Origin of the sequence: Tessaracoccus lapidicaptus, from assembly GCF_001693815.1 — a bacterium.
Taxonomy (GTDB): Bacteria; Actinomycetota; Actinomycetes; order Propionibacteriales; family Propionibacteriaceae; genus Arachnia; species Arachnia lapidicapta.
Genome location: NZ_MBQD01000001.1, coordinates 1 through 110,527 on the forward strand (window position 1 = coordinate 1; position 110,527 = coordinate 110,527).

116 protein-coding genes, 1 other RNA gene, 3 pseudogenes and 1 riboswitch (1 of these 121 cut by a window edge) are annotated in these 110,527 nt (G+C 71.0%); of the genes and pseudogenes, 48 read left to right on the forward strand and 72 right to left on the reverse strand.

Features of this window, described 5'->3' with window-relative positions:
- The first annotated feature begins 134 nt into the window (after positions 1-134).
- Positions 135-1,541: a GuaB1 family IMP dehydrogenase-related protein gene (locus BCR15_RS00005; protein ID WP_068749388.1), complete on the forward strand. Its 1,407-nt coding sequence runs from the start codon at positions 135-137 to the stop codon at positions 1,539-1,541.
- A gap of 143 nt (positions 1,542-1,684) precedes the next feature.
- Complete coding sequence (locus tag BCR15_RS14500; protein ID WP_078920213.1) at positions 1,685-2,209, forward strand: hypothetical protein; 525 nt, start codon at positions 1,685-1,687, stop codon at positions 2,207-2,209.
- Between the two features lie 67 nt (positions 2,210-2,276).
- On the opposite strand, the gene BCR15_RS00010 is transcribed toward BCR15_RS14500, so the two are convergent.
- The 7 genes from BCR15_RS00010 to BCR15_RS00040 all read right to left on the reverse strand — a co-directional run bounded on the left by BCR15_RS00010 (position 2,277) and on the right by BCR15_RS00040 (position 7,913).
- Positions 2,277-2,675 carry a cytochrome c oxidase subunit 4 gene (locus BCR15_RS00010; protein WP_068749389.1) on the reverse strand — a complete coding sequence of 133 codons (399 nt, stop codon included), beginning with the start codon at positions 2,673-2,675 and terminating at the stop codon, positions 2,277-2,279.
- A complete protein-coding gene (ctaD, locus tag BCR15_RS00015; RefSeq protein ID WP_141679960.1) occupies positions 2,672-4,327 on the reverse strand; it encodes an aa3-type cytochrome oxidase subunit I in 1,656 nt (551 codons plus the stop codon). The genes BCR15_RS00010 and ctaD overlap by 4 nt, the downstream gene beginning before the upstream one ends.
- 74 nt (positions 4,328-4,401) lie before the next feature.
- Positions 4,402-5,226, reverse strand: a complete 825-nt coding sequence (ctaC, locus tag BCR15_RS00020) for an aa3-type cytochrome oxidase subunit II (protein WP_228383385.1) — start codon at positions 5,224-5,226, stop codon at positions 4,402-4,404.
- 183 nt (positions 5,227-5,409) lie between these two features.
- Entirely contained in the window at positions 5,410-5,757 is a 348-nt protein-coding gene (locus BCR15_RS00025; RefSeq protein WP_078920212.1) for a HesB/IscA family protein, read from the reverse strand.
- 112 nt (positions 5,758-5,869) lie between these two features.
- Entirely contained in the window at positions 5,870-6,763 is an 894-nt protein-coding gene (locus tag BCR15_RS00030) for a glycerate kinase (RefSeq protein ID WP_078920211.1), read from the reverse strand.
- On the reverse strand, positions 6,760-7,092 hold the full coding sequence (gene pspAA, locus BCR15_RS00035) for a PspA-associated protein PspAA (protein ID WP_068749393.1): 333 nt from the start codon (positions 7,090-7,092) through the stop codon (positions 6,760-6,762). The genes BCR15_RS00030 and pspAA overlap by 4 nt, the downstream gene beginning before the upstream one ends.
- Positions 7,089-7,913 carry a PspA/IM30 family protein gene (locus BCR15_RS00040; protein WP_068749394.1) on the reverse strand — a complete coding sequence of 275 codons (825 nt, stop codon included), beginning with the start codon at positions 7,911-7,913 and terminating at the stop codon, positions 7,089-7,091. Before BCR15_RS00040 ends, pspAA begins: the two co-directional genes overlap by 4 nt.
- 149 nt (positions 7,914-8,062) lie before the next feature.
- Between BCR15_RS00040 and BCR15_RS00045 the strand changes: the two genes are divergently transcribed.
- Together BCR15_RS00045 and BCR15_RS00050 are read left to right on the forward strand one after the other, a co-directional pair.
- Positions 8,063-8,719 carry a DUF3043 domain-containing protein gene (locus tag BCR15_RS00045; protein WP_078920210.1) on the forward strand — a complete coding sequence of 219 codons (657 nt, stop codon included), beginning with the start codon at positions 8,063-8,065 and terminating at the stop codon, positions 8,717-8,719.
- Complete coding sequence (locus tag BCR15_RS00050) at positions 8,719-8,925, forward strand: hypothetical protein (protein WP_068749396.1); 207 nt, start codon at positions 8,719-8,721, stop codon at positions 8,923-8,925. Before BCR15_RS00045 ends, BCR15_RS00050 begins: the two co-directional genes overlap by 1 nt.
- Here BCR15_RS00050 and BCR15_RS00055 read toward each other — a convergent pair.
- A complete protein-coding gene (locus BCR15_RS00055; protein ID WP_141679956.1) occupies positions 8,894-9,199 on the reverse strand; it encodes a hypothetical protein in 306 nt (101 codons plus the stop codon). The two genes, BCR15_RS00050 and BCR15_RS00055, sit on opposite strands and share 32 nt — an antisense overlap.
- A 60-nt stretch (positions 9,200-9,259) precedes the next feature.
- Here BCR15_RS00055 and BCR15_RS00060 point away from each other — a divergent pair, with 60 nt between their 5' ends.
- Complete coding sequence (locus BCR15_RS00060; protein ID WP_078920209.1) at positions 9,260-10,765, forward strand: leucyl aminopeptidase; 1,506 nt, start codon at positions 9,260-9,262, stop codon at positions 10,763-10,765.
- Between the two features lie 4 nt (positions 10,766-10,769).
- Here BCR15_RS00060 and BCR15_RS00065 read toward each other — a convergent pair whose 3' ends face one another.
- On the reverse strand, positions 10,770-11,096 hold the full coding sequence (locus BCR15_RS00065) for a hypothetical protein (protein ID WP_068749399.1): 327 nt from the start codon (positions 11,094-11,096) through the stop codon (positions 10,770-10,772).
- 52 nt (positions 11,097-11,148) lie between these two features.
- Here BCR15_RS00065 and BCR15_RS00070 point away from each other — a divergent pair, with 52 nt between their 5' ends.
- Both BCR15_RS00070 and sucB read left to right on the forward strand, forming a co-directional pair.
- Positions 11,149-12,549: a dihydrolipoyl dehydrogenase gene (locus tag BCR15_RS00070; protein WP_068749400.1), complete on the forward strand. Its 1,401-nt coding sequence runs from the start codon at positions 11,149-11,151 to the stop codon at positions 12,547-12,549.
- Positions 12,550-12,601: 52 nt separating this feature from the next.
- Complete coding sequence (sucB, locus tag BCR15_RS00075; RefSeq protein WP_068749401.1) at positions 12,602-14,410, forward strand: 2-oxoglutarate dehydrogenase, E2 component, dihydrolipoamide succinyltransferase; 1,809 nt, start codon at positions 12,602-12,604, stop codon at positions 14,408-14,410.
- A 64-nt stretch (positions 14,411-14,474) separates the two neighbouring features.
- Here sucB and BCR15_RS00080 read toward each other — a convergent pair whose 3' ends face one another.
- Complete coding sequence (locus tag BCR15_RS00080) at positions 14,475-15,350, reverse strand: MerR family transcriptional regulator (protein WP_068749402.1); 876 nt, start codon at positions 15,348-15,350, stop codon at positions 14,475-14,477.
- A 123-nt stretch (positions 15,351-15,473) separates the two neighbouring features.
- On the opposite strand from BCR15_RS00080, the pseudogene idi reads away from it, so the two are divergent.
- The 4 genes and pseudogenes from idi to BCR15_RS00095 form a co-directional block, all read left to right on the forward strand.
- Positions 15,474-16,016: pseudogene (gene idi / locus BCR15_RS15520) on the forward strand (isopentenyl-diphosphate Delta-isomerase); the annotation flags it as partial.
- A gap of 210 nt (positions 16,017-16,226) precedes the next feature.
- Positions 16,227-17,135: pseudogene (locus BCR15_RS15525) on the forward strand (polyprenyl synthetase family protein); the annotation flags it as partial.
- Positions 17,135-18,637: a phytoene desaturase family protein gene (gene crtI / locus BCR15_RS00090; RefSeq protein ID WP_068749404.1), complete on the forward strand. Its 1,503-nt coding sequence runs from the start codon at positions 17,135-17,137 to the stop codon at positions 18,635-18,637. The pseudogene BCR15_RS15525 and the gene crtI, both read left to right, overlap by 1 nt.
- A complete protein-coding gene (locus tag BCR15_RS00095) occupies positions 18,634-19,518 on the forward strand; it encodes a phytoene/squalene synthase family protein (protein ID WP_068749405.1) in 885 nt (294 codons plus the stop codon). The genes crtI and BCR15_RS00095 overlap by 4 nt, the downstream gene beginning before the upstream one ends.
- Before the next feature lie 6 nt (positions 19,519-19,524).
- On the opposite strand, the gene BCR15_RS00100 is transcribed toward BCR15_RS00095, so the two are convergent.
- The 4 genes from BCR15_RS00100 to BCR15_RS00115 are packed head-to-tail and all read right to left on the reverse strand — an operon-like array spanning position 19,525 to position 23,513.
- Complete coding sequence (locus tag BCR15_RS00100) at positions 19,525-21,027, reverse strand: FAD-dependent oxidoreductase (RefSeq protein ID WP_068749406.1); 1,503 nt, start codon at positions 21,025-21,027, stop codon at positions 19,525-19,527.
- Complete coding sequence (locus tag BCR15_RS00105; RefSeq protein ID WP_068749407.1) at positions 21,024-21,749, reverse strand: class I SAM-dependent methyltransferase; 726 nt, start codon at positions 21,747-21,749, stop codon at positions 21,024-21,026. The genes BCR15_RS00100 and BCR15_RS00105 overlap by 4 nt, the downstream gene beginning before the upstream one ends.
- Positions 21,746-22,789, reverse strand: coding sequence for an NAD(P)H-binding protein (locus BCR15_RS00110; RefSeq protein WP_068749408.1), 1,044 nt, complete (start codon positions 22,787-22,789; stop codon positions 21,746-21,748). The genes BCR15_RS00105 and BCR15_RS00110 overlap by 4 nt, the downstream gene beginning before the upstream one ends.
- Position 22,790: 1 nt before the next feature.
- Entirely contained in the window at positions 22,791-23,513 is a 723-nt protein-coding gene (locus BCR15_RS00115) for a CPBP family intramembrane glutamic endopeptidase (RefSeq protein ID WP_068749409.1), read from the reverse strand.
- A 111-nt stretch (positions 23,514-23,624) separates the two neighbouring features.
- Between BCR15_RS00115 and BCR15_RS00120 the strand changes: the two genes are divergently transcribed.
- Positions 23,625-24,359, forward strand: a complete 735-nt coding sequence (locus BCR15_RS00120; RefSeq protein WP_197971757.1) for a DUF554 family protein — start codon at positions 23,625-23,627, stop codon at positions 24,357-24,359.
- A gap of 22 nt (positions 24,360-24,381) precedes the next feature.
- A complete protein-coding gene (gene lipB, locus BCR15_RS00125; protein WP_068749411.1) occupies positions 24,382-25,023 on the forward strand; it encodes a lipoyl(octanoyl) transferase LipB in 642 nt (213 codons plus the stop codon).
- Here lipB and BCR15_RS00130 read toward each other — a convergent pair.
- The gene (locus BCR15_RS00130; protein ID WP_068749412.1) at positions 24,992-25,687 is read right to left on the reverse strand and encodes an EamA family transporter; all 696 of its coding nucleotides are present in this window, start codon (positions 25,685-25,687) and stop codon (positions 24,992-24,994) included. The two genes, lipB and BCR15_RS00130, sit on opposite strands and share 32 nt — an antisense overlap.
- Positions 25,688-25,745: 58 nt before the next feature.
- Between BCR15_RS00130 and BCR15_RS00135 the strand changes: the two genes are divergently transcribed.
- The 4 genes from BCR15_RS00135 to BCR15_RS00150 all read left to right on the forward strand — a co-directional run bounded on the left by BCR15_RS00135 (position 25,746) and on the right by BCR15_RS00150 (position 30,078).
- A complete protein-coding gene (locus BCR15_RS00135) occupies positions 25,746-26,690 on the forward strand; it encodes a lipoyl synthase (protein ID WP_068749413.1) in 945 nt (314 codons plus the stop codon).
- A gap of 4 nt (positions 26,691-26,694) precedes the next feature.
- The gene (locus BCR15_RS00140) at positions 26,695-27,450 is read left to right on the forward strand and encodes a DUF4191 domain-containing protein (RefSeq protein WP_068749414.1); all 756 of its coding nucleotides are present in this window, start codon (positions 26,695-26,697) and stop codon (positions 27,448-27,450) included.
- Between the two features lie 3 nt (positions 27,451-27,453).
- Positions 27,454-29,217, forward strand: a complete 1,764-nt coding sequence (locus tag BCR15_RS00145; protein ID WP_068749415.1) for an ABC-F family ATP-binding cassette domain-containing protein — start codon at positions 27,454-27,456, stop codon at positions 29,215-29,217.
- A 549-nt stretch (positions 29,218-29,766) separates the two neighbouring features.
- Positions 29,767-30,078, forward strand: a complete 312-nt coding sequence (locus BCR15_RS00150; RefSeq protein ID WP_218058930.1) for a GIY-YIG nuclease family protein — start codon at positions 29,767-29,769, stop codon at positions 30,076-30,078.
- A gap of 562 nt (positions 30,079-30,640) precedes the next feature.
- Here the strand turns inward: BCR15_RS00150 and BCR15_RS00155 are convergent.
- A complete protein-coding gene (locus BCR15_RS00155; RefSeq protein WP_068749417.1) occupies positions 30,641-31,063 on the reverse strand; it encodes an RDD family protein in 423 nt (140 codons plus the stop codon).
- Positions 31,064-31,260: 197 nt separating this feature from the next.
- Here BCR15_RS00155 and BCR15_RS00160 point away from each other — a divergent pair, with 197 nt between their 5' ends.
- The 6 genes from BCR15_RS00160 (at position 31,261) to BCR15_RS00185 (ending at position 39,095) form a co-directional block, all read left to right on the forward strand.
- Positions 31,261-32,610, forward strand: a complete 1,350-nt coding sequence (locus BCR15_RS00160) for a dicarboxylate/amino acid:cation symporter (protein ID WP_068749418.1) — start codon at positions 31,261-31,263, stop codon at positions 32,608-32,610.
- Between the two features lie 108 nt (positions 32,611-32,718).
- A complete protein-coding gene (locus BCR15_RS00165) occupies positions 32,719-33,438 on the forward strand; it encodes an ABC transporter ATP-binding protein (RefSeq protein WP_068749419.1) in 720 nt (239 codons plus the stop codon).
- Positions 33,435-34,235: an ABC transporter permease gene (locus BCR15_RS00170; RefSeq protein WP_083196529.1), complete on the forward strand. Its 801-nt coding sequence runs from the start codon at positions 33,435-33,437 to the stop codon at positions 34,233-34,235. The genes BCR15_RS00165 and BCR15_RS00170 overlap by 4 nt, the downstream gene beginning before the upstream one ends.
- 113 nt (positions 34,236-34,348) lie before the next feature.
- A complete protein-coding gene (gene glnA, locus BCR15_RS00175) occupies positions 34,349-35,770 on the forward strand; it encodes a type I glutamate--ammonia ligase (protein ID WP_068749420.1) in 1,422 nt (473 codons plus the stop codon).
- A 176-nt stretch (positions 35,771-35,946) separates the two neighbouring features.
- Positions 35,947-38,088: an MMPL family transporter gene (locus tag BCR15_RS00180; protein WP_068749421.1), complete on the forward strand. Its 2,142-nt coding sequence runs from the start codon at positions 35,947-35,949 to the stop codon at positions 38,086-38,088.
- Between the two features lie 41 nt (positions 38,089-38,129).
- Positions 38,130-39,095, forward strand: a complete 966-nt coding sequence (locus BCR15_RS00185; protein ID WP_068749422.1) for an MDR family oxidoreductase — start codon at positions 38,130-38,132, stop codon at positions 39,093-39,095.
- A 184-nt stretch (positions 39,096-39,279) separates the two neighbouring features.
- On the opposite strand, the gene BCR15_RS00190 is transcribed toward BCR15_RS00185, so the two are convergent.
- The 3 genes from BCR15_RS00190 to BCR15_RS00200 all read right to left on the reverse strand — a co-directional run bounded on the left by BCR15_RS00190 (position 39,280) and on the right by BCR15_RS00200 (position 44,297).
- Entirely contained in the window at positions 39,280-40,287 is a 1,008-nt protein-coding gene (locus BCR15_RS00190; RefSeq protein ID WP_068749423.1) for an ABC transporter substrate-binding protein, read from the reverse strand.
- Positions 40,284-41,123 carry an ABC transporter permease gene (locus BCR15_RS00195; RefSeq protein WP_078920198.1) on the reverse strand — a complete coding sequence of 280 codons (840 nt, stop codon included), beginning with the start codon at positions 41,121-41,123 and terminating at the stop codon, positions 40,284-40,286. The genes BCR15_RS00190 and BCR15_RS00195 overlap by 4 nt, the downstream gene beginning before the upstream one ends.
- A gap of 84 nt (positions 41,124-41,207) precedes the next feature.
- A riboswitch (FMN riboswitch) is annotated at positions 41,208-41,343 on the reverse strand.
- A gap of 35 nt (positions 41,344-41,378) precedes the next feature.
- Positions 41,379-44,297: a bifunctional [glutamine synthetase] adenylyltransferase/[glutamine synthetase]-adenylyl-L-tyrosine phosphorylase gene (locus tag BCR15_RS00200; protein WP_068749424.1), complete on the reverse strand. Its 2,919-nt coding sequence runs from the start codon at positions 44,295-44,297 to the stop codon at positions 41,379-41,381.
- A gap of 55 nt (positions 44,298-44,352) precedes the next feature.
- Here BCR15_RS00200 and BCR15_RS14805 point away from each other — a divergent pair, with 55 nt between their 5' ends.
- A complete protein-coding gene (locus tag BCR15_RS14805; RefSeq protein ID WP_068749425.1) occupies positions 44,353-44,775 on the forward strand; it encodes a sterol carrier family protein in 423 nt (140 codons plus the stop codon).
- A 36-nt stretch (positions 44,776-44,811) separates the two neighbouring features.
- Here BCR15_RS14805 and BCR15_RS00210 read toward each other — a convergent pair whose 3' ends face one another.
- Positions 44,812-46,104 carry a glutamine synthetase family protein gene (locus BCR15_RS00210; RefSeq protein ID WP_068749426.1) on the reverse strand — a complete coding sequence of 431 codons (1,293 nt, stop codon included), beginning with the start codon at positions 46,102-46,104 and terminating at the stop codon, positions 44,812-44,814.
- A gap of 148 nt (positions 46,105-46,252) precedes the next feature.
- On the opposite strand from BCR15_RS00210, the gene BCR15_RS00215 reads away from it, so the two are divergent.
- Genes BCR15_RS00215 through BCR15_RS00225 form a run of 3 tightly spaced genes read left to right on the forward strand, consistent with a single transcriptional unit; the run spans position 46,253 to position 48,781 of the window.
- The gene (locus BCR15_RS00215) at positions 46,253-47,095 is read left to right on the forward strand and encodes a DUF2510 domain-containing protein (RefSeq protein ID WP_068749427.1); all 843 of its coding nucleotides are present in this window, start codon (positions 46,253-46,255) and stop codon (positions 47,093-47,095) included.
- A gap of 25 nt (positions 47,096-47,120) precedes the next feature.
- Complete coding sequence (gene map, locus BCR15_RS00220; protein WP_078920193.1) at positions 47,121-47,981, forward strand: type I methionyl aminopeptidase; 861 nt, start codon at positions 47,121-47,123, stop codon at positions 47,979-47,981.
- A complete protein-coding gene (locus BCR15_RS00225; protein WP_068749428.1) occupies positions 47,978-48,781 on the forward strand; it encodes a transglutaminase-like domain-containing protein in 804 nt (267 codons plus the stop codon). The genes map (BCR15_RS00220) and BCR15_RS00225 overlap by 4 nt, the downstream gene beginning before the upstream one ends.
- On the opposite strand, the gene BCR15_RS00230 is transcribed toward BCR15_RS00225, so the two are convergent.
- Together BCR15_RS00230 and BCR15_RS14505 are read right to left on the reverse strand one after the other, a co-directional pair.
- A complete protein-coding gene (locus tag BCR15_RS00230; RefSeq protein ID WP_068749429.1) occupies positions 48,745-49,704 on the reverse strand; it encodes a transglutaminase family protein in 960 nt (319 codons plus the stop codon). The two genes, BCR15_RS00225 and BCR15_RS00230, sit on opposite strands and share 37 nt — an antisense overlap.
- Positions 49,704-52,133 carry a circularly permuted type 2 ATP-grasp protein gene (locus BCR15_RS14505; protein WP_068749430.1) on the reverse strand — a complete coding sequence of 810 codons (2,430 nt, stop codon included), beginning with the start codon at positions 52,131-52,133 and terminating at the stop codon, positions 49,704-49,706. Before BCR15_RS14505 ends, BCR15_RS00230 begins: the two co-directional genes overlap by 1 nt.
- A 68-nt stretch (positions 52,134-52,201) precedes the next feature.
- On the opposite strand from BCR15_RS14505, the gene rnpB reads away from it, so the two are divergent.
- Both rnpB and BCR15_RS00245 read left to right on the forward strand, forming a co-directional pair.
- Positions 52,202-52,568: RNase P RNA component class A (rnpB, locus tag BCR15_RS00240), an RNA gene on the forward strand.
- Between the two features lie 147 nt (positions 52,569-52,715).
- On the forward strand, positions 52,716-53,672 hold the full coding sequence (locus BCR15_RS00245; RefSeq protein WP_068749431.1) for a type IV toxin-antitoxin system AbiEi family antitoxin domain-containing protein: 957 nt from the start codon (positions 52,716-52,718) through the stop codon (positions 53,670-53,672).
- A gap of 11 nt (positions 53,673-53,683) precedes the next feature.
- On the opposite strand, the gene BCR15_RS00250 is transcribed toward BCR15_RS00245, so the two are convergent.
- The 6 genes from BCR15_RS00250 to BCR15_RS00275 form a co-directional block, all read right to left on the reverse strand.
- The gene (locus BCR15_RS00250; protein ID WP_068749432.1) at positions 53,684-55,114 is read right to left on the reverse strand and encodes an RNB domain-containing ribonuclease; all 1,431 of its coding nucleotides are present in this window, start codon (positions 55,112-55,114) and stop codon (positions 53,684-53,686) included.
- The gene (locus BCR15_RS00255; RefSeq protein WP_068749433.1) at positions 55,114-55,854 is read right to left on the reverse strand and encodes a zinc ribbon domain-containing protein; all 741 of its coding nucleotides are present in this window, start codon (positions 55,852-55,854) and stop codon (positions 55,114-55,116) included. Before BCR15_RS00255 ends, BCR15_RS00250 begins: the two co-directional genes overlap by 1 nt.
- A 59-nt stretch (positions 55,855-55,913) precedes the next feature.
- Positions 55,914-57,266: a phosphoglucosamine mutase gene (gene glmM / locus BCR15_RS00260; RefSeq protein ID WP_068749434.1), complete on the reverse strand. Its 1,353-nt coding sequence runs from the start codon at positions 57,264-57,266 to the stop codon at positions 55,914-55,916.
- A 113-nt stretch (positions 57,267-57,379) separates the two neighbouring features.
- A complete protein-coding gene (gene rpsI / locus BCR15_RS00265; protein ID WP_068749435.1) occupies positions 57,380-57,904 on the reverse strand; it encodes a 30S ribosomal protein S9 in 525 nt (174 codons plus the stop codon).
- Between the two features lie 20 nt (positions 57,905-57,924).
- Positions 57,925-58,368 (reverse strand): 50S ribosomal protein L13, encoded by a 444-nt coding sequence (gene rplM, locus BCR15_RS00270; RefSeq protein ID WP_068749436.1) that lies wholly within the window; start codon positions 58,366-58,368, stop codon positions 57,925-57,927.
- A 181-nt stretch (positions 58,369-58,549) separates the two neighbouring features.
- Positions 58,550-60,277, reverse strand: a complete 1,728-nt coding sequence (locus tag BCR15_RS00275) for a cellulase family glycosylhydrolase (protein ID WP_068749437.1) — start codon at positions 60,275-60,277, stop codon at positions 58,550-58,552.
- Positions 60,278-60,411: 134 nt separating this feature from the next.
- On the opposite strand from BCR15_RS00275, the gene BCR15_RS00280 reads away from it, so the two are divergent.
- Positions 60,412-62,493 carry an elongation factor G-like protein EF-G2 gene (locus BCR15_RS00280; protein ID WP_068749438.1) on the forward strand — a complete coding sequence of 694 codons (2,082 nt, stop codon included), beginning with the start codon at positions 60,412-60,414 and terminating at the stop codon, positions 62,491-62,493.
- Between the two features lie 45 nt (positions 62,494-62,538).
- Here BCR15_RS00280 and coaBC read toward each other — a convergent pair whose 3' ends face one another.
- The gene (coaBC, locus tag BCR15_RS00285; RefSeq protein WP_068749439.1) at positions 62,539-63,759 is read right to left on the reverse strand and encodes a bifunctional phosphopantothenoylcysteine decarboxylase/phosphopantothenate--cysteine ligase CoaBC; all 1,221 of its coding nucleotides are present in this window, start codon (positions 63,757-63,759) and stop codon (positions 62,539-62,541) included.
- Positions 63,760-63,806: 47 nt separating this feature from the next.
- Here coaBC and BCR15_RS00290 point away from each other — a divergent pair, with 47 nt between their 5' ends.
- Positions 63,807-64,523 (forward strand): NRDE family protein, encoded by a 717-nt coding sequence (locus BCR15_RS00290; RefSeq protein ID WP_068749440.1) that lies wholly within the window; start codon positions 63,807-63,809, stop codon positions 64,521-64,523.
- A 13-nt stretch (positions 64,524-64,536) separates the two neighbouring features.
- Here the strand turns inward: BCR15_RS00290 and BCR15_RS00295 are convergent, their stop codons facing one another.
- Positions 64,537-64,920 (reverse strand): YccF domain-containing protein, encoded by a 384-nt coding sequence (locus BCR15_RS00295; protein WP_068749441.1) that lies wholly within the window; start codon positions 64,918-64,920, stop codon positions 64,537-64,539.
- 73 nt (positions 64,921-64,993) lie between these two features.
- Here BCR15_RS00295 and trmB point away from each other — a divergent pair, with 73 nt between their 5' ends.
- The 5 genes from trmB to BCR15_RS00320 all read left to right on the forward strand — a co-directional run bounded on the left by trmB (position 64,994) and on the right by BCR15_RS00320 (position 68,371).
- Entirely contained in the window at positions 64,994-65,719 is a 726-nt protein-coding gene (trmB, locus tag BCR15_RS00300; protein ID WP_256094417.1) for a tRNA (guanosine(46)-N7)-methyltransferase TrmB, read from the forward strand.
- Positions 65,706-66,521, forward strand: a complete 816-nt coding sequence (truA, locus tag BCR15_RS00305; RefSeq protein ID WP_068749442.1) for a tRNA pseudouridine(38-40) synthase TruA — start codon at positions 65,706-65,708, stop codon at positions 66,519-66,521. Before trmB ends, truA begins: the two co-directional genes overlap by 14 nt.
- Positions 66,518-67,114 carry a class I SAM-dependent methyltransferase gene (locus BCR15_RS00310; RefSeq protein ID WP_068749443.1) on the forward strand — a complete coding sequence of 199 codons (597 nt, stop codon included), beginning with the start codon at positions 66,518-66,520 and terminating at the stop codon, positions 67,112-67,114. Before truA ends, BCR15_RS00310 begins: the two co-directional genes overlap by 4 nt.
- Positions 67,115-67,168: 54 nt before the next feature.
- Positions 67,169-67,633 carry a VOC family protein gene (locus tag BCR15_RS00315; protein ID WP_068749444.1) on the forward strand — a complete coding sequence of 155 codons (465 nt, stop codon included), beginning with the start codon at positions 67,169-67,171 and terminating at the stop codon, positions 67,631-67,633.
- A 123-nt stretch (positions 67,634-67,756) separates the two neighbouring features.
- Positions 67,757-68,371 carry a superoxide dismutase gene (locus BCR15_RS00320; RefSeq protein WP_068749445.1) on the forward strand — a complete coding sequence of 205 codons (615 nt, stop codon included), beginning with the start codon at positions 67,757-67,759 and terminating at the stop codon, positions 68,369-68,371.
- A gap of 63 nt (positions 68,372-68,434) precedes the next feature.
- On the opposite strand, the gene BCR15_RS00325 is transcribed toward BCR15_RS00320, so the two are convergent.
- From BCR15_RS00325 to infA, 11 genes are all read right to left on the reverse strand, one after another.
- Positions 68,435-69,226, reverse strand: coding sequence for an ABC transporter ATP-binding protein (locus BCR15_RS00325; protein ID WP_068749446.1), 792 nt, complete (start codon positions 69,224-69,226; stop codon positions 68,435-68,437).
- Complete coding sequence (locus tag BCR15_RS00330) at positions 69,226-70,131, reverse strand: ABC transporter permease (RefSeq protein ID WP_068749447.1); 906 nt, start codon at positions 70,129-70,131, stop codon at positions 69,226-69,228. The genes BCR15_RS00325 and BCR15_RS00330 overlap by 1 nt, the downstream gene beginning before the upstream one ends.
- A gap of 14 nt (positions 70,132-70,145) precedes the next feature.
- Positions 70,146-71,177, reverse strand: a complete 1,032-nt coding sequence (locus BCR15_RS00335) for an ABC transporter substrate-binding protein (RefSeq protein WP_068749448.1) — start codon at positions 71,175-71,177, stop codon at positions 70,146-70,148.
- 68 nt (positions 71,178-71,245) lie between these two features.
- Positions 71,246-72,247: an ABC transporter substrate-binding protein gene (locus tag BCR15_RS00340; protein WP_068749449.1), complete on the reverse strand. Its 1,002-nt coding sequence runs from the start codon at positions 72,245-72,247 to the stop codon at positions 71,246-71,248.
- Positions 72,248-72,365: 118 nt separating this feature from the next.
- Positions 72,366-72,896, reverse strand: coding sequence for a 50S ribosomal protein L17 (rplQ, locus tag BCR15_RS00345; RefSeq protein ID WP_068749450.1), 531 nt, complete (start codon positions 72,894-72,896; stop codon positions 72,366-72,368).
- A 36-nt stretch (positions 72,897-72,932) separates the two neighbouring features.
- Positions 72,933-73,955 (reverse strand): DNA-directed RNA polymerase subunit alpha, encoded by a 1,023-nt coding sequence (locus BCR15_RS00350; protein WP_068749451.1) that lies wholly within the window; start codon positions 73,953-73,955, stop codon positions 72,933-72,935.
- Between the two features lie 108 nt (positions 73,956-74,063).
- Complete coding sequence (rpsD, locus tag BCR15_RS00355) at positions 74,064-74,669, reverse strand: 30S ribosomal protein S4 (protein WP_068749452.1); 606 nt, start codon at positions 74,667-74,669, stop codon at positions 74,064-74,066.
- A 28-nt stretch (positions 74,670-74,697) separates the two neighbouring features.
- Positions 74,698-75,105 carry a 30S ribosomal protein S11 gene (gene rpsK / locus BCR15_RS00360; protein ID WP_068749453.1) on the reverse strand — a complete coding sequence of 136 codons (408 nt, stop codon included), beginning with the start codon at positions 75,103-75,105 and terminating at the stop codon, positions 74,698-74,700.
- 34 nt (positions 75,106-75,139) lie between these two features.
- Positions 75,140-75,514 carry a 30S ribosomal protein S13 gene (rpsM, locus tag BCR15_RS00365; RefSeq protein ID WP_068749454.1) on the reverse strand — a complete coding sequence of 125 codons (375 nt, stop codon included), beginning with the start codon at positions 75,512-75,514 and terminating at the stop codon, positions 75,140-75,142.
- Between the two features lie 250 nt (positions 75,515-75,764).
- Positions 75,765-75,878, reverse strand: a complete 114-nt coding sequence (rpmJ, locus tag BCR15_RS00370) for a 50S ribosomal protein L36 (protein ID WP_020575560.1) — start codon at positions 75,876-75,878, stop codon at positions 75,765-75,767.
- Between the two features lie 241 nt (positions 75,879-76,119).
- Complete coding sequence (gene infA / locus BCR15_RS00375) at positions 76,120-76,341, reverse strand: translation initiation factor IF-1 (protein ID WP_068749455.1); 222 nt, start codon at positions 76,339-76,341, stop codon at positions 76,120-76,122.
- A 137-nt stretch (positions 76,342-76,478) separates the two neighbouring features.
- Here infA and BCR15_RS00380 point away from each other — a divergent pair, with 137 nt between their 5' ends.
- Positions 76,479-76,766 carry a YciI family protein gene (locus BCR15_RS00380; RefSeq protein WP_068749456.1) on the forward strand — a complete coding sequence of 96 codons (288 nt, stop codon included), beginning with the start codon at positions 76,479-76,481 and terminating at the stop codon, positions 76,764-76,766.
- Between the two features lie 3 nt (positions 76,767-76,769).
- Here the strand turns inward: BCR15_RS00380 and BCR15_RS00385 are convergent, their stop codons facing one another.
- Positions 76,770-78,146: a family 4 glycosyl hydrolase gene (locus BCR15_RS00385; RefSeq protein WP_068749457.1), complete on the reverse strand. Its 1,377-nt coding sequence runs from the start codon at positions 78,144-78,146 to the stop codon at positions 76,770-76,772.
- On the reverse strand, positions 78,143-78,913 hold the full coding sequence (locus tag BCR15_RS00390; RefSeq protein ID WP_068749458.1) for a DeoR/GlpR family DNA-binding transcription regulator: 771 nt from the start codon (positions 78,911-78,913) through the stop codon (positions 78,143-78,145). The genes BCR15_RS00385 and BCR15_RS00390 overlap by 4 nt, the downstream gene beginning before the upstream one ends.
- 97 nt (positions 78,914-79,010) lie before the next feature.
- On the opposite strand from BCR15_RS00390, the gene BCR15_RS00395 reads away from it, so the two are divergent.
- From BCR15_RS00395 to BCR15_RS00410, 4 genes are read left to right on the forward strand one after another with little or no spacing between them, the layout of a single operon-like run.
- Entirely contained in the window at positions 79,011-80,378 is a 1,368-nt protein-coding gene (locus BCR15_RS00395; protein WP_068749459.1) for an extracellular solute-binding protein, read from the forward strand.
- A gap of 43 nt (positions 80,379-80,421) precedes the next feature.
- Complete coding sequence (locus BCR15_RS00400) at positions 80,422-81,279, forward strand: carbohydrate ABC transporter permease (RefSeq protein WP_068749460.1); 858 nt, start codon at positions 80,422-80,424, stop codon at positions 81,277-81,279.
- Positions 81,276-82,085, forward strand: a complete 810-nt coding sequence (locus tag BCR15_RS00405; protein ID WP_068749461.1) for a carbohydrate ABC transporter permease — start codon at positions 81,276-81,278, stop codon at positions 82,083-82,085. The genes BCR15_RS00400 and BCR15_RS00405 overlap by 4 nt, the downstream gene beginning before the upstream one ends.
- Entirely contained in the window at positions 82,082-83,224 is a 1,143-nt protein-coding gene (locus BCR15_RS00410; RefSeq protein WP_068749462.1) for a carbohydrate kinase family protein, read from the forward strand. Before BCR15_RS00405 ends, BCR15_RS00410 begins: the two co-directional genes overlap by 4 nt.
- 1 nt (position 83,225) lies before the next feature.
- On the opposite strand, the gene BCR15_RS00415 is transcribed toward BCR15_RS00410, so the two are convergent.
- The 16 genes from BCR15_RS00415 to BCR15_RS00490 all read right to left on the reverse strand — a co-directional run bounded on the left by BCR15_RS00415 (position 83,226) and on the right by BCR15_RS00490 (position 93,423).
- Entirely contained in the window at positions 83,226-84,197 is a 972-nt protein-coding gene (locus BCR15_RS00415) for a neutral zinc metallopeptidase (protein ID WP_068749463.1), read from the reverse strand.
- Positions 84,198-84,229: 32 nt separating this feature from the next.
- Positions 84,230-84,592, reverse strand: coding sequence for a DUF1707 SHOCT-like domain-containing protein (locus BCR15_RS00420; RefSeq protein ID WP_068749464.1), 363 nt, complete (start codon positions 84,590-84,592; stop codon positions 84,230-84,232).
- A gap of 35 nt (positions 84,593-84,627) precedes the next feature.
- A complete protein-coding gene (map, locus tag BCR15_RS00425) occupies positions 84,628-85,446 on the reverse strand; it encodes a type I methionyl aminopeptidase (protein ID WP_078920181.1) in 819 nt (272 codons plus the stop codon).
- Positions 85,443-86,015 (reverse strand): adenylate kinase, encoded by a 573-nt coding sequence (locus BCR15_RS00430; RefSeq protein WP_068749465.1) that lies wholly within the window; start codon positions 86,013-86,015, stop codon positions 85,443-85,445. The genes map (BCR15_RS00425) and BCR15_RS00430 overlap by 4 nt, the downstream gene beginning before the upstream one ends.
- Complete coding sequence (secY, locus tag BCR15_RS00435; protein WP_068749466.1) at positions 86,012-87,325, reverse strand: preprotein translocase subunit SecY; 1,314 nt, start codon at positions 87,323-87,325, stop codon at positions 86,012-86,014. Before secY ends, BCR15_RS00430 begins: the two co-directional genes overlap by 4 nt.
- Before the next feature lie 198 nt (positions 87,326-87,523).
- A complete protein-coding gene (gene rplO / locus BCR15_RS00440) occupies positions 87,524-87,964 on the reverse strand; it encodes a 50S ribosomal protein L15 (protein WP_068749467.1) in 441 nt (146 codons plus the stop codon).
- 1 nt (position 87,965) lies between these two features.
- Entirely contained in the window at positions 87,966-88,148 is a 183-nt protein-coding gene (gene rpmD, locus BCR15_RS00445; protein WP_068749468.1) for a 50S ribosomal protein L30, read from the reverse strand.
- A complete protein-coding gene (rpsE, locus tag BCR15_RS00450) occupies positions 88,148-88,753 on the reverse strand; it encodes a 30S ribosomal protein S5 (protein ID WP_068749469.1) in 606 nt (201 codons plus the stop codon). Before rpsE ends, rpmD begins: the two co-directional genes overlap by 1 nt.
- A gap of 26 nt (positions 88,754-88,779) precedes the next feature.
- The gene (gene rplR, locus BCR15_RS00455) at positions 88,780-89,163 is read right to left on the reverse strand and encodes a 50S ribosomal protein L18 (RefSeq protein WP_068749470.1); all 384 of its coding nucleotides are present in this window, start codon (positions 89,161-89,163) and stop codon (positions 88,780-88,782) included.
- A gap of 3 nt (positions 89,164-89,166) precedes the next feature.
- A complete protein-coding gene (gene rplF, locus BCR15_RS00460) occupies positions 89,167-89,709 on the reverse strand; it encodes a 50S ribosomal protein L6 (protein ID WP_068749471.1) in 543 nt (180 codons plus the stop codon).
- Between the two features lie 27 nt (positions 89,710-89,736).
- A complete protein-coding gene (gene rpsH, locus BCR15_RS00465) occupies positions 89,737-90,141 on the reverse strand; it encodes a 30S ribosomal protein S8 (RefSeq protein WP_068749472.1) in 405 nt (134 codons plus the stop codon).
- Between the two features lie 82 nt (positions 90,142-90,223).
- Positions 90,224-90,409: a type Z 30S ribosomal protein S14 gene (locus BCR15_RS00470; RefSeq protein WP_068749473.1), complete on the reverse strand. Its 186-nt coding sequence runs from the start codon at positions 90,407-90,409 to the stop codon at positions 90,224-90,226.
- Positions 90,410-90,417: 8 nt separating this feature from the next.
- Positions 90,418-91,047, reverse strand: coding sequence for a 50S ribosomal protein L5 (gene rplE / locus BCR15_RS00475; protein WP_068749474.1), 630 nt, complete (start codon positions 91,045-91,047; stop codon positions 90,418-90,420).
- Positions 91,047-91,418, reverse strand: a complete 372-nt coding sequence (rplX, locus tag BCR15_RS00480; RefSeq protein WP_068749475.1) for a 50S ribosomal protein L24 — start codon at positions 91,416-91,418, stop codon at positions 91,047-91,049. The genes rplE and rplX overlap by 1 nt, the downstream gene beginning before the upstream one ends.
- A gap of 1 nt (position 91,419) precedes the next feature.
- Positions 91,420-91,788, reverse strand: coding sequence for a 50S ribosomal protein L14 (gene rplN, locus BCR15_RS00485; protein WP_068749476.1), 369 nt, complete (start codon positions 91,786-91,788; stop codon positions 91,420-91,422).
- A 195-nt stretch (positions 91,789-91,983) separates the two neighbouring features.
- Entirely contained in the window at positions 91,984-93,423 is a 1,440-nt protein-coding gene (locus BCR15_RS00490) for a DEAD/DEAH box helicase (RefSeq protein ID WP_068749477.1), read from the reverse strand.
- 200 nt (positions 93,424-93,623) lie between these two features.
- On the opposite strand from BCR15_RS00490, the gene BCR15_RS00495 reads away from it, so the two are divergent.
- Together BCR15_RS00495 and BCR15_RS00500 are read left to right on the forward strand one after the other, a co-directional pair.
- On the forward strand, positions 93,624-94,391 hold the full coding sequence (locus tag BCR15_RS00495) for an NAD-dependent epimerase/dehydratase family protein (protein ID WP_068749478.1): 768 nt from the start codon (positions 93,624-93,626) through the stop codon (positions 94,389-94,391).
- A gap of 118 nt (positions 94,392-94,509) precedes the next feature.
- The gene (locus BCR15_RS00500) at positions 94,510-96,417 is read left to right on the forward strand and encodes a hypothetical protein (protein WP_068749479.1); all 1,908 of its coding nucleotides are present in this window, start codon (positions 94,510-94,512) and stop codon (positions 96,415-96,417) included.
- 77 nt (positions 96,418-96,494) lie between these two features.
- On the opposite strand, the gene rpsQ is transcribed toward BCR15_RS00500, so the two are convergent.
- From rpsQ to pflB, 13 genes are all read right to left on the reverse strand, one after another.
- Positions 96,495-96,767: a 30S ribosomal protein S17 gene (gene rpsQ, locus BCR15_RS00505; protein WP_068749480.1), complete on the reverse strand. Its 273-nt coding sequence runs from the start codon at positions 96,765-96,767 to the stop codon at positions 96,495-96,497.
- Between the two features lie 2 nt (positions 96,768-96,769).
- Positions 96,770-97,003: a 50S ribosomal protein L29 gene (rpmC, locus tag BCR15_RS00510; RefSeq protein WP_068749481.1), complete on the reverse strand. Its 234-nt coding sequence runs from the start codon at positions 97,001-97,003 to the stop codon at positions 96,770-96,772.
- Positions 97,003-97,422, reverse strand: a complete 420-nt coding sequence (gene rplP, locus BCR15_RS00515) for a 50S ribosomal protein L16 (RefSeq protein ID WP_068749482.1) — start codon at positions 97,420-97,422, stop codon at positions 97,003-97,005. Before rplP ends, rpmC begins: the two co-directional genes overlap by 1 nt.
- 2 nt (positions 97,423-97,424) lie before the next feature.
- Positions 97,425-98,237 carry a 30S ribosomal protein S3 gene (rpsC, locus tag BCR15_RS00520; RefSeq protein ID WP_068749483.1) on the reverse strand — a complete coding sequence of 271 codons (813 nt, stop codon included), beginning with the start codon at positions 98,235-98,237 and terminating at the stop codon, positions 97,425-97,427.
- Position 98,238: 1 nt separating this feature from the next.
- Positions 98,239-98,640, reverse strand: a complete 402-nt coding sequence (gene rplV / locus BCR15_RS00525) for a 50S ribosomal protein L22 (RefSeq protein WP_068749484.1) — start codon at positions 98,638-98,640, stop codon at positions 98,239-98,241.
- A gap of 27 nt (positions 98,641-98,667) precedes the next feature.
- Positions 98,668-98,949, reverse strand: coding sequence for a 30S ribosomal protein S19 (gene rpsS / locus BCR15_RS00530; protein ID WP_068749485.1), 282 nt, complete (start codon positions 98,947-98,949; stop codon positions 98,668-98,670).
- A gap of 18 nt (positions 98,950-98,967) precedes the next feature.
- Complete coding sequence (rplB, locus tag BCR15_RS00535; RefSeq protein ID WP_068749486.1) at positions 98,968-99,804, reverse strand: 50S ribosomal protein L2; 837 nt, start codon at positions 99,802-99,804, stop codon at positions 98,968-98,970.
- Positions 99,805-99,837: 33 nt separating this feature from the next.
- A complete protein-coding gene (gene rplW, locus BCR15_RS00540; protein WP_197971753.1) occupies positions 99,838-100,149 on the reverse strand; it encodes a 50S ribosomal protein L23 in 312 nt (103 codons plus the stop codon).
- Positions 100,146-100,922, reverse strand: a complete 777-nt coding sequence (gene rplD / locus BCR15_RS00545; protein ID WP_068749487.1) for a 50S ribosomal protein L4 — start codon at positions 100,920-100,922, stop codon at positions 100,146-100,148. The genes rplW and rplD overlap by 4 nt, the downstream gene beginning before the upstream one ends.
- Entirely contained in the window at positions 100,919-101,575 is a 657-nt protein-coding gene (rplC, locus tag BCR15_RS00550; RefSeq protein ID WP_068749488.1) for a 50S ribosomal protein L3, read from the reverse strand. The genes rplD and rplC overlap by 4 nt, the downstream gene beginning before the upstream one ends.
- Positions 101,576-101,586: 11 nt before the next feature.
- Positions 101,587-101,898, reverse strand: a complete 312-nt coding sequence (rpsJ, locus tag BCR15_RS00555) for a 30S ribosomal protein S10 (protein WP_040284687.1) — start codon at positions 101,896-101,898, stop codon at positions 101,587-101,589.
- A gap of 381 nt (positions 101,899-102,279) precedes the next feature.
- Positions 102,280-103,131, reverse strand: coding sequence for a pyruvate formate-lyase-activating protein (pflA, locus tag BCR15_RS00560; protein WP_228383382.1), 852 nt, complete (start codon positions 103,129-103,131; stop codon positions 102,280-102,282).
- Positions 103,132-103,142: 11 nt separating this feature from the next.
- Entirely contained in the window at positions 103,143-105,413 is a 2,271-nt protein-coding gene (pflB, locus tag BCR15_RS00565; RefSeq protein WP_068749489.1) for a formate C-acetyltransferase, read from the reverse strand.
- Positions 105,414-105,639: 226 nt separating this feature from the next.
- Here pflB and BCR15_RS00570 point away from each other — a divergent pair, with 226 nt between their 5' ends.
- The 5 genes and pseudogenes from BCR15_RS00570 to BCR15_RS00585 form a co-directional block, all read left to right on the forward strand.
- On the forward strand, positions 105,640-107,463 hold the full coding sequence (locus BCR15_RS00570; RefSeq protein ID WP_068749490.1) for a DUF294 nucleotidyltransferase-like domain-containing protein: 1,824 nt from the start codon (positions 105,640-105,642) through the stop codon (positions 107,461-107,463).
- A complete protein-coding gene (locus BCR15_RS00575) occupies positions 107,460-108,125 on the forward strand; it encodes an exonuclease domain-containing protein (RefSeq protein ID WP_068749491.1) in 666 nt (221 codons plus the stop codon). Before BCR15_RS00570 ends, BCR15_RS00575 begins: the two co-directional genes overlap by 4 nt.
- A gap of 70 nt (positions 108,126-108,195) precedes the next feature.
- A pseudogene (locus BCR15_RS15450) lies at positions 108,196-108,660 on the forward strand (deoxyribodipyrimidine photo-lyase); the annotation flags it as partial.
- Between the two features lie 32 nt (positions 108,661-108,692).
- Positions 108,693-109,325, forward strand: coding sequence for an FAD-binding domain-containing protein (locus tag BCR15_RS15180; protein ID WP_256094418.1), 633 nt, complete (start codon positions 108,693-108,695; stop codon positions 109,323-109,325).
- 59 nt (positions 109,326-109,384) lie between these two features.
- Positions 109,385-110,527 carry the 5' portion of a DEAD/DEAH box helicase gene (locus BCR15_RS00585; protein ID WP_068749492.1) on the forward strand. Its footprint extends 609 nt past the window's final position, so the window shows 1,143 of its 1,752 coding nt (coding positions 1-1,143); its start codon is at positions 109,385-109,387; the stop codon falls past the right edge of the window.

Consider the following 110,527-nt stretch of genomic DNA (forward strand, 5'->3'; position numbering starts at 1 on the left):
GTGTTCGGGCAGCCGCATGCCGGAGTTGCGCAGCACGGCCGTGCGGTACGTGAGGGAGTGCATGAGCATGCCCTGGTCGGGCCGGAAGCGGCCCACCTCCTCCCAACCGAACTCGCGGTTCCGGGGGCGTCTTCATGGTCCCCAGCCGCTCGGGCATCAGCTCCCGCCTCGACGTGGACCTCACCTCCACCGACGGCCTCGCCACCCCGACGCCCCTCGTGGCCGCCAACATGACGGCCGTCTCCGGACGCCGGATGGCGGAGACGATGGCCAGGCGCGGAGGGCTCGCCGTGTTCCCGCAGGACATCCCGAGCGACGTCGTCGCCCGCAGCATCGAGAAGGTCAAGGCCGCGCACCCCGTCTTTGACACAGCCGTGACCGTCTCCCCCACCACCACCGTCGGCGAGACCCTCAGCCTCATCGGCAAGCGCGCGCACGGCGTCGCCGTCGTGGTGGACGGCGACCGGCGCGTCATCGGCCTCGTCACGCCGCAGGACGCGCTCGACGCCGACCGGTTCGCTCAGGCCAAGGACATCATGACCACCGACGTCACCCGCGTCGCGCCCGAGTCCACCCCTGAGGAGGTGTTCGAGCGGCTCTCCGAGCAGCACCAGAAGGTCGCTCTGGCGGTGGACGCCGACGACCGCCTCGTCGGCCTCATGACGCCTAAGGGCGCGCTGCGCTCGGCAATCTACTCCCCCGCCCTCGACCACGAGGGCCGGCTCCGCGCCGGTGTGGCCGTCGGCATCAACGGCGACATCCCCGCCAAGGTCCGGGCCGCACTTGAGGCCCGTGCCGACGTCATCGTCATGGACACGGCTCACGGGCACCAGGAGAAGATGATCTCCGCCCTGAGCCTGGCCCGCGAGGTCCGTGACGCGTTCGCCGGCGAGACCGGCCGCCGCGTGCTGATCGTGGCGGGCAACGTCGTCACCCCCGAGGGCTGCGATGACCTCATCGACGCCGGCGCGGACATCCTCAAGGTCGGTGTCGGCCCCGGCGCCATGTGCACCACGCGGATGCAGACCGGCGTCGGCCGCCCCCAGTTCTCCGCTGTTCTGGAGTGCGCGGAGGCCGCCTCCGCGCGCGGCAAGTCCATCTGGGCCGACGGCGGGGTCCGCCACCCCCGCGACGTCGCCCTCGCGCTCGCCGCGGGCGCCGGGTCGGTGATGATCGGGTCGTGGTTCGCGGGGACGCACGAGTCCACCGGTGACCAGCTCGTCGACAACCAGGGCCGCGTCTACAAGGAGTCGTTCGGCATGGCGTCGGCGCGCGCGGTGCGGCAGCGCACGCGGGAACAGTCGGCGTTCGACCGGGCCCGCGCCGCCATGTTCGAGGAAGGCATCTCGTCGTCTCGGATGTACCTTGATCCGCGCCGCCCCGGCGTGGAGGACCTCATCGACTGGATCACCTCCGGCGTGCGATCGTCGTGCACCTACGCGGGCGCGCGCAGCCTGGGCGAGTTCGCCGAGCGTGCGGTCGTGGGCGTGCAGTCGGGCTCCGGCTACGAGGAGGGGCGGCCGCTCGATCAGAGCTGGTGACCCACCCTTGACGAACGGCCAGAAACCGCGCGTCAAGTGGAGATCTTGGGTGTCAGACGCTATTCTCCGCTGACCCTCCCGGGTGTTAGAGTGGTGATGACCGTACGCCTCGGCGCAGTCTGCCGATTAGAGGGGGAACTACCATGGCTTTTGACTCACCCGCACCGATCAGTCGGCGCACCGTCGCCAAGGGCATCGCGTGGACCGCGCCGGCCGTGGCCATCGCATCCACAGCACCCGCCTTCGCAGTCTCGAATCCACAGGTTTGGTTCGAGAACCAGAATGTCGCCTGCAAGCTACCCGGCGCCTCGTGCGAGAAGGAGACAGGCGTCACCAAGGGCTACGCCGTTCGAGTCCGTGTCTGCACCAACGTCACAGAGCCGATCACGGTCACGTTCAACTCGGTGGTAGTCCGCCTCGATGGAGTCCTCAGCCCCGGATGGACTATCGAGCCGGTAGAACTCGCTGGGGCCATTGAGGGCCAGGTGAGTTGCACCTATATCGATCTTGGCATCGAGGGCGAGCCCAACAGCGAGAACGTCTCGATCGAGGGGACCGCGTCCTTCACGTGGGTTGCGGATGATAACTTCCCCAGCGGCAGTGGCTCCCTGACCTTCAGCGCACCGTCGACCCCTCCCTGCGTGAACTGCTCAACGACAGGCGCCTGACCCCAGGACCGCTGAGAGGGGCCCCGCCATCGCGGCGGGGCCCCTCTCAGCATTTGGTGGTCAGGGATCAGTGCTTGTAGTCGCCCCGGTAGAACTCCAGGATCCACCCGCTCGCGGACCAGATCCCGATCCCGAAGCCGACGAGGCTGATCCACGGCTGCGACAGCGCGGGGCCCAGGAAGATGATCGCGACCGTCACCGCGGCCCAGAACGGCCAGATGGACTTCGGCGCGAAGAAGCCCAGAGCGCCCGCACCCTCCACGACCTCGGCATCGCCCCGGTCCTCAGGACGCGGGTCGAAGTTGCGTGCGGTCAGCGCAAGGTAGCCGCCGATCATCAGGCCGAGCAGGCCGCTGAACCCGAGGACGAACGTCCCGGCGATCTCCCCCGACATGAACCAGTAGATGGGCGTCACGATCGCGAAGAAGACCGCGATGAACAGGAATACGTACTTCTCCGGCCTCACTTGTGGCTACCTTCGGTCTCGACGATGGGGTCGACGCGGTCGAGCAGTTCGCCCGGGTCCTCCGCGTGCAGGTCGGCGGCCGCCACCAGCTCGGGCCGGTGCAGGTCGAGCGCCGGGGAGATGGAGCGGATGCGCGGCAGCGACGTGAAGTTGTGCCGCGGCGGCGGGCAGGACGTGGCCCACTCGAGCGAGCGGCCCCAGCCCCACGGATCGTCGACCATGACCTTGGGCGCCTTCCGCGTGATCCACACGTTCCACAGGAACGGGATCATCGACACACCCAACAGGAACGCGCCGAACGTGGACAGCTGGTTGAGGAACGTGAAGCCCTCCCACGCGCCGTAGTCCGCGATGCGCCGCTGCATGCCCTCGACACCCAGCCAGTGCTGCACGAGGAAGGTGGTGTGGAAGCCGATGAAGATCAGCCAGAAGTGCACCTTGCCCCACGTCTCGTCGAGCATGCGTCCGGTGAACTTCGGCCACCAGTAGTAGAAGCCGGCGAACATCGCGAACACGACGGTGCCGAACAGCACGTAGTGGAAGTGCGCCACGACGAAGTACGTGTCGGACACCTGGAAGTCCAGCGCCGGGGCGGCGAGGATGATGCCGGTCAGGCCGCCGAACAGGAACGTCGTCAGGAACCCGATCGCGAACATCATCGACGAGTTCAGCGTCAACGACCCGCGCCACATGGTGCCGATCCAGTTGAAGAACTTCACGCCGGTGGGCACCGCGATCATGAACGTCATGAACGAGAAGAACGGCAGGTTCACCGCGCCGGTGACGAACATGTGGTGCGCCCACACCGACACCGACAGCGCGCCGATGGACAGCGTCGCGAACACCAGGCCGTAGTAGCCGAACACCGGCTTGCGGCTGAACGCGCTCAGCACCTCGGTGATGATGCCGAAGAACGGCAACGCGATGATGTACACCTCGGGGTGGCCGAAGAACCAGAACAGGTGCTGCCACAGCACCGGCCCACCGGACGCCGGGTCGAAGACGTGGCTGCCGAGCACCCGGTCCGCCTCGAGCACCAGCAGGCCGGCGGCGAGCACCGGGAACGCGATGAGGACCATCAGCGAGGTGACGAGGATGTTCCACGAGAAGATCGGCATCCGGAACATGGTGAGGCCCGGCGCACGCATCGTGATGATCGTGGTGACGAAGTTGACGGCGCCGAGGATCGACGACAGGCCGAGCAGGTAGAGGCCCATCAACCACAGGTCGTGGCCGATGCCGGGCGAGTGGATCGAGTTCGACAGCGGCGCGTACGCGAACCAGCCGAAGCTGGCGGCGCCGTCGGGGCTCACGAAGCCGGCGCAGGCCATGAGCGAGCCGAAGACGTACAGCCAGAACGCGAACCCGTTCATGCGCGGGAACGCGACGTCCGGCGCACCGAGCTGCAGCGGCAGGATCGCGTTGGCGAAGCCCGCGAACATCGGCGTCGCGAACATCAGCAGCATGATCGTGCCGTGCATCGTGAAGAACTGGTTGAACGTCTCGTAGTTGACGAACTGCATGCCGGGGGCGGCCAGCTCGGCGCGGATGGCCAGCGCCAGAACGCCGCCGATGGCGAAGAAGATGAACGCCGTGACGAAGTACATGTTGCCGATCACCTTGTGGTCGGTGGTCGTCAGGTACTTCATCATGGTCTCGCCGAGCCGGTGCGGCTCGGTGCGGATCTCGGTCTGGAGCTGGCTCCGCTCCGTGATGCTGGCGCTGCTCACTTGTGCTCCTCCGGTGCCTCAGTCGGCAGGACGGCCTGCAGGGCCTCCTGAAGCTTCTTCTCGCCGGCGTTGCCGGACTCCGCCAGCTCCTTGACCTTCGCCTCGTACTCCTCCTCGGTCACGACGTGGACCTTGAAGAGCATGAGCGCGTGGTATTCGCCGCAGAGTTCGGCGCACTTGCCGTCGTACGTGCCGAGGCGGTTGGGCGTGACCTCGAACGAGTTGGGGTGGCCCGGGATGACGTCCATCTTGAAGTAGAAGGACGGGACCCAGAACGAGTGGATGACGTCGGCCGACTGCAGGTTGAACCGCACGGTCTTGTCGACGGGCAGGTAGAGGTCTGGGATGGTCTCCAGCGTGCCGATGGAGTGGGCGTCGGTGCCCACGTCCGGGTTGTCGGCCTCCATGTAGTTGAACGTCCACGACCACTTCTGGCCGATGACGTTGATGGTGACCTCGGGCTCCTCAGTGGTCTGCAGCACGGCGTCGGACGCCTTGACGGTGTAGAAGAACAGCACGCCGATGATGAGGAACGGCACCAGGGTGTAGAGCAGTTCGAGGGGCAGGTGGTAGGTGGTCTGACGCGGGGCGGGGGCATCCTCGTCCTTGCGGCGGTAGCGCAGCACCGCCCAGCCGATGAGACCCCAGACGAGCACGCCGATGATCAGCGACGCGATCCACGCACCGATCCACACGTTCCCCATGACGGGCGCCTGTTCCGTCGCCGCCTCCGGCAGCCCGAACCGCGCTCCCTGACCGGAGCAGGCCGTCAGCCCCACCAGCGACGCGGGGAGCCCGACGAGCAAGGCTGCACGAACCATCCGCCGACGCGATGGCGCAGGATTGCCACTCACAAGTTGCCCTTCCGTTGACCATTGACCCGGTGGATTCCGCACACTTCGGATCGCACAGGGACACCACTGCTGGGGCCACCTTAACGCATAAAGCCACCCCCGTGGATTGCGCTCCACAGGGGTGGCTTAAGCTGAAAGGTTCGGTGCCGATCAATGGAAGGAGTCACCGCACGCGCACGAGCCCTGCGCGTTGGGGTTGTCGATCGTGAAGCCCTGCTTCTCGATCGAATCCACGAAGTCGATGCTGGCGCCGCCGAGGTACGGGGCGCTCATCTTGTCGGTGACGACGCGCACGCCGTCGTAGTCGGAGGCGACGTCGCCGTCGAGCTCACGGTCATCGAAGTACAGCTGGTAGCGCAGGCCGGAGCAGCCGCCCGGCTGCACGGCGATGCGGAGCACGAGGTCGTTGCGGCCCTCGGCGTCGAGCAGCGCGCGCACCTTCTGCACTGCGACGTCGGTGAGGACCACACCGTTCTGGGTGATCTGGGTATCGGTCACGCTTGACTCCAAGTCGAGAGAGGGCACTGTCTTGCTGGAAGATTCTACGTCGGTTTCGGAGGAATCCCCATACCGGTCGGCGTATGCCCACGGCGAAACTCCGCCGATGGGCTCACCAGGACCAGGTGCGGGCCACCCGCTCGGCCACCTCGGCGACCTGCCCGGGCGTCGCGATGTCGTCGCCGGCGCCTGCCAGCACCGGGTACGCCGCCTCGAGGCCGGCCAGTCTCAGCTCGCGCGACGACACATAGTTGCGGCCCACGATCGCGATGACCGGCCGCAGCGCCTCCCCCGCCATCCCGACGATGCGCTTGACCACCGGCCCGCCGACGGCGTGGAAGTCCAGCATGTCCGCGCCGGTGACGACGAGGTCCGCCTGCGCCATCGTCCCGGCGAGCCCGTAGTGCTCGACGAGGAAGGTCAGCGGATCCGTGATGACGGCGCCCATCGCCTGCAGCAGCAGGCCGGCGCCGCCCGCAGCACCAGCGCCGGGCTGGGCCGTCAGCCCCAGCGAGGTGGCCCACCGGCCGGCGACCGCGTCGGCGGCCAGTACGTCGGCCAGATCGGCGCCGTGTTCGCGCCCCTCGGTGGCGGCCAGACCCGTGAGACCGGTGAGAGGCCGCTCCTGCTGCCCGTCTTCGACCAGCGCGACGAGGCGCCGCCCCGACCACGCCTGCCGGGCCACGGCCACGGCCTCCACCGGATCGTCGGCGAACGCGTCGAGCACGCCCCGGCCGAGGTCGGCGACGCGGCACGCGGTGAGGTCGACCACCAGGTCGCCGTCCGCGTCCGCGAGCGCGCGCCCCAGATCGACGGCGTCAGCCGGCCGCGCGAAGGGGGCCCCGGGCGCCGCCGTGGCCACCGCATGCGCCAGGGCGTCGCCCGTCACCGCCAGGGGAACGACGGCGGGCACCGCTCCGCGCTCGGCGAACCGACCCGCGATGAGGGCCGACGCGTCGGCGGGCGTCAGACCCGCCATCGCGTCGGCCGCGATGACGACTCTCAATGCTGCGATTCCGGGTCCAGCTCGTGCAGGTCGTCGTCGGCGTCGGGAATGAGGCCGTAGTACTCGCTGGTGGAGTCCAGCAGCGCCTGCATCTCGTCGAGGGTGACGTCCATGTCCGGCAGGATGAGGTCGGACTCGGCCAACACGTCGTCAGGAACGACGACGCCGACGGCCTGCACGCCGTCGATGAGGCGCTGCAGCGCGGCGCGCATGCCCTCCTCGTCCTCGGCGGCGACCCGCTCCTCGAGCTCGCGGTCCAGTTCGTTGAGGTCCATCAGGTGCTCGGGCTCGAGCACCCACTGGCCCTGCCCCATGATGCGCACGATCATCCCTGGTACCCCTCCTGCCGGGACTGATCCACCGCCGGCTGCTCGGCCGGGGACACCTGCTGGGACTGCTGGGCGGGCTCCGCGGGCGAGGCCGAGAGCTCAGGGCGCGCGGCGGGGCCGCCGGTCAGCTGGGCCTTCATGGCGGCCAGTTCGTTCTCGATCTGCGAATCGGCGGCCAGCGAGTCGAGCTCGCGCGTGATGTCGTCCTTGACCATGCCGGTGGGATCCTCGAGGGCCCCGGAGGCGAGCAGCTCGTCGACGGCGGACGCGCGCGCCTGCAGCTGGAGCGTCTTGTCCTCGGCGCGCTGGATCGCGAGGCCGACGTCGCTCATCTCCTCCGAGATGCCGGTGAACGCCTCGTTGATGCGGGTCTGGGCCTCGGCGGCCGAGTACGTGGCCTTGATGGTCTCCTTGCGGGTGCGGAACGCGTCGACCTTCGCCTGGAGCCGCGAGCTGGCGCGCACCAGCTTCTCCTCCTCGCCCTGGAGCTGCGCGTGCTGCGTCTGCAGCTCGTCGAGCTGGACCTGCAGGCCCGCCTTGCGGGTGAGCGCCTCGCGCGCCAGGTCCTCGCGGTTCGATTCGAGCGCCCGCTGCGCGGCGGACTGGAACCGCTGCACCTCCTGGTTCAGCTTCGCCGCCTGCAGCTCCACCCGCTTGCGGCTGGTGGCGACGTCCGCGACGCCGCGGCGCACGTTCTGCAGGAGCTCCAGCTGCTTCTGGTACGAGTAGTCGAGGGTCTCGCGCGGGTCTTCGTACTTGTCGAGAGCCTTGTTGGCCTTCGATCGGAAGACCAGGGCGATGCGTTCAAAAATGCTGGCCACTGAGGGTGTCCTTCCAGGAACGTGCGGTGTTCGCCTCAACGTTAGCGCGGCGGCAGGCCCCCCGGGGTCGCTGCGGCCCCTGAGCCGACCCTGAGGCCACCCGGGGTAGACTGGGCGAGCCGTACACCCGACGAAGGACTTTGAGCACCGTGGCCCTGTTCCGCCCCTATGAGCGCACCGATTCGACGCCGTCGAAGGACCGCATCTCCGCGTTGACGCCGAAGGGCGAGAAGGCGTCCGCGAAGGCAGCCAAGGCCGAGGCGCCGGCTCCCGCTGCGGCAGAACCGACGCAGCCCACCCCGGAGGCGCGGCAGGCGGTGCGCCGCAAGCAGGGCGCCACGCCCACCCGTCGGGCCGCCGAGGCCGCCCGCATGGAGCGCCTCCATCCCACCCTCACGCCGAAGCAGCAGCGCAAGGCGGATTCCGCCGCCAAGTCGCGGGCCCGCGCTGAGGCCTGGGACCGCGTCGAGAAGTCCCCCGAGCGGCAGTTGCTGCGTGACTACGTCGACACCCGCTGGACCGCCGCCGAGTTCATGATGCCGGCGATGATCCTCGTCATGGCCGCGGTGATGGTGACGATGAACAACGTCGTGCTGTCGAGCTGGATCTCGATGTCGCTGTGGGTGATGCTCGCGATCACGATCATCAACGTCGCCATCATGTGGCGCGGCTTCAAGAAGCTGCTGGCCGAGCGGCATCCCGGGGCGTCGACCCGCGGGCTGCTCGTCTACATGTTCAACCGCTCGCTCATGATCCGCCGGTTCCGGCAGCCGGCGCCGCGGATCAAGCGCGGGGATCCGATCTGATGAGCTACGCATGGCGCCCCGAGTCCGGGGCCTACACGCTCGCCGAGCTCGAGGACGAGGGGCTGCTACACCGCTTCGAGGACCAGGGGGCCGCCGAGGAGTGGCTGGGCATCTTCTACGGGGACCTGCTCGAGCACGGGGTGGCCGAGGTGAGCCTCTACGAGGAGGACCGCCTCATCTACGGTCCGATGTCGCTGCACCCGTGACGGGCCGCCGCGCGAGCGCGGCCCCGAACACCACCATGCCGAGTCCCGCGGCGACGGCGAACGGCGCCTGCTGGCGCGCCACCTCGATCCGGTCCTCGTAGCGCTGCACGCGGCCCGCGCTCTCGTCGGTGAGGCTCGCGTACTCGCAGGTGTCGCCCGGGCCCATCTCGACGCCGCGACATGACGTCGACGGCGAGACCCACGACACCAGGCCCCACGCGGCGACGGCGAGGCCGGCCACGATGAACGCCCAGAGGCCCACCCGCTGCATCATGCGGGCAAAGGTACCCCGGCGCTCCCGGGCGGCCCAACCCGACTCGCTAGGCTGACCGATGTGACGCGCATCAACCCGACCCTGACCCTGTCCCGCAGCCTCCCGAAGTCCGCCGACGTCGTCGTGCTGGGAGTGGTCCCGCTCACCGGCGACGGCCTCGCCGTCGTCGGCGCCACCCCGGACCTGGAGAAGGCGTTCACCAAGGCCTACGGCCGCGGCATCAGCGACGTCGCCGTCGCGATGGCCGCGCAGTCGAAGCGCGAGGAGCTCACGCACGTGCCGCCCGTCGATGGCGCGCGCCTGCTGCTCGTCGGCCTCGGCGACGCCGACGTGACGCCCGAGGCCGTGCGGATCGCCGTCGGCTCGGCGTTGCGCGTGGTCGCGGCGCTGCCGGGCGCGGACGGCCTCGAGGTCGCGGTGTCCCTCGAGGTCACCGATCCCGAGCTGCTGCAGGCTGCCGGCGAGGGCGCCCTGCTCGGCGCCTACCGCTTCGAGACCATCACCGCCACCACGCCTCCCACGCCGGTGACGGCCGTGACGCTCGTGTCGGCCACCGTCGGCGCGGCGCAGAAGGACGCGGTGGCGCGGGCGAAGGTCGTCGCGGACGCCGTGTGCCAGGCCCGCGACTGGGGCAACACTCCCCCAAACCTCCTCTACCCGGAGACGTTCGCCGACGCGGCCCGCGGCTACGTGCGCGACGAGCGGATCGCCGTGGAGATCCTCGACGAGAAGGCCCTCGAGAAGGGCGGCTACGGCGGCATCCTTGCCGTAGGCGGCGGCTCGGCCCGCAAGCCGAGGCTCGTGCGGCTCAGCTACACCCCGCGCGGCGCCGAGGCGCACCTGGCGCTGGTGGGCAAGGGCATCACGTTCGACTCCGGCGGCCTCGACATCAAGCCCGCGGGCCAGATGGCGGGCATGAAGTTCGACATGTCGGGCGCGGCCGCGGTCGTCGCGGCCACCCGAGCCATCGCCGCCCTGGGTCTCAAGGTCAAGGTCACCGCCTACGCGGCGCTCGCGGAGAACCTCCCGTCGGGCAGCTCGTACCGGTCCAGCGACGTCTTGACGATGTTCGACGGCCAGACGGTCGAGAACTACAACACCGACGCCGAGGGCCGGCTCGTCATGGCCGACGCCATCGCCCGCGCCGGCCTCGACACTCCGGACCTCATCGTGGATGTCGCGACGCTGACCGGCGCCTGCATGGTGGCCCTCGGCCTGCGCACCGGTGGCCTGCTCACCAACGGGGAGGCCACCTCGGACCTGCTGCTCGACGCCGCCGAGGCCGCCGGCGAGGACTTCTGGGAGCTGCCGCTGACGGACTTCACGCGCGAGCAGCTGAAGTCCACGGTCGCGGACATGCGCTCCGGCGCCGGGCACCGGTGGGGCGGGGCGCTCGTCGCCGGCGCGTTCCTCGAGCGGTTCGTGCCCGAGGGTGTCGCGTGGGCCCACCTGGACGTCGCGGGGCCGGCTGAGAACCCGGACGCGCCGTACGGCTACGTGCCGAAGGGCGGCACGGGGGTCGCGGTGCGGACGCTCGTGGCGCTCGCGGAGCTGTTGCAGGGCTGACGGGTCACTGGCGGGCGCGCTTGGCGCGCAGCCCGTACTCGCGCATGCGCTTCGGGTACGGGACGACGCCGGCGTCGTAGCACGGCAGGTCGTGCCGGGCCGCGAAGTCGTAGCCGTAGGCGACGCTCGGGATCCCGCGACGGGTGGACTCGCCGTCCGCAGCGACGAGCAGCAGCGACGGCTTGTTGAACGAGGTCGGCTGTTCGACCCACGCCTCCACACCCCGCCGGGTCGCCACAAACTGCGACAGGTGCTGACGCATCGCGTCCGGCACCTGTCGCTCCTCGCGCGCCACCTGGACCTCGCGCCGCCGTCGTCGGAACCACCCCACGGGCCCATTATGCGCCAGCGCCCCCAAGGCCCGGCGTGGGAGACTTGCCCGCATGACGCACCCCTTCGACGTGGCCATCCTCGGCGCCGGGTCCGCCGGCTACGCCTGCGCGCTGCGGGCCGCCCAGCTGGGCCTCAGCGTGGCGCTCATCGACGACACCCCGCTCGGCGGCACCTGCCTGCACCGCGGCTGCATCCCCACCAAGGCGTGGCTGCAGGCCGCCAAGGTGCGCCGCACGGTGGCGAAGGCGGCGTCGTTCGGGATCGGCGCCACCCTCGGCGACACGGACCCGGCCGCGCTGCTGGCCTACACCGACGGCGTCGTCGGGCAGCTGCACCGCGGCCTGGAGGGCCTCATCGCGCAGCGGGGCATCACGGTGATCCGCGAGCGCGGCACGCTGGTCGCCGATGACCGCGGGCCCGGCATCGAGACCGGCGCCACCGTGCACCGGGCGCGCGCCGTCGTGCTCGCCACCGGGGCGGCGCCCGTCACGCTGGGCCTGCCCGTGGACGGCGCGCGCATCCTCACCAGCGCGGACGCGCTGCGGCTCACGGCGTTGCCCGAGCGGGCCGTCGTGCTCGGCGGCGGGGTGATCGGAGTCGAGTTCGCGTCCCTGTGGGCGGACCTGGGCGTCCACGTCACCCTGGTGGAGGCCATGGACCGGCTGGTGCCGACGGAAGAGCCGGGTCACTCGCGCATCCTCACGCGGGCCCTCAAGGGTCGCGGCGTGGACGTGCGCCTCGGTGCCCCCGTCGACACCGCCGAGGCGACCGACGACGGCGTGAGCGTCCAGATCGGCGGCGAGACGGTCGCGGCCGACGCCCTGCTGGTGGCCGTCGGTCGCCGCCCGGCGACCGGCGACCTCGGCCTCGAGGGCGCTGGGGTCGCCGTCAGCGACAGCGGCCACGTCGTCGTCGACGGCCAGCTGCAGACCACGCTGAAAGGCGTGTTCGCGGCCGGCGACCTCGTCGCGGGGCCGCAGCTGGCCCACCGCGGCTACGCGCACGGTCTGTTCCTCGCCGAACGCATCGCCCACCTGCAGGGCCGCTCCGGGGAACGGCCCACCCTGCCCCGCGACGCCGGCATCCCGCGCGTCACCTACTCCTCGCCCCAACTGGCGTCCGTGGGGCTCACCGCCGACCAGGCCGGGCCCGACGCCGAGGTCGTCGACTACCACCTCACCGGCAACGGCCGAGCGCAGATCCTGCGGGCACCGGGCGACCGGGAGACGGGCGTCGTGCGGCTCGTGCGCCGCCCCGGCGGGGAAATCGTCGGGGTCCACCTGGTGGGCGACGACGTGGCCGAGCTCATCGGTGAGGCCGCCCTCCTCGTCGGGTGGCAGGCGACCCCCGACGACGTCGCCGGGATCGTGCACGCCCACCCGACGCTGGGCGAGGCGATCGCGGAGGCGAACTGGGCTCTCGCCGGTCGGCCTCTGCACATGCATGGGTGAATCGCATATAGGCTGAGGGCATTACCGCGGTACGCAAAGGAGCCACAGACACATGTCAACCGAAGTCACCCTCCCGGCACTGGGCGAATCCGTCACGGAAGGCACCATCTCCCGCTGGTTGAAGGCCGTCGGGGACACCGTCGAGGTGGACGAGCCGTTGCTCGAGGTCTCCACCGACAAGGTGGACACCGAGATCCCCAGCCCCGTCGCCGGAACCGTCCTCGAGATCAGGTTCCAGGAGGATGACGTGGCCGAGGTCGGCGCCGTCCTCGCGGTCATCGGGGAGGCCGACGAGGCCGCCGCGCAGCCGGCCGCCGAAGCCCCCGCAGAGGAGGCTGCTCCCGCTCCCGAGCCCGAGGCCACCGCCGAGGAGACCCCCGTCGCCGAGGCACCGGCGGAGGAGGAGCCGGCCCCGGAGCCGGAGCAGGTGACCGAGAAGGCCCCCGCCGCGCAGGCCTCCGGGCCCGCCACCGGCACGGAGGTGACCCTGCCCGCGCTGGGCGAGTCGGTCACCGAGGGCACGGTGTCGCGGTGGCTCAAGAACGTCGGTGACACCGTCGAGGCGGACGAGCCGCTGCTCGAGGTCTCCACCGACAAGGTCGACACCGAGATCCCCAGCCCCGCCGCCGGCACGCTGCTCGAGATCCGGTTCAAGGAGGACGAGGTGGCCGAGGTCGGCGCCGTCCTCGCCATCATCGGCGACGCCGAGGCCCAGCCCGCCGCGGCCGAGCCGACGCCGAAGCCGGAACCCAAGCCCGAGCCGAAGCCAGAACCCAAGCCCGAGCCGAAGCCGGAACCCAAGCCCGAGCCGAAGCCAGAACCCAAGCCTGAGCCGAAGGCCGAGCCCGCCGCGCAGCCCGCGCACTCCCCCGCCGTCGAGGCCGCCGTGGCCCGCCGCGCGGCCGAGGCGTCCGGCGACGGCACCTACGTCACCCCGCTGGTGCGCAAGCTCGCCAAGGAGCACGGCGTCGAACTGACCAGCGTCAAGGGCACCGGCGTCGGCGGCCGCATCCGCAAGCAGGACGTCCTGGAGGCTGCCGAGGCCGCCAAGAAGGCCAAGGAGGCGCCGGCTCCCGCGGCCGCGCCGGCCGCGCAGTCCGCGCCCGCGGCCGCTGCGAAGCCCGCAGCCGCCCCGCAGGTCCGTGGCACCACCGAGAAGCTCTCCCGGCTGCGGCGCACCATCGCGGCGCGCATGGTGGAGTCGCTCCAGGTGTCCGCGCAGCTCACCGCGACGGTCGAGGTCGACGTCACCGCGATCAGCCACATCCGTGGCCAGGTGAAGGACGACTTCAAGAAGCGCGAGGGCGTGTCGCTGTCCTACCTGCCGTTCATCACGGCGGCCGCGGTCGAGGCACTCAAGCAGTTCCCGGTCGTCAACGCCACGATCGACACGGAGGCCGGCACCGTCACCTACGCCGACGGCGAGCACATCGGCATCGCGGTGGACACCGAGAAGGGCCTGCTCGTCCCCGTCATCAAGGACGCCGGCGATCTCAACCTCACCGGCCTGGCCAAGAAGATCGCCGACCTCGCCGCCCGCACCCGGGCGAGCAAGGTGAACCCGGACGAGCTGTCCGGCGGCACCTTCACGATCACCAACTACGGGTCGGCAGGCACGCTGTTCGACACGCCGATCATCAACCAGCCCCAGGTGGCCATCCTCGGCACCGGCGCGCTCGTCAAGCGCCCCGTCGTCGTGGAGGACCGCTTCGGCAACGAGTCGATCGCGGTGCGGCACATGATGTACCTCTCGCTCAGCTACGACCACCGCCTCATCGACGGCGCGGTCGCGGCCCGGTTCCTGTCGTCCGTGAAGGAGCGGCTGGAGGACGGCGACTTCGGGGGCGAGTTCGGCCTCTGATCGACGCATTCCGACGGGCGTCATCCCTCGCGGGGTGGCGCCCGTCGTCGCGTCTCCGTCGGGGTCAGAGCCGGCCGGCGGCCAGGCTGCGGTGGAGCAGTGCGGCGGCCTCCGCGAGGCGGTCCGGCAGCGGGTGGGCGCCATCGACGGCGTCGCGCAGCGATCCCCCGACCCACACCGACAGCGGCGGCGAGACCCGGCGCAGCGCGTCGATCAGCTCCTGCGTGACGGGCAGCGTGGTCGTCGCCGTGACGCCGACGACGGCGGCCCGGGCACGACTCCGCTCGGCGGCCAGCACCCACTCGCCGGTCGGGATGTCGGACCCCAGGTAGACCACCTCGACGCCGCGGCGCCGCAGGCAGGTGGCGAAGCAGAGCAGGGCGAGCTGGTGCCGGTCGCCGGCCGGGAGCCCCACGAGGACGGCCGGACCGCCCGCCGTCGCCGGGGCGGCGTCGAAGACCGCCGCGACGGCGCGCATCAGCCCCGCGCTCGCGAAGTGTTCCTGGGCGACGGACAGCTCGCCGCTCTCCCACGCCTGTCCGAGCCGCACGAGCTGCGGGAGTATCCAGTCGTCGGCCACCTCCTCGAACGGCCCGCTGGCGAGCGCACGGCCGAGCACGTCCGCCAGTGCCGCAGGTTCGAGCGACGCGGCGGCGGCGACGAACTCGGACCCGTCTGGCCGCGCCGACACGGCGCCGACGTCCTCCGGGGCCGCGGGCATCGCGGTGAGTTCCGCGACGCTGGCGGCGGCACGCGATGCAGGCACCCCCGCCTCGACCAGCGCGGCCATCTCCCGTAGCACCGCAAGCTGGGCGTCGTCGTAGAGGCGGTACCCGCCGGACGACCGCACGGGGCGCACGACCTCGTAGCGGCGCTCCCAGACCCGGAGTGTCGCCTCAGCGACCCCGGTGAGGGCAGCCACCTGCTTGACTGTGTACATCGCTTCATCTCCCGCCGACATCGCACACCGTAGCAAACCCTGGACAAACCTTCGTCACATCTTGCCTCATCGCAATCGCCCCGCTAAGGTCGTTCCAAGGTTCGACAAACATTGGACACAGCCATGATCGCAGACCGACACCGCGAGGCGGCCCCGCCGGCCGCCGGGGAGCCCGACGACGTCGTGCTCCTCGCCGAGGACGGCACCCCCATCGGGCGTGCGGACCGCATGCAGGTGCACACCACCGACACCCCACTCCACCTCGCCTTCTCGACGTACGTGTTCAACGCACGCGGCGAGGTCCTGGTCACGCGCCGGGCGCTGGCCAAGAAAACCTGGCCCGGGGTGTGGACCAACTCATGCTGCGGCCACCCCAAGCCCGGGGAGTCGCTGGAGGACGCGGCCCGGCGCCGGATCCGCGAGGAGCTGGGGCTGCACGTCGGCCCGCTCACCCCCCTCGTGCCCGACTTCCGCTACCGGGCCACCGACGCCTCGGGCATCGTCGAGAACGAGATCTGCCCGGTGTTCGCGGCCTTCGTCCCCGACGAGCAGCCGACGCCAGACCCGGGCGAGGTCGCGGAGTGGATGTGGGTGCCGTGGGAGAAGCTCGCGGACGCCATCACCGCGACCCCGCACGTCTACAGCCCCTGGGCGGCGCTCCAGGTGCCGCTCATCGCCGCCGGCCACCCGGACGCCGCGTGGCGCGCCACGCCCCCGTCGGTGGACGTCGGCTCCGCCATCGGCGACGTCGATGCGCTGCTCACCGCGGAGCTGGAGTCGCTGGCCATCGAGTGGCGCGAGTACGCCGGCGACTTGGGCCTCGACGTCCTGCCCGCCGACCTCCCCCGTTGGCTCGGCTCGCTGCTGGTCGGCCACGGCAAGCGGCTCCGCGTCGCCCTGGCCTACTGGGGCTTCATCGCCGCGGGCGGTGTGCACGGCTCGACCGGCTACCGCAACCTCGTCCGCGTCGCGGCCTCCCTCGAGACGCTGCACCTCTTCGCGCTCATCCACGACGACGTCATGGACGAGTCGGACTCGCGCCGCGGCCGCCCGTCCGCGCACCGTCAGGCCGCCCGGTGGCATCGCTCCGCCACCGCCTTCGGCGACCGCGAGGTGTTCGGCCGCAACCTCGCCATCCTGCTCGGCGACCTCGCCCACACCATGGCGGACCGGCTCGTCGACGGGCTACCGCAGCCCCTGCGCGACCTCTGGTACGTGCTCTCGGTGGAACTCATCGCCGGGCAGCGGGCGGACCTCACCGGAGCGGCAGCCGCGCGCCGCGACCGGGGCCACGCCGAGTACATCGCCCGCGCCAAGACCGGCCGCTACACCGTCGCCAGGCCGCTGCAGCTGGGCGCGACCGCGGCCGGCGCCACCGCGAAGGCGGTCGCGACGCTCCTCGAGTGCGGCGACCACCTCGGCCGCGCGTTCGCCCTGCGCGACGAGTACCTCGGCGTCTGGGGAGATCCCGACATCACGGGCAAGCCCGCCGGCGACGACCTCAGCGAGGCCAAGGCCACCGTGCTGCTGTCGCTGGCCGGCGACCGGCTCACGGGGGCAGGCGCCGAACTCGTCGCCCGAGTCGGCACTCCGGCGTTCGGCCGCGACGACGTCGCACCCCTCGCCGACGCCATGCGCGCCGCAGGCGTGGCCGACGAGCTGGAGGCCATGATCGCCGACGCCGTCGCCGAGGGACTCGCCTGCCTCGACACCCTGCCCCTCACCGCGGCCGGCGTCACCGGCCTCCGCGACACCGCCCACTCACTCGCCTGGAGGGACGCCTGATGCGTCGACCCGCACCCCGCGCCACCACCCCCCGCACCGTCGCCGTCGTCGGCGCGGGCCTGTCCGGCCTCGCCGCCGCGCTGCACCTCGCCGGCGCCGGGCATCGCGTCACCGTCCTCGAGCGCGAGGCCATCCCCGGCGGGCGGAACGGCTCGCTCGAGAAGGACGGCTTCCGCTTCGACACCGGCCCCACCGTGTTCACGATGGTGTCGCTGCTCGAGGAGGCGTTCGCCGCCGTCGGCCGTCGCGTGTCGGACTACGTGACGCTGCAACTGCTCGACCCGGCCTACCACGCGCACTTCGCCGACGGCTCGACGCTGCTCGTCCGGCCCGGTCACGAGGCGATGCGCGAGGAGATCCTCGCCCAGAGCGGCGCGAAGGACGCCGCCGCCTTCGACCGGTTCGTCGACTGGCTCAAGCGCCTCAACGACGTCGAGCTGCCGCACTTCATCGACGCGAACTTCAACTCCCCGCTCAGCCTGTTCCGCTCACCGCGGGCCGCGCTCGAGCTGGTCCGGCTCGGGGGCTTCGGCCGCCTCGGCCCCACCGTCGCGCGCCGCTTCGACGACGAGCGCCTGCACCGCGTGTTCAGCTTCCAGGCCATGTACGCCGGGCTCGCGCCCGCACAGGCGCTGGCCCTGTACGCCGTCATCACGTACATGGATTCGATCGAGGGCGTCTTCTTCCCTGAGGGGGGCATGCACGCGGTCCCGCGCGCCATGGCCGCCGCGGCCACCGACGCGGGCGTCGAGATCCGCTACTCCAGCCCGGTGGACCGGGTGGAGCGTCGCGGCGACGGGTCGGCGTCGGGCGTGCGGCTGGCTGACGGCTCGCTCGTCCCCGCGGACGCCGTCGTCGTCACCGCCGACCTGCCCGTGGCCTATGAGCGTCTACTCCCCGGCCTGCCGGCGCCCCGGGTGGCGCGCCACGGGAAGTACTCGCCCAGCGCGCTGGTCTGGCACGTCGGGGTGAAGGGTGACCTCCCCCAGGGGGTCGGCCACCACAACATCTACTTCGGGCGCGCCTGGGACGAGTCGTTCCGCGAGCTGCTCGACGACGGGGTGGCGATGACGGACCCGTCGCGGTTCCTGTCCGTGCCGTCCCTGGACGACCCGGCGGCCGCCCCGGCCGGGCACCACACGCTGTACTACCTCGAACCGGTGCCGAACCTGCACGTCGGGCGGATGGACTGGGCGACGGAGGGGCCGCGGCTGCGCGAGCGCATGCTCGGCACGCTCGACCGGCTGGGCTACCCCACCGACATCGTGACGGAGGAGCTCGTCACGCCCGTCGACTGGGAGCGGCAGGGCATGGCGGCCGGCACGCCCTTCGCGCTCGCCCACACCTTCCCGCAGACGGGCCCGTTCCGCCCCCGCAACGTGGACCGTCGCGTCCCGGGCCTGGTGTTCGCCGGCTCGGGAACCACCCCCGGTGTCGGGATCCCCATGGTCCTGGTGTCCGGCAAGCTGGCCGCCGCCCGCGTCGCGGAGCTGGGCCGATGAGCGCGGCCCAGGAGGCGGGGTACCGGCGCTGCGCGCAGCTCACCCGCGACTACGGCACCACGTACTACTGGGGCGCGCGGCTCCTGCCCCAGCAGCAGCGCCGCGACGTCTACACCGTCTACGCCCTGTGCCGCCTCGCCGACGACATCGTCGACGAGCCCGAGAAGGTGCAGACCGAGGACTGCGCCGTCCCGCGCGACGGCACGTCGGCCGAGCGGCTGGAGGCGTTCCGGCACACGTTCTTCGACGCGCTGGCCCGCGGCGAGGTCGAGCAGCCGGTCATGTCCGCCATCGTCGAGGGCATCGGGCGCCGCGGCACGGACCCCGAGTGCTTCGAGCGCTTCTTCGACGCGATGGCCGCGGACCTCACCACCTCGTCGTGGGCCACCTGGTCGGACCTCCGCGACGGCTACATGGAGGGGTCGGCCGCCGTCATCGGCGAGATGATGCTGCCCGTCCTGGAGCCCTACACGCAGGACGCCAAGGAACCCGCCCGGGCGCTCGGCCACGCGTTCCAGCTCACGAACTTCCTCCGCGACGTCGACGAGGACCTCGACCGCGGGCGCGTCTACCTGCCGCAGGAGGATCTCGCCCGGCACGGGGTCGACCCGTGGGAACGCCGGGTGACGCCGCAGTGGCAGGCCATGATGGCCGAACAGGTGGCCCGCAACCGGGCCCTGTATGCCGAGGCCCTGCCGGGGCTCGACATGCTGCCCCCCGCATCGCGGCGCTGCGTCGGAACGGCCCTGGTGCTGTACCGGCGGATCCTCGACCGGATCGAGGACGCCGGGTACGACGTGTTCCACGGCCGCATCCGGGTGCCGGGCCGGGAGAAGGCCGCCGTGACGCTGCGCGCGCTCAGCGGCTCCCTGCCCGTCTAGTCCCGGTCAGCGGGCCAGGATGCCCGTCATCGGCACGGTCCAGAGGTCATGCCCCTGGGCGCCCCAGCCCTCCAGCAGCGCGTTGGCGGCGACGAAGCCGGTGGTCGCGGCGCGCTCCATGAGCGCCACCGGGTAGTCGCACCGCACCCAGTCCCCCGCCAGCACCAGGCGGGGCGACGGAGTGCGGACACCGGGCCGGTCCATCCAGCGCTGCGGGCCGATCAGCGTGCAGTCGTCGCGCACCAGCACCTCGCGGTGGGCGACGCCGGCCGTCCTGGTCTCGGGGAAGATCCGGTGCAACTCGCTCTCGAGCCGCTCCACGACGGCGTCGCGGGCGGCGCCGTCGGTGGCCACTTCGGGCGCGCAGGCGTAGGCGTGCAGCTCCACGACCGAGCCGCCGTTGGCCTCAGCCCACCGCGCGGCGCCGGCCTCGAACCGCTCCAGCACCGACACGTTGTCCAGCGGACCGTAGCCGGAGGTGCCGACGAAGGCCGGTCGTTCGGCATCCACCGGCCGGTCCAGCCACAGGCGCACGACGACGAACGGCGGCGCGTTGACCGTCCCCGCCACGCGACGCTGCCAGCCGCCCAGCCCGGAGCCGCCCAGCTCGCCGATGAGGGCCCGGCTGCTGCGCGGGTCGGTGGCGAGCACGACGGCGTCCGCGTCGAGCTGCTCGCCGTCGACGACGACGCAGGCGGACCCCTGGGCCAGTCCGATGGACTCGACGGTGCGGCCGAGCTGCACGTCCACGCCCAGGCCGGCCACGTGCCGGCCGAGCGGCGCCCACAGGGCGGTGTCGTAGTCGTCGTCGGGCACGTCGAACAGCAGCCCCTCGGCCGAGCCCATGAAGTAGGTGTGGAACATGGCGACGAGCTCCCCTGCGGCGAACTCCTTCGGGTCTGCGAAGAAGGAGCGGGCGAAGACCTCCAGCGCGAGGTCGCGGGCGTCCGGCGGGAAGCGGAGGCGGTCGAGGAACTGGGCGGCGGACTCGCCGTCGTAGGCGGAGTAGGTGTCGGGGAACCGGACGCGCAGCAGTTCCAGCGCGGCCGCCACGTCGACCTTGGCCAGCGAGCCCAGGGTAAAGGAGGGGCTGCGCAGCACGAACTGCATGACGGACCAGGGTGGGGTGGTCGCCAGCCCGGTGAAGGAGTCCCGCAGGCCGTCGGGGCGCTGGAGCGGGTAGTCCTCGATCGGCACGAGGAACCCGAGCTGCGGATCGATCCGCGCGAGCAGCCCGCGCAGGTTGTAGTACTGGCGGAAGAAGGCATGGAAACCGCGGCTCATGGTGCGGCCGTCGTCCAGCGGCCAAGCGGCCACCCTGCCGCCGAGGCGATCCCCGGACTCCAGCAGCGTGACCCCCACCCCGCGCTCCGCGAGCGCCGTGGCGGCCGTCAGGCCCGCGATTCCCCCACCGACCACCAGCGCCGTGCGGGGGTCCCGCACGCGCGGCGTTCCGGAGGGGCCGCGATGTCGGACGGCGCGGCGGTCTCGGCCGGGGTACTGGCTCATGCGTGCTCCTCGGGCTTGTGGGCGACGAAGGTGTGGAGGATGCCGCGCTGCCACCCGGCGGCGGTGCGGTGGGCGATGTCGACGAAGCCGGCGGCGGCGAGCCGCTGCATGAACCGGTCGACGGAATCGAAGTCGTGGACGCTGCGGCGCAGGTAGCGGTAGAGCTCCGGGCCGCCGTCGAGCACCGACCCGAGCGGGATGATCACGCCGCGGCTGACGGCGTCCCAGACGAAGGCGGCCGCCGGGTCCCCCGCGACGGAGTACTCCTGCACGACGAGCCAGCCGCCCGGCCTGAGGAGCGCGAACACCTCCGCCACGGCCCGGTCCCGGTCCCCCTCCGGCACGTTGCGGAAGAGGTAGCAGGTCAGGATGCCGTCGCGGCCCCCGTCGATGCGGTCGAGGTCGATCTCGCCGGCCCGTGCCTGGTCGAACGTGACGCGACGCGGCCAGTGCTTGGCCCGTGCCTGAGCCAGCATCCCGCGCGACGCGTCGAGGCCGTGGATCTCGGTGCCAGGCGGCGACGCGCTGAGCAGCGCCTGGGTCGACGCCCCGGACCCACAGGCGAGATCCAGCAGCCGCAGCCCTTCCCGGTCACCGAGCCGGCCGATCAGCGCCTCCGCGGCGCGGCGCAGCTCGCGGTGGTAACCCGGGTTGAGCGCCACCAGCAGGTCGTAGCGCTTGGCCCCCCGGTCGAACGCCTGAGTCAGAAGGTCGTCGATCATGCGGCTTTCCCCCTTCGCCGATCGCGCACGAGCCTAGCGATGGTGACCGACAGGATTGTGGAGACCACAGCCAAACCGGCCGAGAGGCCGAAGGCCGCGACGCCGCCGCGCAGCGTCCGGCTCCACCAGTGCGGATCGATGCCGGCCGTGGCGCGCCGGACGGCCTCGTCGAACCCGACGGTGCCGCCGGGCGGCTCCCCGAGCAGGGCGCGGGCGTCGTCGTCGTCCTTGACGGCGTCGTGGATGAGGCTGCCGACCAGCGGCCGGGCGATCCCGGCGTCCACGGGGGTCACCAGGCCCACCCAGTGCGACGCGAGGCCCGGAGTGAGGACCGGCAGAGTCCAGATGTGCCGCGGGCGCAGGCCGGTCACCTGGGCGTAGCGGCGCATCATGTCGATGTAGGTCATGCGCTCGTCCATGCCGACGTCGATGGTGCGGTTGACCTCGGGTGGCAGGTCGGCGGCGCTGCGCAGGTAGAACAGCACGTCGTCGACGGCGATGGGCTGAATGCGGTTGCGCAGCCAGCGCGGCCCCACCGCCACCGGCAGCCGCTCGGTGAGGTGGCGCAGCATGTCGAACGAGGCCGAGCCGGCGCCCAACACCACGCCCGCCTGCAGCACGGCCGTCGGCACCCCGGAGCCCAGGAGGATCTCCCCGACCTCGACACGGGAAGCCAGGTGGTCCGACAGCGGGCCGCGCGGGTGGAGCCCACTGAGGTAGACGATCCGGCCGACGGCGGCGTCCCGGGCGGCCTCGGCGAACGTGGCCGCCAGTTCCCGGTCCCGGGCTCGGTAGTCGCCCTTGCCGTCCATGGAGTGGAGCAGGTAGTACGCGACGTCGGCGCCCGTGAGGGCCCGCACGACGTCGGCGAAGTCTCCCGCGTCGCCGGTGACCACCTCGACGCGGTCCCGCCAGGCGGGGTCGAGCTTGTGCGGCGACCGGGCGAGCACGCGGACGTGCCAGCCGTCGTCGAGGAGGACGGGTGCGAGCGCGGCGCCGATGTATCCGGTGGCGCCGGTGACGAGTGCGGTGCGGGGCACGTCAGCCTCCCAGGGCGAGCGTTGGCGGCAATAGGAACAGCATGCCGAGTGACCAAGTGAGATGTGAGGCAATCGGCCCGAGGACACCGCCGGTGACTCGGCGTTGCGCGGCAGTGAGCAGTCCGAGGCAGATCGCGGCGAAGGTCAGCAGGGGGACGCCGGTGAACAGCGTCGAGGCGGCGTACAGGGCGGTGGAGCCGATGCCGTTGACGCTGCGCGGCAGCGACGCGTAGACCGCACCGCGGAAGAACAGTTCCTCTGCGATCCCGTTGACCGCCGTGATGAGCGCCACGACCCACAGGGAGCCGAAGCGCGCGTGGTCGAGGAGGTCGTCGACGGGCCCGGCCAGGAGCGGGATCCGGTCCACCACGAGGGCTCCGGCGAGGAAGACCCCCAGCAGCATGAGGCCGAGCAGCACGCCTTGGACGACGCCGCGGCTGCGGCCGCCGTCGCGCGCGCGCCCCTCCCCCAGATACAGCGGGCCCGACGCCAGCGCCCCCACGACCCACAGCGCGGCGACGCCCACGGTGGCCAGGTAGAACTCGCTCTGGCCCGGCGGAATCGCCAGCGCGAACCCCAGGGCCACCGCCCCGGCGACGATCGTCAGGGCGACGACGACGCGCCGCCGCAGCCGCTGGCCGGGGGTCTCGACCCGGGTGCGCTCCACGGGGTGCAGCAGCGCGGCGGCCAGGAACGCGCGCGGCTCGGCGAGGAATCGTCGCATGCCGCTCCTTCCCGTCGCCGTCAACCGTCAGCCTAAAGGTTAGACAAACCTAAGACAAACTAGGTGGACCCGTGTGTGGTTCAGCCTGCCCCATCTGGTTGGATGGCGGGCGTGTTCATCGGAGCCGGGACCGTCGTCAACGTCATCACCGTCGTGGTGGGGTCTCTCATCGGGATCGCCCTGGGCAACCGGATCCCGGAGACCACCAAGTCGACGGTGACCGCGGTGCTCGGGCTCGTCACGCTGGTGCTCGGCGGCATGTCGGTGGTGGCCATGAACTCTGAGGCGCTGCGCGAGGCGGTCGACGGCGCCGCCATGCTCGTCGTCCTGGCCGCCCTGCTCGTCGGGGCGCTGCTCGGGTCGTGGTTGCGCGTCGAGGACCGGCTCGAGCAGGGGGCGGGCTGGGTACGCGCCCGCTTCACCGCGTCCGGGGACGCGGCACGCTTCGTGGACGGCATGGTCACCGCGACGCTCCTGTTCTGCGTCGGCCCGCTCGCCATCCTGGGCTCCCTGTCCGACGGGCTGGGGCGCGGCGCCGACCAGCTGCTGGTCAAGTCCGTGCTGGACGGCTTCGCCGCCATGGCGTTCGCGTCGACCCTCGGCTGGGGTGTCCTGGCGTCCGCCGGCGCCGTCGCGCTCATCCAGGGCTCGCTGACCGCCGTCGGCTACTTCGCCGGCGACGTGCTCACCACCGCCCAGGTGGATGCGCTCACCGCGACGGGCGGCGTCGTGCTGCTGGCGCTCGGCCTGCGACTGTTGGACCTCAAGCAGATCCCGGTGGGCGACCTGCTGCCGGCCCTGCTGCTGGCCCCGCCGCTGGTCACGCTGGCCGCGGCCCTCATCTGACGGCGGCGCTACCATCGGGCCCATGGTGGCGTTCGAGTACCGGGGTTTGGGCGAGTATCACGCCGACTACGAGGAGACCTGGCAGCGGCAGCGCGAGCTGCACGAGGCCGTCGCGGCCGGCGCCCCCGGCCGGATCATCTACGTCGAGCACGCCCCCGTCTACACGGCCGGCCGGCGCACCACCCCGGAGCAGCGGCCGCAGGACGGCACGCCGGTCATCGATGTGGACCGCGGTGGGCTGATCACCTACCACGGGCCGGGCCAGCTGGTGGGCTACCCGATCGTCCGGCTGCGCGACGGCGTGGGCGTCGTCGACTACGTGCGGGCCTTGGAGTCCGCCGTCATCGACCTGCTGGCCGGCTACGGCCTGGAGACCGGCCGCGTCGACGGCCGCACGGGCGTGTGGCTGCCCGCCGGCGCAGGCCGCCCGGAGCGCAAGATCTGCGCCATCGGCGTGCGGGTGGCGCGGCGCACGACGATGCACGGCTTCGCGCTCAACGTGCTGAGCTCCGCCGAGCGGTTCGGCAACATCATCCCCTGCGGCATCGCCGACGCCGGCGTGACGTCGATCGTCGAGGAACTGGGCGGGGACTGGACCGTGACCGGGGTCGCCGACGACCTCCGCGACCCCCTCACCCGGGCGCTGACCCCGCTGCTCGACTGAGTCGCTCCCCCGCGTGTGCCGGGACACCCGGCCGCAGGGACGCCAGCACGACGGCGGCCAGCAGCAGCACGGCGCCCACCAGCCCCGTGGGGCCGAGCCGCTCCCCCAACACCAGGAACGCGAGCGCCGCCCCGGTCAGCGGCTCAAGCAGCGCGACCATCACCCCGGTCGTGGAGCTCTGCGTCCGCAGCCCCCTCAGGTAGGCCAGGTAGGCGACGGCCGACGGGATGAGCCCGAGGGCCACCACCAGCGCGACGGCGCCCGGGGCCGGGTCGATCGTCACCCGCTCCCCCGTCGCCAGGGCCACCCCCAGCACCACGGCCCCGCCGAGCAGGAACGCCAGGCCGGACCCCGTGGCGTCGTCGTAGTCCCGCTCCGGACGCGCACCCAGCAGGCTGATGGCCGCGAATGCGGCGCAGGCGGCCATCGCCAGCACCCGCCGCCGCCCGGATCGGTGTCGCGGCAGCCGGACGCGGCCGGTGAAACCGGCCGCCGCGAGCAGCAGCAGCCCTCCGATGAGGATCCGGTAGCCAGCCACGGGCAGGAACCCGAGCCCCGAGGCGCGGTTGAGGAGCGTTCCCAGCGTGCCCGACGTCCCCCACGCGACCCCGGCCACCACCAGGAGCAACAGCCCAGACGTCTGCGGGGTGGCGGGTCTGAGCACCCGCTCAGCCTAACGTCGCGATCAGGGGGTTCCCGAACGGCCGGGGTAGGCTGTCCGGGTGACCGCAGTGCAGCCCGATGGACGTCGCCTCCTCCGTGTCGAGGCGAAGAACGCCGAGACCCCGATCGAGCGGAAGCCGTCGTGGATCCGCACCACCGCCAAGATGGGCCCCAACTATTCGGACCTGCAGAACATCGTCCGCGACGGCGACCTACACACCGTGTGCCAGGAGGCCGGCTGCCCCAACATCTACGAGTGCTGGGAGGACCGCGAGTCCACCTTCCTCATCGGCGGAGACCAGTGCACGCGCCGCTGCGACTTCTGCCAGATCGAGTCGGCCAAGCCCGAGGGGTACGACCCGTCGGAGCCGCTGCGGGTCGCGGCGTCGGTGAGGAAGATGGGGCTGCGCTACGCCACCGTCACCGGCGTCTGCCGCGACGACCTCCCCGACGAGGGCGCCTGGTTGTATGCCGAAACCATTCGGCAGATCCACGCCGTCAACCCCGGCGTGGGCGTCGAGATGCTCGCCCCCGATTTTTCCGGCAAGGCCGAGCTGCTGAACCAGCTGTTCGACGCCCGCCCCGAGGTGTTCGCGCACAACGTCGAGACCGTGCCGCGGATCTTCAAGCGCATCCGGCCCGGCTTCCGCTACGACCGGTCGCTTCGCGTTCTGACGATGTCGCGGGAGGCCGGGCTGGTGACCAAGTCCAACCTCATCCTCGGCATGGGCGAGACCCGCGAGGAGATCAGCCAGGCGCTGCGGGACCTGTACGACGCCGGCGCCGAGCTCATCACGATCACCCAGTACCTGCGCCCCAACGCGACCCTCCACCCGATCGACCGGTGGGTCACGCCCGAGGAGTTCGAGGACCTGGCGGAGGAGGCGAGAGCGATCGGATATTCTGGCGTGCTGTCCGGGCCGCTGGTCCGGTCCTCCTACCGCGCCGGTCGCCTGTACCGCACCGCGATGGATGCCCGCATGATGAAGGTTGAGACGGAGTAGATCGATGGCCAGCGAAAAAGCCAAGGCCCTGGCGGCCAAGCAGAAGGCGGAGCTGAAGGCCGCGAAGCTCGCGAAGAAGAATTCCACCAACCCGGCCGACTGGGGTTGGTGGCGGCAGCTGCGTGAGACGTACCGGATCACCGTGCAGTACGACACCGTGCTGCCGTGGTTGATGCTGGCAGGCTTCGTCGTGCCGTTCCTGGCGCTGCTGATCCTGGGCATCGTGCTCGACGCATGGATCGTCTGGGGCATCGTCGGCATCTCCGCTGGCGTCCTTGGCGCCCTGTCGGTCTTCACGTGGCGTGCCCGCAAGGCCGTCTACCGTCGCTTCGACGGGCAGGCCGGCTCGGCGGAAGTGGCCCTGCAGATGCTGCCTAAGAAGTGGATCTCCACCCCCGTCATCACCGCCACCCGGCAGCTGGACGCCGTCCACCGCACGCTCGGCCCCGGCGGGCTCGTGCTCATCGGCGAGGGCGACCCCGGCCGGCTCAAGCCGCTGCTGGCCAGCGAGAAGAAGAAGCATGAGCAGGTCGCCTACGGCGTGGACGTCATCATCGTGCAGATGGGTAAGGGCTCCGGCCAGATCCCGCTCGACAAGCTCGCCGACCACATCAAGAAGCTGCCGAACAAGCTGTCGGCCGCCAAGATCACCGAGGTGAACCAGCGGCTGCGTGCGCTCGACGCGATGCGCCCCAAGGCACCGATTCCGCGCGGGCCGATCCAGATGAAGGGCGCCCGGTCCGCGATGCGCGGCCGCTGATCCGTGGCCAACCTCGTCAACCTCGAAGGCGTCAGCCACGGCTTCGGGACCCGCATCCTGCTCGACAGCGTGTCCCTCGGACTGGGCGCCGGGGAGGTCATCGGCGTCGTCGGCCGTAACGGCGACGGGAAGACCACGCTGCTGCGGATCCTCACCGGCGAACTGGAGCCGGACTCCGGCCGCGTCACGGTCGCGACCAACTCGTCGATCGGCGTGCTCACGCAGGCCACCATCGGCGACGACGCCCAGACCATCCGGGACTGGATCGTCGACGGTGAGCCCGACCACGTGTGGGCGGCCGACGCCGACAAGCGCGCCGTCGTCGAAGCCCTCGTGGCCGACCTCGACCTCGACCGCCGGCTCGACACCCTGTCGGGCGGCGAGCGGCGGCGGGTGGGCCTCGTCGCGGTGCTGCTCGGCCACCACGACCTCATCGTCCTCGACGAGCCGACCAACCACCTCGACGTCGAGGCCATCGCGTTCCTCGCCACGCACCTGCAGGCGCGGACCCGCGCCGGACTGGCGATGCTCGTGGTCAGCCACGACCGCTGGTTCCTCGACGCCATCTGCACCCGGATCTGGGAGGTGCACGACGGCGTGGTCGACGCCTACGAGGGTGGTTACGCCGCGTACGTCCTGGCGCGCGTCGAACGGCAGCGACAGGCCGCGGCCAACGAGTCGCGGCGGCGGAACCTCGCCCGCAAGGAGCTGGCGTGGCTGCGGCGCGGCGCGCCGGCGCGCACGTCGAAGCCGAAGTTCCGCATCGACGCCGCCAACGTGCTCATCGCCGACGAGCCCGAGCCCCGCGACAAGCTGGCCCTGCAGCAGTTCGCGGTGACCCGCCTCGGCAAGGACGTGTTCGACCTCATCAACGTCCAGTACGCCGTCGATGATCGGACGCTGCTGGACCGGCTCACGTGGTCGATCGGGCCGGGCGACCGCATCGGGCTGGTCGGCGTGAACGGCGCCGGCAAGACCACGCTGCTGGACCTGCTCTCCGGGGACCGCTCCCCGCAGGGCGGCAAGGTCAAGCGCGGCAAGACACTGCGGCTCGGCTACCTGTCGCAGACCGTGGGCGAGTTGGACGACGAGGACCGCGTGCTGGAGTCGGTCAAGCGGCTCAAAGAGGAGACGAAGCTCGCGACGGGGCGCGAGGCGAGCGCGTCGTCGCTGCTGGAGGAGTTCGGCTTCACGGGTGACAAGCTGGTGGCCCGCATCGGCGACCTCAGCGGCGGTGAGCGGCGTCGGCTGCAGTTCCTGCGCCTGCTGCTCGCGGAGCCGAACGTTCTGATCCTCGACGAGCCCACCAACGACCTCGACATCGACACCCTCACCGTCATCGAGGACTATCTCGACCGGTGGCCGGGGACGCTCATCCTGGTCAGCCACGACCGCTACTTCCTCGAGCGCATCACCGACTACACCTACGCGCTGCTCGGGGACGGGTCCTGCGTGCTGCTGCCGGGCGGGGTCGACGAGTATCTCGACCGCCGGGCGCGGTCGAAGGCCGCCGCCGGTTCGCGCCCGGGAGGGGCCGCCGTCGAGGCGTCCCGCTCCGACGCCGCCGCGGAACGGCAGAGGAAGAAGGACCTGGCCCGCATCGAGGGACAGCTGGAGAAGGTCGCCGCCGAGATCGAGCGGCTGCACGCGACGATGGCGGAGGCGGCCACGGACTTCGCCCGCCTGGCCGAGTTGGACGCGCAGTTGCGCGACGCCGAGGCGCGCCACGAGCGCCTCGAGGAGGCGTGGCTGGAGACCGCCGACTAAGCAGTTCATCCCCGCTCGCTGAGGAGGCCCGTCGCGCAGCGACGGCCGTCCACCCCGCTCCCTGAGGAGGCCAGTCCCGCAGCGACGGCCGTACCCCGCTCCCTGAGGAGGCCAGTCCCGCAGCGACGGCCGTGCCCCGCTCCCTGAGGAGGCCCGTCGCGCAGCGACGGCCGTCTCGAAGGGTCGTCACGTTCGCCTCGTCGCAGACCTGGGGCCAGCTCCGGGGCTGCGCGGTGGGGGCCGGGCCGCCCACGCCGCCGGCGCCGACGCTTCGCATAGGCGCGCCGTCGTCGACGCCCACCCAACCTGCCCCGGCCCCCACCGCGCGTCCCTATCTCTCGGCGGAGCGTCCCCCGATCCCTGAGGAGGACCGTCGCGGAGCGGCGGCCGTGACCCCCGCTCCCTGAGGAGGCCCGTCGCGCAGCGACGGCCGTCTCGAAGGGTCATAACGTTTCGTTTCCCACAGACTCGAGTTCGCACTACGCGCTGTTATCCACACCACAGCGGAAGGGGTCCCAACTGCCCTTGGTCCCTGGTGACATGACGGGCATGGCATGGACTTACATCCTCGAATGCGCAGACGGCTTCTACTACGTGGGCTCGGCCCGGGACCTGGATCAACGGGCGTGGGAGCACGAGATCGGCTCCGGGTCCCGTTTCACGGCCAAGCGGCTTCCCGTGAAGCTGGTCTGGGCCCAGGAGTTCGACAACATCGGCGAGGCGTACGCAATGGAACGTCGGCTGCACGGATGGAGTCGCGCCAAGAAGGCGGCACTCATCGCGGGACGGTTCGACGAGGTGAGTCGGCTGGCGCGACGGGGCACTGGGCGTTCGCACGAGACTGATCGAAAGCGAGAGTAACGACCCTTCGAGACGATCGACGCTCCGCGCCGATCTCCTCAGGGATCGGGAGAGACGATCGACGCTCCGCGCCGATCTCCTCAGGGACCGGGAGAGACCTCGAGATGGAGGGGATGCGCGGTGGGGGCCGGGGCAGGTTGGGTGGGCGTCGACGACGGCGCACCAACGCGAAGCGTCGGCGCCGGCGACGTGGGCGGCCCGGCCCCCACCGCGCAGCCCCGGGGCTGGCCCCAGGTCTGCGATGAAGCGAACGTCACGACCCTTCGAGACGATCGACGCTCCGCGCCGATCTCCTCAGGGATCGGGAGAGACGGTCGACGCTCCGCGCCGATCTCCTCAGGGACCGGTGGGGACCTCCAGATGGAGGGGATGCGCGGTGGGGCTGGCCCCAGGTCTGCGATCAAGCGAACGTCACGACCCTTCGAGACGATCGACGCTCCGCGCCGATCTCCTCAGGGACCGGGAAAGACGATCGACGCTCCGCGCCGATCTCCTCAGGGACCGGGAAAGACGATCGACGCTCCGCGCCGATCTCCTCAGGGATCGAGGGTAGGGGCGGCCGTCAGCGGCGGTTGACGACGACGGTGCCCAGGAGCAGGTCGGTCAGGGCCCGCCGCTCGGCGCCGACCACCATGGCGGGGATCACCAGACACTTCAGCGCCGTGCGCACGACGGGGCGCCACCAGCCGAGCGGCCCGCCGTCGACCCTCACGATGCCGATCCGCGCGATCAGCTGCCCGAACGACCCACCCGCGAGCGCCGTCAGCAGGCTGGCCTCGACGAAGTACACCGCGAGGATCATGAACGACTCCCAGCCGGAACCCGTCATGACGTCGAACCCGAACAGGGCGATGGCGACGATCATGCTGGCGGCCCAGTCGCCGATCATGGCCGCCACGCGCGCCCGCCACGAGGCGAGGGATCCGGGGCCGGAGGGCGGGAGCCCGAGCGAGGCTCCGGGATGGTCGACGGGGGCGGCGGTCACGGCCGCGAGCCTAGCAGCGCTCACCCATTGTGCCGTCGGCGAACGATGTTGCTCCTAGCCGAGACACCGTGGGAGGGTATGCGCATGCCTGTGCTCGTCGGTCGCCTCTGGGTTGACCTGTGTCGCGCCACGGTCAGCGGCTGTCGCTGACCCGCTCCGCCGCGACCCCACTTCCGCACACCCAGCAGAGGAAAACCATGTCAACCATCAGTTCTGAGCGCGCGCCCGAAACGACCGCCCCGCCGCGCAAGCCCTTCTACACCAACCTCGGCTTCCAGATCGTCGTCGGCCTGGTCGCCGGCGTCGTCCTCGGCCTGATCGCCGTGGCCATCGGCCCCGACGGCGAGGAGCGCAACTGGCTCGCCGGGCTGCTCTACGAGGTCGGCGGCGCGTACGTCAGCCTCCTGACGCTCCTGGTCGTCCCGCTCGTCGTCACGGCCGTCATCTCGTCGATCGCCCGCCTGCGCGAGGTCACCAACGCCGCCCGGCTGGCGGTCCAGACGCTCATCTGGTTCGCCATCACGGCTCTGGCCAGCGTGATCGTCGGCATCGGCGTCGGCCTCATCTCCTCGCCGTGGCTCACCGCCGGCGTCGACGCTGAGGCGGCGGCCGCGCCCGGCCGCGTCGGCTCGTGGACCGCCTTCCTCACCGGCCTGATCCCCAACAACATCTTCGGCCTCGGCGTGCGGATCTCCGGCGACGCCGAGTCCGGCTTCGCCGCGTCGCCCAGCTTCTCCGTGCTGCAGGTCCTGCTCATCTCGATCCTCTTCGGGATCGCGGCGGTCAAGGTCGGCGACAAGGCCGCGCCCTTCGTCGGTTTCATGGAGTCCGCGCTCTCGGTCATCCAGAAGGTGCTGTGGTGGATCATCCGGCTCGCCCCCATCGGCACCGCCGCCCTCATCGGCCGCGCCGTGGCCACCTACGGCTGGTCCTCGCTGGCGTCGCTCGGCACGTTCGTCGCCGCCCTCTACATCGGCCTGTTCATCGTGTGGGCAGTCGTGTACCCGGCCATCCTCAAGTTCCACGGCCTGGGCGTGCGCGAGTTCTACCGCAACGTGTGGCCCGCCATCTCGCTGGGCTTCGTCACCCGCTCCTCGATGGGCACCATGCCGGTCACCGAGCAGGTCGTCGAGCGCAACGTCGGGGTGCCGCGTCAGTACGCCAGCTTCGCCGTGCCGCTGGGCGCGACCACGAAGATGGACGGCTGCGCCGCGGTGTTCCCGGCCCTGGCGTCGATCTTCGTCGCACAGTTCTACGGCATCGACCTGGGTCTCACGCACTACCTGCTCATCGCGTTCGTCGCGGTACTGGGCTCCTCGGCCACCGCCGGAACCACCGGCGCGACGGTCATGCTGACGCTGACCCTTTCGACGCTCGGCCTGCCGCTCGAGGGCGTCGGCCTCCTGCTGGCCGTCGAGCCGATCGTCGACATGGGCCGCACCGCGCTCAACGTCACCGGCCAGGCGCTCGTGCCGGCCGTCGTCGCCAAGCGCGAGGGCATCCTCGACGAGGCCACCTACTCGGCGCGGCCGCAGTTCTCCGCCTGAGGCTCCCGACGGCGCCCCGTCCCGTCGCTGCGGCGACCGGGCGGGGCGCCGTCGTCGTTGCGGGGTGTCCGGGCGCGCCCCACACGGCCCGGGAGTAGATTCCGGGGCATGGCACACCCCGCCGCGGCGGCCACAGACCTGGTCGTCCACCGCGCTTCCCACGAAGTCCTCCACGGCGTCAGCTTCACGCTGGCCCCCGGGTCGGTCACCGGCCTGTTCGGCCCGTCCGGGTGCGGCAAGACCACTCTCATGCGCACGATGGTGGGGGTCCAGCACATCACCTCAGGGCGCCTGGAACTGCTGGGCCTGCCGGCGGGGCATCCCGACCTGCGTCGCCGCGTCGCCTACACCAGTCAGTCGCTGAGCATCTACCGCGACATCCCCGTCCGCGCGAACGTCCGCTACTTCGCCCGGCTCCACGGGCTGCCCGATGCGGCCGCCGAGGAGGCGATCGCCGCCGTCGACCTCACGCCCCTGGCGGGGCGGCGCGTCGAAACCCTGTCGGGCGGTGAGGCCAGCCGCGCGTCGCTCGCCTGCGCGCTGGTCGGCCGCCCCGAGGTGCTGATCCTGGACGAGCCCACCGTCGGCCTGGACCCGCTGACCCGCGAGTCGCTGTGGTCCCACTTCCGCGGGCTCGCCGAGTCCGGGACGACGCTGCTGGTCTCCAGCCACGTGATGGACGAGGCGACGCGGTGCGACTCGGTCCTGCTCATGCGCGACGGCCACTTCCTCGCCGACGGCCCCATGGACGACCTGCAGGAGCGCACCGGCGCACCGACCCCCGAGGCCGCGTTCCTGACCCTCGTGCGGGCGGAGGCCGGCGCATGACCGCGCCGCGGCACGCCGCTCCCGCACAGCACGCCGCCGTCGCCCGGCGCGGCCGCCCCCTCGCCACCGTCGGCCGCATCGTCGCGCAGCTGCACGCCGACCCACGGACCATCGCGCTCGTGATGTTCCTGCCGGTGGTGTTCATCTCCCTGCTCTACTTCGTGATGATCGACCTGCCCACCCCACCAGGCGCGCCGTCCGCTTTCGACCAGATCGGGCCGACGATGCTCGCGGTCTTGCCGATGATGCTGATGTTCCTCGTCACCTCCATCACGATGCTGCGCGAACGCACGAGTGGCACGTTGGAGCGCCTGCTCACCACGCCGCTGAGCCGGTGGAACCTGCTGGCGTCGTACGGTCTGGTGTTCGGCGCGCTGGGCGTGCTGCAGGCGTCGCTGCTCGCGACGTTCGTGCTGTGGGTCTACGGCGTGGAGATCGATGGGCCGCTGTGGGTGCTGCTGCTGATCTCGCTGCTCGATGCGCTGGTGGGGGTGTCGTTCGGGCTGCTGGCCAGCGCCTTCGCCCGCACCGAGTTCCAGGCCGTCCAGTTCATGCCGCTGTTCATCGGGCCCCAGCTGTTCCTCTGCGGCCTGTTCGCGCCCGTCGACCAGATGCCCGACGCGCTGGCCGCCGTCGCGCGCGTGCTGCCCATGACCTGGGCCACCGAGGCGGTGCTCGACGTCACCGGCAACACGGAGGTGTCCGGCTCCATGTGGGTCGGGGTGTCGCTGCTGGCCGCCCTGGTGGTGGGCATGCTCGTCATCGCCGCGTCTTCCATGCCGAGACGCACCCGGTGACCCTGCCGATCCGGGGAAGCTGTAACAGTGCCGTTACGCGGCGGCAACTGTCGAGCACATAACGTTGCCTAGAGTCACTCTCACGATCACCCGACATTGAAGGAAGAACGCCCATGTTCCAAGGCGCAGACGACCTGCTGGCTTACATCAAGGACGAAGGCATCGAGACCGTCGACGTCCGCTTCTGCGACCTGCCCGGGGTCATGCAGCACTTCACCGTCCCGGCGTCGTCGTTCGGGCGGGAGGTGTTCGAGGACGGACTGGGGTTCGACGGGTCGTCGATCACGGGCTTCCAGAAGATCCACGAGTCGGACATGGCGCTGATGCCGGACCCGACCACCGCGTACGTGGACCCCTTCCGCAAGTCCAAGACCCTCAACGTCAACTTCTTCGTCCACGACCCGCTGACGAAGGAGCCGTACTCGCGCGACCCGCGCAACATCGCCCGCAAGGCGCAGGCCTACCTCGCGTCGACCGGCATCGGTGACACCGCCTTCTTCGCGCCTGAGGCCGAGTTCTACGTCTTCGACGACATCCGCTTCGAGACCACCGCGAACTCGTCGTACTACCACATCGACTCGGAGGCCGGCGCCTGGAACACCGGCCGCGTCGAGGACGGCGGCAACCGCGGCTACAAGGTGAAGTACAAGGGCGGCTACTTCCCGGTGGCCCCGGTCGACCACTTCGGCGACCTGCGCGACGACATCGTCCGCCACATGGAGGCCGCGGGCCTCGAGGTCGAGCGCGCGCACCACGAGGTGGGCACCGCCGGCCAGGCAGAGATCAACTGGCGCTTTGACACGCTGCTGAAGTCCGCCGACGACGTCATGAAGTTCAAGTACCTCGTCAAGAACACCGCGTGGGCCGCCGGCAAGACCGCGACCTTCATGCCCAAGCCCATCTTCGGCGACAACGGCTCGGGCATGCACTGTCACCAGTCCATCTGGAACGAGGGCAAGCCGCTGTTCTACGACGAGAACGGCTACGCCGGCCTGTCCGACCTGGCCCGCTGGTACATCGGCGGCCTGCTCAAGCACGCGCCGGCGCTGCTGGCGTTCACCAACCCGTCGGTGAACTCCTACCACCGACTGGTGCCCGGCTTCGAGGCGCCGGTCAACCTGGTGTACTCGCAGCGCAACCGCTCCGCGTGCATCCGCATCCCGATCACCGGGTCGAACCCGAAGGCCAAGCGCATCGAGTTCCGTTGCCCCGACCCGTCGTCGAACCCCTACCTGGCGTTCGCGGCGATGCTGCTCGCCGGCATCGACGGCATCCAGAACCGGATCGAGCCGATGGCGCCGATCGACAAGGACCTCTACGAGCTGCCCCCGGATGAGCACGCCCAGGTCCCGACCGTCCCCGGCACGCTGGGCGCGGTGCTCGACAACCTCGAGGCCGACCACGAGTTCCTGCTCGTCGGTGACGTGTTCACCCCGGACCTCATCGAAACGTGGATCGAGCTCAAGCGCGCCGAGATCCAGGCCATCGCGATGCGCCCGCACCCGCACGAGTTCGAGCTGTACTACGCGATCTGATCGCTGACCGGCTGGAAGTCCCCGCTCTGCCTCGGCAGGGCGGGGACTTTCGCTGTCGCGGGGTGGTGGCGTCGCCGTCGCGGGGAGGGCGTTGGTTCGACGGCCCCCGCGACATCGACCGTTCGACGGACCCCGCGACCACCCGCGACCCCGCCACGCGCCCCTAGGCTGAGCCCGTGTCCACGACCCGTCTCGCGCGCCTCGCGATCCCCGTCCTCCTCATCCTCACCTGGCTCGCCGCGGCGGGGATCGGCGGCCCCTACTTCGGCCGCATCGAGGAGGTGGCCACGAACGACCAGTCGACGTTCCTCCCCACCAGCGCGGAGGCCACCGTCGTCGGCGACCGCTACCTGGACTTCGTCGACTCCTCGACGCTGCCCGCGATCGTGCTGTTCTCCAGCGACGACACCCTCACCCCTGACGTCCTGACCGAGCTTCAGGAGCGCGCCGCGACGCTGGCCGACATCGAGGGCGTCGAGTCGGTCTCCCCGCTCATCCCGTCGGAGGACGGGCTGGCGGCCCAGGTGTTCGCCGGCGTCGACGCCGAGGCCAGCATCGCCGAGGTGGTGGACGTCATCCGCGAGGACCTGCCCGAGGGCCTGCCCGACGGCGTGACCACCTACGTCACCGGCCCGGCCGGGTTCACCGCCGACATCACCGAGGCATTCAGCGGCATCGACGGCCTGCTCCTGGCCGTGGCACTGGCCGTGGTGCTCGTCATCCTGCTGGTGGTGTACCGCTCGCTGATCCTGCCCTTCGCCGTCCTGGCGACCAGCCTGTTCGCGCTCGCGGTCGCGCTGTTGGCCAACTGGTGGCTCGCCAAGGCGGAGATCGTCACCCTCACGGGGCAGACCCAGGGCATCCTCTTCATCCTGGTGATCGGCGCCGCCACCGACTACTCGCTGCTCTACACCGCCCGCTACGCCGAGGAACTCAAGCGCCGCGCGTCCAAGGCCGATGCCACGCGCGCGGCCCTCAAGGGCGTCGTCGAGCCGATCCTCGCCTCCGGCGGCACGGTCATCGCCGGCCTGATGTGTCTGCTCCTCAGCGACCTCGGCTCCAGCCGTTCCCTGGGCCCCGTCGCGGCGATCGGCATCATCTTCGCCATGCTCGCCGCCCTCACCCTGCTGCCGAGCATGCTCTACCTCATGGGCCGTGCGTCGTACTGGCCGCGCCGCCCCCGCTTCGACCCCAACCGCGACGAGGACGCCGAGGTCACCACCGGCATCTACGCGCAGGCCGCCCGCCTGGTCGCCGCCCGGCCGCGCGTCGTCTGGGTCGTGTGTGCGCTCGCCCTCGCCGCGGGGGCCGCATTCGTCCCCACCCTCAAGGCCGACGGCGTGCCGCCCAGCGAGTTCGTCCTGGGCGCCTCCGAGGCCCGCGACGGCCAGGCCGAGCTCGCCGAGCACTTCCCGGCCGGCTCCGGCAATCCGGCCCGCGTCCTCACGGACGAGGCCCGCCTGCAGGAGGTCACCGACCTGCTCCTGTCCTCCGACGGCGTCGACTCCGTCTCCGTCGTGGCCGCCGACTCCCCCGCCGGCACCGCCCCCGTGACGGCCGACGGTGTGCAGCCGCTGGGCTCGCCGGGAACGCCTGCCCCCGCCCCGACCGTCAGCGAGGGCCAGGTCATGCTGCTGGCCACACTGGCCGACGCCCCGGACAGCGACGAGGCCGGCGACACCGTCCGCGCCCTCCGCGCAGACCTCGACGGCCGAGCGCAGATCGGCGGCGAGACCGCCACCAACATCGACACCCGCGACACCTCCATCCGCGACCGCAACCTCATCATCCCCCTGGTGCTGGTGGTGATCCTGCTCATCCTCATCGTGCTGCTGCGCAGCGTGCTGGCCCCGGTACTGCTCATCCTCACCACGGTCTTGTCGTTCGGCACGGCCATGGGGACGGCGGCGCTGGTGTTCAACCACGTGCTGGACCTGCCCGGCGCGGACCCGTCGGTGCCGCTCTACGGGTTCGTGTTCCTGGTGGCGCTCGGCATCGACTACAACATCTTCCTCATGACCCGCGTGCGGGAGGAGTCGCTCGTCCACGGCACCCGCCCCGGCATCCTCCGCGGCCTCGCAGTGACCGGCGGCGTCATCACCTCGGCCGGCCTGGTGCTTGCCGCCACGTTCGCCGCCCTCGCCGTCCTGCCCATCCTCTTCCTGCTGCAGCTGGCCTTCATCGTGGCGTTCGGCGTCCTGGTCGACACGTTCCTGGTCCGGACGCTGCTCGTGCCCGCGCTCAGCTACGACATCGGCCCGCGCATCTGGTGGCCGGCGCGTCTCGAGGCCGACCGGGCGGCGCACGCCGCCGAGTAACCCCAGGTGGACCCGCCGCCGCGACCCCCTAGGCTGGGGGCATGCGTGGAATCGTGGTGCGGGACAGCGGAGTGGCTCTCGAGGACGGATGCGAGGAACTCCTCGCCGATGAGGGAGTCCTCGTCGAGGTGGTCTATTCCGACCTCAACTACAAGGACGCGTTGGCCGTCACCGGCCGCCCTGGTGTGGTCCGGCAGAAGCCGCTCATCGCCGGCATCGATCTGGTCGGCCGCGTCGTCGAGTCGGCGGACGAGCGCTGGACACCGGGACAGTGGCTGGTGCTCAACGGCGCCGGGCTCTCGGAGACCAGGCACGGCGGGTACGCCGAGCTGGCCAGGGCCGACGCCGACCTCGCCGTCCCCGTGCCCGACGGACTCACCCCGGAGCGGGCCGCCGCACTCGGCACCGCCGGCTACACGGCGGCACTCGCGGTGCTGCGCCTGGTCATGGACGGCGTGTCGCCGGACTCTGGCCCGGTGCTGGTCACCGGCGCGACGGGCGGCGTGGGGTCCGTCGCGGTGATGCTGCTCGCGGCCGCCGGGTTCGACGTCGCTGCGCTGACCGGCCGCGAGGACCGGTTCGGCGACTACCTGCGGGACCTGGGGGCCAGCTCGATCGTCGGGCGCCAGGCGCTGGGCGAGCCGGGGCGGCCGCTGCAGAAGGCGCTCTATGCCGGGGTCGTCGACTCCGTGGGCGGGCAGGTCCTCGCCAACGCCATCGCGCAGACGCAGCCCCACGGCGTGGTCACCGCCTGCGGGTTGGCGGCATCACCCGATCTTCCCGCGACGGTGATGCCGTTCATCCTGCGCGGCGTGACCCTGGCGGGGATCGACTCGGTGTGGGCAGGCGTCGAGGACCGCGCGGACGCGTGGCGCGTGCTGGCCCGGGGCGTCGACCTGGACCAGCTCGACCAGATGACCGACCGGGTGGGCCTCGACGGAGTGATTGCCGCGGGCGAAGAGCTGCTGGCCGGCAAGCGGCACGGCCGCACGCTCGTCGAGATCTGAGGACCGCGGTCCCGGTCTGCGGGAGGGTCGCGTCACGACCCTTCGAGACGATCGGCGCTAGCGCGCCGACCTCCTCAGGGGCCGGAACACGACGATCCAGACTCCGCGCCGACCTCCTCACATATCGCTCCCTGAGGAGGCCCGGCCGCGCAGCGGCGCCGGCCGTCTCGAAGGGTCGTCACCGTCAGGACAGGTCCAGCTCGACGTACGCCTGCTCGGGTGCCCGCTCGATGATGCCCGCCTCGACGAGGAACTCCGCCATCCGGGCGAACGCGTCGGTGTCCAGCGACACGTCGACGGCCCCGCCCCGGGTCCACAGCTCGGTGGTCGCGGCCAACACCCGCGCCGCGGACTCCCGCTGCGCGGGGTCACTCAGCGCCGGCACCTGCTCCGCCGTCGCGTCGAGGGCGGCCTCCGGGTCCGCGATGACGGCCTCCTCGGCCTCCCTCATCCCACGGGCCACGGCGGCGAGCACGTCGTCGGACACCTCGGTCCCGACCGTGACCAGGCTCGGCCCGACAAGCCGGGGCGACGCGGGATCCGAGATGGGGATCGAGAGCACGGACTCCCCCTGCGCCCGCAGCTGGACCAGCTCGTTGTTGCGGAACCCCATGATGAAGTCCACCTGCCGGGCGGCCAGCGCGCTGAGCTGCGTGTAGCCGATGTCCATCAGTGTCACGTCGTCCTCCGTGAGTCCCGCCTCGTGGATGGCGGCGAGCGCCGCGTAGTAGCTGGATCCGTAGTGGCCAGGGATGCCGAGCGTCCGGCCGGCGAGGACGGCCAACCCGTCGTCGGCGGACAGCCCGAGGTCGCCTCCGCCCATGACCTCCAGCGGGTAGGTCTGGTAGCTGGTGGCGAACGTGCGCAGGTCCTGCCCGGCGGCCGCGGCGACCATCGCCTCGTCCGCGGACGCGAACACCACGTGTTCCTCTCGGGCGAGCACGGCACCGAAGACGTCCTCCTGCTGGCCGTGGTGCCGCAGCGTCACGTCGAGTCCCTGCTTGGCGAACAGTCCCTCGGCCACGCCTAGGTAGAAGGCGCTGAACTGCACGTTGGGGATGTAGGTGAGTCCGACGGTGAGCTTGCCGTCGGCGGACGGCGACGCGGCCGGCGAGGCGCCGGAGCAGGCGGCGAGACCGGTGGCACCGGCGGCGGCGAGCCCGCCCAGCAGAACGGAACGGCGGCTGATCATGTGGTTTCTCCTTGGAGTCGGGCGACGGCGGCTCGTTCCAGGGCGTGGACGAGGCCGTGCAGGGTGAGGGCGGTGAGGCTGATCCACGCGACGACGGCGAACAGGCCGGCCGTGTCGGCCGCCTCGCGGGTGAGGGTGAGGAGCGTGCCGAGGCCGGCGCCGCCCATGACGAGCTCGCCCACCACGGCCCCGGTCATGGTGAGCACCACGCCCCCGCGGACGCCCGCGAGGATGGCGGGCGCGGCCATGGGTCCTTCGATGTGGACGAGGCGCTGCCAGGCACCGGCCCCGTCGAGCAGCGCGTTCTCGACGACGCGCATGTCGAGCGACCGGAGTCCGACCACTGTGGTGGTGACCATGGGGAAGAACGCGATGATGGCGCACAGGACCGCGATGGGCACGGTGCCGTAGCCGATCCACAGCACGAGCAGGGGCGCGATCGCGACGAGCGGCACGGTCTGGGAGATGGCGACAAAGGGTTCGACGACGGCGGCGAACAGCCGCGAGTGCGTGATGACCACGCCGAGCGGGAGGGCGACCGCGACCGCGATGAGCGCGCCGAGGAGTGCGGCGCCCAGCGTCGGCGCCAGGTAGCGCCAGGCGACGCCGGTGGTCAGCTGCGTGCCCATCCTGGCGACGACGTCGAGGGGGTTGGGCAGGTAGAGCGGGGCGATGAGGCCGCCGGCCGTGACCGCCCACCACAGCAGCAGCACGCCGCCGAGGGCGGCCGCCGCCGGCTTCCACCGTCCGGCGGAGGGGCGGGTGCGCGCGGGATAGGCCGACCACACGCCCAGGTGGGCGAGGCTGCGGGCCCTGCGGCGCTCCTCAAGGGTCATATCGTCCCGGTCCTTCGTCAGGTCCGGGGTACGCGCAGGTACGACGGCTGAATGCGCGCACCTTCAGTGCGCGCGCCGTCGCGCAAGCGTGTTGCCTCCCATCCAGACTTTGACTGTCGGTCTCGGAATTTCACCGAGTCAACCCGTTGGCCCATGCGGGCCGCGGGGGTCGCGGACTATCACCGCCGGTTCGGACTTTCACCGACCCCGGAACACGTTTGCGGCGATCCTAGCACCCGGCCGCGGCGGCCCCGCTCAGCCCTTCCAGAACACGGCGTCGACGACGTCGCCCGCTCGGCGCAGGAGGCGGCGGGTGTCGTCGAGGAGCCGGGAGGCCTCCCCTGGTCCGTACCCCAGCAGCACGGAGATCGCGGCGAGCTCACGGAAGTCCGCGGGCAGCGCGTCCCCGGCGCGGCCGCGCACGAGCATGATGGCGTCGCGCAGGGAGCTGGCCCGGACCCACGCCTCCTCGAGACGCACAGCCTGGCCCTGCGGCAGGAGTTCGAGCTGCGCCAGCAGCCGCAGCGCCGGCAGCGTCGACGTCGTCCGTAGCCCGGGGTGATCGTAGGCGTGCCGCAGCTGCAGCAGCTGCACGGTCCACTCGACGTCCGACAACCCTCCCGGCCCGAGCTTCAGATGCCGTTCGCGCGGCACACCCTTGGGGATGCGCTCGGTCTCCATCCGCGACTTCAGCCTCCGGATCTCGCCCACCTGCTCCCGGGTGAGGCCACCCTCGGGATAGCGGAACCCCTCGACGGCGTCGAGGACCGCCTCGGCGAGCGCCCGGTCCCCCGCCCCGGGCCGCGCCCGCAGCAGCATCTGCGCCTCCCAGGTGGAGGCCCACTTCCCGTAGTACGCCGCGTACGACGACACCGTCCGCGCCTGGGGGCCGCCCTTGCCCTCGGGGCGCAGGTCCGTGTCGATGACCAGCGCCGGGTCCGGTCCGGGCTTGCCGATGATCTCGGTGGCGTAGCGGATCAGCTCCGTCGCGCGCGTCAGGTCCTCCCCCTCCGTGCCGTCGGCGACGACGAACATGCAGTCCGCGTCGGAGGCGTACCCCATCTCGCGGCCGCCCCACCGGCCCAGCGCGATGACCCCCACCTCGGGCGCGGTGACGCGCCGCCGCGCGACCTGCAACCCGGCGTCGACGGTGGCCGACGCCAGGTCACTCAGGGCCGTGCCGACGGCGGCCAGGTCGGCCAGCCCCAGCACGTCGCTGAGCGCGATCCGGCACAGCTCCGCCCGGCGCAGCGCCCGCACGGACGCGACGGCCTTGTCCGGGTCGTCCTGGCGGGCGGCCGCCCGCGTCATGGCCTCCGTCAGCTCCTCGGCGGTGCGGGGGCGCAGGTCGTCGTTGCCCGCCAGCATCTGGATGTGGTCGGGGTTGCGCTTGAGCAGGTCGACGACGTAGCGGCTCGTCGACGCGATGCGCGCCAGCCGGTGCGCCATGTAGCCCTCGTCGCGCAGCGTCCGCAGGTACCACGACGTGGTGCCCAGCGCCTCGGACAGCTGCCGGAACGCCAGCAGGCCGAAGTCGGGGTTCGGCCCCTCGGCGAACCACTCCAGCATCGCCGGCAACAGCTGCCGCTGGATCTCGGCGCGACGGTCGGTGCCTCGAATGAGGGACTGGATGTGCCCCAGCGCCGCCTGCGGGTCCGCGAAGCCCAGCGCGTGCATGCGGGTGGTCGCGGCCTCCGGCGTCAGCCGCAGCCCCTCGGCGGGGACGTGGCTGACGGCGTCGAGCAGCGGCGAGAAGAAGATGCGCTGCTGCAGCCGGCGCACGCGACGCGTGGAGTCGCGCCACCGGGCCCGCAGCTCGTCCGACGTCAAGCCCAGCGACCTGGCCACGTGGCTCAGCGCCGTCTCGTCGTCGGGCACGAGGTGCGTGCGCCGCAGCCGTCGCAGCTGGACGCGGTGCTCCAGCGCTCGCTGGAAGCGGTAGGCGTCGGCCATCTCGGCGCCGTCGGCGCGGCCGATGTAGCCGCTGCCCACCAGCGCCCGCAGCCCCGAGAACGTCCCCCGCACGCGGAGCCGTTCGTCGGCGCGGCCGTGCACGAGCTGCAGCAGTTGCACGGAGAACTCGGTGTCGCGGAGCCCACCCGAGCCGAGCTTGATCTCGACCTCGGCCTGCTTGGCGGGGATGAGGGAGATGACGCGCTCGCGCATCGCGCGGACCTCGGCCAGGAACTCCGGCCGCTCCCCCGCCTGCCACACCATGGGCCAGACGAGGTCGACGAACGCCTGGCCGAGGGCCAGGTCTCCGGCTGCCGGCCGCGCCTTCAGCATGGCCTGGAACTCCCAGTTCTTCGCCCACCGCTCGTAGTAGGCGCGGCAGCTCGCCAGCGTGCGGACCAGCGGACCGGCCTTTCCCTCGGGGCGCAGCGCAGAGTCGACCTGCCAGATCGTGCCCTCCGCGGTGTGGGCGGAGCAGAGCCGAGCCTGGGCTGCGGCGAGGCGGGTGGCGACGGTGACCGCCTCCTCCGCGTCCGCGCCGTCGGCCGGCTCGGCAACGTAGAGCACGTCGACGTCGGAGATGTAGTTGAGCTCCTCGGCGCCTGTCTTGCCCAGCGCCAGGACGGCGAGTCGGGCCTTCTCCCATCCGGGGACCTCGGCGCGGGCGTACGCCAGCGACAGCTCGAGTACGGCGTCGGCGACGTGGGCCAGCTCGCGCGCGATGTCGTCGGCGACGGCGAGCGGGTCCGGGGCACCGAGGTCGCGGGCGGCGATGGCGATGAGCGCGACGCGGTTGGCCAGGCGCAGGGCGTCGCCGTTGCCGGAGGCGACACCGTCGACAGGTTCGACGCGCGCGGTGAAGAAGTCCAGCCACCCGTCGCGGCCGCGCGGTCCCGGCTCCTCGCGGAGGATCTCGGCCTCCTCCGGGTGGCGCACCAGCGTCTGCGCCAGCACGGACGAGCCGCCGAGCACCAGCACGACCCGACCCAGCCAGGCGGGGTCGGCCGCGATGCGGTCGAAGAGCGCGGGGTCCGCCGACGAGATGCGCTCCAGGGAGTCCAGCGCCAGGTCCCGGTCTGCGACGGGTTCGAAGATGGCCAGGTCGAGCGGCGGGTCACCGTCGATGCGCCGCTGCCACTTCTCCCAGATCGCGGCGCTGGCCGTGGCCGAGTCGAAGCCGCGGCGGGCGAACTCCCCCGTCTGCGACTGGTACCTGCTCACCGGCCCAGACTAGCCACGGGCGGCACCCGGCAGGGGCGGATATCCTGGGGCGGCCATGTTCAAGCCCACCCCAGCCGTCGTCGCCGCGCTCCGGGAACGCCTCGGCGCCGCGGACCCGGCGCTCGACGCCGAACTCGCCCGACGCCGCCCGAACCTCACGCGCCTGCTGCTGCGCGCGGCCGCCGATGCCGAGCCGCTGCCCCGCGAACTGCTCGCCGCGGTCTGCCGCGCCGGCTGCGGCCTGCTGGGCGAACGCCACCCGGGTCCGACGATCGAGGTGCGCGTCCCGCCGTACGCCGCGGTGCAGATCGGCTTCGGCACCGGACCGGTGCACACGCGCGGCACTCCGCCCAACGTCGTGGAGATGTCGCCGGAGACGTTCGTCGGGCTGGCCACCGGCCGGCTCTCCTGGGGCGACGCCCGGATCAACGCGTCGGGCGCGCACGCAGCCGAGGCCGCCCGCGCCTTCCCGCTCTGACCTCCGCCCGGCCAGCCGCCCGGCGGGCGCGGCCGGTCACATCACGCGGATGTGCCGGTCCAGCTCCCAGGGCGTGACCTGCTTGCGGTAGGCCGCGAACTCCTCGTGCTTGTTGCGCAGGAAGTACTCGAACACGTGCTCGCCCAGCGTCTCGGCGACCAGCTCGCTCTCCTCCATGAGGCGCAGGGCCTCGTCGAGGTTCCGCGGCAGCTCCCGGATGCCGATGGCCTGCCGCTCACGGTCGGTGAGGCGCCACACGTCGTCCTCGGTCTCCTCCGGCAGCGGGTACTCCTCCTCGATGCCCTTGAGGCCCGCGTTGAGCATGACGGCATACGCGAGGTACGGATTGACAGCGGCGTCCACGGCCCGGTACTCGATGCGCGCCGACGACGTCTTGCCGGGCGTGAACTGCGGGATGCGGATGAGCGCCGACCGGTTGGCGCGCCCCCAGCAGGCGTACGACGGGGCCTCGCCGCCGCCGATGAGCCGCTTGTACGAGTTGACCCACTGGTTGGTGACGGCCGTGATCTCCGGAGCGTGCCGCAGCAGGCCGGCGATGAACTGCTTGGCGGTCTTCGACAGGTTGTACTCGTCGGTGGCGTCGTAGAAGGCGTTGGTGTCGCCCTCGAACAGCGACATGTGCGTGTGCATGCCCGAGCCCGGGTGCTCCGAGAAGGGCTTGGGCATGAAGGAGGCGTGGATGCCCTGGCTCACCGCCACCTCGCGGATCACCACCCGGAAGGTCATGACGTTGTCCGCCATCGTCAGCGCGTCGGCGTAGCGCAGGTCGATCTCATGCTGGCCGGGCGCCGCCTCGTGGTGGCTGAACTCCACCGAGATGCCCATCTGCTCCAGCATCGTGATGGCGTCGCGACGGAAGTCAGTGCCGTCGCCCAGCGTCGTGTGGTCGAAGTAGCCGCCCTCGTCCAGCGGGACCGGCGGCATGAGGGAGCGCAGCAGGAAGAACTCGATCTCGGGGTGGATGTAGAACGTGAAGCCCATGGAGCCGGCCTTCTGCAGGGCCCGCTTGAGCACGAACCGCGGGTCGGCGAAGCTGGGCGACCCGTCCGGCAGCTTGATGTCGCACAGCATCCGGGCGGTCGACCGGCCGGACTGCCGCCACGGCAGCACCTGGAAGGTCGACGGGTCCGGGTGGGCGACCATGTCCGATTCGTAGACACGCGCGAACCCCTCAATCGCCGAGCCGTCGAAGCCCACGCCCTCCGCGATGGCGCCCTCCACCTCGGCGGGCGCGATGGCGACCGACTTCAGCGACCCCAGCACGTCGGTGAACCAGAGCCGCACGAAACGGATGCCGCGTTCCTCCATCGAGCGAAGGACGAACTCAGTCTGCCTATCCATGCCCCCAGTCTGCCCGCACTCCGCCGTTTCCGCATGTCGTCCCATGCTTCAACCGCGCGTGGCGGGCGCCGGGGCGCGGTCGAAGGGGCCCCGGCGAGCACCTACGATGGAACGCATGGCAGAGCCGGGGTGGTACGCGGATCCGACGGCGCCCCAGGGTCGGCGCTACTGGGACGGCCGACGCTGGGTCGACGACCCGCCGCGGCAGGGCCGCGGCATGACGACGTGGCTCGTCGTCGCCCTGCTCGTCGTGGCCACCGTCGTCGGAGCCATGATCCTCTTCCCGCGCGGCGCCAACCCGTTCGCCGCCACGCCCGAGGACCCGCGGTCCGCCCGCCCGACCGGCACGCAGTGGAACGAACTCGAAACCTCAGAGACGCCCACCCCCGAACCGGTGGAGAGCGGCTTCGGGGAGCCCATCGAGTGCCCCTCCACCCTGCAGGACCCGCGCAGCGAGATCGTCGACGGCCGCCTGCACGGCGGCGGCCTGTCGATCGAGCCGCCCGACGGCCGGGGCTGGGTGGACTCCCCCGCCTGGATCGCGTGGCTGCACGACTCCAACGGCATGATCCGCGACATCGCGCCGGGCTGGATGAGCAACGTCAACGTCGGCTATATCAAGGTCTCCGACGGCTTCTCCCCCGTGATGAGCGTGGCCGCCGAGCAGTTCGTCACCTGCATGGCGTCGTCGGGCATGTTCTTCGGCTTCGAGCGGCGCGAGATCCTCATCAACCAGGACTACGTGGTGTCCGACCGCATCGGCTGGCGCCTCACGTCGAACATCTACGTCAACAACCAGCGCCACAACGGCATTGAGGGCGACGTCGTCGACATCATCATCGTGCCCACCGACGACGAGGACCGCTTCGCCGTCTACGTCTCGTGCGTGACCATCGGGCACGAGGAGAACCAGCGCGAGGTGGACCGGTCCCTGGCGTCGCTGCGCTTCGACGGCTGAGCCCGCGCCAGTAGACTGGCGGATCGTGAGCCTCGTGACCCCGCACCCCATCACCCCGCTGCGCGACGTGCCGCGGAGCATCCCGCGCCCCGAGTACGTCGGGCGGCCGGCGCCCAAGCGCTACACCGGCTCGGACGTGCAGACGGCCGAGACCATCGAGAAGATGCGGGTCGCCGGGCGCATCGCGTCGGAGGCCATGTACGAGGCGGCCAAGGCCATCGCCCCGGGCGTCACGACGGACGAGCTCGACGCCGTCGCGCACGAGTACATGCTCGACCACGGCGCCTACCCGTCGGCGCTGGGCTACCGCGGCTTCCCCAAGTCGATCTGCACGTCGGTCAACGAGGTCGTGTGCCACGGCATCCCCGACCTGCGCCGGCTCGAGGACGGCGACCTGGTCAAGATCGACGTGACCGCGTACAAGGACGGCGTCCACGGCGATAACTGCGGCACGTTCTACTGCGGCGACGTCGACGAGGAGTCGCGGCTCCTGACCGAGCGCACGCTCGAGTCCCTCAACCGCGCCATCAAGGCCGTCCGGCCCGGGCGCCCCATCTCGGTGATCGGGCGCGTCATCGAGTCCTACGCCAAGCGCTTCGGCTACGGCGTCGTGCGCGACTACACCGGCCACGGCGTCCACAGCGTCTTCCACTCCGGCCTCGTGGTGCTGCACTACGACGAGCCGCGGATGACCACCGTCATGCAGCCCGGCATGACGTTCACCATCGAGCCGATGCTCACCCTCGGCACGCACGAGACCGACGTCTGGGACGACGACTGGACGGTGGTGACCACCGACAAGTCGCGGGTCGCGCAGTGGGAGCACACCATCGTCGTCACCGACGACGGCGCGGAGATCCTGACGCTGCCGGGCACCGCCGAGTGACCGTCCGTCACGCCTCCAGCCGCCTCGAGGTGGAGGTCAGCGCACCGGCGCACCTCGTGTTCTCGGTCGCGGTGAGCAGCGACTACCCGGACATCGAGGAGGAGCTGACCTTCCGCGTCGGGGACCGCGAGGTCGAGGCCGAGGAGCTCATCGCCCCGTCCGGCAGCCGGCTGCACCGCATCCGCGAGGCTCCGGTCGGCACGCTGCACGTCGACTACCGGGCCACGGTCGCGTCCCCCTCGCCGGAGGCGGAGATCCAGGGCATCGACGAGATCCTCTACACCCGCCCGTCGCGCTACTGCGACTCCGACCGGCTCGCCAACCTCAGTCACACCCACTTCGCGGGGCTCACCGGCTACGAGTTGATGAGCGCAGTGACGCAGTGGGTGCGCACCAAGGTCACCTACCGGCCCGGATCGAGCCGGGTCGTCGACGGCGCCCTCGAGACATACCTGAGCCGCGCCGGCGTGTGCCGCGACTCCGCGCACCTCGTGGTCGCGTTCCTCCGCGGCCTCAACATGCCCGCCCGGCTCGTCTCGGTCTACGCGCCGGGCCTGCGGCCCATGGACTTCCACGCCGTCGCGGAGGCGTACCACGACGGGCGCTGGTATCTGCTCGACGCCACGGGTCTCGCGCCGCGGCAGCCCATGGTGCGCATCTGCACCGGCCGCGACGCCGCCGACACGGCGTTCATGACCACCCTGGGCGGCCGCACGCGGCTGACGCGCCTCGCCGTGGACGCCTCCGTCGACGGCGACCTGCCCTACGACGACAGGTTCAGCTTCGTCACGCTCACCTGAGGGACCTCGTCGCCGTCCATCGCGACGACGTCGACCCCGACGCTGAGCCGGGACGTCGCGGCCTCGGTCACGATGACGCCGCGCAGCGGCGACACGTCGGCGTAGTCGCGGCCCCAGGCGGTGACGATGTAGCGGGAGTCGGCGAACTGGCCGTTGGTCGGGTCGATGTCCACCCAGGTGCCGTCGGGCGCCAGGGCCGACAGCCAGGCGTGCGAGGCGTCGGCGCCCTCCAGCTTCTCGGTGCCGGGCGCCGGGACCGTCTCGATGTACCCCGAGACGTAGCGGGCAGGGATACCCAGCCACCGCAGCACCGCCAGCGCGACGTGCGTGAAGTCCTGGCAGACGCCGGCGCGCAGCTGGAGCAGCTCGTCGACGGTGGTGCGCACCGACGTGACGCCCGGACGGTAGGCGAAGTCCCGCCGGATGCCGGCGGTCAGCTCCGCCAGCGCCGCGCCGAACCCGAGGTCCGGGGCGACGACGGTCTCGGCGTAGGCGGCCAGCCCGCCGGCGTCCGCGACCCGCGCCATGCGCGAGGGCAGCCCGAACATCGCCCGGTCCAGGCGGAACGCCGCCGTGTCGGCGAGTGCCCGCGACGCCGCCTGAAGAGTCCACCGGTCCAGGGCCGCCATGTCGACCTCCGGCCAGGACACGTCGACGACGGCCTCCTTCACCACCTCCAGGTGCGTGTGGGGGTAGTGGATCTCCAGGAAGTGCGACTCGTTGCCGAACCGGTCCACGTGCCGGGTGTGCAGCAGAGGGCCGGGCGTGACGCGCAGCCCCTCGGCGCGGACCTGCTGTGACGGCGTGTCGCGGGGGGTGAGGAATCCACGCTCGTAGCACTGCGTCACCGGCTCCGGGTACTCGTAGCTGGTGCGGTGCTTGACGAAGTAGCGGCGTGGGCCGAGGTGCTGGGTTTTCTGCATCAGTGCTCCTCCGCCGGGCCCGACCACCAGTCCGACAGCGTCGCGCGCCGCGGGGCCGACCGGGTGAGGTGCCGGCGGTGCAGGGCGTCGGCCAGGTCGCGCAGTGCCGCCTGCCAGACGACGGCGGCGTCCACGACGCGGTCCCGCGGGCCGGCGAAGAGCTCCTCCAGGTCGGAGGCGGCCAGTCCCCAGGCCAGCTCGTCCGCGCGCGTCGCGAGCTCGTCGTCGCCCACCAGGCCCAGGTCCTCGGCGAGCCGGTCCATCTGGTAGGCGGCGGACCTGGGGTTGGTGCGGTCGGCCAAGAGCAGTTGGGCGGCCGCCACCGCCGGGCGGTCATGTGCCTCGCCCGATGCCGCACGGCGGCGGTACGTGATGGCCGACTCGCAGGCGGCGAGCAGCGACTCGGCCACCTGGTTCTCGACGACGAGCGCCCGGGACACCCCGAACGCGTGCTGGACCAGCGCGACGGTCCGCTGCGCGCGCTCCAGCCGGGTGCCGGCGTCGACGAAGGCCCACGTGACGTCACGGGTGAGGCTCTCGGCGTTGATGCCCGCGACGGCGAGGGTCTGCGTGACGACGTCGCCCAGCACCCCGGCGAGGTCGTGGCGGCGGGGGGCGCCGGCCACGAGCCGCTCCAGCCGGCTGAGCACGTGCCACACGTCGCCCGACATGATGTCCGGGACCTGGTTGGCCGCGTCGACGAGGCGGCGCACGGAGTGCGCGACCGTCCCGGTGGTGGCCGTCCGCGACATCGCGTGCCGGAGGTGGGTCAGGGCGGCGGTGACGTCGCCGCTGGACAGCTCGAGCCCCGTCAGACGCTCGCCGGCGTCGAGCATGGCGGCGAGGGTCTGCGCCCCCCGCGACCCCGGCCGGCGCCCGTGGTCCTGGGCGAGGTCGGCGGCGACCCGGAGCAGGCGGGCGGTGCCGTCTGCCCGCTCGGCGTAGCGCCCGAACCACACGAGGTTGTCGGCCACGCGTGGCGCGGGAGCCTGGACGCGCTGCACCACGGCGCCGCCGCCGTCGAACGTGCGCGCCCACGTCTCCTGCGCCTCCGCCGGGTCGAGGACCCACACGTCCTTGGCGAGGGCGCCGTCGGCCGACGCGATGCGGAAGTCCGGGCCGCGGGCCGCACGGGCCAGCCCGCCGGGCAGGAACACGTGCTCGCCGTCGACGCGGGCACCGAAGGTGCGCACGACGACGCGGCGCGGCTCGAGGCCGTGGTCGCCGACGACGGGCTCGGTCGAGAGCTCGACCGGCGCCTGGCCGCACCAGGCCCACGGCTCGGCGGCGATCCGGGCGCGGACGGCGTCGCGGCCGGCGGCGTCGAGTTCCCAGCCGGCGCGGCTCGGGGCGCGGTCGCGGTTGATGGGTTTGATCACGAGGGAGTCGAGGTGCGTCAGCACATGGCTGCGCTGGGCCGGATCGCCGCACCACCACGTCTCCGGGGTGGCCAGCGCGAGGTCCTCACCCAGCAGCTGCGGCGCCAGGGCGGGCAGCAGCCCCAGCAGGGCCGGGTTCTCCACCACGCCGCTGCCCAGCGGGTTGAGCGTGGCCACCGTGCCCAGCCGCGCGGCCTCGAGCAGGCCCGCAACGCCCAGCTGGGAGTCGCTGCGGAACTCGAGGGGGTCGGCCAGATCCGACGGCACGCGGCGCAGGATGACGTCGACCAGCGCGCGACCCTCGGCAGACGTGAGCCACACCTGTCCGTCGCGGACTAGCAGGTCTTCGGCCTCGACGAGGGTGTAGCCCAGGAGCGTGGCGAGGAAGCCCTGCTCGTAGGCCGTCTCGTCGGCGGCGCCGGACCAGAGCAGCACGCCGCGCGGCGTGTGGTCCGTGCGGGGTGCGGCCTGCTGGACGCCGGCCCGCATCGCCGAGAAGAACGAGCGCATCCGCGCGGGAGGCGCGTCGTGGTGCAGGTCGGCCATGACGCGGGTGGTGAGGCGCCGGGTCGCCATGGCGTAGCCGACGCCGGCGGGCGCGTCGGCACGGTCGGCGAGGACGAGCCACGTGCCCGTCGCGGCGTCGCGGCCGACGTCGGTCGCCAGCAGCGGGAGCCAGCCCTCGCCGGGCGCCGGGACGCCCGCGGCACGGTGGAGGAACCCGGGATGGCCCCACACGGCCTCGGCCGGGACGGCGCCGGAGCTGAGGAGGCGCTGCTCGCCGTAGAGGTCGCCCAGCACCAGGTCCAGCAGGCGCGCCCGCTGGGCCAGCCCCGCCTCCAGGGTGGCCCACTCCTCCGCTTGCAGCAGCAGGGGCAGCGGGTCGATCGACCAGTGGCGCCCGCCCTCGCCGCCGTATCGGATGCCCTCGTCCTCGACGAGCCGGACCAGCTCGGTGCGGGCGGCGGCCAGCCCGTCGGCGCCGAGCCGCTCCACGGCGTCGACGACGGCGCTGATGCCGACGCTCGGGCCTTCGGTCGGGACGGTCACGCCCGTAACCCTAGCGCCCGGCGGCGGGGCGGCGGGCCGGCGCGACAGCCGGTACCATGGGGGGCGGACGAGTCGGCCAGATGATCGCGGCCACTTCGGTGGCTGAGGAAAGTCCGGACTCCACAGAGCAGGGTGGTGGGTAACGCCCACCCGGGGTGACCCGCGGGACAGTGCCACAGAAAACAGACCGCCTGGCGACAGGTAAGGGTGAAACGGTGGTGTAAGAGACCACCAGCGCTCCAGGTGACTGGGGCGGCTCGGTAAACCCCACTCGGAGCAAGACCAAGAAGGCCGGTCTTCGGACCGGCCGCGGACGCCGATCGAGCGCTGCTCGCGCGAGGCGCCCGGGTAGGTCGCATGAGCCCGTCGGCAACGGCGGGCCTCAGATAGATGATCATCCGTCGACAGAATCCGGCTTACCGGCCGACTCGTCCACCACTCCCGCCTCCCGTGTCAGGTTTCGCCGAGACTACCCGGCAGAACCTGACACTGAGTGACCCCGTGTTGTCCGATCGGAGGCCTGTGTTGTCCGGGCGGTGCTGCGCCCTGGTCCGACGATCACTCGACGGCGAGACTCAGTCCATGCGTCACGCGCAGACAGTCACCCCCGCCCTCCGGCGACTGGCCGCCGCTCAGGCGGGCGTGCTCACGACGCGGCAGCTCGAGGCGCACGGCATTACCCGGCACGGCCTCGCCCGGCTCGCCCGGGACTGGCAGCGGGTCGGCAACGGGCTGTACCTGACGGGTCCGGCCGCCTGGGAGTCGGCGGCGTGGGCGGGCCTGCTGCGCGGCGGCAGCTCGGCGGTGCTCGGCGCTGAGGGGGCGGCGTATCTCCACGGAGCCATGCGTGACGCCCCCGGCGTCCTGAGGGTGTGGGCGCGCCACCGGCATGATGACCTCACCGTCGGTGAGTTCCAGGTGCGATTCCTTCGAGGGGTCCGTACGGGGCGCGGCCATCTTCCTCGGACCACTCTCGAGGAATCCCTGTTGGACATCTCGGACCACTCGACAGAAGACGAGGCCGTTGCGGCCGTCACGGGCGCGCTCGCCCTTGGTCGCACGACGGGCCCGCGGCTGTTGGCCGAGCTGGATGGGCGCCATCGGGTCCGCCACTCGGCTACCCTCAGGTTGCTCTGCTCAGCCGCTGCCCGGGGCATTGAGAGTGCGTTGGAGTGGCGATTCCAGCAGCGAGTGTTGACCCCTCACCACCTCCCCGTGCCGGATCGCCAGGTACAGAGGAGCGCTGGACGAGTCGACGTTCTGTATGACCGTGAATCGCTCGTGATCGAGCTCGACGGGATGCGGGACCACTCGGTGTGGTCCAAGGACATGATGCGCGACAACGAGCACCTGCTCGTCGACGGACTGATCACGCTGCGCTACGGCTGGTACGCCGTCGAACGGGCTCCCTGCGAGGTCGCCCTTCAGGTGGCACAGGCACTCCGATCACGCGGCTGGCCCGGGCCGGCTGCCACGTGTCGGCGGCGCCCCCGGGACCTCCCGTGTCAGGTTTCGCCGGGAGTACCCGGCAGAACCTGACACCGCGACCGTCACGGCCGCGAGAGGGCGACCTTCCCGGCCGGGACGTCGACCGCGTCGATGCGGACCCGGATCTCCGAGCCGACCTCAGCCCGCTCGGCCGCCACCCGCAGCTCGACGGCGGGGTCTGGCACCTGCACGGTGCCGATGCCGGTCTTGGGGTGGACGTCGGTGACGACGCCGGTGAAGATCCGCCCGACCTGATCCTTGAGTACGAGCGCCTCGGCCAGGTCGAGCACCCCGTTCTCGTAGGCGCGGGCGGTGCGCCCGGAGTCGGCCATCTCGTCGGGCAGCGCGGGGAGCCCGGCCCGCGCCCACTCCGGCACCTCGAGGTCGTTGAGGAGGGCATGGCAGACCTCCAGGACATAGCGGTCGACGAGCCGACGCAGCGGAGCGGTCGTGTGCGCGTAGGGGGCTGCCAGGGCGGAGTGCTCGAGGTTGCCGGCGGGCAGCTCGCCGTCGAAGGCCACGTATCCGGCGCCCCGGAACAGCATGGTGCCGCGCGTCAGCGCCGCCAGCTCGCGGGGGTCGTCGGGCGACAGCGACCGCACGAACTCCGGGTAGTCCATCCCGCGCGGCCAGTCGACGCCGAGGGCCCGCACCGAGCGCCGCAGCTTCTCCAGCGACCACTCCTCCGCGGGCGGCAGCGTCCGGACGATGCCCACGCGCCCGCGGAGCATGATGTCGGCCGCGGCGAAGCCGGTCAGGAGCGAGATCTGGGCGTTGTGGTTCTCCACCGGCACCAGGGACCGGAACTCCAGCGTCCAGCCGCCGCTGTGCGCCTCGATCTCCTGCTCGGGCAGATCCAGGGACACGCCCCCACGGGCGATCTCGATCTCCCGGCGCAGCCTGCCCACCTCGGGCAGCAGCGCGACACTCGGGTGGGCCGTGCCCGCGTCGACGTCGCGCTGCACCCCCTCATAGTTGAGCTTGGCGCGGCTGAGCACCATCCCCCGGGTCAGCGACACCTCCCGCGGATGCCCATCGCGATCCAGCCGGTGCTCCCACACCATCGCGGGGCGCGGACGGCCGTCGGCGAGCAGCGACGCCGCGCCCTCGGCCAGGACCGATGGATGCAGCGGGACGCGGGCGCCGGGTGCGTACAGCGTCTGGCCCCGGCGGTGGGTCTCGGCCTCCAAGGCGGTGCCGGGACGCACGAAGTGCGCGACGTCGGAGATGGCGTAGCGCACGAGGTAGCCGTCTCCGTCGCGTTCGATCTGCACGACCTGGTCCAGATCGGTGGAGGTGGGCGGGTCGATCGTCACGAACTCGACGTCGGTGAGGTCCGCGTGCCCCGACGGCGGAAGTTCGGCGGCTCGGGCCGCCTCCGCCTCGACCTCGGCAGAGAAGGCCCGCGGGATCTCGAGCCGGCGTTGCAGCAGGAGCAGGCCCTCCCGCACCTCGGCCGGGATGTCGTGAATGTCGAGGTGCGGTGACGGCATCAGAGGCCGGACTCCGGCGTGCGGACAAGGATCCGGTCGCACTCGACGCAGCGCAACACCTGGTTGGCGGCGGCGCGGCGGTAGGTGTCGAGATCCGAGACGGTCAGCTGCAGCTGGCATCCGCCACAGCGGCCCTGCTTGAGCGCGGCCGCGCCGAGGCCGGAGGAGGCCCGCAGCTTCTCGTACAGCGTGAGCAGCGCGGCGGGGACGCGGGCGGCGATGGGGGCCCGCGTGGCGGTGAGGTCCTTCGCTTCCTGGCTGAGCTTGGTCACCGCGGTGTCGCGCTCGGCGACGGCGGCGCGGAGCTTCTCCTCGATCTCGCGCTTGCGGACCGCGATGCGGTCGCGGTGCGCCGTCGCGTCCTCCAGGCGCCCCATGAGCTCCAGCTCGCTGTCCTCGAGGTCGCCGATGCGACGCTTGAGGTGCTCGACCTCCTCCTGGAGGGAGCGCAGGATCTTGCCGTCGCTGACGGAGCCGTCGTTGATCCGCTTCTCGTCGCGCTCGAGCCGCGCCCGGACGGGCGTCAGGTCCGCCTCCGCCTTCGTCACCGCCACCTGCAGGTCGTCGACGTCGGTCACCGACGCCACCAGCTCGTCGGTCAGCTGCTGCCGGGCTGCCATCAGCTCGGCGATGGTCTTGTGCTGCGGCAGCGACCTGGCGGCGTGCTGCACCCGGGCCACCTCGGTGTCGAGGTCCGCGAGCGTGAGCAGCGTGCGTTGGTCGGCAGGGTCAGCGAGCATCGGGCGTCCTTATCCAGTTGGGTGCGCCCCAGGATACTCGGGCGGGGTCCCGTCGTGCCTCAGAGCGCGAGACGCGTGCGCACCGTCTCGGCCAGGTCGTCGGCAATGCGCCGGGCCTGCTCGTCCGTGGGCGCCTCGACCATGACGCGGACCACGGGCTCGGTGCCGGAGGGGCGCAGCAGGACGCGGCCGGTGTCGCCGAGTTCCCGGGCGGCGGCCGCGACGGCCCGCTGCACGTGGTTGTCGATGCCGGCGCGCAGCTTGTCGACGCCGCGGACATTGATGATCACCTGGGGCAGCACCGTCATGATGGAAGCGAGTTCCTTCAGCGACTTGCCGGTGGCCACCATCCGGGCCGCGAGGTGCAGGCCCGTGAGGGTGCCGTCACCCGTGTTGGCGAACTCGGCGATGATGACGTGGCCGGACTGCTCGCCGCCCAGTGCGAAGCCGTTGGCGTTCATCGACTCCAGGACGTAGCGGTCGCCCACCTTCGTCTGGTCGACCCGGATCCCGTGCTCGCGCATCGCGTTGATGAGACCCAGGTTGCTCATGACGGTGGCGACGAGCGTGTCGGAGTGGAGCCGGTGTTCGTCCTTCATCGCGACGGCGAGGATGGCGAGGATGTGGTCGCCGTCGACGACGGTGCCCTCGTGGTCCACCGCGAGGCAGCGGTCGGCGTCGCCGTCGAGCGCGATACCCATGTCGGCGCCCTCGGACCGGACGCGCGCGATGAGATCCCCCATGTGGGTGGAGCCGCAGTTGTCGTTGATGTTGAGGCCGTCCGGCTCCGCGTGGATCGGGATGATCTGAGCGCCCTGGGCCGCGAACGCCTCGAGGGCGGTGGTCGACGCCGCACCGTTGGCGCAGTCGATGACGATCTTGAGGCCCTGCAGCGAGGCGTCCTCGCCCAGCGACCCCACCAGGTGGGCGACGTAGGCCTCGACGGCGCCCAGGTCGTTGCGGATGCGGCCCACGGCGGACCCCGTCGGGCGCGTCCAGGTCTCGCCCATACGGGCCTCGATGGCGTCCTCGAGGTAGTCGTCGAGCTTGACGCCGCCCTTGGAGAAGAACTTGATCCCGTTGTCGGGCATGGGGTTGTGCGAGGCGGAGATCATGACGCCGAGGTCGGCGTCCAGCTCGTTGACGAGGAACGCCACGCCCGGCGTGGGCAGGACACCCAACCGCACGACGTCGATGCCGGCCGACGCGAGCCCGGCCACGACGGCGGCCTCGAGGAACTCGCCGCTGGCCCGAGGGTCACGGCCGACGACCGCCAGGGGGCGGTGCCCGGCGAACGCGCCGGCCTCCCCCAGGATGTGCGCCGCCGCGACCGAGAGGTCGAGCGCCAGCTCGGCGGTCAGTTCGCTGTTCGCGACGCCACGGACGCCGTCGGTGCCAAAGAGTCGTGCCACGCAGGTGACAATACCGTCGCGCAGAGACGGTGAGCGAATCCCCGCACGGCTCGCGCCCGGAACGCGGACGCGCCCGCCCCGCGGTGCGGGACGGGCGCGTGCAGCGGCTGAGGTCAGCGCTTGCTGTACTGAGGAGCCTTGCGGGCCTTCTTGAGACCGGCCTTCTTGCGCTCCTTGATGCGGGCGTCACGGGTCAGCATGCCGGCCTTCTTCAGCGCGGGGCGCGACGCTTCGGCGTCGACCTCGTTGAGGGCGCGGGCCACGCCGAGCCGCAGCGCACCGGCCTGGCCGGTGATGCCGCCGCCGTGGATGCGGGCGATGACGTCGTAGGACCCCGCGACACCGGCCGTGGTGAACGGGTCGCTCACCAGCTGCTGATGCACCTTGTTCGGGAAGTAGTCCTCGAGGGTGCGGCCGTTGATGGTCCAGGTGCCGGAGCCCGGCACGATGCGGACGCGGGCGATGGCCTCCTTGCGGCGGCCGGTGGCCGCGCCGGGGGCGACGACGGCGGGGCGGACGTCCGACCCGGCCGCGGCGGCGGGGTTGGCGTCGGAACGGTAGGCGATCTCGCGGTTCTCGTCGTCGACGAAGGGCGTGATCTCCTCGGCGACGGTCTCGTCGATGTCAGTCTGGCTCATGGGATGCGTCTCGCTCTCGCTCACTGGGCGATCTGGGTGATCTCGAAGGGCTGCGGCTGCTGGGCAGCGTGGGGGTGCTCGGGGCCCGCGTAGACCTTGAGCTTGCTCAGCATCTGGCGGCTGAGCTTGTTCTTCGGGAGCATGCCCCACACGGCGCGCTCGACGGCGCGGCGCGGGTCCCGCTCCAGCAGTTCGCCGATGGCGACGGTGCGGAGGCCACCCGGGCGGCCGGAGTGCGTGTAGCGCATGGAGTCGGTGCGCTTGCTCCCGGAGAGAGCGATCTTGGACGCGTTGATGACGATGACGAAGTCACCCGTGTCGACATGCGGCGCGAACTGCGGCTTGTGCTTGCCGCGCAGGAGGTTCGCGACCTGGACGGCCAGGCGGCCCAGGATCACGTTCTCGGCATCGATGACGTGCCAGTTGCGGGCGATTTCGCCCGGCTTTGGGGTGTACGTGGACACAATCCCACTTCCATTCGGTTTGGAAACTGATGGGGGTTGCCCGCCGGCCGTGCCGAGGCAGGGTCGATTCACGCGCGCAACAGCTGCCTAGCTTACGTTCCGGGAGGCGGCCGGTCAAAACGCCGGGGCCCGAGGGGCCCGGGTGCCCCGCCGCACGCGACGACGGCACCCGGACAGTGTGTCACGCGGCGGGGTGACCTGGCGTGCCGACGACGCCGCCCTCGCCCACCTCGAGCGTGTAGGCGACCCGCTCGCCGCTCCAGAAGTGGAACGTGAGCAGGACCGTCGACGGCTGGGCGAGTTCGGCGAGGAACGCCGGCCGCAGCAGGATGCGGTCGCCGGCCTCGTCGGGGGCGAACGCGGCGTCGAACTCCTTGTAGGAGGTCCAGCTGTGCGGTCCGGCGAAGGCGCCGTCGGGGTACACCGCCTCCATCGTGGCCAACCGGTCGCCGTTGAACCGGGTGGGGATGGCGAAGCCGTCGGCCGGGTCGGCAGTCGCGGCGGCGGACAGGACGGGGGCGTCGGCGCGGATCACCTGGACGGTCCACGGGACGCCGCGGCTGAAGCCCACCTCCAGCGCCGCGCGAACGCCGTAGTCCCCGGAGCCAGCCAGGGCGGCGAGGAGCGACCCGTGCAGCGTGAGCTGGTCGCCGTCGAGCGTGTAGTCGTCCGAGCGCTTGAGCCGGCGGCCGTCGAGCCATACACCGGTGAACTCGTGGCCGTGCGGTTCCAGGGTGACGGTCTGGTCCGCGGGTGAGCCCTGCCGCACGAACAGCTGGTCGGTGGTCGCGGTGCCGGAGCGGGTCGTCCAGCTGGTGGCGATGTGGTCGAAGAGCTGCGGATCGCGCCAGGTGTGGGCGACGCGGTCGAGATGCTGACCGTTGTCCCACCACATGGTCGTCACGTCGTGCGTCCTGGCGAGCCAGCCGAACAGTTCGAAGAACCGGAGCTTCTCCCCCTGCTCGATGGTGCCGGTGTGCCGGTCGAACCCGAGCAGTCCGTACTCCCCCAGGATGACCGGGACGCCACGGTCGACCAAGGAGGTCTTCACGCGGTCGAACGCGCCGAGCATGTCGGCGCGGGCGGTGTCGTCGAAGCGGTATCCGCCCGCGACGTTCACGCTGAACGGCCAGTAGCCGTAGTAGTGGAAGGTGGCGGCGATGTTGTCGTCGTCGAGCTCATCGAGCGTGTCAACCAGCGCGTCCAGGCGTGCCTGCCCCGCATCCGTGTGGAGCGTGGGGAGCACCAGGACGCGCTGCGCGTTGCCGCCGCCGCTGGCCCGCACCTCGTCGACGAAGGCCATGTTGAGGTCGTTGAGCAGCTCGTAGGCGCGTGCGTCGTCGACGCCGGCGAACTGCGGCTCGTTGATGCTCTCCAGCAGGAGCGTGCGGGGGTAGTCGCGGAAGCGGTCGGCGATCTGCCGCCACAGCGCCAGGAACCGGTCCTTGGCCTCGGGCTGAGTCGGGTACTGGTTGAGCCACATCCAGGAGTCGTGGTGCAGGTTGAGGAGCACGGTCAGGCCGGCGTCGAGCGCGAGGTCGACCACCTCAGCGACGCGGTCCAGCACGGCGGGGTCGATGGTGTGGTCCGGGGCCCCGCCGTCGTGCTGCCCCCACGTGACCGGGATCCGGATGCTGCGGAAGCCCTCGGCGCGCACCGCGCGGAGCAGCTCCGGGGTGACGCGGGGGTTGCCCCAGGCGGTCTCGTCGGCGCCGACGGCGTCGAGCGTGTTGCCCAGGTTCCAGCCGGGCTGCATGTCGGCCACGATCCGCTCGGCGCCCAGCGCCGTCGGAACCGGGTCCGGGTCGGGCGGCGGGGCGGCCTGGGCGCTCGGCCCCAGCCCCACCCCCAGGACGACGGCGACCGCGAGCGCGAGCCAGCGTGCCAGGGGTGATCTGCGTCGTTGCATGAATCCTCCAGAGATTGTCGAAACGTATCGACGATGATCGTGTCATGGCCGGAGGGTCACTGGGAAGGGATTTGTCGTAGTCAATGCATGGGGGCCCCGCCCACAGCGCACTGGGTGGGTACTAAGGTCTGTCCATGGCCTCAAAGACGAGCTCACACATCACCATCACCGGCCCGGACGCGATCCGCAACGTCATCCTCGTTGGCGGCAGCGGCTCCGGCAAGACAACCCTCTTCGAGCACCTGCTACGTGCCCGCGTCGAGGGCTACCGCGGGGAGAAGGACACCCCTGAGAGAGCGGCCTCGCTCACGTTGGCATCCATCCCGGCCTCCGACGTCCAGATCAACCTGCTCGACGCGCCCGGGCACCCGGACTACGTCGGGGAACTGCGCGCCGGGCTGCGCGCCGCCGACGCCGCAGTATTCGCCATCCCGGCGGGCGAGGAGATCCAGCCCTCGACGGTCAGCCTCTGGCAGGAGTGCGACCGGGTGGCCATGCCGCGCATCATCGCGATCACCAAGCTGGACCAGGGCCGCTCGGACTTCGATCAGATGGTGGCCGCATGCCGGGAGGCGTTCGGCGACGGCGTCGTTGCGGCGCTGCTGCCCATGCGCGCCGGGGACCGGAGCATCGGCAACATATCGCTGCTGAACAAGCGCATCCACGACTACTCCTCCGGCACCCGGGTCTCGCGCGACGCGACCCCCGAGGAGGCCGAGCTCATCGCCGACCAGCGCGCCCCCTTCCTCGAGGCCCTCATCACCGAGATCGAGGACGAGGACCTCATGGAGCGGTACCTCGAGGGCGAGGAGATCGCGGTCGCGGAGGTCTACCAGGTCCTCAACCGCGCCATCATCGGCGCCCGGTTCTTCCCCGTGCTGCCGGCGCACACGACCAGCGACGTCGGCACCGAGGAACTCCTGCGGTGGATCGAACGCGGCTTCCCCGCCGCCTCCACCCACACCATCCCGCCCGTGATGACGCCCGGAGGGGCGACACTGCCCGGTTCGGACTGCGACCCCTCCGCCCCGCTGGTGGCTCAGGTGATCCGCACCACCAGCGACCAGTACGCCGGACGCCTCAGCATGGTGCGCATCTTCTCGGGCACGCTGCGCACGGACGACCAGGTGCACGTGTCGGGGCACCGGGAGCTCTTCACCGGGCACACCGACCCGGCTCACCCGGACCACGACGAGACCGACCGGGTGGGGCCGCTGTCCGCGCCCATCGGCGTCGACCCGGCCCCCAAGGACGTCGCGATCGCCGGCGAGATCGTCTACGTCGCGAAGCTCTCGCGGGCGGAGACCGGCGACACGCTGTCGTCGATCGAGCGCCCCGCCCTCGTCCGGCCGTGGCAACTGCCCGAGCCCCTGCTCCCCGTCGCAATCAAGGCGGACACCCGCGGCGACGAGGACAAGCTCGGCGGTGCCCTGCAGCGCCTGGCCGTCGAGGACATGACGGTGCGGATCGAGCGCCACCCCGAGACCGACCAGCAGTTGGTGTGGGTGATGGGGCAGGCGCACAAGGAACTGCTGCTGTCGCGGTTGCGCAACCGCTACGGGTTGTCGATCTCCGAGGAGCCCGTCATGGTGCCCCTGCGGGAGACCTTCATCGCGCCGGTCAAGTCTCACGGCCGGCACGTGAAGCAGTCGGGCGGCCACGGTCAGTACGCGGTCGTCGACGTGGAGATCCAGCCCTTGGAGCGCGGCGCCGGCTACCAGTTCATCGACAAGGTGGTGGGCGGCGCGGTGCCGCGGCAGTTCATCCCGTCGGTGGACAAGGGCATCCAGGCCCAGCTGGCCCACGGCGCGCTGAGCGGCTACCCGATCGTCGACGTGGCGGTGACCCTCTATGACGGGAAGTCACACTCGGTCGACTCCTCCGACATGGCCTTCCAGACCGCGGGGGCGCTGGCGATCAAGGAGGCGGCCTCGGACAAGACCATGGCCCTGCTCGAGCCGGTCGACAAGGTGACCGTCACGGTGCACGAGGCCTTCGTCGGGCCGGTGCTCACCGACCTGTCGGGCCGGCGCGGCCAGGTGCTGGGCAGCGACGGCGACGCCGAGCACCACGCGATCATCGAGGCGCTGGTCCCCCAGTCGGAGCTGATCAGCTACCCGATCGATCTGCGCGGGCTCGCGCAGGGCACCGGGAGCTTCACCCGCGAGTTCCACGGTTACGAGCTGATGCCGCGGGAGCTCTGGCCCAAGTCCTGAGCGGGCGGGCCCCGATCGGTCGGTTGCGTCCGGCCGGGGCCCGGCTCACCCCACCCCGCGCGCGGCGGACACCGCGACACCGACCGCGTCCACCACGGCCTCCGCGACGTCGCGCTTGCTACCCTCGACGTCGGCCACGACGACATCGTCGGCCCCCAGGATCAGCAGCCGGTTCTCCGCGACCTCGAAGCCCTTCCCCCATCCGACCTCGTTGACCACGATGAGGTCCACTCCCTTGCGGCGGCGCTTCCGCGACGCCCGCGCCAGCAGTTCCTCGCCGACGGCGGTCTCCGCGGCGAACGCCACCACCACCTGACCGGGCCGACGGCGCGCGGCCAGTCCCGCGACGATGTCCTCGTTCTCGACCAGCCGCAGCACCGGCGGCTCCCCGTCCTCCTTGGTCAGCTTCCGCTCGGACACGGCGTCCACGCGGTAATCGGCCACCGCGGCCGCCATGATCACGGCGTCGGCGCGCTCCGCCACCTCGCGCATGACCTCCGACAGCTCCGCCGCGGATCCCGCCCGCCGCACCTCGACCCCGGCGGCCTCGGCCGGGCGCAGCACCTCGGCCTCGACGTTGCACGCAGCCAGCAGCACCCGGGCCCCGCGCTCGGCGGCAGCGACCGCGACCGCGACGCCCTGCCGGCCGCTGGACCGGTTGCCGAGATAGCGCACCGGATCGATGGGCTCGCGCGTCCCGCCGGCGGACACCGCGACCGTCACGCCCGCCAGGTCACGCCGCCCGCGCAGCAGCGCCTGCGCCGCCGCGTGGATGTCCTCCGGCTCGCTCATCCGCCCCGGCCCCGAGTCGCCGCCGGTCAGCGGCCCGTCGGCCGGGCCCACGACCTGGACGCCGCGCGAGCGCAGCGTCGCGATGTTGGACTGCGTCGCGGGGTGCAGCCACATCTCGGTGTGCATCGCGGGCGCGACGAGCACTTGGGCCCGCGTCGCGAGCAGGGTCGTGCCGAGCAGATCCGAGGCGAGCCCGGCCGCCATCGCGGCGAGCGTGTTGGCCGTCGCGGGGGCGACGACCACCAGATCGGCCCGCTGCCCGAGCGCCACGTGGCGCACCTCGGGCACGTCGTCGTGGACCGACGTGGTGACCCGGTTGCGCGAGATCGCCTCCCACGTGGGCCGCCCGACGAACCGCAGCGCGTCGTCGGTGGGCACCACGTGCACCTCGTGTCCGTCCAGGACGAACGAGCGGACCAGCTGCACGGCCTTGTACGCGGCGATGCCGCCCGTGACCCCTACGACGATGACCATGCGGCCGATTCTCGCAGCCGTCCCGCGTCGCGGGTAGCCTTCCCGGCATGTGCACTGTCGTCGTCCGTGTACCCGAGCCCGACGGCGGGCCCGTCCGCCTCCTCGCGGTGCGCGACGAGGACCCGGCACGGCCCTGGCGCCCGCTGGGCCCGTGGTGGCCCGAGCACCCGGGTGTGCGTGGCGTCCGCGACGACCTGGCCGGCGGCGCGTGGCTCGCGGCCGACGACAAGCGCCTGGCCGTCCTCCTCAACCGGGCCGGCGGGGCGGACGTGCCCTTGCCGACGTCGCGCGGGTCGCTGCCTCTCGACGCTGTCGCCGGCAGGCCGCTCCCCCGGCCCCTGACGACGCTCGGCTTCAACCTCGTCACGACGGCCCCCGGCTGGGCCAGCGTCGCGTCGTGGGAGGGTGGGGTGCCGCGCATCACCGACCTCGGGCCGGGCACGCACATGATCGCGCACGACGACGTGGACGACCCCGCCACGCCCCGCATCGCCGCCTGGCTGGAGCGCTTCGCCGAGGCCCCGACGGACGGCCCCGGGGCGTGGTGGGAGGGGTGGCTCGAGGTCCTGGCCGAGTCGGCGTCGCGGCTGTCGCCCACCGACGACCGTGCCATCATCCGCGACAACAGGCCCCACGGCTATCCGACCCTCAGCCTGCTGGTGGCCGTCGCCTCGGTGTCCCCGGGCGGGGTGGCGGTGTCGACGGCGACGCTGGACGAGCCGGGGGCCTGGAACGATCTGCGCCTGCCGCGGCGCGACGGCTAGGAACGGCCGGGCGTCAGAAGATGGTGCCGTTGTCCACGATCCGCTTGCCGAACGGGAAGCACGTGACCGGGATCATCTTCAGGCTCACGTAAGCGTTGGCGATGCCAACGATGGTCAGTGTCTGCGCGAGGGCGGTCGCGACGTGGGCGAGCGCCAGCCACCAGCCCGCGATGAGGAACCACACCACGTTCATGATCGCCGACCCGGCCCCGGCGCCCGGCTTGGGCTCGACGCTCCTGCCGAACGGCCACAGCACGTAGCGCGCCATCCGGAACGAGGCGATGCCCGCGGGGATGGTGACGATGAGCAGGCAGGCCAGGATGCCCGCCAGGAAGTACCCCAGAGCCAGCCAGATACCTCCGAAGACGACCCAGATGATGTTGAGCAGCGTGCGCATGTCTCTCCTCACGTATCGCGGTGCACCTCCAGCGTATGCGCAGCCCCTCCTCCATGGGCACTAGTCTGGGCGGGTGGATCCGTTGCCCCCTCGACTGCACCGCGACGTCGTCAGCTTCGTGCGCCGCAGCACCCGGATGAACGAGTCCCAGATGAGGTCCTGGGACCGGTACCGGGACCGCTTCGTCGTCGACGTCCCCCGCGGGAGCCTGTCGACGTCCGTCGCCGATGGCGCCGACGTCGACTGGGCGCAGGAGTTCGGGCGCGCCGCGCCGCTGATCGTCGAGATCGGCTCGGGCGCGGGCGACTCGCTGGCGCCGATGGCCGCCGCCCGCCCGGACGCGAACGTCGTGGCGTTCGAGGTGTTCGAGCCCGCCGTCGCGTCCACTCTCGGCCGGCTGGGCCGAGAGGGCCTCGAGAACGTGCGGGTCGTCGTCGCCGACGGCGCCCAGGGGCTCGAGAAGCTCTTCGACGACGGTTCGGTCACCGAACTGTGGACCTTCTTCGCGGACCCGTGGCACAAGAAGCGCCACCACAAGCGCCGGCTGGTGGGGCAGGACTTCGCCGACGTCGTCGTCGCGAAGCTGGCGCCGGCGGGGCTCTGGCGCCTGGCCACGGACTGGGAGGACTACGCGCTGTGGATGCGCGAGCACCTGGACGCGCACCCGGGGCTCGTCAACGTCCACGACGGCTGGGCGCCGCGCCTGGCCGAGCGCCCGGTGACCAAGTACGAGGCCAAGGGCCTCGCCGCGGGGCGCCGGGTGTACGACCTCACCTATCGGAGGGCTGATGCGGCTTAGGATCGACCTCGCCTACGACGGAACGGACTTCCACGGCTGGGCCGCGCAACCGGGGCTGCGCACCGTCGAGGGCGTCCTCACGGAGTGGATCGCGCAGGTGATGCGGCTGGCAGAGCCGCCACACATCGTCGTGGCGGGGCGCACCGACGCGGGCGTCCACGCCCGCGGTCAGGTGTGTCACGTCGACGCCGACCTGGACGGGGAGGGCGTCGCCGCGGATCTGCAGCGGCGGCTGCGCCGCGTGCTACCCGCGGACCTCGTCGTCCGCAGCGTGGCACCCGCCCCCGAGGGATTCGACGCGCGGTTCTCCGCCATCTGGCGGCGCTACTGCTACCGGGTCGCGCCCTCGGACACCGTCCCGGACCCGCTGCTGCGCCGCCACATCGCACCGGTCGCGCACCACCTCGACCTGGAGGCCCTCAACACCGCGGCCGCGGCCCTCACCGGGCTGCACGACTTCGCCCCCTTCTGCAAGCCGCGCGCCGGCGCCACCACGATCCGCGACCTGCGGGAACTGCGCGCCGAGCAACGCGACGACGGCGTCGTCGAGATCCACCTGCTGGCCGACGCGTTCTGCCACTCGATGGTGCGCTCGGTGGTGGGCGCGCTGACGTCGGTGGCATCCGGGCGGAGGGACCTCGCCTGGATCAAGCGGGTCGCCGCCGCTCCCACGCGGCACGGCGAGGTGCTGGTCATGCCGGCCCACGGCCTGACGCTCGAAGAGGTCGGCTACCCCGCCGACGACGCCCTCGCGGCCCGCGCCCGCGCCGCCCGCGCCGTACGGACCCTGGAGGACGCGTGAGCCACTACTTCCACACCCCGGACCAGGCCGGCCCCACCCGCGAGGTCACAGCGACCGTCTGGGGCCACGACCTCTCCTTCACCACGGCGGGCGGCGTGTTCTCCGGCTCGCGGCTGGACCTGGGCACCTCCGTCCTGCTGCGCACGTTCGAGCCACCCACCGGCGGACACCTGCTGGACCTGGGCTGCGGCTTCGGGCCCATCGCGGTCGCGCTCGCCGTCGCCGGTCCGGCGGTCACCGTCGACGCCGTCGACGTCAACGAGCTCGCCGTGACCCTCACGCAGGCGAACGCCGAGCGGGCCGGAGTCGGGGACCGCGTGCGCGCCGGCACACCGGATCACGTCCCGCCGGATCGGACCTACGACCAGATCTGGTCCAACCCGCCCATCCGCATCGGCAAGCAGGCGCTGCACGCCCTGCTGTTCGCGTGGCTGCCCCGCCTCGCCCCCGGGGGCGTCGCGCGCCTGGTGGTGTCCAAGAACCTCGGCGGCGATTCGCTGCAGCGCTGGCTGATCGAGCAGGGCCATCCGACCGAGCGTGTCGCCTCCGCCAAGGGATTCCGTGTCCTGGAGGTATCGCCCCGGTCCGCGTGAGATCTTCCGCGCGACGGGGCGGTGTGGCAGTCTGCTGCCGAGGAGGACCCATCGATGCACGCTCCTGACCTGCAACTGACGTTCGACGCCGCCTCTCCCCGCCGCCTGGGGCTGTTCTGGGCCGAGGCGCTCGGCTACGCCGTAGACCCGCCGCCCGGCGGCACGATCGGCCCCGTCGACGAGACCGTGGCCGCCTGGCTGGAGTTCCTCGCGTCATCAGGCCTGCCCGAAGATCGCTGGGACGACGCCATGGCCCTGGTCGATCCCGAGGGCAGACGCCCCCGGATCTTCATCCAGAAGGTGCCCGAGCCCAAGCGCGCGAAGAACCGGCTGCACATCGACGTCCGGGCGGCTCCCGGACTCACCGGCGAGGAACGCATGGCCGCCCTCGAGCGGGAGGCCGAGCGGCTGGTCGGGCTGGGCGCCACGCGCACGGCCCGCTTCGAGCCCGACCCCCCGATGAGTCATGGATTCCTCGTGATGGCCGATCCGGAGGGCAACGAGTTCTGCCTCGACTGAGCATGTTCAGCCGTCAGCGGACCAGCGAACGCCCGATGGTTGAACCACGAACTACAGATCGCGCATAGGATGACACTGTCAGCGCGCCCACCGGCGCGAGTCCTCAGCTGCAAGGAGTGAGCTATGACCTACACCCTCCCGGACCTCGACTACGACTATGGGGCACTGGCCCCCCACATCGCCCCGGAAATCATGGAGCTGCACCACAGCAAGCACCATGCCGCCTACGTCAAGGGCATCAACGACGCGCTCGAGCAGCTCGCCGCCGCCCGCGAGAAGGGCGACCTCGGAGCGGTCAACAAGCTGAGCAAGGACGCCGCGTTCCACCTCGGCGGCCACATCAACCACTCGGTGTTCTGGAAGAACATGTCGCCCGACGGCGGCGGCCGCCCCGACGGCGAGCTCGCCTCCGCGATCGACGAGTACTTCGGCAGCTTCGACGGGTTCCAGAAGCACTTCAACGCCGTCGCCAACGGCATCCAGGGCTCCGGCTGGTCGATGCTCGTGTGGGACACGCTCGGCCAGCGGATGAACATCAACCAGCTGTTCGACCAGCAGGGCAACCTGCCGGCGGGGCAGATCCCGCTGCTGCAGCTCGACATGTGGGAGCACGCCTTCTACCTGCAGTACAAGAACGTCAAGGGTGACTACGTCACCGCCTGGTGGAACGTCGTCAACTGGACCGACGTCACCGAGCGCTTCGCCCGGGCGAAGGCCGCCTCCGCCGGTCTCGTCTGACCCGACGCACGCGACGGGGCCCCGGGGAGATGATCCCCGGGGCCCCGTCGTTCGTGTGCGGGCTCAGTCGAGCAGCGTGCGGTCGGCCAGGCTGGCGCCCTTGATCTTCGAGAACTCCTCGAGCAGCCGCTCCGCCGTGATGGTCTTCTTCTCCGCCTCGTCCACCTCGAGGACGATCCGGCCCTCGTGCATCATGATGAGGCGGTTGCCGAGCTCGATGGCCTGGTGCATGTTGTGGGTGACCATGAGGGTCGTGAGCCGGTGGCGGGCGACCGCCTCGCCCGTGAGGCGCGTGATCAGCTCGGCGCGCGACGGGTCCAGCGCGGCGGTGTGCTCATCCAGCAGCAGGATCGACGGCTGCGCGTACGTGGCCATGAGCAGGCTGAGCGCCTGCCGCTGCCCGCCCGACAGCATCCCCACGCGCATCTCCAGCCGATCCTCCAGGCCGAGCTCGAGCGTGGTCAGCGCCTCGCGGAAGATGGCCCGCTTGGGCTTCGTCACCGCCATGCCCAGTCCGCGGCGCTTGCCGCGTTCGAAGGCGATGGCCAGGTTCTCCTCGATGGTCAGGTGCGGCGACGTGCCCGCCATCGGGTCCTGGAAGACCCGCGCCACCCACCGGGCACGCCGGTGCTCGGGCATGCGCGTCACGTCCGAGCCGTCGATGACCACCCGCCCGCCCTCAGGCAGGTAGCGCCCGGCGACCACGTTGAGCATCGTCGACTTCCCGGCCCCGTTGGACCCGATCACGGTGACGAAGTCCCCCTCGTGCAGTGTGAGGGTGAGTTCGTCGAGCGCGACCCGCTCGTTGACGGTCCCGGGGAAGAACCGCTTGGTGATGTTCGTCAGCGTCAGCATCAGGCGGCCGCCCCTTCCGGGATCGCCTTAGCGCGCCGTCGCTGGACCCGGAGGCGCCGCAGCGGTCCCCAGGCCGGCAGCACGAGGGCGAGGACGACGAGCACGGCGGAGATGAGCTTCATGTCGTTGGGGTTGAAGCCGTTGTTGAGCGCGATCTGGATCACGCCGCGGTAGATGACGGAGCCCAGCGCCGCCGCCGTGACGGCCTGCCAGACGGCCGTCATCCCGAAGATCGCTTGCCCGACGATGACGGAGGCCAGGCCCGCGACGATGAGGCCGATGCCCATCGAGATGTCCGAGAAGCCCTGGTACTGGGCCACGAGGGTGCCGCAGAGCGCCACCAGACCGTTGGACAGCATGAGCCCCACGATCTTGGTGGTGCCGGTGTTGATGCCCTGCGACTGCGCCATCAGCTCGTTGTCACCCGTGGCGCGCATCGCGACGCCATAGCTGGTGCCCAGGAACCAGTACACGAGGGCGCCGATGACCAGCACCACGACGGCGAACACCGCGACGGAGAACCAGGTGCCCAGCAACCGGTCGGCGCGGAGCTCGGAGAACAGCGTCTCCTGGCGCAGCAGCGGCACGTTGGCCTTGTTGCCCATGATCCGCAGGTTGATGGAGTAAAGCGCGATCTGTGTGAGGATGCCTGCCAGGAGCGGGTTGATCTTGCCCCAGACGTGCAGCAGGCCCGTGACGGCGCCGGCGATCATGCCGGCCACCACGCCCGCGATCATCGCGAAGGGGATCGCGACGCCGTTGACGAGCAGGATCGCCGACGTCGCGGCCCCCGTCGTGAACGACCCGTCCACCGTCAGGTCCGGGAAGTCCAGCACCCGATAGGTGAGGTACACCCCCAGCGCCATGACGGCGTAGAGGAGACCGATCTCCAGCGCGATGATCATGGGTGTGTCGAACCTCAGAACTGCTTGGTGGCGCGCGAAACGATGGCCTCGGGCAGCGTCAGGCCCTGCTTCTCGGCGGCCGCCACGTTGACGAACAGGTCGAACTGCTTCTGCGTCTCGACCGGGATGTCCGACGCCGGGGTGCCCTCGAGCAGCTGCAGGAACACCGCGGCGGCGTCCTTGCCCTGCTGGGTGTAGTTGACCGAGAGGCCGGCGGCGGCGCCGCGCTCCATCGTCGACTCGTCGGAGGCGAAGACCGGGACCTGCTTCTGCTCGGCCACCTGGATGAGCGACTCGGCGGCCGACACCACGGTGTTGTCGGTCGGGATGAGGTAGGCGTCGACGTCCAGCGACTCACCGGCCTGCTGCACTTCGGCGGAGTTGGTGACGGTCGCGGAGCGGATCTCGATGCCCAGCTCGGCGGCGGCCTCCTCGGCCTCGGTGACCTGGACCTCGGAGTTCACCTCGCCGGAGGAGTAGACGATGCCGACGGTGGCGACCTCGGGCAGCGCCTCCTTGATGAGCTCGAGCTGCTCCTTCATCGGGTTGAGGTCCGAGACACCGGTGATGTTGGCGTCGGGCGCCTCCCACGAGCTGACCAGACCGGCGGCGACGGGGTCGGTGACGGCTGCGAACACGATGGGCCGGTCGGTGACGACGTTGGCCAGCGCCTGCGCGGTCGGGGTGGCGATGGCGAGGAAGCCGTCGTAGTCCGACGAGGCGAAGGTGTTGGCGATGTTGGTCAGGGTCGACTGGTCGCCCTGGGCGTTCTGGAGATCGAACTCGGCGTTCTCCCCCTCGACGTAGCCCGCCTCCGCGAGGGCGTCGATGAAGCCCTGTTGCGCCGCATCGAGCGCGGGGTGCGCGACGATCGTCGCGACGCCGACTTTGATCGACTCGGGAGCGCCGCCGGTGGTCTCGGCGGCCGAGCTCGCGGCCGACGAGGTGGCGGCCGGAGCCGACGAGGTGTCCGCCGGGGACGCGCCGCCACACGCGGTGAGGGCGAGGGTTCCGACGGCGCCGAGCGCGAGGGCCTTGAGCTTCATGATTCTCCTTGGGGGGCGGGTTCGCTGGGCTAAGAGTAGTGAGTGCGCCCGGGGGCGCCGCGCTCGGGTCAGTAGGTGGTCGCGGCCTGCTCGAGCACCTCGTCGGGCAGGGTGACGCCCATGCGCTCCGCGGCGGCGGGATTGACCGACAGCTCGAGCGACTCGGCGAACTCGACGGGGGTCGAGGCCGGGTCCGCGCCCTCGATGATGCGCGCGATCATTCCCGCGGTCTGCACCCCCTGCGCCCGGTAGTCCGTCGCGAGCGCCGCGGCGGCGCCGCGCTGCACCGAGTCGGGGTCGGACGTCACGAGGAGACGCTGCCGCTGTTCGGCCACCTGCACCATGGACTCCATCGCGGAGACGACGGTGTTGTCGACCACGACGAAGTAGGCGTCGACGTCGAGCGACTCTGCCGCCTGCTGCACCTCGGACGAGTTGGTGATAGTGGCGGTGAGGACCTCGATGCCGAGCTCCTTGCCGGCCTCGATCGCGGCCTCGGCCTGCACCTGCGCGTTGACCTCGGCCGAGGAGTACACGATCCCCACCGTCTCGACGTCGGGCAGGATCTGCTGGATGACCTGGAGCTGCCTGTCGGTGGGCAGCTGGTCGCTGGTGCCGGTCACGTTAGCCCCCGGTGCCTCGAGGTCGTCGACCAGGCCGGCCGCGACGGGGTCCGTGACCGACGCGAACACGATGGGTCGGTCCTGGATGACCTGCGCCAGGGCCTGCGCCGGGGGCGTCGCGAGCGCCACGAAGATGTCGTGGTCGGAGGCGGCGTAGGTGTTGGCGATGTTGGTGAGGGTCGCCTGGTCCCCCTGCGGGTTCTGGAACTCGAGCGTGAGGTTCTCTCCGTCGACGTAGCCCGCGTCCGCCAGGCCCTCCTTGATGCCCTCGTACACGGCGTCCAGCGACGGGTGGGACACGATGGTGACGGCACCGACCGACACCGACGGCTTCTCCTCGGTACCGGTGGCCGCCGGGGTGGTGGCGGTGGGCTCGGCACTGGTCCCGCAGCCGGCCATCAGCAGGGCCGTGGCCAGGGCCGCTCCCGTGACTGCACGTCGCAACATCGTCGTCTCCTTCTCGAACGTGGCTCACACCTTATCTGCGAGCGTCGCCGCCGCGGAAACCAAGGTCCCCACAACGAAAGGAGGGCCCCATGGGGGCCCTCCTCGCGTTACAGCGTTCTTACTTGGCGTCCTCGTCGGCGGCGGCCTCCTCGGCCGTCTCCTCCTCGGTGGCCTCGGCGTCGGCGACCTCAGCCTCGTCGGCGGGCGCCTCGGTCTCCTCGGCCTCGGCCTCGGTCTCGACGGCCGCGGGCTTCTCCTGGGCCGGGGCGGCTGCCTTCGGCTTCGGGGTCACGGCCTCGGTGATGATCTCGATCAGGGCCAGGGGGGCGTTGTCACCCTTACGGTTGCCGATCTTCGTGATCCGGGTGTAGCCACCCTCGCGGCCCTCGAGCGACGGCGCGATGTCGTCGAACAGGTGGCGGACGACCTCCTTGTCCGTGATGGAGCTGAGCACCAGACGGCGCGAGTGGAGGTCACCCCGCTTCGCCTTGGTGATGAGCTTCTCGGCCAGCGGCTGGACGCGGCGGGCGCGGGTCTCGGTGGTGGTGATGCGGCCGTGCTCGAAGAGCTGGGTGGCCAGGTTGCGCAGGATGATGCGCTCGTGGGTGGGGCTGCCGCCCAGACGAGCGCCCTTGGTTGGCTTGGGCATTGCTGTGGATCTCCAGGATTCTCGGGTGGTGGGCGGTCAGTACTGCTCGGTCTCGGCGAAGTCGCCGTCCTCGTCGTTGTCCTCGTCGTACCGCTCGATGGCCTGCAGCGGGTCGAAGCCCGGCTGCGAGTCACGAAGCGCCAGACCGAGGCCGGCGAGGGTCTCCTTGACCTCGTCGATCGACTTGGAACCGAAGTTGCGGATGTCGAGCAGATCCTCTTCGCTGCGGGCGACGAGCTCACCGACGGTGTGGATGCCTTCACGCTTGAGGCAGTTGTACGAGCGCACCGAGAGTTCCAGGTCCTCGACGGGGAGGTTGAGCGACTCGGCGATCTGCTCGTCCACGGGGGACGGGCCGATCTCGATGCCCTCGGCGTCGACGTTGAGCTCCCGGGCGAGGCCGAACAGCTCGACGAGGGTGCGCCCGGCCGAGGCCACCGCGTCACGCGGGGCGATGGAGGGCTTGGTCTCGACGTCGACGATGAGGCGGTCGAAGTCCGTGCGCTGCGCGACACGGGTGGCCTCGACCTTGTACGTCACCTTGAGCACCGGCGAGTAGATCGAGTCCACCGGGATGCGGCCGATCTCGGCCTCCGGGTCCTTGTTCTGCACGCTGGAGACGTACCCGCGGCCGCGCTCCACGACGAGTTCCATCTCGAGCTTGCCGTTGTCGCCGAGGGTGGCGATGTGCAGCTCGGGGTTGTGGATCTCCACGCCTGCGGGGGGCTGGATGTCACCGGCGGTGACGGCACCCGCACCGGCCTTGCGGAGGTACATGACCACCGGCTCGTCCTCCTCCGACGAGAGCACGAGGCCCTTGAGGTTGAGGATGATCTCGGTGACGTCTTCGACGACACCTTCGACGGTGGAGAACTCGTGCTGGTTGCCCTCGACCTTGATGCTGGTCACGGCCGCGCCCGGGATGGACGACAGCAGGGTGCGACGCAGCGAGTTGCCGAGGGTGTAGCCGAAGCCCGGCTCCAGCGGCTCGATGATGAACCGCGACCGGTAGTCCGAGACGACTTCCTCGGAGAGGGTGGGACGCTGTGCGATGAGCATGAGGGTTCCTTCCCGCGCCAACCGCTATCTGATGGCGCGAACGGTGGCCTGACGGCCCGCGGCGTCGGGCCGGCCGGTGTTCCCGACCGGCCCGCGGCCGCACAGTGGTTACTTTGAGTAGAGCTCGACGATCATCTGCTCCTGGACATCCACGACGATCTGCTCGCGGACGGGGAGCTGGTGCACGAGGATGCGCATGCGGTTCGGACGCGCCTCGAGCCACCCCGGAACGGAGCGCTCGTGGTGGGTCTCCCGCGCGATCACGAACGGCGCGAGGGTCATGGACTTCTCGGCGACGTCGATGATGTCGTGGGCGCGCACGCGGTACGACGGGATGTTCACGCGCTGGCCGTTGACCAGGAAGTGGCCGTGGACGACAAGCTGGCGGGCCTGCCGACGCGTGGACGCGAAGCCCGAGCGGTACACGACGTTGTCGAGACGCGACTCCAGGATCTGGAGCAGACGGTCACCCGTCTTGCCCGGATGCCGGTCGGCCTCCTCGTAGTAGCGGCGGAACTGCTTCTCCAGCACGCCGTACGCGAAACGAGCCTTCTGCTTCTCCTTGAGCTGCAGCGAGTACTCAGAATCCTTGGTGCGTCCGCGGCCGTGCATACCCGGGGGGTACGGACGGCGCTCGAACGCCTTGTCATTGCCGACCAGGTCGGTCCCGAGACGACGGGACTTCTTGGTCAAAGGGCCGGTGTAACGAGCCATAATTGCTAGTCCTTCTTCTCTCGGGCGATCAGACGCGACGACGCTTGGGCGGGCGGCAGCCGTTGTGCGGCGTCGGGGTCACGTCTGAGATCGCGCCGACCTCGAGGCCGACGGCGCCCAGCGAGCGGATCGCGGTCTCACGGCCGGAGCCGGGACCCTTGACGAACACGTCGACACGCTTCATGCCGTGCTCCATCGCGCGACGGCCAGCGGCCTCGGCGGCCATCTGCGCGGCGAACGGGGTCGACTTGCGCGAGCCCTTGAAGCCGACGGTGCCGGCGGACGCCCACGAGATGACGGCGCCGGTCGGATCGGTGATCGAGATGATGGTGTTGTTGAACGTGCTCTTGATATGCGCCTGACCGGCGAGCACATTCTTCTTCTCCTTGCGGCGCACCTTGGTCTTGGCGGCCGCCTTACGGCTTGCAGTAGCCATGAAGTCTCCTTAAGTCCTCAACGAGGGGCGCGGATCAGCGCGCCTTCTTCTTGCCAGCGACGGCCTTCTTCTTGCCCTTGCGGGTGCGCGCATTGGTGCGCGTGCGCTGACCACGAACCGGCAGACCACTGCGGTGGCGACGGCCCTGGTAGTTGCCGATCTCGACCTTGCGGCGGATGTCGGCGGCAACGGTGCGACGGAGGTCACCCTCGATCTCGTAGTTGCCTTCGATGTGGTCGCGCAGGGCGACGAGCTGGTCCTCGGTGAGCTGGTGGACTCGGACGTCTCCACTGATCCCGGTAGCGGCGAGGGTCTCGGCGGCGCGGGTCTTCCCGACGCCGAAGATGTAGGTGAGGGCGACCTCCAAGCGCTTGTCGCGCGGCAGGTCGACACCAACGAGGCGTGCCATCAGGCGGTTACCTTTCTAGAAATGTCGGTCCTGACTCACTCTGGAGCCCGGTCGCGGACCGCGAAGGTGTGTGGCGTGACGCGTCCCCGCCGCCTGTGGTGCCTGCTGGCACCGACGGGGCCTTGGCCTTCGTCCAAGGGTGGGAATCTCCCGAAGGAGATCCTTGCGATCACGTTGCTTTCAGTTGTCGGCGGAGTGGGCGATCGACCCGTCCCGCGGTGGTCTGCGTGCCTGGGGCGTGAGCCCCGGGTCAGCCCTGACGCTGCTTGTGGCGCGGGTTCTCGCAGATCACCATCACACGACCGTGCCGGCGGATGACCTTGCACTTGTCGCAGATCTTCTTGACGCTCGGCTGAACCTTCATTCGAGCAACCTTTTCAATCGGCGACTGGGAGCGCACGAGCGCCCCAATCTTGTGGTGGATGACTTGGCCGACGGCCTGGGCACGCACGCGTGTCCGGGCATAGACGACCGACGCACCACTCTACGCGACACGCCCACACTTCCCCAAATCAGCCTCTGCCGTCGCCGGGCATGAAAAAAGGGCGCCACCGCGCGTGCGGGGTGCCCTCTCTCCGGCCGGCTCGAGCGCTCGGCCGCGCGACTCACTTGTGCCGGTAGACGATGCGGCCGCGGGTCAGGTCATACGGGGACAGCTCGACGACCACACGGTCGGCCGGCAGGATGCGGATGTAGTGCTGACGCATCTTGCCGCTGATGGTCGTCAGCACCTTGTGGCCGTTGGCCAACTCCACGCGGAACATCGCGTTGGGCAGGGCCTCGACCACGGTGCCCTCGAGTTCGAGGGCTCCTTCTTTCTTCGCCATGTACTCTCTCTCGTCACACGGCACGCCTGGTGCGCGCCGGATGGTATCGAACAGCTATTCTACGCCCGCCGTCGCGGCGTGACCAAACCTGCGTGGCCGCGGCGCCCCTCGGTGTGCCCGCCCATTAGCCTGGGGGGATGAGCTACTTCGCCGTCCAGTACACCTACATCGACGACGCCCGGGCCCTCGACGCCGAGCGGCCCCACCACCGCGCCTACCTGTCGACGCTGCTCGGCGGCCCCCTCGTGGTGAGCGGCCCCTACGTCGACAGTGAGCTGCCGGGCGCCCTGCTCATCATGCGCGCCGGCTCCGCCGACGAGCTCGAGCAGCTGCTGGACCTGGACCCGTTCTGGACCGCCAACCTCATCGCGGAGCGCTCCATCGAGGAGTGGAACCCGGTCCTCGGATCCCTGTCGGCCGACTGACCCTCAGCGCAGCAGTCGGTCGATGGCCGGGTGCGCCGCGGCATAGCCGTCCACCAGCTGCCGGCCCAGACGCGGCGACGACACCAGGGGGTGGATGGAGAACCCCTCCCAGGCGCGCTCCCGGCTACCGGTGAGCGCCGCCTGGGCGATGGCCCGCTCGGAGGCGCGCACGGCCGTCATCTGAGCCAGCTGCGGCAGGGTGACGGGCGCGACCGGCTGCGGGTGCACTCCGTCGCCGTCGACGACGCAGCCGACCTCGACCACCAGGTCATCGGGCAGTTCCGGGATGATTCGCCCGCCGGGGGCGCCGTTGCCGACATCGAGGATCATGCGCTCGGGCTCCCCGGTGGCGAGGGCCGTCATGAGGCGCAGCGCCACCTCCTGGTATCCCCCGCCGGCCACGTCCTCCTCACGCCGCTCCTCAGCCCCGCCGCGGGCCTCCGCCATGTAGGTGGCCTCGCGCTCGTGGAGAGCGGCCCGCCACGAGTCGAGGGGCGAGGCGCAGCACGCTGCGTCGTCGTAGAAGCGGCCCTGTTGGGCGTGCAGGAACTGGCCACGGGTCTGGGCCGCCGCGCTGATGGCCGCGATCGCCTCGTCGGTCTTCCAGTAGTAGTAGAGGTACTCGTTGGGGAGGGCTCCGACTGCTCGCACCCAGTCCTCGCCGATGAGGCGAGCCTCCTCGATGTGGTCGAGCAGGTCGTCCGAGGCGAGGATCTCCGGCAGGCGGTCCACGCCGTCGACCGTCACCGAGCGCAGCCAGCCGAGGTGGTTGAGGCCGACGTAGTCGTAGGCCACGCGGTCCCGGTCGTGTTCGAGTGAGACGCCGAGCAGGCGCGACACGCGACGGACGAGCCCGATGGGGGTGTCGCAGATGCCGACCACCCGGTCCCCCAGCACGCCGCGCATCACCTCGGTGACGATGCCGGCGGGGTTGGTGAAGTTGATGGTCCAGGCCTCGGGCGCGACATCGGCGATCGTCTCGGCCACCTGGCGCATCACCGGGATGGTGCGCAGGGCGTAGGCCAGGCCGCCGGGGCCGATGGTCTCCTGGCCGAGGAGGCCGAGGTCGAGCGCGACCCTCTCGTCCGCGATGCGCCCCTCCGCTCCACCGACGCGGACGGCGGCGAAAACGAAGTGCGCCCCGCGCAGCGCGTCGCGCAGGTCCGTGGTGACGCGCACGGCCGGCGGGCGGTCCAGCTGCCGGGAGCGCTCGGCGATGACGCGCGCGATGGCGTCGAGCCGCTCGGGCGACGCGTCGTGCAACACGATCTCCCGGATGTCGACGGCGGGCCGCCCGGCCGCGGCGAGCGCGTTGGTGGCGACGGCGTCGTAGACGAGCGGGACGCGGAATCCACCGCCGCCGAGGATGACGAGTTTCATGCGATGACGACCTCCAGGTCGGAGTCCGGGGACAGTGCCAGGTCAGTGGGCAGGGGGGCCCGGTCCGTGACCAGGCCGGCGAAGGCGGACACCGGGGCGACCTCGAGGAACCCGATGCCGGGGAACTTCGCGTGGTCCGCGAGCAGCCAGGCGCGCGTCGCGATGTCGATCATGGCGCGCTTGACGGGCACCTCGCTCGGCGTGGAGTCCAGGACCGCGCCGTCGTGGCGCACACCCGAGGCGCCGAGGAAGGCGATGTCGACGCGGACCTGCCGGAGACAGGACTCGGTGAGGACGCCGACCAGCGACTCGTAGTTCGGGCGCAGCACGCCACCCATGACGACCAGGTCGATCCGCGGCGCGGCCGCGAGCGCACGGACGACGGCCAGTGAGGCGGTGACGACGGTGATGTCGCGGTCGCGGAGATGCTCGCACATGGCGAAGACCGTGGTCCCGATGTCGAGGGCCACCACGTCGCCGTCGCGGACGAGGGACGCCGCCCGCCGACCGATGGCCCGCTTCTCGACGGTCTCCTGCTCGGCCACGACGGCGAAGGCCGCCGCGTCGGCCTCCGGCCTGATGTGGTGGCGCGGCGCGCGGGCGCCGCCGCGCACCCGGTCGAGTTGGCCGCGCTCGGCCAGCTGATCCAGATCGCGCCGCGCGGTCGCCTGCGACACGCCGAAGTGCCGGGCGGCCTCCTGCACCGACAGCGCCCCGCGACGGCGGACGAGGTCCGCCATCTGCTGGTGCCGCACGTCGGTCAACATGTCGCTCCCCCTTGCTAGGACACAAAATGTACTCGACACCGATCAAGTCCATGCATGTCGTGGCAGAATCGCGCATATCGATGTCCGAGGAGGGACCATGAAGCTTCACCCGATCACCCGTCGTCGCCTGCTGCTCGGCGCCGGCCTGGCCGGGGCCGCCGTCGTCTCGGCGTGCGCCCCGGGCGAGTCGGTCCCCAGCGCCTCCGGCAGCGCCACCGGCGCGGCGCCCGAGGTCACCGACCCGGCCGAGCTCGGCGACGTCGAGCTGGTCGTCTGGGACCAGGAGGTGCGCGGGAGCCAGAACGACGCCCTCGTCGCACTGATCGCCGCCTTCGAGGAGAAGTACCCCAACATCACGGTGAACCGGACGAGCCAGTCGTTCGACGACCTCAAGGCTCAGGTGTCGCTGGCACTCAGCGGCAACGACGTCCCGGACGTGGTGCAGGTCAACAACGCTCGCGGTGACATGGGGCAGTTCGTCAAGGCCGGTCAGCTCGTGGATCTCACCCCCTACGCCGCCCAGTACGGCTGGGAGGACCGCTTCCCGGCGTCGGTGCTGAGCAAGGTCCGCTACTCGGGCGACGCGACCACGTTCGGCGAGGGCAACCTCTACGGACTGCCGCAGACGGGCGAGATCGTGGGGCTGTTCTACTCCCAGAAGAAGCTCGACGCGCTCGGCGCCGAAGCGCCCGCGACGTGGGAGGACTACCTGGCGCTGCTCGACGAGGCCAAGGCCGCCGGCGAGCAGCCGATGGTGCTCGGCAACATCGAGAAATGGCCGGCGCTTCACGTCTTCGGGCCGCTGCAGGCGCACTACGTCGAGCCGGAGACCATCGTGCAGCTCGGAATGGGCAACGCGGGCGCCACCTGGACCGATGAGGCGAACGTGGCCGCCATGGAGCAGTTCGCCACGTGGGGCACCGAGGGCTACTTCGGCACCTCCCCCAACGGACTCGACTACGACCCGGCGTGGACGGAGTTCACGCAGGGCACCGGCGTCTTCCTGCCGGGCGGCTCCTGGCTGGCCACCGACATGGAGGCCGTGATGGGCGAGGACCTGCGCTTCATGCCCCCTCCCCCGGCCGTCGACGGGAAGCTCGCCACCACCGGCGGCACCGGCATCCCCTTCTCGATCCCCGCCAAGGCCAAGAACGTCGCGGCCGCTGCGGCCTACATCGACTTCATCACCAGCGAGGAGGCGATGCAGATCATCGCCGACAACGGCGGCATGCCCGTGCTGCGGACCGCGGAACTCGCGCCCGAGTCCGGGGTGCAGAAGGACATCTACGAGGCGTTCGACACCGTCTCGCAGGAAGGCACGCTGTTGCCCTACCTCGACTACGCGACACCGACGTTCAGCGACACCGCCGGCACCGGCCTGCAGGAGGTGCTGGGCGGCCAGAAGTCCGCCCAGGACGTCCTGGCGGACTTCGAGGCCGACTACCAGGCGTTCGTCGGTGGCTGACGCCAGGAGGCGGGTTAGGCCGTCGGCCGTCATCCACCGCCGGATGACGCCGTACCTCTACGTCCTGCCCGCGTTCCTGGTCTACGGACTCTTCCTGTTGTATCCCCTGATCCGGGCCGGTCAGTTCTCGCTCTATGACTGGCCCGGCTTCGGGCCCTCCGAGTTCGTCGGGCCCGGTAACTACGTCGATCTGCTCGGAGACCGGCGCTTCCGCGACGCCGTCGGCCACGCGCTGACGCTGATCGTCTTCTACTCGATCCTGCCGCTCGTCGTCGGGCTGGTACTGGCGGCCATCCTGCGCCGCGGTCGCGTCCGTGGCCTCGGCTTCTTCCGCGTCGTGATCTTCATGCCGCAGGTGATCGCCCTGGTGGTCGTCGCCGTCGCGTGGCACCAGATCTACTCTCCGACGGGCCTGCTCAACGACGTGCTGCGAGCACTCGGGCTCGGTGAACTGGCCCGCGGCTGGCTGGGGGATCCGAACCTCGCCCTGCCCGCCGTCGGCATGATCGGCTTCTGGCTCTCGACCGGCCTCGTCATGCTGCTCCTCCTCGCCGGGATGGGCAGGATCCCCAACGACCTCTACGAGGCGGCGCGGCTCGACGGCGCCGGGCCGGTGCGCGAGTTCTTCGCCATCAGCCTGCCGAGCGTCAAGGCGGAGATCACCACAGCCCTGGTGCTCACGATCATCGCGGCGCTGAAGACGTTCGACCTCGTCTACGTCACGACGTCGGGCGGCCCGGGAACCGCCACGACGGTGCCCTCGTATGAGGTGTACAACCGGGCGTTCAACCTCAAGGAGGTCGGCTCGGCGTCGGCCGTCGCGATCGTCCTGACGGTGCTCGTGTTCGGCATCAACGTGGTCATCTCGCGCATCGGCGAGGAGCGGGTGGTCGGGCGATGAGGGTCGGCACGGGCGAGAAGGTCCTCAACTACGTCATCCTGGTGCTGTTCGCGGCCTACGCGCTGTTCCCCATCCTGACGATCGCGCTCACCGCCCTGGGGCCCCAGAACGGCGTGACGGAGCCGGGGCCCCACTGGACCAACATCGCCGACGCGTGGCGGATCGGCGATTTCGGGGCGGCCCTCACCCGGTCGCTCCTTGTCGCAGCCCTGGTCGTCACCGTGGCGCTGACGCTGTCGATCCTGGCGGGCTACGCGTTCGGGACCATGCGCTTCCCGGGGTCGACCGTCCTGTTCTACCTGTTCCTGCTCGGGCTCATGGTGCCCGCCGAGGCCATCGTCATCCCGCTGTTCTTCGACCTGCGGACGCTGGGCCTGACCGACACCATCTGGGCGGTGGCGTTCCCGCAGATCGCCCAGTCCGTGGCCTTCGGGACGTTCTGGATGCGCGCCCAGTTCCGGGCGCTGCCCCCCAACCTCGTCGAGGCGGCTGCCATCGACGGCGCCGGCGGGATGCGGACGCTGTGGCGCGTGGTCGTCCCGCCGTCGCTGCCGTCGATCGCGACCGTGGCCGTGCTGATGTTCATGTGGACGTGGAACGAGTTCCTCATCCCGCTGATCATGAGCCCCGGCGCCCAGTGGCGCACCGCCCCGCTCGGGCTGGCCATCTTCAAGGGGCAGTACACCGCCGACAACGCGCTGATCGCGGCCGCGGGCGTCATCATCGCCGCGCCCATCATCGTCGTCTTCCTGCTGCTCCAGCGCTACTTCATCACCGGCATGCTGGAAGGGGCGGCCCAGGAATGACTGACCACGACCACACGCACGACGAGGTCCCCGTCTGCGCCGAGTGCTCCCCGTGGGACCCGCTCGAGGCTCAGCGCTCGGCCGGGGATCCGCCGCTGGACGTCCTCACCACGGGCACCATCTTCTTCGACCTGATCTTCACCGGCCTCCCCCGCCTCCCGCTGCCCGGCGAGGAGCTGTACAGCGCCGGCATGGGGTCCTGCCCGGGCGGGATCGCCAACCTGGCGACCGCCACCGCCCGGCTCGGGCTGCGCACCGGCCTGGTGGCGGGGTTCGGGGACGACACGTACGCCGACTGGATGTGGGACACCCTGAGCGGGCAGGAGCGGATCGATCTCAGCGCCTCGCGGCGGTTCCCCAACTTCCACTCCGCGCTGACGGTGTCGATGGCCTACGCCGACGACCGCAGCATGGTCACGCACATGCATCCGCTCCCCGAGTCCCTGGAACCTGCGCTCCTGGCCGCGCCCGCCGCCCGCGCGGTGGCCGTCGACCTCAAGGAGGGCGGGTCCTGGTGGCACACCCTCAAGGAGCGCGGGTCGCTGGTCTTCGCCGACGTGGGCTTCGACGACACGGGGGTGTGGGACCAGGCGGTGCTGCGACTGCTCGACGACTGCCACGCCTTCACCCCCAACGCCGTCGAGGCGATGCACTACACGCGCACTGACCGGCCCACCGACGCGGTTCGGCGCCTCGCCGAGCGGGTCCCGCTGGCCGTCGTCACCGACGGGGTCCACGGGTCGTTCGCCATCGACCAGGCGACGGGCGAGGAGGCGTACTGCCCGGCGGTCGCCGTTGACGCCATCGATCCCACCGGCGCCGGAGACGTCTTCGCCGCCTCGATCATCCTGGGGACCCTGGCCGGATGGCCCCTGGAACACCGTCTGCGGTTCGCCAGCCTGAGCTCGTCACTGGCGGTGCGTCAGTTCGGCGGGTCGCTCGCCGCACCCGGCTGGGGCGACATCACCGACTGGTGGCGCCTCACCTCGGCCCGGGCCACGGGCGGCGACCTCAAGGCCGCCTACCTCCTGCGCGACTACGGCTTCCTGGCCGAGCTCCTGCCCGACCACCCGGTGCAGGGAGTGCGTCGGGCCCGGGGCACGTTCGCGCTCGCGTCCGACGCGGGGGCCCGCCACTGATTCAGTCGACCGCGTCGGCCGCCACCACCCACGTGTTGCAGTCACCCAGCGTCTCCGCATAGAGGCCGCGAGTGCCCCAATAGCGGATCGACTCCCGGGACCCGTGCACGCCGTCGACGAGCATGGTGTCCAGGCGCGCCATCCAGGAGGCCAGCGCGGCGTCGTCGAAGGCCAGCGCGGTGTTGTGCATGGTCATGGTGGCCGCCCAGCAGGTCGCCTGCAGCTCGGCCCGCCGCTCCAGTTCTGCGCTGTGCGGAGACTGCAGCTTCGCCGCCGTCACGCCGGACAGATGCTGCAGGTGGTGCCCGTACTCGTGGTTGACCATCTCGTTGACCGACAGGACCCAGGCGGTGGCCATCGCGTAGTGCCCGTCGCCGAAGTAGACGTGGCCGGACCCGGAGGCGCAGTAGAACGCCGGCGCCTCGAGGTAGCCGCAATCGCTGTCGGTGCCCTCCCCCGCGAAGAACTCGAGCGCCGGTTGGTCCGCCGGCCAGCCCAGCTGGGCGAACACGGGGGCCCACGACGCGTGGACACAGGTCCACTGCTGCGCGACGGCGAGCCGCCACTGCTCCTCCCCCACGGGTGCGGTGGGCGTCGGGCAGCCCTCCAGCGCGACGGGGCTCAGGGCGTCGAGTGCCGTGCTCTGCGCCCCGTACAGCGGGGAGGCCGGATCGGCCGGCGGTAGCGGAGCCCAGGTCCGCTCCGGGAGCCGCCACTCGTCCGGCCCTGGCGCGGGGCTGACGCTGGGCGACGCGGACGGTGTCGCGGAGGGCGGCCGTGCCGGCTCGGCCGCCTGGCGAGGGCTGCCGGTGACCACCGACCAGCCGACGACGGCCAGGGCGGCCACCACCGTCAGCGAGACCGCCGCGGCCCCGACCCGGATCGCCACCGGCGGCGCGGCAGTGACCGGCTCCGCGGCGTGCCGGGGCACCGCCGCGTCATCGGCGGGGCCCGGGGTCGCCTGCCACATCATCGGTCGCCTCATCGTCAGCCGGTGGAGCCGGCTCAGAGGAACAGCAGGACGACGAGCAGCAGCAGGACCGCGGTCAGGGTGACCCCGACCACGCCCGCGCCGATGGCCAACGGCACAAGGTCCCGCGTCGTCGTCACATTGCCGGCGGGGGGACCGCTCTGCTCGACGATCGCGGGCACGGACGTGGCGGCCGCGGGCAGCCGCTCGACCACGGGCACGAGATCGCCGAGGGTCCGCGCGTCGTAGACGACATCCATGGCGTGCGCGTACTCGTCGTGGGTGATCCGGCCGTCGGCGAAGGCGCCGTTCAGCCGGGAGGTGATGGACTCGCGCTCGACCTCGTCGACGGGGTCACCCGCGCGCTGGAGGTACTTCGAGGACGGAGGAAGCGCCATGGCACCCAGCATACGGCCGGCCGCAACCGGCGCGCTCAGTCCGCGAGTGGATCGAAGCGGTCGCCGAGCGACGCCTCGCCGCCGTCAGGCTCCGTGAGCACCCACAGACCGCGTTCGGTGATGGCGACGGTGTTCTCCCAGTGCGCCCCGCGGGAGCCGTCCCGACTGATCACGGTCCAGCCGTCGTCGAGTTCGAGGGTCTGGTGCAGGCCCCGGGTGAGCATCGGCTCGATGGCCAACGCCATGCCGACCGTGAGCCGGGGCGTGGGTCGGCGCCGGTGCCAGTTCGGCACATCGGGCTCCATGTGCATCTCGGAGCCGATCCCGTGACCGGTGTACTCCTTGAGCGTGCCGTAGCGGCGCGGCAGCGACTTGACGTGCTCCTCGATGGCCCGCGACACGTCGCCGACCCGGCCCTCCGGCCGCATCGCCAAGGCGCCCGCCCACATGGCGTCGCGCGTGGCATCGATGAGCGCGAGGTCCGCCTCGTCGGGCGTACCCACGATGATCGTCCGGGCGGCGTCGCCGTGCCAGCCCTCGACGATGGCGCCGAAATCGATGGACACCACGTCGCCGTCACGGAGGACCCGCTCCCCCGGGACGCCGTGGACGAGCTCCTCGTTGACGGAGATGCACGCCACGCCGGGGAAGCCGTTGCCCCAGTCCTCGCCGTAGTTGAGGAACGAGGAGATGGCCCCATTGCGGGCGAGGACCTCGCGGCCGACGGCGTCGAGCTCGCCGGTGGTCACGCCGACCGCCGCCGCCCCGCACATCGCCGCTAGGCCCTCCGCCACCACCAGGCCGGCCCGGCGCATGAGGAGCAACTGCTCCGCGGTCTTGACCTCGATCGTCACGCGGTGTGCGCGTCCACGAGCTGGAACATGCGCTCGCGGACCTCGTCCACGGAGCCGGTGCCCTCCACGTCCACCAGGAGACCCTTGTTCTCGTAGTGGAAGAGCAGGGGCGCCGTCTGGCCGGCGTAGACCTCCATGCGGCGGCGGATGGTGTCCGAGTTGTCGTCGGCCCGGCCCTCCTTCGCGGCACGGGCGAGCAACCGCTCGACGAGGGCCTCCGGCTCGACGTGCAGCGAGACCACGGCGTCGAGCTGCTGGCCGCGCTCGGCCAGGTAACGGTCGAGGAAGTGCACCTGGTGCATCGTGCGCGGGAACCCGTCGAGCAGGAAGCCCGGCTCGCAGTCCGGCTCCGCCAGGCGGGACGCCACGATCTCCTCGGTCACGTCGTCGGGGACGTATTCCCCGGCGTCGATGATCGCCTTGACCTTGACGCCGAGGGGTGTCTGGTTCTTGATGTGGTAACGGAAGATGTCGCCGGTCGAGATCGCAGGAACGCCGTACCGCTCGGCCAGCGCAGTCGCCTGCGTGCCCTTGCCCGCGCCCGGCGCCCCCATGATCAGCAGCCTCATCGCAGGAATCCTTCATAGTTGCGCTGCTGCAGCTGGCTCTCGATCTTCTTGACCGTATCCAGCGCGACGCCGACGATGATGAGGATCGAGGTCCCGCCGAAGGGGAAGTTCTGCTGGGCACCGACCGCCATGAACGCGATCGTCGGGATCAGCGCGATGGTCGCCAGGTACAGCGAGCCCGGCGCCGTCAGCCGCGACAGCACATACGCCAGGTACCGCTCGGTCGGCTTGCCGGCGCGGATGCCCGGGATGAAGCCGCCGTACTTCTTCATGTTGTCCGAGACCTCTTCGGGGTTGAAGGTGATCGAGACGTAGAAGTAGCAGAAGGCGATGATCAGGACGAACTGCGTGAGGTTGTAGACCCACGAGTAGGAGCCCTGCCCGGTGAAGTTCTGCTGGATCCACAGCGACACCGCACCGTCCGGCCGGAACGTCGAGTACAGCACCGGCAGGTAGAGGATCGACGAGGCGAAGATGACGGGGATGACGCCGGACTGGTTGACCTTGAGCGGGATGTAGGTCGTGGAACCGCCGACGAGGCGGCGCCCGACCATGCGCTTGGCGTACTGGACCGGGATGCGGCGCTGCCCCTGCTCGACCCAGATGATGCCGAGCATGACCAGCAGGCCGATGCCGATGACCAGGAAGAACAGGACCCAGCCCGTCACGCCCTGGTGGCTCTGCTTGATGGACCACAGGCCCGAGGGGAAGCTGGCGGCGATCTGGGTGAAGATGAGGATCGACATGCCGTTGCCGATGCCGCGCTCGGTGATGAGCTCGCCCATCCACATGATGATGCCGGTGCCGGCCGTCATGACGAGCACCATGGTGATGAGCGGCAGCAGCTCATCGGAGTAGAGGATGCCGTCGCAGCCCTGGAACAGCTGCCCGGTGCGGGCCAGGGTCACGAACGCGGTGGCGTTGAGGACAGCGAGGACCAGCGTCAGGTAGCGGGTGTACTCGGTGATCTTCTGCTGCCCGGTGCCGCCCTCCTTCTTGAGGGCCTCCAGGCGCGGGATGACGACCGTCAGCAGCTGCAGGATGATCGACGCCGTGATGTAGGGCATGATGCCCAGCGCGAAGATCGTCAGCTGCAGCAGCGCACCGCCCGAGAACAGGTTGATCATCGAGTACAGGCCGGCCGCGTCGCCCTGCTGCGCCAACGCCAGACACTGGTCGATGCGCGAGATGTTCACGTTCGGCGAGGGGACCGTCGATCCCAGACGGAACACGACGATGATGCCCAGCGTGAAGAGGATCTTCCGGCGAAGATCCGGGGTCTTCAGCGCGTTAGCCAAGGCGGAGAGCATCCGACCTACTTTCGATCTCGAGAGGAACACAGCCGACGGGCGCCCCACAGGGCACACGGCAACCAGGGCAGCCTACCAAGCGCGCGCACCGGCGCCCAAACAGCCGCGCGTACGGCTCGCGTGGCCGCAACGACGCCGAGGGGGTGGGCCCGGATGATCCGGACCCACCCCCTCGGTGAGTAGTGCGTGTGCGGCTCGTCAGAGCTGCTTGGCGGAACCGCCCGCGGCCTCAAGCTTCGCCTTGGCGGAGCCGGAGAACGAGTGTGCGGCCACGTCGAGCTTGACGTCGACGTCGCCGTTGCCGAGCACCTTGACCAGCTGGCCGGAGCGCACGGCCCCAGCCTCGACGAGCTCAGCCACGCCGACCGTCCCGCCCTGCGGGAACAGCTCGGCGATGCGGCCCACGTTGACGACCTGGAACTCGACGCGGAACGGGTTCTTGAACCCCTTCAGCTTCGGCAGGCGCATGTGGATCGGCATCTGGCCGCCCTCGAAGTTCTGCGGCACGTTCTTACGCGCGCCGGTGCCCTTCGTACCGCGACCCGCGGTCTTGCCCTTGGAGCCCTCACCGCGACCGACGCGGGTCTTCTCCGTCTTCGCGCCCGGAGCGGGACGCAGGTGATGCAGCTTCAGCGACATCTCACTTCACCTCTTCCACGGTAACGAGGTGGGCGACGGCGCGGATCATGCCGCGGACCTCGGGGGTGTCCTCACGGACGACCGAGGAGCGGATCTTGCCGAGGCCGAGCGTCCGCAGCGTGTCCCGCTGGTTCTGCTTGCCACCCACCCCAGACTTTGCCTGGGTGATCTTCAGATTCGACATCAGTGCGTCACCTCTTCCTTCGCGGCTCGCAGGAGCGCCGCCGGGGCGACGTCCTCAACCGGGAGGCCGCGACGCTTGGCGACGGACTCCGGCATTTCGAGCTGCTTGAGCGCATCGACGGTGGCGTGCACCACGTTGATGGCGTTGGACGAGCCGAGCGACTTGGCGAGCACGTCGTGCACGCCGGCGCACTCGAGCACCGCGCGAGCCGAACCACCGGCGATGACACCGGTACCCGGGGACGCCGGGCGCAGCATGACCACGCCGGCGGCCTTCTCGCCCTGCACGGGGTGCGGGATGGTCCGCTGGATCAGCGGCACGCGGAAGAAGTGCTTCTTGGCCTCCTCCACACCCTTGGCGATGGCGGCCGGCACCTCCTTCGCCTTGCCGTAGCCCACGCCGACCATGCCCTCGCCGTCGCCGACGACGACCAGCGCGGTGAAGCTGAAGCGACGACCGCCCTGGACCACCTTGGCGACGCGGTTGATCGTCACCACGCGCTCGAGGTACTTGCTTTCTTCCTTGGGAGCCTGGCCACGACGATCATCACGGCCACGACGCTCACCGGTCGCGCCGCCACCGCGGCGCTGCTGGGTCTCACTCATCGTGAAAAACCTTTCCTTTCGTCGTGTTAGAAGCCGAGCCCGGCCTCGCGGGCGGCATCGGCCAGGGCCGCGATCCGCCCGTGGTACTTGTTGCCCGCACGGTCGAAGACGACCTGCTCGACACCGGCGGCCTTGGCGCGCTCGGCGATCAGGGCGCCGACCTTGCGCGCCTTGTCCGACTTGTCCGCCTCGAAAGCGCGCAGGTCGGCTTCCATCGTGGAGGCGGACGCCAGGGTACGACCCTGGACGTCGTCGATCACCTGCACGAAGAGGTGCCGCGTGGACCGCGTGACGACCAGGCGGGGGCGCTCGGCCGTCCCGTTGATCTTCTTGCGGGCACGCAGCTGCCGACGGGCGCGGGACGCCGCCTTGGGGGCCAGCGTCTTGGAGTTGCTGAGCGAGATGGCCATGTCTTACTTACCAGCCTTTCCAGCCTTGCGGCGGACGTGCTCGCCCGCGTAGCGGACGCCCTTGCCCTTGTAGGGCTCAGGCTTGCGGAGCTTGCGGATGTTCGCCGCAGTCTCACCGACGAGCTGCTTGTCGATGCCCTCCACGCTGAAGCGCGTGGGGGTCTCGACGGTGAACGTGATGCCCTCGGGGGCGTCGATGACCACCGGGTGCGAGAAGCCGAGCGCGAACTCGAGCTGCTGCGGGCCCTTGGCGATCACGCGGTAACCGACGCCGACGATCTCGAGCTTCTTGACGTAGCCCTCGGTCACCCCGACGATCATGTTGTTGACCAGCGTGCGGGTGAGCCCGTGCAGCGAGCGGCTCTCGCGCTCGTCGTTCGGGCGGCTGACCTCGAGCTGGCCTGCCTCGTTCTTCTCGATCGAGATGGGTTCGGCCACGGTGAGCGTCAGTGAGCCCTTGGGGCCCTTGACATCGACCTTGCGGCCATCGAGGGCCACGTCGACACCGGACGGGATGGCGATGGGGAGCCTGCCAATACGCGACATTTCTGTTTCTCCTTACCTATCGCCCGGTCACCAGACGTAGGCGAGTACTTCGCCGCCCACGGACTTGGCCTTGGCTTCACGGTCGGTCAACAGGCCGTGCGACGTCGAGATGATGGCGATACCCAGACCGCCGAGCACCTTCGGCAGTTCGGTGGCCTTCGCGTAGACGCGCAGACCGGGCTTGCTCACTCGACGCAGGCCGGCGATGGACCGCTCACGCGAGTCGCCGTACTTGAGGGTGACCTTGAGGACCTTGCCCACCTGCCCCTCGACCTCGGTCTGCTCGTAGTTGGCGATGTAACCGTTGGCCTTGAGGATCTCGGCGATTCCCACCTTGATCTTCGACGACGGCATGGTCGTCGACTCCTGGTACGCCTGGTTGGCGTTACGCAGACGCGTCAGCATGTCTGCGATCGGATCAGTCATCGTCATGACTTGTTGCCTCTTTCTCGCGCCGGTTTCCTGGAGTCCAGGACCTCGCGCAACTGGAAATTCGTGGGTGTGCTGGAGCCGGTCACCAGGACGACTTGGTCACGCCGGGCAGTTCGCCGGCATGGGCCATCTCGCGCAGGCAGATACGGCAGAGTCCGAACTTGCGGTAGACCGAATGCGGTCGGCCGCACTTCTGGCAGCGGGTGTAGGCACGCACACCGAACTTCGGCTTGCGGGCCTGCTTGACCTTGAGTGCTGTCTTCGCCATGGGTCAGCTCACTTCTTCTTCTTGCCGTAGAACGCGGGACCGCGCTTCGACTTCTGCTTCTTCGGGTCGTCGACCGCCTTGAACGGGAAGCCCAGGTGCTTGAGCAGCGCGCGGCCTTCCTCATCGTTGGTGGCGGACGTCACGAAGGTGATGTCCATGCCACGGACACGGTCGATCCTGTCCTGGTCGATCTCGAGGAACATGACCTGCTCGTTGAGACCGAAGGTGTAGTTGCCCTGGCCGTCGAACTGGCGGCCGTTGAGGCCACGGAAGTCACGGATACGGGGCAGCGCCAGCGTCAGCAGCCGGTCGGCGAACTCCCACATACGGTCACCGCGGAGGGTGACGTGGCAGCCGATGGGCTGACCCTCACGCAGCTTGAACTGCGCGATGGACTTGCGGGCCTTGGTCACCGACGGCTTCTGGCCGGTGATGGCGGTGAGGTCCTTGACGGCGCCCTCGATGATCTTCGAGTCGCGCGCGGCCTCGCCGACGCCCATGTTGACCACGATCTTGACCAGACCGGGGATCTGCATGACGTTGTCGTACTGGAACTCCTCCTGGAGCGCCGGGACGATGGTCTCGCGGTACTTCGCCTTGAGCCGGGGCATCGTGGCGGTAGTGGCGGTGGCGGTCATCAGATCTCCTCACCGGTCTTGCGGGCGATACGCACGGAGCGCTCGGCCTTGTACTCGGAGCCGTCGGGACGACGCTTGGTGACCTCGACACGCTTGTGGCCGACGCGGGTCAGGACGTCCTTGCCGTCGACCTTGACCACGAGCTGCACGTTCGAGGCGTGGATCGGGGCCTCGACGGTGATGACGCCGCCCTCGACGCGACGGCCGTTGGCGGTCTGCGACTCGCGGCGGTGCCGCTTGACGAGGTTGACGCCCTGCACGGTCACGCGGTTGTTCGCGGGGTCGACGGCGATCACCTCAGCGACGGTGCCCTTGTCCTTGCCCGAGATGACCTTGACGCGGTCACCCTTCTTGACGTGGAGCGATGCCATTTCAGATCACCTCCGGTGCGAGCGAGACGATGCGCATGAACTTCTTCTCACGCAGCTCGCGGGCCACCGGGCCGAAGATGCGGGTGCCGCGGGGCTCCCCGTCGTTCTTCAGGATGACGGCGGCATTCTCGTCGAACTTGATGTAGGAGCCGTCGGCGCGGCGACGCTCCTTGACGGTGCGGACGACGACGGCCTTGACCACGTCGCCCTTCTTGACGTTGCCGCCAGGGATCGCGTCCTTGACGGTGGCGACGATGGTGTCGCCGAGGTAGGCGTAGCGGCGCTTGGAGCCACCGAGCACACGGATGCAGAGGATTTCCTTCGCACCAGTGTTGTCGGCGACCTTCAGTCGCGACTCCTGCTGGATCATTACTTCTCCTTGTCCCACCGGTTCCCGCACACGACAGGCCTTGCGAAACTAGAAACGAACCCCCTGGATTTTGCCAGGAGGCAACTCCCAGCTCGAGAGAGAGGGAGCCACACGGACCCGGGAAAGGTCCCCTCGAAAGGGCACAGACCCAGGGCAACCTTCCAAAGTCTAGCCCGTCGCCCGTGTGGGACGAAATCAGCCCCGACGGCGGCCTCGACCGGTGGCCGCGGAGAACGCGGCGGCCCCACCGCTGGAGGCCTGACCGGCCCCGGCCCGTGCTCCGGAGCGGGCTCCGGCCGGCCGCTGGGGGCGCCCGGGACGGCCGTCCGCCGCGGGGCGCGCGGCGTTGCCGCGGGAGGGCTGTGCGCGCTCGGCGGACCGGTCGCGGCCACCGCCGCCGGCCCCGCGCCGACGACCGCCGCCGCCCTGGGGCTGCTGCGGCTCCTCCTTGACGATGCCGCCGGGGAAGGACCGCTCGCCCGGGGCGATCTCGCGCAGGACCGGGTGCCGCTCGTCGACGCGGGTGACGGTGGGCTTGACGCCGGCCTTGCGGGTGAGGTCGCGGACGTCGTTGCGCTGGGCGTCGAGCATGAGCGTGACGACCGTGCCCTCGGCGCCGGCGCGGGCCGTGCGGCCGGAACGGTGGGTGTACGCCTTGTGCTCGACCGGCGGGTCGGCGTGGATGACCAGGCCCACGTCGTCGACGTGGATGCCGCGGGCGGCGACGTCGGTCGCGACGAGCGTCTGGGCGGTGCCTGCGTGGAACGCGGCCATCGAGCGCTCCCGCGCGTTCTGGCTCATATTGCCCTGCAGCTCGACGGCCGGGATCCCGGCGGCGTTGAGCTGGCGCGCGATCTTCTTGGCCCGGTGCTTCGTGCGGGTGAACACGACGCTGCGACCCGGCGCGGCGGCGAGGTCGATCAGGACGTCGAGGTGCCGATCGTCGGCGACGTGCAGGACGTGGTGGTGCATGGTGCTGACGACCGCCTCGGGCGAGTCGGCCTCGTGCACGACCGGGTCATGCATGAACTGGTCGACGAGGACGCCGACCGCCTTGTCGAGCGTCGCCGAGAAGAGCATGCGCTGGCCCTGCTTCGGGGTCTGCGACAGGAGGCGCCGCACCGAGGGGAGGAAGCCGAGGTCGGCCATGTGGTCGGCCTCGTCCAGGATAGTGACCTCGACCCCGGCCATGGACACTGCGCCCTGGGCGATGAGGTCCTCGAGACGGCCCGGGCAGGCCACGACCACGTCGACGCCGCGCGCGAGGGCGGCGACCTGCTGCTTCTGGTTGACGCCGCCGAAGACGGTGCGCGACGTCAGGCCGGCGGAGGCGGCCAGCGGCGCCAGGGCCTCGTCGATCTGCAGGGCGAGCTCGCGGGTCGGAGCGAGGATCAGCGCGCGGGGGCGCTTCGGGGTGCGACGCGTGCCGGCGGAGGCCAGGCGGGCCACCAGCGGCAACAGGAACGCGTAGGTCTTGCCCGAGCCGGTGCGCCCGCGGCCGAGCACGTCACGGCCCGCCAGCGAGTCCGGCAGCGTCGCGGCCTGGATGGGCGTCGGGATGGTGATGTCGCGCTGGGCCAGAACGGCGCACAGGTCGGCGGGCACGCCGAGCGTGCCGAAAGATGTGGTGGTCACGAAGAAAGTACTCCCAGGTGGGGGTGATGCAGCGGTTCTGCCCGGCGCGGAGGGTGTGTCCGACTCCGCAGCGCGATGGCATCGGGGCGATGAAAAATCGAGGAACTCGGTGCAGAACAGGCCGAGCACTGCTGCGGAGTCTACCGCAGCGATGCCACGATCCCCGCATCGTGGCGCGGCGCCGCTGGCAGGATGGGACAATGACTAGGCGAAAGATCCTCATCACCGGGGCCACCGGCGGCATCGGCGCGTTGCTCGCCCGTCGGCTCCGCGACGACTACGACCTCGTGCTCCAGGGCCGCCATCCTGACGAGGACGACCCCTCCGGCATCCGCATCGCGGACCTCACCGATTACGCCGACACGCTCGCGCTCATGCAGGGCGTCGACACGGTGGTCCACATGGCCGGCTCCGCGTCACCGGAGTCGAGCTGGGACGACGTCCTGAGCGCCAACATCATCGGCATGCGCAACGCGCTGGAGGCCGCCCGCGAAGCCGGGGTCCGTCGCTTCGTCTTCGCGTCCTCCAACCACGCGATGGGCATGTACGACCGGGACGAGCAGTGGCCGGTCTACCCGCACATGCTGCCGCGGCCGGACTCCCTGTACGGAGTGTCGAAGGTGTTCGGCGAGGCCCTGGGGCGCTTCTACCACGACGAGCACGGGATCGACTTCATCGCCCTGCGCATCGGGTGGAGCACCAAGGACACGCACGACACGGACCTGGACCTGCTGCGCGCCATGTGGTTGAGCGAGGACGACACCGTCCAGGTCGTGCGCTGTGCCATCGAGGCGGAGGCGCGCTTCGGGCTCTACTACGCCGTCTCCGACAACCCGAACCGGCGGTGGGATCTCACCAACACCATGCTGGAGCTCGGCTACCGGCCCCAGGACTCCTGGACCGACCACTCGCGGGCCGAGGAGGACACGGACCAGCCCACTCCGGACAGCTGGCCCCAGGACTCCTGAGCGCGGGCGCGCGATCCAGCGGGGAGCGGTTGTCCACAGCTCCCGATCCCGACGGTGAATGCGGGCCTTCAGCGCCCAGTGTGGAGGCGACCCACCGTCGACCCGAGAAAGCTGGATCATGCGTCGTCTCCTCGCCCTCACCCTGGCGCTCGCCGGGCTCATCGTCGTCCTCGCCGGGGCCGTACCGGCCAGGGCGCGCCCGCAGGACGGGCCGCTGGAGCAGGCCGGCCACCTCGTCGTGATGCCCGGCACCGGCCGGGACTGGTACGGCGCCTACCACGTGGGCGGACGAACGGCGTACTGCGCGGACCTGATGTCGGCACCGCCCCGGCAGGCCACCGCGTGGCGCGAGGCCCCCTCAGGCGCGCCCCTTATCCGGCAGTCGGGCTTGGCTCGCCAGTCCGCACTCCCCCATGGACGCGGCGGCGCTCCCGTTCCCGCACGGGGCATGGCCGAACTGGCATGGGCGCTGACCGTGACGGGCGAGTCCCCCGGGGCGGACACCGGCGTTGCCGTCGAACACTTCGTGCGCCTGCGCACCGTCGGTGACGAGCCGCAACGGCGGCGCGAGGCGGCCCGGTGGGCCGCGGTCGTGGCGGCGCACCCGGCGACGCGACAGGCATTCGCCGCCCTCGACGCGGACGCTCGGCGATTCGCCGGTCCCTACCGGATCGACCTCGCCTGGCTGCGCCGGCCCACTCTCGAGGATCCGTCGGGCGAGGTGGAGGTGACCGTGCGATCCGCGGCGGGACACGGGGTCCCCGAGGTCACCGTCGACGTCCAGGCGGACGGATCGATGTCCGTGCGGGGCCGGAGGAGCACGACGGGGGCCGACGGGACGCTGCGCGTCCAGGTCAGGCTGGCGGCGCCCGGCGCGTCGCCGGCGTCCGGGACCCTCACCGTGACCGCGGCCGGGCTGCCGGGCGCGCGCCCGCGGGTGTTCGTCCCCACGCCCGCCACGGTCCAACGTCTTCTCGCCGCCCCTGCCCCGGTGTCGGTCAGCGCGACGGTGTCCGCCACCCTCGAGCCGCGCTTCTCCCCCACCGTGACCACGCGGACGCGGGATCCCCTGGCGCTCGCCGGCGAGCCGGCTGTCGACATCATCACGGTGACCGGGGGCCGGCCGGGGGCCGAGTTCCGCGGGGACAGCACGCTGTACGGGCCGTTCGCGACTCTCGACGCTCTCAGCGCGGCATCTGCCGAGGACGCCCCCGTCGTCGGCCGTGCCGCGTTCCGCGGTCGGTATGACGCCCACGGCAGGGCCGCGGTGTCCACTGATGACGGGCTCACCTATCCGGGCCCCGGCTACTACACGTGGGTCGAGACCCTGGAGGAGGCCCGGTTCGTGGCCCCTCCGCCGCCTCCGGAGTGGCCGCAACTCGCGGAGACGAGCCTGGCGCTGGCCCCGTCGGTCAGCACGCACCTGAGTGCCACCAACACGGATGGCGGGGCCGTGCTGTCCGACTCCCTGCGCGTGACCGGTGTCCCCGGGCTGGAGGTGCCCGGCGGGGGCCGGCTCTCGATCGTCGCCCAGGGCAGGCTGCTCGGGCCCCTCGCGCCGCGCGACGGCTCCGCGGAGTCGAAGTGCGACGGGCTGGACTGGTCCCGTGCGCCGGTCGCGGCCCGCTACGCCGATCTCGATCTCACCGGGGGTCGGGCCGCCGACGCGCTCGCGGCCGAGGGGCTTGCAGCGGCGGCCACGACGCTCCCGGGCTGCTACACCGCGGACGCGGTGGTCAGCATCAGCCACGGCAGCCGCCCGCCGGTGATCCTGACGCACGAGCCCGGCCACCCTTCCCAGACCGTGCTGGTCCACGCCCCGGAGCCGTCGCCCGAGCCGTCGCCCTCCCCCGAGGCCACGCCCTCCCCTGAGGCCACGCCGTCGCCCAGTCCGACGCCTGAGCCGACACCGCCGGCCGCGCCGACCCCGACCCCCACCGCGGTCCCACCCGCCCCTCACTCCCGGCCGACGGCGTCGGTCCGGATCTCCCAGACCACGCCCGGATTGCCGTCGACCGGGGCCTGAGGGTTACCCACACACAACGACTGCGGCCCGCTCCCCAGGGGGAACGGGCCGCAGTCAGGTGTCGGCGGTCGCGCAGATTACTTGGCGCGCTCGACGATCTCGATGAGGCGCCAGCGCTTCTGCGCCGACAGCGGGCGGGTCTCCATGACGCGAACGCGGTCGCCGATGCCGGCGTCGTTGTTCTCGTCATGCGCCTTGAGCCGCGACGACTTGGTCATGACCTTGCCGTACAGCGGGTGCTTCACGCGGTCCTCCACGAGGACGACGATCGTCTTGTCCATCTTGTCGGACACGACGACGCCCTGCAGCACCTTGCGGGCGCTGCGCTGGATGGTGGTGTCTTCGCTCATGGTCACTTCTCCTCAACAACCGGCTCGTCGACGATGCCGAGGTTACGCTCCTGCAGCACGGTGTAGATCCGCGCGATGTCCTTGCGGACGTTGCGCAGCCGGGCGCTCGACTCCAGCTGGCCGGTGGCAGCCTGGAAACGAAGACCGAACAGCTCCTCCTTCAGCTCAACGACCTTGGCGTTGAGCTGGTCACGCGACAGACCACGCAGGTCATGTGCGGTGAGAGTCTTACTCATCAGTTTTCACCTGCTTCGCGCTTGATGAAGCGTGCCTTGAAGGGCAGCTTGTGGATGGCCAGACGCATCGCCTCACGAGCCACGTCCTCCGGGACACCGGAGAGCTCGAACAGCACGCGGCCGGGCTTGATGTTGGCGATCCACCACTCGGGGGAACCCTTACCGGAACCCATGCGGGTTTCGGCCGGCTTCTTGGTGAGCGGACGGTCGGGGTAGATGTTGATCCACACCTTGCCGCCACGCTTGATGTGACGGGTCATGGCGATACGAGCGGCCTCGATCTGACGGTTGGTCATGTACGAGGACTCGAGCGCCTGAATGCCGTAGTCGCCGAAGGCCAGCTTGGTGCCGCCCTTGGCCGCGCCATCCCGACCGGGGTGGTGCTGCTTACGGAACTTCACTCGACGAGGAATCAGCATGCTCAGGCTCCTGCGTTCTCAGTTGCGGGCGCAGCCGGGGCCTCGACCTGGGCTGCGTCGGCGCGACGGCGGCCGCCGCGCTCGGGACGGTCACCGCGGCCCTCGCCGCGGGCGGGACGACGACCGGGACGCTGGCGAGCACCCGGAGCCGACGCGCGGGCGGCCTTCTGGGCCGCGCGCTCCGCACGGGTACCGGCGACGTCACCCTTGTAGATCCACACCTTGACGCCGATGCGGCCGAACGTGGTGCGGGCCTCGTAGAAGCCGTAGTCGATGTCGGCGCGGAGGGTGTGCAGCGGCACGCGGCCGTCGCGGTAGCCCTCGGAGCGCGACATCTCGGCGCCACCGAGACGACCGGAGCACTTGATGCGGATGCCCTTGGCGCCCGCACGCATGGCGGTCTGCTGGGCCTTGCGCATGGCGCGACGGAAGGCGACACGGGCGCCCAGCTGCTCGGCGATGCCCTGGGCCACGAGCTGCGCATCGGTCTCGGGGTTCTTGACCTCGAGGATGTTCAGCTGGACCTGCTTGCCGGTGAGCTTCTCCAGCTCGGAGCGGACGCGCTCCGCCTCGGCGCCGTTACGGCCGATGACGATGCCCGGACGCGCCGCGTGCAGGAAGATGGTCACGCGCTCGGAGCGACGCTCGATCTCGATCGACGAGATGCCGGCGCGCTCGAGGGTCTTGGTGAGGTACTCACGAATCTTGACGTCCTCACCGACGAGCTCCGAGTACTGCTTGTCGCTGTACCAACGGGTCTTGTGGTCGGTGGTGATGCCGAGACGGAAGCCGTTCGGGTTGATCTTCTGGCCCATGTCAGGCTCCCTTCGTCTCGCGGGGTTCGACGACCACGGTGATGTGGGCACCGCGCTTGAGGATGCGGCTGGCCGATCCCTTGGCGCGAGGGCGGATCCGCCGGAGGGTGACACCCTCGTCGACGAACGCCTTGGAGATGTAGAGGTCGTCGGACCGGAGGGCCTCGGTGTTCTCGGCGTTGGCCACGGCCGAAGCCACAACCTTGTACACCGGCTCCGAAGCGGCCTGCGGCGCGAACTTCAGCGCGACCAGGGCGTCAGCGACGCCCATTCCGCGCACAAGGTCGACGACGCGACGGACCTTGGTCGGGCTCATCCGGACGTGCCGCGCGATGGCGTACGAGCCAGGACGATCCCCGAGCAGGGTCTCGCGACGACGGCTGTTGCCGTTCTCGTTGCTCATAGTTGAATCAATTCCTTATCTCGCGCCTCAGCGGCGACGGGCCTTCTTGTCTTCCTTCACGTGCCCCTTGAAGGTGCGCGTGGGAGCGAACTCGCCCAGCTTGTGTCCGATCATCGCCTCGGTGACGAACACCGGGACGTGCTTGCGGCCGTCGTGCACCGCGATCGTGTGCCCGAGCATGTCGGGGACGATCATCGAGCGGCGCGACCAGGTCTTGATGACGTTCTTGGTGCCCTTCTCGTTCTGAACGTCCACCTTCTTCTGCAGGTGGTCGTCGACGAAGGGGCCCTTCTTCAGGCTGCGTGGCATTGTTCCTCAGGCTCCCTATCAGCGCTTCTTGCCGGTCTTGCGACGGCGGACGATCAGGCGGTTGCTCGCCTTGTTCTTGTCGCGGGTGCGGCCCTCGGGCTTGCCCCACGGCGACACGGGGTGACGGCCACCCGACGTGCGACCCTCGCCACCACCGTGCGGGTGGTCGACGGGGTTCATCACGACACCGCGGACGGTCGGGCGGATGCCCTTCCACCGGTTGCGGCCGGCCTTGCCCCAGTTGATGTTCGACTGCTCGGCGTTGCCGACGGTGCCGATCGTCGCGCGGCACCGCACGTCGACCATGCGCATTTCGCCCGAGGGCATGCGCAGGGTGGCGTACTTGCCCTCGCGGGCGACGAGCTGGATCGCCGCGCCGGCCGAGCGGCCGAGCTTGGCGCCGCCACCGGGCCGAAGCTCCACCGCGTGCACGGTGGTGCCGACGGGGATCTGACGCAGCTCGAGGTTGTTGCCCGGCTTGATGTCCGAGCCCTCGCCCGAGGACACCACGGTGCCCTGCGCCAGGCCGTTGGGGGCGATGATGTAGCGCTTCTCGCCGTCGAAGTAGTGCAGCAACGCGATGCGGGCGGTGCGGTTGGGGTCGTACTCGATGTGAGCGACCTTGGCCGGCACGCCGTCCTTGTCGTAGCGCTTGAAGTCGATGATGCGGTACGCCTGCTTGTGACCGCCGCCGATGTGGCGGGTGGTGATGCGGCCGGTGTTGTTCCGGCCACCCGTCTTCGGCTTGGGCGCGAGCAGGGACTTCTCCGGCGTCGAGCGCGTGAGTTCAACGAAGTCGGACACGCTGGAGCCGCGGCGGCCCGGCGTGGTCGGCTTGTACTTACGGATACCCATGAGTGTTCGTTCCTTCTCTCAGCGGCTCGCCGGTCAGTCGACCGGGCCTCCGAAGATGTCGATGCGCTGGCCCTCTGCGACGGTCACGATCGCGCGCTTGGTGGCGACGGTCTTGCCGTAGCCGTACCGGGTGCGGCGACGCTTGCCCGGACGGTTGAGGGTGTTCACGGAGGTGACCTTGACGTCGAAGATCGTCTCGATGGCGATCTTGATCTCGGTCTTGTTCGCGTGCGGGGCGACGACGAAGGTGTACTTGCCGTCATCGAGAAGGTTGTAGCTCTTCTCGCTCACCACCGGGCGCAGGATGATGTCGCGGTGGTCGCGGATCTTCAGCGCTTGCGTCACTTGTCCGTCTCCTCAGTCTTCTTGGCGGCCTTGGCCTTGGGGGCCTTGGCGGGGGCCTCGTCCGTCTGCTCGACGGTCTCGGTGGCGGTCGCCTCGGCGGCGGCCTCAGACTCGGTGGCGACGGCCGTGGCCGACGCGCGGCCGGGGCCGGCCACGAAGGCCGCGAGGGCTGCGGAGGTGAAGACCACCTTGTCGTTGACCAGCACGTCGTACGTGTTGAGCTGGTCGACGGCGAGCGCGTGCACCGTCGGAACGTTGCGCAGGCTGAGCCACGCGACGTCCTCGAAGCGGTCGAGCACGACGAGCACCTTGCTCAGGTCACCCGCGACCGCGGTCAGCGCCGCGATGGCCGACTTGGTCGACGGCTTCTCGCCGGCAACGAGCTCGGAGATCACGTGCACGTGTCCGTCGCGGGCCCGGTCCGAGAGCGCCCCGCGCAGAGCGGCGGCGATCATCTTCTTGGGGGTGCGCTGCGAGTAATCACGCGGGGTCGGGCCGTGAACGACGCCACCGCCGGTCCACTGCGGGGCGCGACGCGAACCCTGACGGGCGCGGCCGGTGCCCTTCTGGCGCCACGGCTTGATGCCACCGCCGCGGACCTCGCCGCGGGTCTTGGTGGAGTGCGTGCCCTGACGGGCGGCCGCGAGCTGCGCCACGACGACCTGGTGGATCAGGGGGATGTTGGTCTGCGCGTCGAACAGCTCCGCGGGCAGATCGGCCTTGCCGGCCTTCTTGCCCTTGGCGTCGACGACGTCAACGGTCAGATCGCTCATGAGACAACACCCTTCTTGGCTGCGCTTCGGACGACGACGAGGGAGCCCTTGTTGCCCGGGATGGCCCCACGGACCAGCAGCAGGCCACGCTCCGCGTCGACGGCGTGAATCTTCAGGTTCTGGACGGTGACCTTCTCGTTACCCATCCGGCCCGCCATGCGGAGGCCCTTGAAGACCTTGCCGGGGGTGGAGCAGCCGCCGATGGAACCGGGGGCGCGGTGCTTGCGGTGCACACCGTGCGAGGCCTTGAGGCCGTGGAAGCCGTGGCGCTTCATGACGCCCGCGGTGCCCTTGCCCTTGGTGGTGCCGGTCACGTCGACGATCTCGCCATCGGCGAAGACCTCGGCGCTCAGCTCCTGCCCGAGGGTGAACTCGGCGGCGTCCGCGGTGCGCAACTCAACGAGGTGCTTGCGGGGGGTGACGTCGGCCTTGGCGAAGTGCCCGGCCTCCGGCTTGGTGACCTTCTTCGCCTTGACGGCGCCGAAGCCGAGCTGCACGGCGGAGTAGCCGTCGGTCTCGGGGGTGCGGACCTGGGTCACGACGCACGGGCCGGCCTGGATCACGGTCACGGGGACGACCTTGTTGTTCTCGTCCCAGAGCTGGGTCATGCCGAGCTTGGTGCCCAGGATGCCCTTCACGATTCGTTCACTCATCTCTACAGACCTCACGGAAGCTTGATCTCGATGTCGACACCGGCGGGAAGATCGAGCCGCATGAGCGAGTCGACCGTCTTCGGCGTCGGATCCAGAATGTCGATCAGCCGCTTGTGCGTACGCATCTCGAAGTGCTCGCGGCTGTCCTTGTACTTGTGGGGCGAACGGATGACGCAGTACACGTTCTTCTCGGTCGGCAGCGGCACCGGGCCGGCCACCTTCGCACCCGTGCGGGTCACGGTGTCGACGATCTTGCGCGCCGAGCTGTCGATGACCTCGTGGTCATACGCCCGCAGCCTGATGCGGATCTTTTGTCCAGCCACAGTCGTTCCTTCTTCTCTAGCCCTTTGGAAATTTCAAGTTCCTGGGGGTGAAACCCCTTGTCACTCCAGCCCCCGAGGTCGGGAGTGTCGCGCTGTTACCCGCGAGCCGATCCGAGGGTCCCACCTGAGAGGCGGACCCAGACCAGCCGGGTTGAGCTCGATCACACTCTCGGGGCCGGCGACATGGAAGACACCCACCCCTCGCGGAGCAACCTGACCATTCTGGCATGGCTGCCCCGGGTGACCAAATCGGGGGGGCCCGACGCCGGCCCGCAGCACGAATAGCAGCCCGACTGCTGTCCCGAGCCCCCAGGCGCCGTCGACGAGCCAGTTCGACGGCGTGTCGTGCCGGGTGGGAGCGCCGGAGGACTGCGGCGGGGCTCAGTAGACGGTGAGACCGCGGGCGCGGAACACGTCCCTGACCACGTCCACCTGGGAGGGCGTCGGGGGCGGGGTGTCGGTCAGCGCGTACGGCAGCCCGATCTCGTCCCACTTCTCCCGCCCCATCTGGTGGAACGGCAGCACCTCCACCCGGGTCACCTGGCGCAGCGACGCCGCGTGGTCCGCCACCCGCGACACCGTCGCGTCATCGTCGGTCAGCCCGGGGACCAGGACGAACCGCACCCACGTCTCGATGCCCAACGTCTCCAGGCGGCGGGCGAACTCGAGCGTCGGCGCGAGGGGGCGCCCGGTGACGCGGCGGGCGGTGTCGTCGTCGCCGGCCTTGATGTCCAGCAGCACGAGGTCGACGTCGGCCAGCAGCTCGTCCGAAGCCTGCCGGCCGAGGAAGCCCGAGGTGTCGATGGCGGTGTGCACCCCCAACTCCCGCGCCCCCCGCAGGATCCGCGTGGCGAACGCAGGCTGCTGGAGCACCTCACCGCCCGACAGGGTGATGCCACCGCCGGTGGCGCGGAACACGCCCCGGTAGCGCCGGATCCGCGCGAGCAGGTCGTCGGCCAGCACGGGGACGCCCCGGGCGGCGCTCATGGTGTCCGGGTTGTGGCAGTAGAGGCAGCGCAGCGGGCAACCGGCGAGGAAGGTGGTCATCCGGGTGCCCGGGCCGTCGACGGCGGTCACCAGCTCCCACGAGTGCACCGACCCCACCTCGCCGGCGCGCTGCGCGGCGAGCAGCGCGGAGCGGTCCAGATGTTCCGCCGTCGGGATGCCGCCCAGCATCGACGACGCACGGCCCGCGGCCGGCTGCCCGGCCGGGGCCTCAGTCGTCGCCAGCACCGACACCGGGCTCAGAGCGCCTCGTGGAACGTCCGCGACAGGACGTCGAGCTGCTGCTCGCGGGTGAGCCGGACGAAGTTCACCGCGTAGCCCGACACGCGGATGGTCAGCTGCGGGTAGTTCTCCGGGTTCTCCATGGCGTCGAGGAGCGTCTCGCGGTTCAGCACGTTGATGTTGGCGTGGTAGAGCCCCTCCCCCATGCCGGCGTCGAGGATGCCCACCAGGTTGCGCACGCGCTCCTCCTCCGTGCGGCCGAGCGCCGGCGGGGTGATGGTGTTGGTGAGCGAGATGCCGTCGAGCGCGTCGTCGTAGGACAGCTTGCCGACGCTCATCATGGACGCGAGCATGCCGTGCGTGTCCGCCCCGTTGCGCGGGTTCGCGCCGGGCGCGAACGGCGTCCCGGCCTGGTGTCCGCAGGGGAACGCGCCGGTCGCCTTGCCGTAGACGACGTTGGACGTGATGGTCAGCACGGACTGCGTGGGGACGGCGTCGCGGTACAGCTTGATCCGGCGGATCTTGTCCATGACGGTGGCGACGACCAGCTGGGCGAGCTCGTCGGCGCGGTCGTCGTCGTTGCCGTACTTCGGGAAGTCGCCCTCCGTGATGTAGTCGACCACGAGCCCGGACTCGTCGCGCACCGGGGTGACCGTGGCGTAGCGGATGGCCGCCAGCGAGTCGGCGACGATCGACAGGCCGGCGATGCCGCAGCCGAGCGTGCGGATGATCTCGTCGTCGTGCAGCGCCATCTCGATGGCCTCGTACGCGTACTTGTCATGCGAGTAGTGGATGATGTTGAGGGCCTCGACGTAGGTCTCGACCGCCCAGGTCAGCATCGCGTCGTACTTCGCCCAGACGGTGTCGAAGTCGAGCGGGCCGTCGCCGTCGAGCGGCGCGTAGCCGTCGACGACCTGCTTGCCGGTCATCTCGTCGCGGCCGCCGTTGATGGCGTACAGGAGGGCCTTGGCCGCGTTGAGCCGGGCGCCGAAGAACTGCATCTGCTTGCCGACGGCCATGGGCGAGACGCAGCAGGCGATGGCGGTGTCGTCGCCCCAGTGGCAGCGGATCTCGGAGTCCGACTCGTACTGCAGCGCGCTGGTCTCGATCGAGATCAGCGAGCAGAAGTCCTTGTATCCCTGCGGCAGCGCGGCGTCCCAGTAGATCGTGATGTTGGGCTCGGGCGCGGGGCCCAGGTTGCGCAGAGTCTGCAGCAGACGGAACGACGTCTTCGTCACGAGCGTGCGGCCGTCGTCGGCGAAGCCGCCGTCGGACCAGGTGGCCCAGTACGGGTCGCCGGAGAAGATCTGGTCGTAGTCCTTCGTGCGGAGGAAGCGGACGATGCGCAGTTTGGTCACGAGCGCGTCGATGACCTCCTGCGCGGCCTCCTCGGTCAGGGTGCCGGCGGCGAGGTCTCGCTCGGCGTACACGTCGAAGAAGCCGGACAGCCGGCCGATGCTCATGGCGGCGCCGTCCTGGCTCTTGACGGACCCCAGGTAGGCGAAGTAGGTCCACTGCACGGCCTCGACGAAGGTCGCCGCCGGGCGGGCGAGGTCGAAGCCGTAGCTGGCGCCGAGGTTCTTGAGCTTGATCAGCGCCTTGATCTGCTCGGCGTGCTCCTCGCGGTACCGGGCCCAGTTCTCGGAGAACGGCTGGTCCGCGATGGCGTCCATGTCGGCGCGCTTGGCCTCGATGAGGCGGTCGACGCCGTAGAGCGCGACGCGGCGGTAGTCGCCGATGATCCGGCCGCGGCCGTAGGCGTCCGGCAGGCCCGTGATGAGGTGGGCGCTGCGGGCCGCGCGGATCCGCGGGGTGTAGATGTCGAAGACCGCTTCGTTGTGGGTCTTGCGGTAGCGGGTGAAGATCTCCTTGACGCGCTCGTCCGGCTCGAGGCCGGCCTCACGGATGGCCGTCTCGACCATGCGCCAGCCACCCGCGGGCATCATGGGCCGCTTGAGGGGCGTGTCCGTCTGCAGGCCGACGATCACGTCGTCGTCGGAGCAGATGTAGCCGGCGGGGAAGGCGTCGACGTCGCCCGGGATGCTGGTCTCGACGTCGTAGACGCGGCGGGCGCGCTCGACGCTCAGGTAGTCGCGCTGGAGGGTCTCCCAGACGCTCAGCGTCTTGGCCGTCGGCCCGGACAGGAACGACGCGTCACCGGTGTACGGCGTGAAGTTGGTGAGGATGAAGTCCCTGACGTCGATCGCGTGCTGCCAGGGACCGGGGCGGAAACCGCTCCACGGGTCGCTGGGGGTGGTGGGGGCGTCGAGGGTGGCCGAGGCCGTCATGGTGCTCCTGGTGATGGGACTGATGTACCTGCACGGGTGGCACCGCGGACCGATCACCCCGGTAGACGGTTCCCTCGGGGAGCCGGCCACCGCGATGTCGCCAACGAATGCTTTGATACTACTACTTGTAGGAAACCGTCGCGCACCCACCCCCACCCTTCCGGCGCCACCGCCGACCCGTGCGGCGGTAGGCTCTCGACCACCGACCGATCGAAGGAGATCAGCCGTGTCCGAGTTGGCCGAGGTGACCCAGTTCCTGGCGGCCCGCGAGCCCTGGTCGCTGCTCCCGCCGGGCCGGGTCGCGCACTACGCCCGCCTCGCCGTCGGCCGCTACGCCCGGCGCGGCAGCGTCATCCTCTCCGCGGGAGACCAACCCACCGCGATGTTCGTCGTGCGGTCCGGTGTCGTGGAGATCGTCGACGCCGCGGGCGCGCTCGTCGACCACGACGAGGAGGGCGCCTGCTTCGGCCAGTCGTCGATCATCGAGCAGCGTCCGTCGCGGTTCACATTCACCGCCGTCGAGGACACGCTGCTGTGGGCGTTCGACCGCGACGTCGTGGGCGAGCTCGTCGCCATCCCGGAGGTGCGGCGCTACTTCACCGAGTCGCGGCTGGCCGACGCGACGCGCCGCGAGCCGGAGGGCGGGCCGATCCTGCAGGTCCCCGTCCGCGACATGGTCACCCGCGACCCGATCGGCATCCGCACCGATGCCACCGTCGGGGAGGCCGCCCAGGCCATGGACGACGGCAGGGTCTCGTCCATCCTCGTCCTCGACGGCGACCGGCTCGCCGGCATCCTCACCGACCGCGACCTGCGCAGGGTGGTGGCGCGGGCGGTCCCGCCCAGCACGCCGCTCACCGAGGTGATGTCGCACGAGCCGTTCACGATCGGCGATGACGCGCTGGCCCTGGACGTGCTGCTGAGCCTCGTCGAGCACCGCATCCACCACCTGCCGGTCATGGCCGGCGACCGGGTGGTCGGCATGGTCACCTCCGGGGACCTGATGCGGCTGGAGCGGTCGAGCCCGCTGTACATCGTCGGCGACCTGGCGCGGCAGTCCGATGTCGCGGGGCTGGCGCGCGTCATGGGCCGCGTGCCGCGTCTGGTGGACCGGCTCCTGCGCCAGGACGCGACCGCAGAAGACATCACGCGCATCGTCAGCCGCACCACCGACGCGCTGTGGCAGCGCCTCCTGGACCTCGCCGAGCGTCGCCTCGGCCCGCCGCCCGTGCCGTACTGCTGGGTCGCGCTCGGATCGCTGGCCCGGCAGGAGCAGGCACTGGGCTCGGACCAGGACCACGCGATGATCCTGCACGACGACGCCCGCCCGGACCACGAGCCATACTTCGCGGAGCTGGCCGAGTATGTCACGACGGCGCTGGCCGAATGCGGCTTCCCCCGCTGCAAGGGTGGGGCCATGGCGACGACGCCGCGCTGGCGGCGCCCCCTGGCCGGGTGGCTGCGCGAATTCGCCGACTGGCTGGCGGCGCCGACGTCGGAGGCCGTGCTGAACTCGTCGATCTTCTTCGACATGCGGCCCGTGTACGGCGACCGCTCGCTCGCCGACGCCCTCCAGCGCCGCGTCCTGGCGGCCACCCCCTCGTCCAGCCGCTTCCTCGGCCACCTGGCCCGCCACGTCAACGACACCGAGGTGCCCATCGGATTCCTCCGCGGGTTCGTCGTGGAGAAGAAGGGACGCCACCGGGACCGACTCGACATCAAACTGGGCGGCATCAACCCCATCGTCGACATCGCCCGCGTCCACGCCCTGCACCGCGGCCTCCCGCAGATCTCCACCCGGGCGCGTCTGCTGGCGGTGGGTCAGCACGGGGTGGACGTGGCCAACCTCCTCGACGCGCACGAGTTCCTCGGCTACACCCGGCTGCAACACCAGGGGCGGCTCGTCGCGTCGGGAGCGGAGCCGGACAACTTCATCGCGCCCGACGAGCTGTCGGAGTTCGAGCGCCGACACCTGCGCGACGCCTTCACCATCGTCGCGAAGGCCCAGACCGCCCTGACGGTCACCTTCCAGACGCAGTTCATCTCATGAGCTGGTGGCGCCCCACCAACCCGCGCCTGGCCGACCGGGTCCCGGACGGCGGCCTCAGGCGGTTCCTCGCGGCCGCCCCGCCGCCCCGCGGCACGCCGGTCCGGGAGCTTCCGCTGCTGGCGGTCGACCTCGAGACCACGGGGCTGTCGCCGGAGACCGACCACATCCTGGAGGTCGGCATGGTCGACGTCGACGGGCTCGGCATCCCACTCGGGACCGCCACGGCCCTGGTGGTCGACCCGGGCAGCGAGGTCGGCCAGTCTGCCACCATCCACCGCATCACCGACGACGACCTGGCAGCCGGCGTCCCACTGCCGGAGGCCCTGGACCGGCTGTTCGACCGGCTGGCCGGCAGGGTCCTGCTCGCACATCATGCCGCCGTCGAGGTGGGCTTCCTCACGGAGGCGGTCCGGCGGGTCCACGGCGTGCGCATCGACCTGCCCGCCGTCGACACCCTGACGTTGGGCCACCGGGCCCTCGGGTTCGACGAGGACCTCCCCCGCGACGCGCTGCGCCTGTGGCGGTTGCGGGCGCGGGCGGGGCTGCCCAGTTACCGGGGCCACGACGCGATGATCGACGCCCTCGGCTGCGCCGAGCTGTACCTCGCGCTCGTGGCCGAGCTGGCCCCGCGGGACCTCGGCCAGCTGCGGCGGCTGTCGTGAGGCGCCCCTAGACTCAGGTCGACCGGCGCCGGGCCTCCCGCCCACCGCGCCCAGGCCGGAAGGTGCGGGCATGACGACGATCTGCTGGTTCCGCCGCGTGCTGCGGCTGGACGACCATCCCGCTCTCGTCGCGGCCGCCGCCGCCGGCGCCGTCATCCCGCTGGTCGTCCTGGACCCTGAGGAGGCCGCGGCGCATCCGGCGTCCGCGGAGCGACAGGCGCTCAGCCTGCGCCCCCTCGACGACGAGCTGCGGGCCCGGGGCAGCCGCCTGACCGTCCGCCGCGGGGACCCGCGCGACGTGCTCGCCGCGGTCGTCGCGGAGACCGGCGCCTCAGCGGTTCACACCACCGCGGGCTTCCCGTTCGCCGGCGACGACGGCCTCCCCGAGGCGGTCGCCGCGGCCGGCGCGGCGCTGCACCTGCACCCGACGGCGGACCTCGTGCCGCGCGGCTCGGTGCGCACCGGCGCCGGCGGGACCTTCAAGGTCTACTCACCGTTCTTCAAGGCGCTCCGGCAGGTGCCGGTTGCGTCCCCGCTGCCGGCCCCGGCGCTGCGGGCTCCCGGATCGTGGCCCGCGACCGAGCCGGCGCCCCCGGTGTGGAGACGTTCCTGTCCGAGCTGGCCTGGCGCGAGTTCGCCCGCGACCTGCTCCACGAGTCGCCCGGCCTCGGCGTCCGCTGCTGGCGGCCCGAGTGGGAGCGGTTCGCGTGGGACGGAGACGGGCCCGTCGCGGAGCTGTGGCGTCGCGGCGAGACGGGGGTCGACATCGTCGACGCCGGCATGCGGGAACTGTTCGCGACCGGGCGCATGCACAACCGGGTCCGCATGATCACCGCCAGCTACCTCACCAAGCACCTCCTCACCGACTGGCGGGTCGGCCTGGCATGGTTCGAGCGCACCCTCACCGACTGGGACCCCGCGTCGAACGCCATGAACTGGCAGTGGGTGGCCGGCTGCGGGCCCGACGCCTCGCCCTACTTCCGCATCTTCAACCCCGACACGCAGGCCGCGAAGTTCGACGCGCGCGGCGCCTACCGCCGGTACTGGCTGGATGCGGCGGCCGACGGTGCGCGCCGGTTCGCGGCCGCCGCGCCCCGCTCCTGGCGGGGGGAGCACACTCCGCGGCCCGCCCCCGTCGTCGAGCTGGCCGCCGGCAGGGCGCGGGCGCTGGCCGCGTACGAGGACCTCCGCGCCGGCTGACCCGACGGCGTGTCGGGGCTTGGGCGTCGCGGCGACCGTTGGCTAGAGTCACCGACCGTATGTCTTCCTCCGCGCTAGACCACCTCTCCCCCGCCTTCCCGCAACGCGCGGCGTGGGGTACGGCGTCGTCGCTGCGCGCCTGGCAGGCGGCGGCGCTCGACCAGTACGAACGCGACCAGCCGCGCGACTTCCTGTGTGTCGCCACGCCCGGAGCCGGCAAGACGACCTTCGCTCTACGCGTCGCGACGACCCTGCTGGCGTCTCGCGCTGTGCGGCGGATCGTCGTCGTCACCCCCACCGAACACCTCAAGGTTCAGTGGGCGGACGCGGCGGCGCGCGTCGGCATTCAGCTGGACCCCGGCCTTGGCGGGTCGTCGCGGCGCGGCCGGGCCAAGGAGTACCACGGGTCCGCGGTGACATACGCCGGCGTCGCGGCGCGGTCCTACGTCTACGAGGCGCTGTGTCACTCCAAGGAGACGCTGGTGATCTTCGACGAGATCCACCACGCCGGGGACTCGCGCAGCTGGGGCGAGGCGATCACGTTCGCGTTCACGCACGCCACCCGCAGGCTCGCGCTCACCGGTACGCCGTTCCGGTCGGACGAGCATCCGATCCCGTTCGTCGCCTACGACGAGATCGCGCCCGGCGTGACACAGTCGCGGGCCGACTACACGTACGGGTACCGCGAGGCGCTGGCCGACCACGTCGTGCGGCCCGTCCTGTTCATGAACTACGGCGGGCAGATGCGCTGGCGGACCAAGGCGGGCGACGAGCTGGCCGCGGACCTCGGCGTGCCCATGACGAAGGACCTCACCGCGCACGCCTGGCGGACGGCGCTGGCGCCCACCGGCGAGTGGATCCCCGCGGTCCTGCGGGCGGCGGACACGCGGCTGACCGAGGTCCGCCGGCACATCCCCGACGCGGGTGGCCTGGTCATCGCGACCAACCAGACCACCGCCCGCGCCTACGCACGCCTGCTGCACGACCTGACGGGGACCAAGCCGTGCGTGGTCCTGTCCGACGACGCCAAGGCCACGGAGAAGATCGACGGCTTCTCCGCCTCGCAGGAACGCTGGATGGTGGCGGTGCGGATGGTGTCCGAGGGCGTCGACGTGCCGCGGCTGTCCGTCGGGGTCTACGCGACGGCGACCTCGACGCCGCTGTTCTTCGCCCAGGCGGTGGGCCGCTTCGTGCGCAGCCGT

Excerpts from the sequence above, each read along its gene's own strand:
- BCR15_RS00005 (WP_068749388.1), top strand. The coding sequence starts at position 135 with ATGGTCCCCAGCCGCTCGGGCATCAGCTCCCGCCTCGACGTGGACCTC.
- BCR15_RS14500 (WP_078920213.1), top strand. The coding sequence starts at position 1,685 with ATGGCTTTTGACTCACCCGCACCGATCAGTCGGCGCACCGTCGCCAAG.
- ctaD (WP_141679960.1), bottom strand. The coding sequence starts at position 4,327 with ATGATGAAGTACCTGACGACCACCGACCACAAGGTGATCGGCAACATG.
- ctaC (WP_228383385.1), bottom strand. The coding sequence starts at position 5,226 with ATGGTTCGTGCAGCCTTGCTCGTCGGGCTCCCCGCGTCGCTGGTGGGG.
- pspAA (WP_068749393.1), bottom strand. The coding sequence starts at position 7,092 with ATGATCGTGCGCATCATGGGGCAGGGCCAGTGGGTGCTCGAGCCCGAG.
- BCR15_RS00050 (WP_068749396.1), top strand. The coding sequence starts at position 8,719 with ATGAGCTACGCATGGCGCCCCGAGTCCGGGGCCTACACGCTCGCCGAG.
- BCR15_RS00055 (WP_141679956.1), bottom strand. The coding sequence starts at position 9,199 with ATGATGCAGCGGGTGGGCCTCTGGGCGTTCATCGTGGCCGGCCTCGCC.
- BCR15_RS00070 (WP_068749400.1), top strand. The coding sequence starts at position 11,149 with ATGACGCACCCCTTCGACGTGGCCATCCTCGGCGCCGGGTCCGCCGGC.
- sucB (WP_068749401.1), top strand. The coding sequence starts at position 12,602 with ATGTCAACCGAAGTCACCCTCCCGGCACTGGGCGAATCCGTCACGGAA.
- BCR15_RS00080 (WP_068749402.1), bottom strand. The coding sequence starts at position 15,350 with ATGTACACAGTCAAGCAGGTGGCTGCCCTCACCGGGGTCGCTGAGGCG.
- crtI (WP_068749404.1), top strand. The coding sequence starts at position 17,135 with ATGCGTCGACCCGCACCCCGCGCCACCACCCCCCGCACCGTCGCCGTC.
- BCR15_RS00095 (WP_068749405.1), top strand. The coding sequence starts at position 18,634 with ATGAGCGCGGCCCAGGAGGCGGGGTACCGGCGCTGCGCGCAGCTCACC.
- BCR15_RS00100 (WP_068749406.1), bottom strand. The coding sequence starts at position 21,027 with ATGAGCCAGTACCCCGGCCGAGACCGCCGCGCCGTCCGACATCGCGGC.
- BCR15_RS00105 (WP_068749407.1), bottom strand. The coding sequence starts at position 21,749 with ATGATCGACGACCTTCTGACTCAGGCGTTCGACCGGGGGGCCAAGCGC.
- BCR15_RS00115 (WP_068749409.1), bottom strand. The coding sequence starts at position 23,513 with ATGCGACGATTCCTCGCCGAGCCGCGCGCGTTCCTGGCCGCCGCGCTG.
- lipB (WP_068749411.1), top strand. The coding sequence starts at position 24,382 with ATGGTGGCGTTCGAGTACCGGGGTTTGGGCGAGTATCACGCCGACTAC.
- BCR15_RS00140 (WP_068749414.1), top strand. The coding sequence starts at position 26,695 with ATGGCCAGCGAAAAAGCCAAGGCCCTGGCGGCCAAGCAGAAGGCGGAG.
- BCR15_RS00150 (WP_218058930.1), top strand. The coding sequence starts at position 29,767 with ATGGCATGGACTTACATCCTCGAATGCGCAGACGGCTTCTACTACGTG.
- BCR15_RS00160 (WP_068749418.1), top strand. The coding sequence starts at position 31,261 with ATGTCAACCATCAGTTCTGAGCGCGCGCCCGAAACGACCGCCCCGCCG.
- BCR15_RS00165 (WP_068749419.1), top strand. The coding sequence starts at position 32,719 with ATGGCACACCCCGCCGCGGCGGCCACAGACCTGGTCGTCCACCGCGCT.
- BCR15_RS00170 (WP_083196529.1), top strand. The coding sequence starts at position 33,435 with ATGACCGCGCCGCGGCACGCCGCTCCCGCACAGCACGCCGCCGTCGCC.
- glnA (WP_068749420.1), top strand. The coding sequence starts at position 34,349 with ATGTTCCAAGGCGCAGACGACCTGCTGGCTTACATCAAGGACGAAGGC.
- BCR15_RS00185 (WP_068749422.1), top strand. The coding sequence starts at position 38,130 with ATGCGTGGAATCGTGGTGCGGGACAGCGGAGTGGCTCTCGAGGACGGA.
- BCR15_RS00190 (WP_068749423.1), bottom strand. The coding sequence starts at position 40,287 with ATGATCAGCCGCCGTTCCGTTCTGCTGGGCGGGCTCGCCGCCGCCGGT.
- BCR15_RS00195 (WP_078920198.1), bottom strand. The coding sequence starts at position 41,123 with ATGACCCTTGAGGAGCGCCGCAGGGCCCGCAGCCTCGCCCACCTGGGC.
- BCR15_RS14805 (WP_068749425.1), top strand. The coding sequence starts at position 44,353 with ATGTTCAAGCCCACCCCAGCCGTCGTCGCCGCGCTCCGGGAACGCCTC.
- BCR15_RS00210 (WP_068749426.1), bottom strand. The coding sequence starts at position 46,104 with ATGGAGGAACGCGGCATCCGTTTCGTGCGGCTCTGGTTCACCGACGTG.
- BCR15_RS00215 (WP_068749427.1), top strand. The coding sequence starts at position 46,253 with ATGGCAGAGCCGGGGTGGTACGCGGATCCGACGGCGCCCCAGGGTCGG.
- BCR15_RS00230 (WP_068749429.1), bottom strand. The coding sequence starts at position 49,704 with ATGCAGAAAACCCAGCACCTCGGCCCACGCCGCTACTTCGTCAAGCAC.
- BCR15_RS00245 (WP_068749431.1), top strand. The coding sequence starts at position 52,716 with ATGCGTCACGCGCAGACAGTCACCCCCGCCCTCCGGCGACTGGCCGCC.
- BCR15_RS00250 (WP_068749432.1), bottom strand. The coding sequence starts at position 55,114 with ATGCCGTCACCGCACCTCGACATTCACGACATCCCGGCCGAGGTGCGG.
- BCR15_RS00255 (WP_068749433.1), bottom strand. The coding sequence starts at position 55,854 with ATGCTCGCTGACCCTGCCGACCAACGCACGCTGCTCACGCTCGCGGAC.
- rpsI (WP_068749435.1), bottom strand. The coding sequence starts at position 57,904 with ATGAGCCAGACTGACATCGACGAGACCGTCGCCGAGGAGATCACGCCC.
- BCR15_RS00275 (WP_068749437.1), bottom strand. The coding sequence starts at position 60,277 with ATGCAACGACGCAGATCACCCCTGGCACGCTGGCTCGCGCTCGCGGTC.
- BCR15_RS00280 (WP_068749438.1), top strand. The coding sequence starts at position 60,412 with ATGGCCTCAAAGACGAGCTCACACATCACCATCACCGGCCCGGACGCG.
- coaBC (WP_068749439.1), bottom strand. The coding sequence starts at position 63,759 with ATGGTCATCGTCGTAGGGGTCACGGGCGGCATCGCCGCGTACAAGGCC.
- BCR15_RS00290 (WP_068749440.1), top strand. The coding sequence starts at position 63,807 with ATGTGCACTGTCGTCGTCCGTGTACCCGAGCCCGACGGCGGGCCCGTC.
- BCR15_RS00295 (WP_068749441.1), bottom strand. The coding sequence starts at position 64,920 with ATGCGCACGCTGCTCAACATCATCTGGGTCGTCTTCGGAGGTATCTGG.
- BCR15_RS00315 (WP_068749444.1), top strand. The coding sequence starts at position 67,169 with ATGCACGCTCCTGACCTGCAACTGACGTTCGACGCCGCCTCTCCCCGC.
- BCR15_RS00320 (WP_068749445.1), top strand. The coding sequence starts at position 67,757 with ATGACCTACACCCTCCCGGACCTCGACTACGACTATGGGGCACTGGCC.
- BCR15_RS00325 (WP_068749446.1), bottom strand. The coding sequence starts at position 69,226 with ATGCTGACGCTGACGAACATCACCAAGCGGTTCTTCCCCGGGACCGTC.
- BCR15_RS00330 (WP_068749447.1), bottom strand. The coding sequence starts at position 70,131 with ATGATCATCGCGCTGGAGATCGGTCTCCTCTACGCCGTCATGGCGCTG.
- BCR15_RS00335 (WP_068749448.1), bottom strand. The coding sequence starts at position 71,177 with ATGAAGCTCAAGGCCCTCGCGCTCGGCGCCGTCGGAACCCTCGCCCTC.
- BCR15_RS00340 (WP_068749449.1), bottom strand. The coding sequence starts at position 72,247 with ATGTTGCGACGTGCAGTCACGGGAGCGGCCCTGGCCACGGCCCTGCTG.
- rplQ (WP_068749450.1), bottom strand. The coding sequence starts at position 72,896 with ATGCCCAAGCCAACCAAGGGCGCTCGTCTGGGCGGCAGCCCCACCCAC.
- BCR15_RS00350 (WP_068749451.1), bottom strand. The coding sequence starts at position 73,955 with ATGCTCATCGCACAGCGTCCCACCCTCTCCGAGGAAGTCGTCTCGGAC.
- rpsD (WP_068749452.1), bottom strand. The coding sequence starts at position 74,669 with ATGGCTCGTTACACCGGCCCTTTGACCAAGAAGTCCCGTCGTCTCGGG.
- rpsK (WP_068749453.1), bottom strand. The coding sequence starts at position 75,105 with ATGGCTACTGCAAGCCGTAAGGCGGCCGCCAAGACCAAGGTGCGCCGC.
- rpsM (WP_068749454.1), bottom strand. The coding sequence starts at position 75,514 with ATGGCACGCCTCGTTGGTGTCGACCTGCCGCGCGACAAGCGCTTGGAG.
- rpmJ (WP_020575560.1), bottom strand. The coding sequence starts at position 75,878 with ATGAAGGTTCAGCCGAGCGTCAAGAAGATCTGCGACAAGTGCAAGGTC.
- infA (WP_068749455.1), bottom strand. The coding sequence starts at position 76,341 with ATGGCGAAGAAAGAAGGAGCCCTCGAACTCGAGGGCACCGTGGTCGAG.
- BCR15_RS00380 (WP_068749456.1), top strand. The coding sequence starts at position 76,479 with ATGAGCTACTTCGCCGTCCAGTACACCTACATCGACGACGCCCGGGCC.
- BCR15_RS00385 (WP_068749457.1), bottom strand. The coding sequence starts at position 78,146 with ATGAAACTCGTCATCCTCGGCGGCGGTGGATTCCGCGTCCCGCTCGTC.
- BCR15_RS00390 (WP_068749458.1), bottom strand. The coding sequence starts at position 78,913 with ATGTTGACCGACGTGCGGCACCAGCAGATGGCGGACCTCGTCCGCCGT.
- BCR15_RS00395 (WP_068749459.1), top strand. The coding sequence starts at position 79,011 with ATGAAGCTTCACCCGATCACCCGTCGTCGCCTGCTGCTCGGCGCCGGC.
- BCR15_RS00400 (WP_068749460.1), top strand. The coding sequence starts at position 80,422 with ATGACGCCGTACCTCTACGTCCTGCCCGCGTTCCTGGTCTACGGACTC.
- BCR15_RS00405 (WP_068749461.1), top strand. The coding sequence starts at position 81,276 with ATGAGGGTCGGCACGGGCGAGAAGGTCCTCAACTACGTCATCCTGGTG.
- BCR15_RS00410 (WP_068749462.1), top strand. The coding sequence starts at position 82,082 with ATGACTGACCACGACCACACGCACGACGAGGTCCCCGTCTGCGCCGAG.
- BCR15_RS00415 (WP_068749463.1), bottom strand. The coding sequence starts at position 84,197 with ATGATGTGGCAGGCGACCCCGGGCCCCGCCGATGACGCGGCGGTGCCC.
- BCR15_RS00420 (WP_068749464.1), bottom strand. The coding sequence starts at position 84,592 with ATGGCGCTTCCTCCGTCCTCGAAGTACCTCCAGCGCGCGGGTGACCCC.
- BCR15_RS00430 (WP_068749465.1), bottom strand. The coding sequence starts at position 86,015 with ATGAGGCTGCTGATCATGGGGGCGCCGGGCGCGGGCAAGGGCACGCAG.
- secY (WP_068749466.1), bottom strand. The coding sequence starts at position 87,325 with ATGCTCTCCGCCTTGGCTAACGCGCTGAAGACCCCGGATCTTCGCCGG.
- rplO (WP_068749467.1), bottom strand. The coding sequence starts at position 87,964 with ATGTCGCTGAAGCTGCATCACCTGCGTCCCGCTCCGGGCGCGAAGACG.
- rpmD (WP_068749468.1), bottom strand. The coding sequence starts at position 88,148 with ATGTCGAATCTGAAGATCACCCAGGCAAAGTCTGGGGTGGGTGGCAAG.
- rpsE (WP_068749469.1), bottom strand. The coding sequence starts at position 88,753 with ATGAGTGAGACCCAGCAGCGCCGCGGTGGCGGCGCGACCGGTGAGCGT.
- rplR (WP_068749470.1), bottom strand. The coding sequence starts at position 89,163 with ATGGCCATCTCGCTCAGCAACTCCAAGACGCTGGCCCCCAAGGCGGCG.
- rplF (WP_068749471.1), bottom strand. The coding sequence starts at position 89,709 with ATGTCGCGTATTGGCAGGCTCCCCATCGCCATCCCGTCCGGTGTCGAC.
- rpsH (WP_068749472.1), bottom strand. The coding sequence starts at position 90,141 with ATGACGATGACTGATCCGATCGCAGACATGCTGACGCGTCTGCGTAAC.
- BCR15_RS00470 (WP_068749473.1), bottom strand. The coding sequence starts at position 90,409 with ATGGCGAAGACAGCACTCAAGGTCAAGCAGGCCCGCAAGCCGAAGTTC.
- rplE (WP_068749474.1), bottom strand. The coding sequence starts at position 91,047 with ATGACCGCCACCGCCACTACCGCCACGATGCCCCGGCTCAAGGCGAAG.
- rplX (WP_068749475.1), bottom strand. The coding sequence starts at position 91,418 with ATGGCATCGCTCCACGTCAAGAAGGGTGACCGCGTCAAGGTCATCTCG.
- rplN (WP_068749476.1), bottom strand. The coding sequence starts at position 91,788 with ATGATCCAGCAGGAGTCGCGACTGAAGGTCGCCGACAACACTGGTGCG.
- BCR15_RS00495 (WP_068749478.1), top strand. The coding sequence starts at position 93,624 with ATGACTAGGCGAAAGATCCTCATCACCGGGGCCACCGGCGGCATCGGC.
- BCR15_RS00500 (WP_068749479.1), top strand. The coding sequence starts at position 94,510 with ATGCGTCGTCTCCTCGCCCTCACCCTGGCGCTCGCCGGGCTCATCGTC.
- rpsQ (WP_068749480.1), bottom strand. The coding sequence starts at position 96,767 with ATGAGCGAAGACACCACCATCCAGCGCAGCGCCCGCAAGGTGCTGCAG.
- rpmC (WP_068749481.1), bottom strand. The coding sequence starts at position 97,003 with ATGAGTAAGACTCTCACCGCACATGACCTGCGTGGTCTGTCGCGTGAC.
- rplP (WP_068749482.1), bottom strand. The coding sequence starts at position 97,422 with ATGCTGATTCCTCGTCGAGTGAAGTTCCGTAAGCAGCACCACCCCGGT.
- rpsC (WP_068749483.1), bottom strand. The coding sequence starts at position 98,237 with ATGGGCCAGAAGATCAACCCGAACGGCTTCCGTCTCGGCATCACCACC.
- rplV (WP_068749484.1), bottom strand. The coding sequence starts at position 98,640 with ATGAGCAACGAGAACGGCAACAGCCGTCGTCGCGAGACCCTGCTCGGG.
- rpsS (WP_068749485.1), bottom strand. The coding sequence starts at position 98,949 with ATGCCACGCAGCCTGAAGAAGGGCCCCTTCGTCGACGACCACCTGCAG.
- rplB (WP_068749486.1), bottom strand. The coding sequence starts at position 99,804 with ATGGGTATCCGTAAGTACAAGCCGACCACGCCGGGCCGCCGCGGCTCC.
- rplD (WP_068749487.1), bottom strand. The coding sequence starts at position 100,922 with ATGAGCGATCTGACCGTTGACGTCGTCGACGCCAAGGGCAAGAAGGCC.
- rplC (WP_068749488.1), bottom strand. The coding sequence starts at position 101,575 with ATGAGTGAACGAATCGTGAAGGGCATCCTGGGCACCAAGCTCGGCATG.
- pflB (WP_068749489.1), bottom strand. The coding sequence starts at position 105,413 with ATGACGGCCTCGGCCACCCTCGACGCCCCCACCACCCCCAGCGACCCG.
- BCR15_RS00575 (WP_068749491.1), top strand. The coding sequence starts at position 107,460 with ATGAGCTGGTGGCGCCCCACCAACCCGCGCCTGGCCGACCGGGTCCCG.